The sequence below is a fragment of the Streptomyces sp. NPDC048197 genome, assembly GCF_043202395.1.
Lineage (GTDB): Bacteria > Actinomycetota > Actinomycetes > Streptomycetales > Streptomycetaceae > Streptomyces > Streptomyces siderophoricus.
The window spans coordinates 1-115,343 of sequence record NZ_JBIDAJ010000014.1 but is presented as its reverse complement, the minus strand read 5'-3'; the positions used below and the strand labels follow the sequence as shown (position 1 = coordinate 115,343).

Below are 115,343 nucleotides of genomic sequence, written 5' to 3'. Positions count from 1 at the left end.
CCCTCTGAGATCTCCATAGGGAAACCTCTGTCTTCGCCTGAACGGTGGCCCTGAAAGGGTTCTGGCGCGTTCTTGCCCTGCGTCGCACTCTCCCCCCTCCCCCCTCACCCCCTCTTTCCCCGGCATCTTCTATGCCCTCTCGTGCCCTCCACCGGGCCCATGTGTGGGCAACAGATGCAGAAAAGAAGGCGACACATGACACAGCAGTCCGTCGATTTCGCCCTTGGTTCCGCGGAAATCGAGCAGTTCCACCACAACGGTTACATCGGTCCGTTCGACCTCTACGACGAGGACGAAATGGAGCAGAACCTTCAGCGGCTCAGGCCCAAGCTCATCAACACCAAGACCTCCATCTACAGCCAGAAGCAGGCCGTCTCGGGTAGCACCAACCTGGCCAACTACGACCGCCACCTGGACGTCGACTTCCTCGCCGAGCACATCACCAGGCCGGAGATCGTCGACCGGGTGTCGAGCCTGCTCGGCCCGGACGTCCTCTGCTGGCGCACCGAGTTCTTCCCCAAGTACCCGGGGGACGAAGGGACGGACTGGCACCAGGCGGACAACTTCTCGAACGTGGCCGGCTCCAAGCATCCACAGATCGTGTGGCCGGAGGACTCGGAATTCGGCGGCACCATCACGGTGTGGACGGCCTTCACCGAGGCCAGTGTCGAAACCGGATGCCTGCAATTCGTGCCCGGGTCGCACAAGACGATGCACTACGACGAGTCCAAGGTCATGACGTACGACCCGCATTCCATCAACAAGGTCGAGAAGGACGGGATCAGGCGGGGCTTCTTCGGATACGACTACCGGCAGCTGCAGAAGGACCCCGATTGGTCCCCCGACGAGTCCAAGGCCGTTTCCCAAGTCATGCGGCAAGGGCAGTTCATCATCTTCTGGTCGACGCTGATGCACGCCTCCCACCCGCACAGCGGTCTGACCGACCGCATGCGCCTTGGTTTTGCGGCCCGCTATCTGCCCACGCAGGTGCAGGTGTATCCGCATTCCGATGCGCTGCAGGAGTTCGGCGGCGCGGCCAGTCTCGACAAGTACGGCGCCGTCATGGTGTCCGGCGAGGACAGGTACCGGCACAACACGTTCGTGGACCACACGGTCAACGGCTTCCGCTTCCCGGTCCGTTAGGAGGAGAGCCCATGTCTGAGATCGCGAACGACCAGCGGGTGGAGACCTGGCTGATCGGTGTGTGTCAGGAACTCGGGCTGAAGGTGACCACGGCCGAGGACGACTTCTTCGCGGCCGGAGGCACTTCGCTGAGCGCGGTGAAACTGATCGACCGGGCCGAGGAGGTTTTCGGAGAAGACGCGTTGCCGCCCGACGACCTGTTCGCCGAGAGCAGCATCCGCGCCGTCGCCTCGGTCATCCAGCGAAACCAGTCGCGGCCGGCGCCGGTCACCGGCTCATAGGTCCGCTGTGCAGTCTGACCACGACCGCTGGATCCTGACGTGCAAGCAGGCGTCCCGCTCCCCGAGCATCACCCTGATCTGCTTCCCGTACGCGGGCGGCAGCCCGGAGGTGTTCCGGAGTTGGGCAGCGGGCTTGCACGACAACGTCGAGGTGATCGCCGCGAGACTGCCCGGGCGGGGGCCCCGTATCAAGGAAGCGGTCTACGCAAGCTGGGGCCCCCTGCTCACGGACATCATCGCTGTGTTGTCTCCCTACCTTGAGCGCCCTCATGCCCTGTACGGTCACAGCTTCGGCGGCCGGCTGGCGTACGAAGTGGCTCACCACGCCGGCGGCGAACACCCCGGCCGGACACGACGCCTCTTCGTCTCCGGATGCCGCAGCCCGGAAGCCCCGCAGGCTCGTCCTTATATGCATGATCTGCCGGACGACGTCTTCCGTGACGTATTGCTGCACATGGGGGGCACCCCTCCTGAGCTTCTCCACGACGACAGGCTCATGCGGCTGCTCCTGCCCGCAATACGGAGCGAGATCCGGCTCGCCGAGCTGTGGGGCGACCGGCACGGCACCGGGGTGGACGTACCCATCACGGCGATGTACGGACGTGCGGACCCGATCGACGACGAGCTGAGCATGGACGGCTGGCGAGGGTTCAGCCGCCGCGGCTTCGAGCTGATCGAAATGGCGGGTGGGCACTTCTTCCCCCTCACGCATCGCCCGCAGCTGCTCGACACCCTCAACTCACGACTGGGAGCGTCTGGTGGACCAGCTGAGCTGTGATGAGAAGGCGCTCTCACTTCACCGCAAAATCAATCGAACGACCGAGCCGTATCCGAGCGACACGAGTCTGAAAGACCTCTTCGAACACTGCGCCGCACGCCATGCCGACGCCGTAGCCATCATTCACCGCGACCGGCAGCTCACCTACCGGTCGCTGAACCGGCTCGCCAACGCGATGGCCGCACGATTGCTCGCGGAGGGTGCCGGCCCCCATGACACCATCGGCGTGTGCATCGGCCGCTCCCCGGAGTTGATCGCCGCACTCCTGGCGGTGCTGAAGTGCGGCGCCGCCTATCTGCCCGTCGACGTCTCCTGGCCCCACGAGCGGCTGAGCGCCGTCTTCCGTGATGCCGGATGCCGACTGATCATCACTGACCAGGCCGGGCAGCTCGCAGACCGCTTCCCGGGCCAGCAGGTGGTTGCAGCGGACGTCGGGGAGACAAGGTCCACCGACACCCACGGCAACCCCCCTACCTGCCCCGGCCCGGACGACCTCGCTTACATCAACTTCACATCGGGCTCGACCGGTCGCCCCAAGGGCGTGCCGATCCGCCACCGCAGTGTCGCCCGCCTGGTCTTCGGCGCCCACTACGCCCGACTGGACGAGCACAGCGTGGTGCTGCACGCGGCTCCCGTCTCCTTCGACGCAGCGACCTTCGAGATCTGGGGACCGCTGCTGCACGGAGGTACCTGCGTGCTCTACCCGTCCCCTTTCGTGCGTCTTTCCGAGCTGCGGAGGGTCCTGGCCCAGCACGGTGTCACGACGGTCTTCCTGACCACGGCCTTGTTCAACACCGTGGTCGACGAGGCCCCGGACACGCTGTCCCCCGTCCGGACCATCCTCACCGGCGGGGAGGCGCACTCCGTCACCCATATCGCCAAGGCACTGGAGCACTACGGAACCGACCGGCTCGTCAGCGTGTACGGCCCGACGGAGTGCACCACCTTCGCCACCTTCTACCCGGTGCGTGAGCTACCCCCGGCCGGTGCGGCATTGCCCATCGGACTGCCCATTCAGAACACCCGCTTGTACGTCGTCGACAACGGGCGGCTGTGCGCGCCCGGTGAGGTCGGCGAAGTGTGGCTGGCCGGTCCCGGCCTCTCCCCCGGATATCTCGGTCAACCCGAGTCGGTGCGGGACCGGTTCCTCGTGTGCGACATCGACGGCACTCGCGAGCGGCTCTACCGTACGGGCGACCGGGGTCATCTGCTGGAAGACGGCAATGTGGTCTTTCAAGGACGGCTCGACCACCAGGTGAAGGTCAACGGCTTCCGCGTCGAGCTCGGCGAAATCTCCCACCACCTCGACCAGGATCCGACCGTCAAGCAGAGTTATGTGACGGTGGCAGAGACTACGGCCGGGGGAAAGATCCTGGTGGCCTTCGTCGTGCCGGCAACGGCACATTGCACGCCTTCGGCGGTCCGTGAAACGCTCACCTCACGGCTGCCCGAGTACATGATTCCTTCCGCCATGCACGTGTGCAGGTCGCTGCCTCTCACGGAAACCGGCAAGGTCGATCGCGCTGCCCTTTTGACCCTTCATCACCCTTCCGGAGCGTCATCGCCATGAACCTCAGCAAGCGAGCCCGTCAGTACCAGGAGTGGCTCCACCAGCACGGCCTCGACCTGACCGTCGTCGAACTCCCGGAGTCGACGCACACGGCCGACGACGCGGCGCGGGCGCTGCAGTGCGAGAAGGCCCAGATCGTCAAGTCGCTGGTGTTCCGCGCCGCGGCCACGGAGGAGCCGGTACTCGTCCTGGCCAGCGGTCCCAACCGGGTCAACGAGAGGGCCGTGGCCGCGGCGCTGGGAACGGACATCGCCAAAGCCGACGCCGACTTCGTCAAGACCGTGACCGGCTACACCATCGGCGGGGTGCCGCCGCTGGGGCACAAGGAGGAACTCGCACTCTTCGTGGACGAAGACCTCCTGCAATTCGGGGAAACGTGGGCCGCGGCCGGCACACCGCGCGCCGTCTTCAAGATCCCGATGAAGATCACCGACATCCTGCCGCCGCATACCGTGATCTCGGTCAAGTGAGGACCGACCGGACCGAACCCGGCCCCGACGCCTATCTCGCCGCCGACCACGCCGGATTCCGCAAGCATGTCCGGGGCCTCCTGCATGACGTGGTGTCCCCGCACGCCGATGAGTGGGAGAGCGCTCACCGCATTCCGCGGGACGGCTGGCTGGCACTGGGCGAGTCAGGCCTGCTGTCGCTGGAACACAACGGCACCGACTTCCTGCACAGCGCCATATTCCTGGAGGAACTCGGGAGGACCGGTTACGGCGGCATACGCGCCTCTGTCGCAGTCCACGCGTATATGGCGGTGTCCTACCTGCACTTGTTCGGCACCCAGGAACAGCAGGAAAGATACCTGCCCCCAGCACGCGAGGGACGACTGATCGCAGCCCTCGCCCTCACCGAGGCCACTGCGGGTTCCGACCTACGCCGACTGAGCACCCGTGCGACCCCGGTGGCCGGCGGCTACCACCTCACCGGCGAAAAACTGTACGTCGCCAACGGCTCCCAGGCCGACTTCATCATCACGCTGGCCACGACCCGCGAAACGCAGGACAGCGGGGGCTTGGCGGGAGCGAGCCTGCTGGCGGTCGACGCGAACGCTTCCGGTGTCAGCAGCACACCGGAGCCGATGCTGGGGTGGCACAGCGCAGACATCTGCCGGGTGCGGTTCACGGATGTCGCCGTCCCCGCAGACCAGCTCGTGGGCCGACGTGACAAGGCCCTGCTGCATCTCGTCCGCGCTCTGGACTTCGAACGACTGGTGGCCGGACTGCTCGCGGTCGGTGGAGTCCAGCACTGCCTCGACCTGCTCAAGAACTTCGTACGCGAACACCAGGTCAAGGGCGCGCCCCTTGGCACATATCAGGCCGTGCGCCACCGGATCGCGGACCTGAAAAGCTCCTACGACCTGATCCGCCACTACGGCTACCGCGCTGCCTGGCTGCACTCCCAAGGAAAGCTCGACACCCACACCGCTTCCGTCCTCAAACTCCAGGCAACCGAACTGGCCGTAACAGCAGCGCAGACGTGTCTCCAGTTCCACGGCGCACGAGGGTACGCAGCCGACGCGGCAACGGCCCGGCTGTACCGGGACGCCATGGCCGGCCCGATCGCCGCGGGAGCCAGCGAGCTGCTGCGCGACCTGGTGTACGAGACGGCGTGAAACGTACGTGAACAAGCGCATTTCGAAATCCTCGACGCAGTTGCCTCCGCCTTGGGATCTGTCACCGGCGAAGAGAGGGAAGCCCTCCGCATCCGACACGCGATCGTCTGGGAAACACGCTTCGCGACGCTGCTCGGCGGGGGTGTACCGCTCGTCCCACCCGGTGTCGCGGCGGGCGGCAACATCCATATTCGAGCCGATCGAGGTTCGATCGTCGCCGGGTTCTGAACGGAGACGCGAGCGTCAGCCCCCTTCCCACCCGGTTCCGACCCAGGGCTGAACGGACCGGGAACTGGCGGCCCACCCTCGTCGCAAGACGTCTGTGCCCCGCTATCCCTTTCGGCGGAGCCGATGCTCGGATCTTCCCCGGAGATGAAGGCCTTCCCCGTGCGCTGTCCTCCCGCCGCCTGCGCGCTCCCGCCGTAGAGGAAGGCGAGCCCCAGCCGGCCCCGAGCAAGAGGGCCCCGAGCACCGCGGACCGCGCAAGTCCCGTGCGCGGCAGGCGCACGGTGGCAGGCAGGGCGAACGGAGCGAAGCGGACGGCAGCCGCCGTCGAGGCGGCACACCGTCACAGGGCGTCGAGCGCGCTCACCTTCCAGCCCCCGGAGGTGTCCACGAAGGTCATCCGGACCCGGTTGAGGTCGAGGCGCGGCCCGGACACCTGAGTGCTGTTGGTGACCTGGTTCATGAAGAGGAGGACGACGACCTTCTCGGGCGAAGCGGAGACCACCGATGCGGCGGAGGCTCCCCCGGCGGGGGGCTTCGCCACCGTGGCCGTGACAACGCCGTGGTACTTCTCGGCGGTGGGCGCCACCACCTTCGTGGTCGTCTTGCGGTACTTGCCCGCGAAGGACCCGGTGAGGTGGGCGCGGGCCTTCGCGAAATCGCGCTCCAGGTGACGGTAGTCGTAGGAGAGGATCTCCGGCGCGGCCTTGCGCGCGACGGCCAGGGCCTCGGTGCGCGCCTCCTGCGTCCGCTGGTCCTCCCGGTACTCCCAGCCCAGCACGGCGGCGGCGACGAGACCCGCCGCGACGAGTGCGGCCACCACGGCGGTCACCGCACCGGAGATCCGGCGGGCCGGCTTCGCGCTCTTCTCCGTTCCGGCCTCGTCACGGGCGGCGCCCTTCACCTGCTCCCGGGCCTCGACCTCCGCCCCGGTCCCGGAACCGGACGCTTCGCCCACCACCGGGCTCTCCGTCGCCGCCTCTTCGCCGAGGGACGGCTCACGTGCCTTCTCGGCCCGCTTGGAGGCAGCGCGGGCGGCCGCCGCCACGGATCGCTGCCGGGCCGATGTGCCGGTGCCGGCACGGCCTCGTACGGTCGCCTTCGTCATGGGGTTTCTCCTTACTTGCCGGACGGCTGCGGGGGGGTGCGGATCAGCCGACGGGTCAGCCGACGAACTCGACATTCGAGGTCAGCCACCGCCCGCCCGCAAGCACGAGGTCGAGTTGCAGCCGGTAGTTGCGGGCCTGGCCCTGGGGTGTGGCGACGTTGGACACCCTGCTGTCGGCGACGACCAGGACCTGGGCGGACTTGTCGCCCGCCTTGGCGATACCGGCTTCAAGGACGTGTCCCTCAGAAACCGACTTGTTGTCCGCGACCAGCTTGGTGAGTTGCTCGGTCTGGGCGGCGAACTGCTCCTTGAAGTCACCGGTGGCGCCCTTCAGGACGTTCTTGCTGTCCCGGTCGTAGTGCCGGTAGTCGAGCGAGGTGAAATTCACCGCTGACTGCCGGGCCGCCGCCAGAATGTCCTGGTTGCGCCGTTCCTCCCTGTGCTGCTGATACAGCCGCACCCCGAAGAAGCCGGAGAGCACCACCAGCACGGCGAGGACGCCGGCGAGCACCACGGGGAGCACCCGGCTCCTCCGCACCGCGCGCACGGCCTCTGCCGCAGGGCGCGGCGCGGACGCCGCCGTACGCTCCGCCAGGCGGCGGATCATGCCATAGGTCCGACGAGCAGCCATTGCCACGATTCCTTTCCGAACGCACTCTGTTCTCCGCCCGTCGAGCCGATCTGGACGGACTCCCCGCCCGGACCGGCAGCCCGCCCGGTCGCGGGATCGTACGGTGCGACGTACGACGCCGGGCCGCTCCGCACCTTGGAGCTTCCGGGCCGCGGAACGTTCTGCGCGCCGCGGACCGAGCTCTTGCTGCCCCGCGGGAGCGTGCAGCGCGCGGACGTGTTCGCCTGCACCTCGCGGGTGTCCTTCGGGTCGCGCCGCTGCGTCGATCCGTAGCCCTGCCGGCACGACGGGGGGTCGTCAGAGTTGACCACCATGCCGAAGTGGCTGGTGCCGTCACCCGGCAGCACGGTGAAGCTGCCGGCCACGACGACCGGGAAGGTAACCAGCGTCTGCTCCACGTTGGGAAGCCGGGCCACGGTGACCTGTCCACCGCTGATCAGGTTCCCCAGCAGGACCGGAAGCGCCTTCCGGTTGGCCTTCAGCAGCGAGTCCATCTCGTGCGCCGCCGTCGAACCGCCGTCCACCAGCCCGCGGAGGTCGCGGTCGCTGTTCTTGATCTGCCCGGTGAGGTCCGCCAGGTCGCGGGAGAACGACTTGAAGGCCGAGCCCTTGTCGATCTGCGTCTTCAGGACGGTCTGCGAGTCGTCGATCAGCGAGATCGTCTGGGGCAGGCTGTCGCTCGCCGACTCCACGAGCCGGTTGCCCGAGTCGACCATCCGGGTCAGGTGCGGGGCCGTGCCGGTGAACGCCCGGCCCAGCTCGTCGACGGTGGTCCGCAGGTCCTTCTTGTCCACGGAGCCGACGAGGCGGTCGAAGCTGCGGATCATCTCCGTGGTCGGCAGCGGCGTGCGGGTGTCCTTGGGGGAGATCGCGCTGCCCTCGTGCAGATACGGGCCGCCTACGGCACGCGGCTGCAGATCGATGTACTGCTCGCCCACCGCCGAGCGGTTCGCCACGACCGCGAGCGTGTCGGCAGGGATCCGCGAGCCGTCCTCGATGCGCAGCTCCACCGAAACGCGCGAGCCGACCAGGCGCAGATCGCCGACGCGGCCCACGGGGGCGCCCCGGTACGTGACCTCGGCGCCCGAGTAGATGCCGCCGGAGTCGGCGAACTGGGCCCGCACGGAGTACCCGCTGTCCGTCAGGCGGTCGCCCAGTCCCGCGTACTCGGCGCCGACGTACGACACGCCGATCGCGGTGACCGCGGAGAAGGCGAGCAGTTGGACCTTGACCGTGCGAGTGATCATGGCTGCATCCCCTTCGTCAGGAGCTCCGCGAGGCCCAGGTCCACGCCGGCGCCGAAACCGGTCCGGCCGCTGCCCTGGTAGGCGGCGTAGTTGCTGGTGCACACCGGCGGGCAGAGCCCGCCGCCGGACGATCCCTTGTCCCCTCCCTGACCGTCCGCGCAGCCGCTGCCGGGCAGGCAGGGCCCCGAGGTCGGTTTCGGCAGCCCACCGGGCAGGTCCGGCACATCCGGCACGTCCGGCACGTCCGGGGTCGGGACATCGGGCTTGCCGGGGAGCTTGGGCTTCGGCTTGTCCGGCGAGCCGGGCTTCTTGCCGCCGCCCTTGGAGAGATTGCCGTAGATGCTCTTCAGGTCGAGATCCGCGGTGATGTGCAGGTTGGTGTAGTCGCCCTTGATGGCGTCGACGGAGTTGCGCGGGAACGGATAGGTGGTCATCAGCTCCAGCGCGTGGGGCAGGTCGTTGCCCGCGCTGTTCAGCTGGGTGAGGATGGGCTGCAGGTGCTTGAGGTTGGCGATCGTGTCGTCCCGTGAGCCGTTGATCACCTTCGTGCCGACCCTGCCGAGGTCGGACAGGGAGCGCAGCATCCGCGTCAGGTCCCTGCGCTGGTCGGCCAGGATCTTCAGGGCCGGCGACATGGTGTCGACCGCCCGGCCGATCGTGGCCTTCTCCTGCGCGAGCCTCTTGGACAGCCTGTCGATGCCCTTCATGGCGCGGATGATCTCCGAGCGCTGGTCGTCCAGGCCGCCGATGAAGGTGTCCAGCTCGGTCAGCAGGTTCTTCACCCGGTCCTCGCGGCCCGCCAGGGAGTGGTTCAGCTCCACGGTGATCGTGTGGAGCTGCGCCACACCGCCGCCGTTGAGCAGCGCTGACAGAGCTGACAGCACCTCCTCGATCTCCGCGTTCCGGTTGCTCCGGGACAGCGGGATCTTCGCGCCCTCGGTGAGCCTGCCGACGGGCTGTACGTCCACGGGCTTGGCGAGCGAGACGTACTTCTCACCGAGAATGCTGGTCTGGCGCAGCTCCGCGACGGCGTTGGCCGGCAGCTTCACCGCGTCGTCGACGCGCAGCCGTACGCGCGCCTGCCAGCCGTGCAGCTCCACCTTCTCCACGGCGCCCACGGTGACGTTGTTGACCTTGACCGCGGACTGCGGCACGAGGTCGAGAACGTCCCGGAACTCGACCGTCACGTGGTACGCGTCTCCGGCGGCGCCGCCGCCGGGCAGCGGGACGTCGTACAGGCCGTTGAACTCACAGCCGGTCAGCAGCAGCGCCCCGGCGGCCGCCCACGCGGCCGCTTTGCGCGGGGCGGTCATGCCTCGGCTCCCAGGATGCCGCCGAGCGTCTTGTCGGTCGTGGCGACACCGGACGCCGGGTGGGCCGCGCCGGTCAGGGAGTTGGCGGTCGGCAGCTCAGGGAGGTCGCCGAACAGCTTCCCCAGGTCGTGGCAGTCCGACTTCTCGCCCGTCGTCCTGAGCAGGGAGCACATCAGGCTGGCCGGATCCTGCGGTTGCTCGGCGTTGTTACGGGTGTCCAGCGTGCCCGATGCCGGGTTGTAGGCGTGCGCGAGGTTGCCGAGACCGGCGGGCGCGACGTCCATCAGCTCCTCCAGTGCGGCGCGCTGCTTGACCAGCACGCGGGTCACCTCGCTGAGACCCTTCACATTGCGGGTCAGCGCCTTCTTGTTGCCATGGACGAATCCGGACACGGCGTTGAGCGCGACGGACAGGTTCTTGAACGCCTCAGCCAGTTCCTTGCGCTCGCCGGAGAGTTGGTTCGCGGTCGTGGCCAGACTGTCGTTGAACGACCGGACGCTGTCGTCGTCCGCCGCCAGCGCGGCCGTGAACACCTGAAGGTTCTTCACCGTCCCGAACATGTCCTTGCGTCCGTCGGAGAGAGTGGTGAGGGCCCGCGAGACGTCCTTGATCGTCTGGTTCAGGTTCCCGCCGTTCCCCTTGAGGTTGTCCGCACTGACGCCGATGAGCCGGGACAGCGCTCCGTTCTTGTTGGCACCGTGCGGACCGAGCGCCTCCGATGTGGTGTGGAGGCTGTCGAAGATCCGGTCCAGCTCGACCGGTACGGCCGTCCGCTCCTCGGGGATGACCGCGCCGCTCTTCATGGCCGGGCCCCCGCGGTACACCGGCAGCATCTGGACGTAACGGTCGCTGACCACCGAGGAGTTGACGATCGCGGCCTTGGCGCCCGCGGGCACCTTGCGACCGGCCTCGTACTCCATCTCGACCCGCACCCTGCGGCCCTGCGGGGTGACGCTCTTGACCTCCCCGATCGGGATGCCGAGGACGCGGACGTCCGAACCGGGGTAGATGCCGACGGTCCGCGGGAAGTACGCGGTGACCTTGACGGGGTCCGGCTTCGGCCAGAACGCGACGGTCAGGCCGGCGACGAGCAGGCACAGGGCGGTGCCGAGCGCGACGACGCGGCGGCTGCGCCCCTGGGGGAGGCGGCCGGTGCGCCCCTGGGGGAGGCGGCGGGTGCGCCCCTGCGGCAGGAAGGTCCACCGGGGCCGCTGCAGGGACCCGCGCCGGGGCCGGTTCGGTGGCCGGTTCATCGGGACCCGCCCGGGGGTGTCTGCGCGGCCGGTGCGCCCCTTGGGGAGACGGCCGGTGCGCCCCTGCGGCAGGAAGGTCCACCGGGGCCGCTGCAGGGACCCGCGCCGGGGCCGGTTCGGTGGCCGGTTCATCGGGACCCTCCCGAGGGTGTCTGGGGCGCGGACGAGCCGCCCCGCACGGTCGCGGGCGCGGCGACGAGGTTCTGGATGTAGGTGTCGAACCAACGGCCGTTGCCCAGGGTGTTGGTGAAGACCCGGACGAAGGGCGCCAGCCCTTTGATGCTGCGGTCGAGGCTCTTCTCGTTGCGCTGCAGCATCCCGACGAAGGTGTTGAGGCGGTTCAGCGCGGGGCCGATCTGCCGGCGGTTGTCGTCGACGAGGCCGGAGAGCTGCACCCCGAGTTCGGAGGCGTTCACGAGCAGGTTGTGGATCGCCGTGCGCCGCTTGTTGATCTCCTCGAAGAGCGCGCTGCCGTCCTTCACCATCTTCGTGAACTCCTTCGACCGGTCGGAGAGCACACCGGTCACGCCGTTGGCGTGCGAGAGCAGCTCACGCAGCTGCTTGTCGCGCGAGGCCACGGTCCGGGAGAGCCGGGACAGCCCCTGGATGGACGCCTTGACCTCGGTGGGCGAGTCCTTGAAGGTCGTGGAGATCGTGTCCATGGCCTTCGCCAGGTTTTCGGTATCGACCTTCTCGCTGGTCGTGGTCAGGTCGCTGAACGCCTCCACCACGTCGTACGCCGACACCGTCCGCTTCAGCGGGATCTCGCTCCCGGGCGCCAGCTGACCGGTGCCCTTCGGCTCCAGTGAGAGGTACTTGGCCCCCAGGATCGTCTTGACCCGGATGGACGCGCCGGTGTCGCTCCCGAACTTCGGCTCGTCCTTCACCCGGAAGGTGACCTTGACGTGGTCGCCGTCGAGTTCGACGTCGCCGACCTTGCCGACCTTGACCCCGGCGATGCGGACCTCGTCACCCGACTTCAGACCGCTCGCCTCGGAGAAGGCGGCGCTGTATTCCTCTCCGTTCCCGATCAGCGGAAGGCTCTCGATGTTGAACGCGCCGGCGATCAGCACCGCGATGGTGGTGAGGCCCACCGCTCCGATCGTGACGGGGTTGCGCTCGCGGAAGGGAATCATCGGCCGCACCTCGCCTGGGCGACGTGGAGGTCGGGCGTGTACGTCTTCGCCGTCTGCGGCAACATGATCCGGCCGTCGAATTCGCACAGGTAGAAGTTGAACCAGGAGCCGTACGAGCCGGTGGCGGTCAGCTTGTTGAGCTTGTGCGGCAGTCGCTTCAGGACGCCCTCCACGGTCTTCTCGTTCTCGTTCAGCGTCCCGGAGAGCTGCGACAGTCCCGCGATGTCGGACCGCAGTGCCGGACGGCCGTCCTGCAGCAGGCCGGAGGTGGCGCCCGCGAGGTCGCTGATGCCGGTGAGCGAGTCGCCGATCGCCATGCGGTCGGCGGACAGTCCGGAGACCACCCGCTGCAGCTGCTTGAGCAGGCCGGAGAGGCGCGTGCTGCGCTTGTCCAGCGTTCGCAGCACCTCGTTGAGGTTGTTGATCACGGCACCGATCAGCTCGTCGCGGTCGGCGAGCGTCGTGGTGAGCGAGGCGGTGTGCGCGAGCAGGCTGTTGACCGTGCCGCCCTCGCCCTGCAGGGTCTTGATGATCTCCGACGCGAGCTGGTTGACGTCCTTCGGGCTCAGCGCGGCGAAGAGCGGCTTGAAGCCGTTCAGCAGCGCGTTGAGGTCGAGGGCGGGCTGCGTACGGGAGAGCGGGATGCTGCTTCCGGGCTTGAGCCGGGTGCCGTCCCCGGCCCCCTCGGTCAGCGCGATGTACCGCTGCCCGACGAGGTTCCGGAAACGGATGACGGCGCCCGTCGAGGTGAGCAACGGCCGGTCGTCGGTGACGCTGAAGGTGACCTCGGCGAGGGTCCGGTCCTTGATCCGGCCCCCCTGCTTGATTTCTATGGCCTCGACCTCACCGACGCGTAGGCCGGCCACCCGGACGTCGTCGCCCTCCTCCAGGCTGGTGACGTCGCTGAACACCGCCTTGTAGGTGTCCTTGGGGGTGAAGTTGACGTTGACGATCGTGGCCGCGAGCATCGCCGTCGCGAGGAGGGTCACCACGGCGAAGATGCTGAACTTGACCAGGGGTGCGGCCGTTTCCATGGCCTTCATGCGACACTCACCGCCGTTCCACGTGCCATCGGGCCGAAGAGGAGGGTCGTCACGGACGGCACCTCATCGGCGGGCACACCCATGACCGGGGCCACAAGCGAGCCGATGAGCCGCTGCTCGGCGGCCGTTGCCGTCACGCCGCTCTGTCCCGCGGATGCCGAGCCGCCGGAGCCCTTGGTGCCGTCGTCGAGCTTGATCGGCGGCTGGGGCCTGCCGGGGTGGGGAAGTCCGCGGCAGTTGGGACCGGAGCGATCGGCGTAGCGCGGCTCCTCTCCGGGGCGGTAGGGGGACCGGGGCAGGACGACCTCCAGGGTGATGTGCATCTTCCCGCCCTTGAAGATCTGCTCGGCCAGCGGTTCCTCCTTCGTCAGACCACCGAGGAGACAGGGGAATTCGGGCGAGTAGCGATCGAGCAGCGCGAGGGTGGGGCGGGAGACGCGGCCGAGAGTGATGAACCGCGCGGAGTTCTCGTCGAGGAAGTCCTTCGCGGTGTGGCCGAAGGTGGTGGTCCCGGTGAGGGTCGAGGCCATCTCGTCCTTCTTCTCGACGACAGTCAGGCTGGTGGTGATGCTGTTGTGCAGGATTCTCAGCAGGTCGGGGGCGGCGTCTCCGTAGAGCTCGACCGCGTCGGCCAGCCGCGAGATGTCGTTGCGCATCGCCGGCATGTGCGGGTTGAGGCGGTGGAGGTAGCGCCCGACGCGCTCGAAGTTCGCACCGATCTCGTCACCGCGGCCCTCGAATGCGGTGGCAACCGCGGACAGCGTGGCGTTCAGCTTGGCCGGCTGGACCGCACGGAGCAGCGGCAACAGGTCGTTCATCAGCTTCTGGAGCTCGATGCCGGCCTTCGTACGGTCCTGGGTGATCACGTCTCCGGCCCGGATGGGCCGCGCGGCGGACTTCTCCGGGATCACCAGGTCGATGTACTTCTCGCCGAACAGCGTCTTGGGCAGCAGCAGGGCGTGGACGTCGGCCGGGATGAGCGCGGCGTGCTCGGGGGAGAGCGCGATGTCGACCGTGGCCTTGTCGCCGTCGGCCCGCACATCGCGGACCTCGCCCACGTCGAGGCCGCGCAGCTTCACGTCGGCGGGCGGCTCCAGCTGGTTGCCGACGGTGTCCGCTTGCAGAGTGATCGCCACGGCCGGTGTGAACACCTTCTGGTAGATCGCCACGGTGAGCGACAGCAGCAGGCCGATGACGACGATGAAGACGACGCCGTAAAAGCGCAGCTTGGATGGATTGGTTGTCGACATCGGCTACCCCGCGATCCGCACGGTCGTGGTGGCTCCCCAGAGCGCCAGGCTGAGGAAGAAGTCAAGGATGTTGATGGCGACGATGGACGTCCGTACACCGCGGCCGACCGCCACGCCGACCCCCGCGGGGCCGCCCTTGGCGCGGTAGCCGTAGTAGCAGTGGACAAGGATGATCACGACGGCGAAAACGATCACCTTGCCGAACGACCAGAGCACGTCGATGGGTGGCAGGTACTGCTGGAAGTAGTGGTCGTACGTGCCGCTGGACTGCCCGTAGTAGCCGGTGGTGATCGTCCGGGCCGCGAAGTACGAGGACAGCAGACCGACCACGTAGAGCGGGATCACCGCGATGAACCCGGCGATCATCCGGGTCGTGACCAGGAACGGCAGCGAGGGGACGCCCATCACCTCGAGCGCGTCGACCTCCTCGCTGATCCGCATCGCGCCGAGCTGGGCGGTGAACCCGGCGCCGACCGTGGCGGAGAGGGCGAGCCCGGCGACCAGGGGTGCGATCTCACGGGTGTTGAAGTAGGCGGAGATGAACGCCACGAAGTTGGAGGTGCCGAGCTGGTTGAGCGCGGTGTATCCCTGGAGTCCGACCTCGGTGCCGGTGAAGAAGGAGAGGAAGGCGATGACACCGACGGTGCCGCCGACGACCGCCAGCGCTCCGCGGCCGAAGCTCACTTCGGCCAGCAGGCGCAGAACCTCCTTCTTGTAACGGCGCAGGGTGCGGCCGGTCCAGGCGAGGGAGCGCCCGTAGAAGGACAGCTGGGTTCCGAGCTCCTCGAGGGAGCGGAGGGGGCCCGAGAGGAATCGTTTAGACAGCGCCATCACTAACCCCTCTGCGGAACGAGCTGGAAGTAGACCGCGGTCATCACGAAGTTGGTGACGAACAGCAGCATGAACGTGATGACGACCGACTGGTTCACCGCGTCGCCGACTCCCTTCGGACCGCCCTTGGCGTGCAGGCCCTTGTACGAGGCGACGATCGCCGCGATGGCGCCGAAGATCAGCGCCTTCAGTTCGGCCCAATAGAGGTCGGGCAGCTGCGCGAGGGTGGTGAAGGAGGCCAGATACGCGCCCGGCGTCCCGTGCTGCATCACCACGTTGAAGAAGTAGCCGCCGGCCACCCCGACCACGGAGACCAGTCCGTTGAGGAGCACCGCCACGGCCATCGAGCCCAGCACACGGGGGACGACCAGCCGGTGGATCGGATCGATGCCGAGGACTTCCATGGCGTCGATCTCCTCGCGGATCTTGCGTGCGCCGAGGTCCGCGCAGATCGCCGAACCGCCGGCTCCGGCGATGAGGAGGGCGGTCACGATCGGCGACGCCTCGCGGAGGACCGCCAGGACCGAGGCGGCTCCGGAGAAGGACTGTGCGCCCAGCTGCCGGGTCAGGCTTCCGATCTGGAGTGCGATGACAGCGCCGAACGGGATGGAGACCAGCGCGGTCGGCAGGATCGTGACGCTCGCGATGAACCAGGACTGCTGGATGAACTCCCGCAGCTGAAAGGGGCGGCGCGGCAGGGTGCGGAGAACGTCGAGAGCCAGCGAGAAGAGGCTGCCCGAATGTTTCAGCCCGGCCGTGGGCGAGAGGCTCATGCTCCGGTCCCCCCGCCGTCCGGGCCCACGGCCACGCGCAGCTTCCGCAGCCGCTGCATCTTCTCCTCTTGCTCGGCGATCTCCTCCCAGCGGGGCGGGCGGGTGATGCCGGGACTGGGCAGCAGGCGCGGGATCTTGCCCCCGCCCGCTCCCTTGCCGCCCTTCGGGCCCCGGTGGTTTCCGGCATGGAGCTCGGCGAGCTCCTGCTTGACCTGGGCCGCGTCCTTCTCCTCGGCCATGCCGATCGGACCCTGCATGCGTCCGTTGAGGAACTGGCGCACGACCGGCTCCTCACTGGTGAGCAGGTCTTCGCGGGGGCCGAACATCACCAGCTCGCGGCGGAAGAGCAGGCCGATGTTGTCCGGCACCTGGCGGGCCGAGGCGATGTCATGGGTGACGATCAGGAAGGTGGCGTCGATCTGCGCGTTCAGGTCGACGATCAGCTGATTGAGGTACGCCACACGCACCGGGTCGAGCCCGGAGTCGGGCTCGTCGAAGAGGATGATCTCCGGGTCGAGCACCAGCGCCCGCGCCAGACCCGCTCGCTTGCGCATACCGCCCGATATCTCGCCGGGCAGCTTCTCCTCGGCTCCGATCAGACCGACCATGTCCATTTTTCCCAGGACGATCCGCTTGATCTCGCTCTCGGACTTGCGCGTGTGCTCACGCAGCGGGAAGGCGATGTTGTCGTAGAGATTCATCGAGCCGAACAGCGCACCGTCCTGGAAGAGGACGCCGAACAACTTGCGCACCTCGTACAGGTCGCGCTCGCGGAGCCGGGTGATGTCCTTCCCCGCGATCGTGATCGAGCCTCGCTCCGGCTTCAGCAAGCCGACGAGCGTCTTCAAGAACACGGACTTGCCGGTGCCCGAAGGGCCCAGCATGACCGATATCTCCCCAGCGGGCAGAGTCAGCGATACGTCCTGCCAAATAACCTGGTGACCGAAGGATTTGGTCAACCCTTCCACACAGATCTCGACACCCATCCGGCCCGCCCTTCAGCCCTGAAGTAGCTCTGTCATCAGCTCTACGGGGGAGGGCGGGGCGTCCGTCGCTCCTGCGCCAAGATTTTTTTACCGGGACGCAATCCTGCGTCGACCAGGGGCGAACATCACTGTGCGCGGGGCACACGCGGCAGTTCGCCGGGGGTGTCGCCCGGGGTGACCACCGGTACGTCGCCCTCGGCGTCCTCTGCAGAAGTGCCCGGGACGGACGGAGCGGCCGGAGCAGTCGGGGGCGCCGGCGAAGCGGAGGAAGGAGCGGGCACCGCCGGGGCTTCCGGAACATCGGGCGCGTCCGTAACATCCTTGACGTCGGGTACGGACAGCATCCGATGAACGGACGGGGCGGCCGGAACGGCCGATTCCGTCAGCGGCGGCAGCGGGAGCGACACGTCGGGCAGCAGCGGACCGTCGCCGGCGAGCGGCCCGGCCGGCCCCCACGCGGCGGGACCGCGGGACTCCGATCCGGCCATGAGGCCGGGCACGTCGGTCCGGTGGTGGCCCTCCTCCGTCGTGGGCGAGTCGGCCACGGTTTGGGAGGAAGCCGGCGGACGAACCCCGCCCTCCTCCACCTCCCCATGTATGGAGGGAAGTGCCAACCCCAGAGCTGCGAGCGTCGCCGCGGTGGACGCCACCGTCGCCACCTGCGCACCGCTGCCCAGCCGGGGCCGGCCGCGCCAGCACATCCAGAAGCCGGTGGCGAGCGTCGCGGCGAGCGAGTTGCGCATCGTACGGCGGGCCCTGGCGAGCAGCGACTCGACCGTCCGGTAGCTCAGTCCCATCTTCCGGGCGACCTGGCCGACGTCCAGGTCCTCCGACTTGAGCCAGAGCGCCTCCGCCTGCCGTGCGGGCAGGTCGCCGCTCCGGTTCGCCAGCCACGTGGCCTCGGCGCGATCGCACACCACTTCGTCGACGGGGGCGATGGAGTGCGGGGTCGGCGTCGAGCGGCTGCCCACCTCTGCCTCACGGTTGACCTGGCGATACCGGTCGACGCACAGACGCATGGTCACGGTCGTGAGCCACGCCCCGAGCCGCTCGTCCTCGACGTGCGCATTCTCCATGGCGCGCACCATCGCCTCGTGGACGGCGTCCTCCGCGTCCTCGACGCTCATTGACCGCCTGCGCGCGACCCTCAGCAGATGCTCGCGATGGCTCCACATACGCTGCCAGCGCTCGTCCGAGCAGCCATGCGGTCGCCCCGAATGAGCGGACTGCGGATCAGTCGCCATCAGGCCTCCTCGCACCGTTTCAAAACACTGGCCCCTCGGAAGAGCCGTCCATACCACTCGGTCGGTGGCGGCCGACATTACCGGCAGGTACACCGTGGCGGGAGGGGGGCCGTGACCGAATAAGTGCGAAGTCAGTCACGATTCAGTTGCGTTTCGATCCACTCAGTAGCGTTACCCCTCCACGAATCCGGATACCGGGATCGCTCGCCTCGCCCGGAAGGGCGTCCGGCACCGAGTGGTTCAGCGGCATACGCCCCAGATAGCCGCTGTACGCCGGCAGGGCGCCCTCGCGCCCGGGATCGAGGAAGCCGACCTGGAGGCGCTGGAGGAGCCGGACCGGATCTGGAGCCGGACCGGTTCTGGCTGTGGGGATGCGCGGCAGCCTCACCATGGGCGGTCATCTCGGCCTTGGCCTGCAGGACGTAGGTCAGGCCGCGGTCCTCCAGGCCACGGCGGAAGTCGGCGTTGGCGCCGTATCCGGCATCCGCGACAGGAACAACCTCCAGGACAGCGGGCACGAGGCCGTGTCCGAGGCGGCGTGAACCCTCACCCCGACCTGGCAGTTGCCGACCCCAGCGTGCCGGAGTACTGCCGGGCCACACCGGCCGAGCAGATGCCGTCCTTGGGGAAGCCGGTGTCGTCCACCTCCCATACCTCAGGACGGACCACCCGCACGGCCCGCCACGGCAGCCGGGCTCGCACCGCATCCAAGGACCAGGTGGAGGACGTAATGAACTGCTGGAGTTGCTGGTGGTCCGCCCCCGAGCGCTCAGCCATCGGCTGCATCGACTTGCGTCAGCCATCCAGCAAAAGCCCCAACAGGGCGCCCTTCTCACGCTGATCCCGCCGCAGCAGCGGCGCGAACGCCTCCCCGGCAAACTCCTCCAGGCGGCCCTGACACGCAGCAAGTTCCCCAGCCCTCATACAACCAGCGAACTACCAGACATCCACCTGACAAGACCACGTGACAAAGCCCTACCAGCCGCATAACTCGTGTCCAGGATTCGAGGTCCAGGCCCCGGCAGCTCCGGCTTGGTGCATGGGTCAGCAACCAACGGAGCAGGGCCGCGACACAGTCCCCGGAGCGGATGGAACAGCTCTCCGCCATCGGCATGCGATGCCCGCCATGTCCAGCGCATGTCGAAACGACCGACACACAGCGCGTGCGCCTGTGTGCCCCGGCTTACGCACCAAGTTGCGGGCGCCGACAGCAGTCTGTATGTGCTCACCGGCCTGTCGGCATCTGCTCTGCCCAGCCGGCATTGCAGGGCCTGGCCGTGGCCTCGGCGATGCCGGGGCCACCACTGCATCGGGCTCCGAGCGAAGACCACCTTCACCGATACGTTCGGGCGACCCACGTCAACGAACTTCAGGCGCAGGACGCTAGCTAGGACGGCACCGACGGGACCACATGAACAGCCGAACTTCCTCCGCACGGCGACCCCACGAGGCCGAAGCCGCAGGCGAATTCGAGACCAAGGCCAAGCCGAGACCCAGGGCGCCCACCCCTCCACGAGTTCGTGATGGCCTTCACCTCCTCCGCTCGCGGTGCGCGCCTCGCCCGCAGGCTGGTCTCCCAACGGCTCGACGCGTGGGGTACCCGTACGGCGGCCGGGTCAACGACTCACTCACCCTGATCACCGCCGAGCTGGTCGCCAACGCCGTACGGCACGGGCACGTCGCCGGGCGGGACTTCCACCTGCGACTCATCGACGGCACCGACACCCTGCGCGTAGAGGTCACGGACACCCGGACCGAACGCGTGCCGCTGCTCTCCGACCGGGAGCCGTCGGGCGACGTGGAGTTCGGCCGGGGCCTGCTGATCGTGGCGGGGCTGGCGACCCGCTGGGCGGTCGCCCCGCGCCTGGGCGCGCCGGGCAAGACGGTCTGGGCGGAACTGCGCCGGGCGTGAGACACGCAGGCCCCGGCCATCGGTAAGCACTTTCACGCCAACGGCCCGGAGGCCAAACGACCGTGGACGGCCGGTGTCAGTGCCGGGCACTAGTCTCGTTCGCCCGGCAAGGAGCCGGTGAACCCAGGGGGAGAACGACACCGTCATGCCCGAAATCCACACCGGATACCGCCTCTCCGTCGTCGACGAGGACCCGCTGCGCGCCCGCAAGGAGGCACGCGAACTGCTGGCCGGCCTGGCCGAGTTGGATCCCACCGCCAGGCTCGACCTGCCCGCGCCCGTGGGCCCGGCGGGGGCCGGCGACAAGGGCGGCCCGTCCGCCGAGACCGTCGGGCTGCTGCTGAGCGCCGGTTCGTTCGTCGCCGCGCTGGTGCAGGTGTGGCTGGCGCGGGTCCCGCAGCGCACCCTCGTGGTCAAGCGGCCCGACGGGGCGACCCTGCAGATCACCGGCAAGCAGGCCCGCGAGGACGACACCCTGGTCGAGCGGTTCCTCGCGGAGGACGGCGACGACGGCACGGCGGCGGGCTGAGCGGCGATGACCGAGAACGACCGCCACGCCTTACTCGTCGGCGTCTCCACGTACGACAGCGAGACGTACGCCGACCTCCCGGCCGTGCGCGCCGACCTGCACTACATGCGGGCGGTGCTGGAGAACACCGAGATCGGCATGTACAACGAGTGCGCGGTGGCCGCCGAGCCGACGCGCGCGGAGATGCTGCACGCCGTCGAGTCGTTCCTGGAGGCCCGGCAGCCCAGTGAGACCGCGCTGCTGTACTTCAGCGGGCACGGCGAGTACTGCGAGCAGGACGGCCAGCTGTATTTCCTGACCCGGGACACCGACCCCGCCGACCTGCCGGGCACGGCCGTACCGGCGGAGTTCCTGGAGCGGATGCTCCAGTCCTGCCGGGCCGCCTCGAAACTGGTCCTGCTGGACTGCTGCTCCAGCGGCTCCGTCGTCCAGGGCTGGACCGCCAAGGGCGCGTCGGGAGAACCGGACCGGCCCGCGCCGAGCACCCTGCTGCGGCCGACCGGCGTGTACTTCATCACCGCGTCCGACGCCCTCCAGGCGGCCTCCGCGATGGCGCCGCCCGGGTCGGGCCTGGGCACCTCCCGGTTCACCGGGGAAATCGTCGAGGGACTGCGCAACGGCCGGATCAAGGGCGGCGGCTGGATCACCCCGGATGACCTCTTCGACTACCTGACCGCCCAGATGACCCGCGACGGCGTGCCGGAGGAGCAGCGGCCCACCAAGTCCACGATCCGGGCCACCCGGAGCCTTCCCTTCGCCCGGTCGGTGGCACGACCCGTGCGGCTTCCCGCACCGCCCCACGACGCCGCCGGAGCCGCCCCGCACTCCCCCGCGCTGCTGAAGGCCCGGGAGCTGGCCGAGGCGGACGAGCGGGACGGCGTCGACCGGGAGCGGCTGCTGCGGTACTACGCGGACTGCCTCACCGCACAGGCGGCGGCCGGCATGCGGCCCGAGCGGGACGGCGGCCGGGACGCGAAGTACTTCCTGCTGGCACAGGGCGAGGAGACCATCCAGTCGGGCCGCGGACCGCACATCGTCGCACCCGGAGCGCTGCCCCGGCCGCAGGACGGGAAGACAGGCTCGGACGCCCGGGCGGGGTCGCGGCAGGAGTACTGGTACGGCTACCCGGCGGTCACGCTGCCCGCGCGGGACGGCGGCCGGGGACGGCGCGCGACGGTGGAGGTGGCGCCGCTGCTCCTCCAGCAGATGGAGCTGGCACCGGACGAGAACGGCCGGGACGTGCTCCGGCCCAGCGGCGTGCCGTCCCTGCACAGCGGCGTCGTCGCGGAACTCCTGGACGCCGGGGACGCCGCCGACCTGGTCGCCCGCTGGCAGCCCGCCTGGCAGGAGGGCAACGACGCCCAGATGCTGCGCGCCGTACGGGAGTTGCTGGAGGAGCTGGGGCTGCCGGAACTCGAACCGCTGGACCCGTCCGCGCTCAGCGACCGCACGGTCATGCAGGCACTGCGGCCCGGCGCGCACAACGCGGCCGTGCTGCTGGTGCCGTCCGGCGCGGAGGCCATGGCCACCCAGGCGCTGGTGGAGAACCTGCTCCAGATCTCCACGCGGACCGCCCAGATCACGGGCACCGCCCTGGACGCGCTGCTGAGCGGAGGGGCCCGGCAGGAGCCCGCCCCGGCCGCGGCAGAGCCGGTGGCGCCCGTCGCTCCGGGGCCGTGCAACGAGAGCCAGGAGCGGGTGATCTCCTCGGCGATGACCCAGCCACTGACGGTGGCGACCGGGCCGCCCGGCACGGGCAAGAGCGAGGTCGTCACGGCGGTCGTCACCACCTGCGTCGCCGCCGGGCAGTCGGTGCTGGTCGCCTCCACCAACAACGAGGCCGTGAACGTCGTCGCCCAGCGCTGCGACGACATCGCGCCCGGCCTGCTGATGCGGACGGGCAACGCCGAGGCGCTGGAGCGGGAGGCCACCAAACTGGAACGGCTGCTCGCCGAACCGGCCGGGGCCCCGCGGCGCGGATCGGCCACCGTGGGCGGCGAACTGCGCAACACCCGAAGGACGGCCGACCGGCTGCGGGCCCAGGCGGCGCACCGTGTCGGTGAGGAAGGACGGCTGCTGGAACTGCTCCGCGACCGGGAGGAACGGGCCGCCGCCCTGGAGTTGGCGCGGCCCCTCCTCGAAGGGGTCTGGGCGGCGCACGAGGACGGCGTGGCGCCGCTGGGGCGGTGGGCGGACAGGGCGCGGAAGATGGCCGGGGCCCGCTGGTGGCAGCTGGGGGCATGGCGGCGCGGGCGTGCGCTCGCCGCGCTGGTCTCGGCCGGGGCGGAGTGCCCCGAGGGGGACGGACCGGCCTGGCCGGAGTGGGCGACGGGACGACCGGTGCCGCCCGAGCTGCTGGAGTCCCTCGCCGGGATCGTGTCCGTGGAGCGGGAGGTGCGGGAACTCGTCCGCCGGCACGCGGAATGGGACGAGGCAGGGCTCAAGGAGTCCCGGCTGGCCACGGCGGGGGCGCTGGCCGACCTGTCGGCGGAACTCTCCCGCGCGCTGTCCGCCGAGGCCCTCGACCGGGCCACCGGGCTCATGAACCAGCGGCTCCAGGCACTCCGCCGCCGCTCCGGCTACCAGCGCAGCCAGAAGAACCTGATGACACACCTCAAGGGGTGGGTCGTCAGCACCCACTCGGTGCGGCAGCTGGAACTCACCCCGAGGCTCTTCGACCTGGTGGTCATCGACGAGGCCAGCCAGTGCTCCATCCCGTCGGTGCTTCCGCTGCTGTTCCGGGCCCGCCGGGCGCTGATCATCGGTGACCCGATGCAGCTCGGGCATATCCCCGGCGTGTCACCGCAGCAGGAGCAGCAGGCACGGAAGCGGGCCGGGCTGAGCTCCGCACAACTGGAGCACCACCGCCTCACCTACCACGTCTACTCCTCGTACCACGCGGCCGAACAGCACGGCGACAGCGCGCTGCTCCTCGACGAGCACTACCGCTGCCACCCGCGGATCGCGGACGTCGTCAACGGCCACTGCTACGGCGGCCGGTTGCGGGTGCTGACCGATGTGCGGGCGCAGGTGGCGGCGCACGATCCGGTGGGAGCGGCCGATCCGGCACCGGTGCTCGGCTGGGTCGACGTACCGTCCGCAGAATCGGCGCGCGGCGGCGACGGCCGGTCCTGGCGGAACACGGTGGAGGCGGAGGCCGTCCGGCGCGTGGTCGACGGATTGCTGGCACGCCTCCCGCCGGAGGCGACGGTGGGAGTGGTCACACCGTTCCGGGCGCAGAAGGAGACACTGGCCCGGGTGTGGCGGGACGACGACCGGGTCCGGGTCGGCACCGTCCACACCTTCCAAGGCGGACAGCGCGACGTGATGGTGCTCAGCCCGGTGGCAGCACCCAACACACCGCCCCGGACGACGCATTGGGTCGCGAGCCAGGTCAACCTGTGGAACGTGGCGGTCACCCGCGCCAAGTCGCAGTTGATCACGGTGGGCTACCGGGCCTTCTGGCAGGAGCAGAACGGCCTGCCGGCCCTCCTCGCCGCGCGCTCGGCGCCGCTGGGAGCGGGCGAGGACGGTGCGACGGCCGTGGTCGGCGCGCCCGGCCCGGTGACCGGGGCCCGCGAGGACCTCGCCGACCGCCTGCAGCGGTACCTGACCGGACGAGGCGTCACCGACCTGGAGCGATCCGTGCTGGTGGGCGGACACCCGGTGGACCTGCTGTTCACCGACGCCGGGGAGAACACGGCCGTGCTGATCGACCCCGGCCCGGGGCCCGGCGGGGACCCGGCGCGGCACCTTCGGCTCACCCACGCGCGAGGCGACCTGCTCACCGGGCTGCCCTCAGGGGGCCATGGGGCCAAGCCCTGCCCGGTGAGCCGGACGGTGCGGGTGCCAGCCTGGCGGATCCTGGCGGGCGAGGCCGCGCTGGCGCCGCTGTTCGGCTGAGCCGAGAACGGCGCGGGCCGGGCTCCGGCGGCCCGGCCCGTTCCGAGGATCGCTCAGCCGCCGGGCAGGCTCCGTACGACATACGTCATGTGCTGGAGATTTCCCGCCCGCAGCCACTCCGTGGGCCCGCCCACACCCTCGCCGGTCGACAGCGGGCCGTGCGCGCAGGCGCTCAGCCATTCCTCGCCCTGCCCGGCCCCCGCTCCCCGGAACTCCGGCAGTTCGGTGATCCGGCGGGCCGCGGCGCGGTTGGCGGCGATCCGGTCGGGCCCTCGGGTCAGCGTCTTGAACAGGAGGTACGAGCTGTCGGTGGTGTAACGGAGCACACCCCAGGGCGGACCGCCCTTCCTCCCGGGTGCCGGGGCCTGCGCGAGGGCGCTGGGGGGCTGTATGCCGTAGTCGCCGTAACCGAGCAGCGGGGCGTAGGCCCTGCCCGTCGCGCGCACCTCGTGCCACATGCGCCACTCCGGCCGCGGCTGCTCACACGCCCCGTCCGCCAGCATGTCGGCGGTGACGCGGGGAAGTCCCCCGCCGAGCAGAGCGGCGCTCCGCCAGACCGCCAGGGGCATCAGCGCGTCGAGGGCCCGCAGCGCCTCCTTGCCCGCGTCCGGCCGGTCACCGAGGACCGCGCCCATGTCGAGCAGCAGATCCACGGACACCTCCGGGCCCGTCCGGTCCAGCAGGCCCCGGACGTCCTCCCCGAGGCGGCCGTCCCACTCCCCGGTGACCCGCACCCGGACACCGAGCCCGCGCAGACAGCGCCGGGCCGTCTCCGCCGCCGCCCGCTGCTGCGCCTCGGTCCGCTCGGGTCCGGTGACCGGCCGCAGCCGCCCCAACTCGCAGTAGAGGGACAGCGCTTCGGCGAGGCCGGCGGTCTGCGCGTCCTCGCCGAAGGGAGCGTCGAGCCATCCGCCGTCCCGGCTCACGGCACTCGCCGGACCGACGTATTTGCCGACCAGCGTGGGCAGCGTCGCCGGGGCCGCTCCGGGTAACGGCGGCAGGTTCCACAGCGGCCGGATCACGGACCGGATGTCCGGCCACAGCAGCCGGCAGGCACCGGCCGCGTGCGGTCGGGCCGGCAGAACGGGAACATAGAGCGGTCCGGACATCACGGCTCCCCCTCGGCACCGTCCGTGCGCATCCCTTCCCACCAGGGTCCGTTCGCCGCGGAGCAGTGGAAAAGAGAGCGTTTTCGGCCCGCATGGCTGAGATGTTCACGGGCCTGGTGCCGGTGTGACGCACGTTGCGCCACCTCGGGAGGTGCGGCGGGGGAACGCGCCACGTGGGGAGGCACGCCACGTCCGCTCCGGGCAAACGGTGCCACACTTGATGGCGTGACGGAGACGGACCGACAGCTCACCCGGCGGCTCGAGCAGGCCATCACGGACCTGCTGGAGCGACGTGCGGCCACCGCCTCGATCTGCCCGTCCGACGCCGCGCGTGAGGTCTACGAGGGGGACGACGAGGGCTGGCGAGCCTTGATGGAACCGGCCCGCCGAGCGGCCTGGCGTCTGGTGGCGGCCGGCGAGGTCGTGGTGACCCAGGCCGGCCGCCCCGTCACGGAGAGCGCGGCCCGCGGCCCGATCCGCATCCGCCGCGCAGGTCCTCGGCGGCCCCGCTCCTGAGGACCTCCCCCGTCCGCGCCGGACTCCCCCGCCGGGCAGCCGGAGACCCACCCGCCGGTGGGTGGGGACGCCAGGAACGCGCCGCCCCCACCCCTCGGGCGTCCTACCAGGAAGTTCCTCTCCGACCGCGGCAAGATCCGCAGCCGCCGGGTCACCCGGGGCAGCCGGCAGCAGCAGCGCCATATCGCCACGGCCGTCAGGAACGCCCGCGAGATGGCCCTGCTCCCCTACGCCGGCAGCTGACCCCCACCACCCCTCCCACCAAAGGACCCTCATAGCCGTCCCCAAGCGCAAGATGTCCCGCAGCAACACCCGCCACCGCCGCGCCCGGTGGAAGGCGAGCACCCCACCGCTCGCCCCGGTCGGCATCGACGGCACCACCCACCTGGTGTCCCAGCACCTCAGGAAGGCATACGAACGCGGCCTCCTCCGCCCGGAGAACTGAGGCAGCCGGCCGCACGACCTCCTGCCGGTGACCGTCCTGCCCGGCTTCCTGGGAGCGGGCAGGTCACACTCTCAACGGGCGAATTCGGGTTGATGATCAGTATCCACACCGGCGGGTGCAGATCGTACAGCGGATCCCCGGCTCCACCCAGCCCCTGAGTTCGGCGGAAAGTGCCCGGTATCGGAGCCACCGAGCACCAGGTGCCGACACCGTGACAACCACAGCCGCCGCCAGCGTCTGGGAGGACTTCGACGTCCCCGCACACGCCCGAAGAGGGCACCCTGCGCACAGTGAAGTTCGAAGCCCGACGGGCCGCGGCCGCGCTGGGGCGGGAGCTGGGCCATCCCCTCACGGTGCAGTCGATCCTCGCCGCGCACGGGGCGCCCGTCGGTGGACGCTGGCAACGCGGGAAGCTCGACGTGGACCAGGTGCTCGTCGTCGAGGCCCGTCTGCTGGTTCGCCGCCTACGCAGTCGGCCGCAGGTACTCGGGTCTGCTGAGGTCGCTCGTATTGCGGCAGCTGCTGAGCATGCCCTCCGGGCGGCCCGATGAGGCACCAGAGCCCAGTGTGCCAATTGGCACACTGGTCGTACGCCAGGGCCGGCCATCGCTCCGTGGCGGGATCGTCCCGCCGCTCACCCGCGCCGACCGTGGGATCCCGGCACGTCGATGTACGAGCACGTCCCACCGGAGCGGCAGTGTGGTCAGCCGCACCGGCGGGTCCGCGCCCCGGGGCGTGCGGGGCAAGGTTCTGCGCGGCACGCCCAGTACGGGACCGTCGCCGACCATGCCCGGTAGCAACACGCGGCCCAGCGGGCGCCGTACGGGCACGAAGGTCGGGCGTCACGGCGACTGATCAGCCCCCGCCCGAGGGGCACGACGGGGCCGCTTCCGTACGGAACCGCCACCGCTGCTACGTTCGATCGTGTGCATCCCGAGGTAGAGAAATTCCGCGAACGCAGCGTACGTGCAAGGGACATGGGGTTCGGCCTCGTCATCATCGCGGCTCTTTTGTGGGTGTGGTGCGGCGTGCTGCTGATCATGCCCTACGAAGTGAAGACCGGGCCCGACACCTTGTCCCAGAAGTGCGCGGCCCGTCTGTTCACCGACGAGGGCACCGCCAACGAAGGACGGCTGGAGGATGCCTGTGCGGATGAGCGGGACTGGCCAGAATTGCTAGCCGTGTTGGGCGCTTCCCTCCCCATCTCCGTGGTGGGAAGTGCGCTCATCACCTACGGCAGCCTCAGCATCCGCATGAGCAAGCACGCGGTCGCCCTGGCCGGCTTCCGCGAATCGGCAGCCCGCGAGAAGGAGGAGAAGGAGGTGGGGAAGAAGGAGGACTAAGAGTAAGAGGAGAGGAAGAGGACGCCTGTGCCGGCATGGCGGCCGGGGACGACGCAGTCGGAATGGCGTACTGCGGGGGAAAGTTGATCCAGGACAGCCCACCCAGGTCGAGCCGCATGTGGGCCAGGACAGACTCGACGGCCTGCATCATCGTGCGGCCCGCTGATCGACAGGGTGGTCGGAAGACCAGACCGAATTTCTCCTATGACCGCAACGTCTCCGAGGGCGACTCCCCGAACCGTTGGCGGTACGCGAGTGAGAAACGGCCCGGGTGCAGGAAGCCCCAGCGGGAGGCGACGGCGGTCACGGTCGCGGAACCCGGGTCGGAGGCCAGGAGTTCCTTGCGTACCCGGTCCAGGCGGACCTCTCGCAGGTACGCGAGCGGTGTCGTCTCGAGGTGCCGGCGAAAGCCGTCTTGAAGGGCCCGTACGCTGACGCCGACGCATTCCGCGATCTCCGCGACCGTGAGCGGCTCGGCGGCGTGTCCCTCGATGACCTCCATGGCGCGGCGGACCGCGGGCGGTGCGACGCGCGGCTGCTCGCCGAGCAGCGCCGACGTGTAGTTGCTGGGCTGGGCCATCAACAGCTGGGTCATGAGGAGCGATTCAAGCTGTTTTGTCACGAGGGGCTGGCTTGTCATCCCACCAGGCCCCTCCGCCTCCCGGCGCATGAGGTCGACGATGTTGAGCCAGGAGCGGGAGCCCGGCGTGGTGAGGTTCATGCCGAGCGAGAAGAAGATCGGGCGGCGCACGGTGCGGCCGAGCAAACTGCCCAGGTGCGATTCCAGCGACGATCGGTCGAACCACACGATCAGCTGCGGATTGCCATCACCCCAGCGCATGTCCAACTTTCCGGTCGGAGAGGGGACAGAAGCGAGTTCCGGGGAGGAAATGATCTCCTCGCGGCCGCAGGTGATTTCGGCGTGACCGGCGAGCGGGATCTGGACGAGGAAAAAGCTCTCCAGATCGCCCGGTGTGATCCGGACTTCCGTTCCGTAATCGAGGTAATAGAGACCTGTCCGGTCGAAGTGTGCGCCGTGCAGCCGGGCGTCGAGCGTCGCCGAGCGCCGCACGATGCGCAGCTCATGCGGACAGAAGGCGCGGCCGACCTCGGCCCGTGCCTCCCAAATGTCCGCTGTATGGAACCGCTGGTGATTTGCCAGGGGGGAATTTTCAGCGGGCATGTAAACCTCCACCGCCGAGATGCGCAATCGGTACAGCAACCCGCGTGATCCGGATAGCGGAGGTGATCTTGCCATACCAAGATTGACCCCCGACCGCCGCGGACCCAAGAGAATCCTGGGAACCAACAATGCAGGGAGTGCCGGGCCGGACTGCGCTCGTCAGAGGCGGAGTCACGCCCAGCGGACAGCCCGTCGCATGCGGGCTGCGCGTATTACGCGCGACCGACGCGGCGCGGGCGGCCAAGGCCGTACCTCCGCGCGTCGCGGCACCCTTGCCTCTGCTGCCGCGGCTCGCCGGTTCGGCCGGGCCCCTCTAGCCGGCCGGGTTACCCGGGGGCCCGTCCCCCCGGTCCTACGGGTGACCCGGCCTCCTGCGGCTGCCCGCCGGCCCCCCCCCTCCGGCGGGCAGCCGCATTGCACACAACCGCCGCCACCCGTTGACGCCGCTACGTGCCGAAACGCTCGTACAGCGCACGGCACTGCACTGCATGGCACTGCATGGCACTGCATGGCACGGCACGGCACGGCACGGCACGGCACCGCTCAAAAACCGCACACCCAAACCCCCGGAGAACGCATTCATGCGCAAGATCACCATCGTCGGAGCCGGCCAGGCCGGTCTCCAGCTCGGCATCGGCCTGATCGGCCACGGTTTTGACGTCACCATCGTGTCCAACCGCACCGGAGACCAGATCCGCGAGGGCCGGGTGATGTCCAGCCAGGCCATGTTCGGCACCGCGCTGGCCCACGAGCGCAACCTCGGTCTCGACTTCTGGGGCGATGCCTGCCCGTCGATCGACGGTCTCGGCGTGAGCATCGCCGACGGCCAGGGCGGCCGGGCACTCTCCTTCGACGCCCGTCTTGAAGCCACCGCCCGCTCCATCGACCAGCGCGTCAAAATGCCGCTCTGGATGGGAGAGTTCGCGCGCCGCGGCGGCCGTCTGGAACTCTGCGAGGCCGGCATCGAGGACCTGGAGCGCTACGCCGCCGAGTCGGACCTGGTGATCGTCGCGGCCGGCAAGGGCGAGATCGCCGGGCTGTTCGAGCGGGACGCCATGCGTTCCCCGTACGACGCTCCGCAGCGCGCGCTGGCCCTGGCGTACGTCACCGGCATGGCAGCGCTGCCCGACCGCCCCGGCGTCAGCTTCAACGTCATCCCCGGTGTGGGTGAGTACTTCACCATGCCCAGCCTCACCACCAGCGGCCCTTGCGACATCATGTTCTTCGAGGGCATCCCGGGTGGCCCGCTCGACTGCTTCGACGGGCTCACCCCCCACCAGCAGCTGGCGAAGTTCCAGGAGCTGCTGCGGACGTACGTTCCGTGGGAGGCCGAGCGCTGCACCGATGTCACGCTCACCGACTTGAACGGCACCCTCGCAGGCCGCTTCGCGCCGACGGTCCGCAAGCCCGTCGCCACACTGCCCTCCGGCGCGCAGGTGCTCGGCCTCGCCGACGTCGTCGTCCTCAACGACCCGATCACCGGCCAGGGGTCCAACAACGCCTCGAAGTGCGCGGCCTCCTACCTCGCCACCATCCTGGACCACGGCGAGCGCCCGTACGACGCCGCGTTCATGGAACTGGCCTTCGGCCGCTTCTGGGACAACGCGCAGGCCGCCACGGCCTGGACCAACGCCATGCTCGGCGCCCCGCCGCAGCACGTCCTGGAGATCTTTGGTGCGGCGAGCACCAACTCCCGTATCGCTGCCCGCTTCGTCAACGCCTTCGACGACCCGCGCGACTTGTTCCGCTGGTTCATGGACCCGGTCGCCGCGAAGAACTATCTGACCGAGGCCGGCGCCTGAACGTCGGCGCTGAACGGCCGTCAAACGAATCCGCGTCAGCTGACGCAACGTCAGCGATAGATGCGTCACGAGAGCAGGACAGCAGGACATGAGAAGGATCGCGGTGGTCGGGGCCGGGCAGGCGGGTGCCCAACTCGCCCTGGGACTCCAGGCGCACGGCTATGACGTCACCTTGGTCACCGACCGTGACCCCGACGAGATACGCCGCGGTCCGGTCATGTCCAGCCAGTGCATGTTCGACACCGCGCTCCAGAGCGAGCGCGAACTCGGCCTGCACCAGTGGGAGGACCAGGCCCCGGACATCTCCGGCATCGCGTTCTCTCTCATCGGTCCGCACGGCACTCCGGACGTCTCCTGGCACGCGCCGCTGGAGGGCCCGGCCCACTCCGTCGACCAGCGGGTCAAGTGTGCCGCCTGGATCGAGCAGTTCGCGGACGGCGGCCGCGGCGAGATCGTGCTGCACGAGGCGGGTGTCAACGACCTCGAGTGGTACGCCCGTACGCACGATCTCGTCGTGGTCTCCACGGGCAAGGGCGAGCTGAGCCACCTCTTCCCGCGCAACCCCGAACTCTCCCCCTACGACCGGCCGCGCCGTGCGCTGGCTCTGACGTATGTCACGGGAACGGCACCGCGGGAGGGAGCGGACGCCGTCCACTACCGCCTGGTCCCCGGCGTCGGCGAATACTTCTCCTTCCCGGCCCTCACCACCACCGGCCCCTGCGACATCATGGTCTTCGAAGGCGTCCCCGGCGGCCCGATGGACTGCTGGGACGACATCCGCACGCCTGAAGGCCACCTCACCCGCTCACTGGAGATCCTCCACCGGTTCTTCCCCGACGACTACGAGCACTACCGGCACGCCCGGCTCACCGACAGCGGCGGCGTGTTGCGCGGCAGGCTCACTCCGACCGTCCGGCACCCCGTCGCCCGCCTGGCCTCCGGCCGGCACGTCCTCGGCATGGCCGACGCCGTCGTCCTCAACGATCCGATCACCGGCCAGGGTTCGAACAACGCGGCCCAGGCCGCGACCCACTACCTCGACAGCATCCTCCGCCACGGCACCGCCGAATTCACCCCGCAGTGGATGCAGCGCACCTTCGACAACTTCTGGCGCGGCTGGGCCCAATGGGCCGTCGGCTGGACCAACTCTCTCCTGACCGACCTGAGTCCCCACCACCGTGACCTTCTGACCGCGGCGGCCGAAATCCCCTCTGTCGCCGGCGCCCTCGCCGCCGGATTCGACGACCCGCGCACCCTCTACCGCTGGTGGTTCGAGGAGGCCGAGGCACACCGCTTCCTCGCCGAGAAGCGCGCCCAGCACGCCGCCCGCTTCGACGGCCGCGAACTCCGGCGCGCGCTGGGCCAGTACGCCACCGGCGTGACCGTGGTGACGGCCCGCGCCGCCGACGGCCGCAATGTCGGCATGACCGCGAACTCCTTCACCTCCGTCTCGTTGAACCCGCCCCTCGTCCTGTGGTGCCCCGGCAAAAACAGCCCGAGCCTCCCGGACTTCACCGACGCCTCGCACTTCGCCGTCCACATACTGGCCGCCGACCAGCACCACCTCTCCCGCCAGTTCGCCACCCCGGCCGACGACAAATTCCGCGGTACCCCCACCACCCCCGGCATCGCCGGCACCCCTCTCCTGGACGGCGCGGTCGCCCGCTTCCAATGCCGCACCGTCCAACGCCTCGACGCCGGCGACCACATCATCTTCCTCGGCGAGGTCGAACAGTACGAAGCCGACGGCGGTACCCCTCTGGTGTTCCACTCGGGGTACTACCAGGTGGCGACCAAGCATCCAGATCTGTGAACTCGCTTTGCCACGCTCCAGCTTCATCACAGGAGCTGTGGTCAGCGGCTGTCGGCGGTTTCACCGCGGTCCAGTGCCGCATCAGGCAAGGTGTCTCTGGCGACCCGCAAGCGGACCGAACACATCGTCCGTCAGAGCTCATCGATGTCGCCTGCGTCCAGCGGAACACGCCAGCCGGGCCCCGAGGCGGCGGTGATCGCCCGCACCCGTCCCTGCGCGCACATCGCCGCGGAGAAGTCGCAGCACTTCGAGGAGGTGCTGCAGAAACTGACGGAGCGGGGGGAATGTCAGGCACAGGCGCTGGAGCGGCTAGTTTGTGTGTGCAGGACTGGTACGCAGGCCCGTGGGGGCAGAGGTGCACGGGGGACGGGAGGTCGGGAAGAGTGTCGCTGCGCGAAGGTGATCCAGCCGAGATCGGTGGTTATCCACTTGAGGCCCGGCTCGGCGCGGGTGGCATGGGCACGGTCTTTCTGGCCCGTACGGGTTCGGGGCGTCCTGTCGCGATCAAACTGATCCACCCGCAGTTCGCGGCGGACGACGAGTTCCGCATCCGCTTCCGGCAGGAGGTGGCGGCGGCGAGGCGGGTGAGCGGCGCGTTCACCGCCGCCGTGGTCGACGCTGCCCCTGAGGCCGAGCAGCCGTGGATGGCGACGACCTATATCCAGGGGCCCACGCTCTCCCGGCGCATCGCCACGAAGGGCCCGCTGAGCGGAGCGGAGCTGAGGAGGCTCGCCATCGGGCTGGCGGAGGCGCTGCGGGACATCCACCGGGTGGGGGTCGTCCACCGTGACCTGAAGCCCTCGAACGTCGTGCTCTCGCCCGAGGGCCCACGCGTCATCGACTTCGGCATTTCGCGCGCCGTGGACCAGCAGACGCTGACGGTTACCGGACGGGTCATCGGTACGCCGCCCTTCATGTCGCCGGAGCAGTTGCAGGCGCCGCGTGAGGTGGGGCCGCGGTCCGATGTCTTCTCGCTGGGGACGCTGCTGGCGTACGCAGCAACGGGCCAGGGGCCCTTCGACGCGGAGAGCCCCTACATAGTTGCGTATCAGGTGGTGCACGGGGAGCCGTCGCTGGAGGATGTGCCGGTGGCCTTGCGCACGGTCGTCGAGTCGTGCCTGGCCAAGGAGTCCAATGGGCGCCCCTCTGCGGACGAACTCCTCGTGCTGCTACGGGACCTGCCGGCCGACCTCGGCCAGACCGACGCGTGGGGCGTTGACGCGGGCCGCACCCGCGACGTGATCACCCAGCACCACCTCGCGACGCCGGCCACCCCGGCGCCGGCAACCCCGACCACCCAGGCGTCCGTAACCCCGCCCACCCCGGCGCCGGATGCCCCGACCAGCACCCCGGCCGGTCCCGACACGGGGAGCGCCGACACTCCCATCGGCCGCCGACCACGCCGCCGATGGCGCCCCGTGCTCGCGGCCGCGGTCGCGGTCACGGTAACCGCGGTCGGTGGAGGAGTCGCCGTACTGACGACGGGCGGCTTTGGGGGGAACAGCGGCGGCGACAAGGGCAACAGCCTCGCGGCCCCGGGTGCCGCACTTCCGGACGGCTTCGCGCCGTGGCACAAGACCGTGCCCGGCGGTCGCCCGGACATCCCCGACGAGCTGCGTTGCGTCGCGCGCGGCGACTCGCTGTTCTGCGGGGGCGGCAGTGTTGTCGCGACCCGTATCAGGGCCAAGGACGGCTCACGGATGTGGACGGCGAAGAGCCCCGGAGTCCCCGCCAACGGCATGCACTTGGTGGGCGCCACCGACGACACGGTGCTCGGTTACCGCTTCGCCGCCCAGGACGCCCCGCAGGACCCTCGCAGCGAGGTGGTGGCCATCGACGCGAACAACGGACGGGAGCTGTGGTCCGTGCCGTCCGGCGCCCAGTCGACGGCCGTCACGGGTCGGACGCAGGACGCCATTGTGGTCGGCTCCGACGTCGTGACGGTCGACGCTTCCAACTCCCGCTTGGAGGCCCGCGACGCGCACAGCGGTCGGGTCACATGGACGTCACCATTCCCACCAGGTACGCAGTGCGCTCCCGTCCCGGTGGGCCCACAGCTCGTCGCGATGTGCGCGAAGGACACGGAGGTGGATGCCTTTGCGGTGCGCCACCCCACCCTGTATCCGGTCGACCGCGCCTCGGGGGCCCTGGGCAGGCCCATCACGGTCAACGGCCCCGCCGTGCCGATGGGCACCGCCAACGGCAAGCTCGTACTCCTGCAAGTACGCCTGGGGGGAACGGAGCTGGACCGCTACAACGGAGTGGCACGGGTCGACATGCCCTCGCGGAAGGTCACGTACTCCCGACTGGCCACGACATACACGGGGACGCCCGGCATGGCGGACAGCACCGTCTACGTGAGCGAGCAGACCGGTCTCGTCACCGCACTCGACCCCGCGACCGGCCGGAAGAAATGGTCGCGGCAGTCTGGCGTGGAGGGCGCGTCGGGTCCTGTGGCGGGGGCCGACGCACTGTATTTCAGCTCCGCCACCGGCCGGGTGGTCGCACTGTCGCCGGACGATGGCAAACCCCTGTGGACAACAAATCCGCAGGCCGATGGGTTGACGGGCGAGCTGGACATAAGCCCGCGGGTGACTCTTGCGGGGCGTGCGGTGATCGTGGCCGCGGCCAAGAACACTCTCTTCGCCTTCGACGCACAGAAACCGCCGAAGGCGGGCTGACCCGGGTGGCTGGCCGGCGGCTGCAACATTGCCAGTCCGGCAGGTACGCCAAGGCCAGCTCACCAGACGGGCCGTCCAGTCTGTTGGTCCGCGAGTTCGGCGTCGGACTTACCTGTCTGACCGCTCGGGGAGCGCGAGGAAACGGCGTCAGCCGTGCCCGCCCGGGCCCGCGCCGACGCGGCCGCATCGCGCCGGAACGCCCAGGACATCTTCGGCTCCATCACGTATCGGAACACCCGCCGTACCGGCCTCGTGCACAGCAGCGTGATCAGCGTGGCGGCCAGCACCGTCACCACGACCTCGCCGACCGGTGTGCGCACCCAGGGGAGAGTGTCGTACCCACCGGACCAGCGTGCCATCTTGATCGCGAAACCGTGCAGCAGATAGCCGTACAGCGTGCCCGCGCCCAGCTTCGTGAACCACGTCTGCCGCCGCGGCACCAGGGCCAGGAAGCACCCGGTGAGCACCAAGGCGCAGCCGAACAGCGCGAGTTCCATGACCGGGGAGACCCACGCCGGCATGCCCAGGTCCTGTACGGCGTTGTTCTGCCGGAACCACGCGGAGTTCATGCGCGGCGCCGCCCAGTACGCGAAGACAACGGCGCCCAGTACCACCGGCGCTGCCGCGACGCGGATCGCGCGCTGCCGCAGCAGGTCGAAGTGGGCCGGCTTCAGGTGCAGTCCGAGGACGAAGAACGGCAGGAACTGCAGTACCCGCCGCATGGCGAAGTCGTTGCCGACCTGAGGGGAGGCCGCCGCGAGCACGGCGATCAACAGCGCCAGTGGGACGGGCCAGCGCACGAGCTTCCAGATAGGGGTGGTCAACCGCCAGATGAAGAGAGCCGCCAGGAACCAGTCCAGGTAGTACGGGCTGGTGAGGCTGATCGGCTCGTTCGAGGTGTCGTGCACCCAGCGCTGGAAGTAGGCGTAGAGGACCTCGAACACCACGTACGGCACGGCGACACCGGTGATGAGCCGCTTGATCTTGGCCGGGCTGAGGTCGAATCCGCGGGAGAAATAGCCGGAGATGAGGACGAACGCCGGTATGTGGAAGGTGTAGACGGTCATGTACAGCGCCATCGCCGCCCGGCCGCCGTGGGTGAGCGGCTCCCACGTATGCCCCATGGCGACGAGGACGACCGCCAGGTACTTCGCGTTGTCCAAGAACGGGTCTCTCCCGTCGGACTTGGGCTCGATGCGTGGGACGGGATCCGGCCGCCCCTCGGGCGCCGGGTTCACAGTACGTTCGAGGGGGATGGCCGCGCGGAACATTTGAGGCACCCTAGCTGCACAGCTGTAATGGGCAAAACCGTCCACACGACTGATCCGTCGTCCGTCCGTCATTTCGGCGCCACGTCGGGCCATTTCATGCGTTCCGCCTGCCTGATGCCTCCTCATCTGCCTCAATCGAGGCGTGTACGCGGCGAACCAGGCAGACCGTTGGGGCGCTACGGCGGAAGGCCCGCTACGGGCATTGCCTCGGCGCGGCCGCCATGGTCCGGCCTCGACATGCCCGCTCAGCGCCCACCCGCTGTTCCAGCACCCCGGAGCCCTGCTGCCTGGCTACGCTGACCACCAGGGCCCCGCTGCCGGGGAGTTCCCGGCAGCGGGGCACGTGCAGGCCGTGGCGGCAGCTGGTCGGCAAGGCCGCGCGGCACGAGGGGGCCCGACGGCGTCCGGCTGGTGTTCCCCGCGGGCGCGTGCCACCCCAGCCTCCCCGGACAGCACACTCAGGCCGGCCGCGGGCCCTCAGACCGCCGAGGCCCTCGGGCTACGTGAGGTACCGCTGCCAGGCACCGGCTCGGAGGCATCGGCTCCCAGGGCGACGATCCGGTTGTCCGCGTCGACATGCACGACCTTCGGGCGCAGCGCACGGGCCTCCGCGTCGTCCACCTGGGCATAGCTGATCAGGATGACCAGATCCCCGGGGTGCACCAGATGCGCCGCCGCCCCGTTGATGCCGATGACACCCGAGCCCCGCTCGCCCTCGATGACATACGTCTCCAGGCGCGCCCCGTTGTCGATGTCGACGATATGAACCAGCTCGCCGGGCAGCAGGTCGGCGGCCTCCATCAGGGCGGCGTCGATGGTGACCGACCCCACGTAATGCAGATCGGCCTCGGTCACCGTGGCCCGATGGATCTTGGACTTGAACATGGTGCGCAGCACAGCGTCACACTCCTGCCAGAAAGAGGGTCGCGCCCTCAGCGAGGTGCGCGCCGACCACGCCATGCTACGCGGCGACGCCCTGGGCCTGCCGCTGCGCGCCCGGGTACGTCCCCTGGCGGGCCTGACCGCCACTCCCCGCCAGGCCCACCAGGCCCACCAGGGGGCACAGCGGCACAGTGCACCCCGCGGGACCGGCGAGACTCGTCGTCCGGATGGCAGGGCGGTGACGTCACCGAGGCACCGCGCCCACGCTCCGTACCGGACCCGTTACAGCGACGCGAGGTCGTCGGCCAGGTCGGCGAGGCCGAGGGAGCCCTGGGTGAGCGCCTCCATGTGCCAGGCCCGCAGATCGAAGCCGGGGCCGAGACGGCGGCGGGCGGCGTCGCGGCCCTGGAGCCAGGCGCGCTCGCCCAGCTTGTAGCCGATGGCCTGGCCGGGCCGGCCGAGGTAGCGGTCGATCTCGCTGGTGCGGCGGGTGGCGTCGCTGCCGTGGTGGGCGGCCATGAACGCGGTGGCGAGGTCCGGGGTCCAGCGTTCGTTCTGCCTGCATCTCGGCGACCGCGCGGTGGAACTCCTCCCAGGCCCACGCGTACGCCTCGGCCGGCTCCAGACCGGCGCCGGTGGCCCAGCGGGCCGAACGCAGGTAGCGCTCGCGGCCGACGGCGTCCGGGGTGCCGTCCGCGGCGGGCAGGTAGGTGCCGCGCAGCCAGTCACGGAAGCCGGCCACCGCGGTCGTCGCCCGCTCGGCCGCGGTGTCCAGCTCGGGCCTGAGCCGATCCGGACCGGCGGCCACGAACGCGCGCAGGTCGCCGCCCTCGATCCCCTGACCTCGACCCGGCTCGGCCTGCACCCCGAGGACACGCTTTGGTGATCAAGCCAGTTAAGACGACCTACAAAGCCAGCCGGGTGGTCCTGGAAAGGCCAGCGTCACCCCGCAGACATTACTTACCGAGCGACCGTGGAGATGGTCCCGATCCCGCCAGCCCGTTTGTTCGCCGCGTCGGCTTCCTGATAGGTGAAGTAGTCGCGGACCGTACCATCCGGGAGGTGGAGTCGGTAGATAGCGGGCTGCGGTGTCGTCCCGCCGCAATTGCATGCCATGATCGCGATCCTTTCCGTAGCTTCGTCGAAGTATTGGTTCGCTGGTGCTGCATGGTTCTGTCATTCCGGGGGTGCGTTCCGGTGAGTGACCCAAGCTCCGCACTTGCTCGTGCGCACCGCTCTGCCTGTCAGCGTTCAATCAAGCCAGCGTGAAGCGACTCCTGCGGCATAGGAGAGACACAAGGCGGTCGTTGTGAGGTGGAACCATGAAGAGTCTTCCCACCATTGGGCGCACGCGGCTACCGAGGCCCCGACCCAAGTACTGGTGCACCAGCAGCAGTTGACCAGGTAGGTGACCTTGGATTCGTCACCGAAGCGGCCCGCCATCCATATCCTGAAGCCAGCTGCGAGTTTGTCCTTGGTGATGAAACGAGTAATGCGGCAGGTGGCACCCAGGGAAAGCAGAAATCCTGCGAGATTCACGGTCCTCCCGTCCTTTCGGCGCAGCCGGTCCCGACGTAGGCGCGAACCGTCCTACCGAGGCGTCTCGCCCCTACGCGGGTCCGTGTCCGTCAGGTACGGGGCTCTGAAGTCAGCGCCGTCGTAGGCATCTGGGGTTGAGGGTGTGCCGCTCCTTCCGGCCCGGAGCCGGGGTCGGGAGGGAGCGGACGCGGGCAGCGCGGGCAGCGCGGGCAGGTTCAACGAGCCCTAGGAGGGGCTGGTCCTCGCCTGCCTTGACACAAGACGAGTGGGGCCACCCGTGGTTCCGCCGTGGCGCCACACGGAACCCGAACTCAAGGCTCCCTCATCCCGAAAAGGGCACACCCTCGGGCGCACACACGCACGCTCGCATGCCACAGGCTGCCCAGCTCCGGAGAGGGATGGGCAGCCCACCGGTTTCACCTCCAGTAACCCACCGGAGTGACAATGCCCGCAACGAGCTTGACGGCAATTCATCCAAATGGCCGAGCGGATCAGCGCATCGCGACTTTCCGCCCCACCTGGGCCGAGGGCGCTGTCCAATCTCACGCGAAAGGCGAGACGGATCCTGACCTTGAGCACGAGTCCAGCGGCGTCCCCGCAGGATGCTGAACGCCGCAATGCGTACCTACTGCCGACTGCTGGCCACCAACCCCGGCCGGTCCGGGCGCCGGTGGTCGAGTCGGTCGCCTGCTGGCGATCCGCAAGGTACGGGGCTTGGCCACCGCCGTTGAGGAGGGCCGGGACCTGTCCTCGATGAGCGGCATCCCGGCCGACAGCGCCTACCGTCTGCTGCCGGCCTGACGGCGCGGCCTCACTTCAGGTGCCGGCCGAAGAACCGGTCCCCGTCGTCCACCTCGAACCACGGCGTACCGGCGTGCCCGCCCAGATTGGCGTGCAGCGTCTTCTCCTTGGAGCCGAAGGTGTCGAACAGGTCCAGTGCCCGTTGCCGCGGGTTCCCTTCGTCGTCCCACTGCGGCAGGAACAGCAGCGGAATGGTGACCTGCCGGGCCTCCTCGCGCTGGGCGCGGGGCACATAACCCCCGGCGAAGAATCCGGCGGCCGCGATGCGCGGTTCGACCACCGCCAGCCGGATGCCGATCGCGGTCATCCCCGAGTAGCCGACCGGGCCGCCGATCTCGGGCAGCGAAAGGAGGGCGTCCAGGGTGGTCTGCCATTCCGGGGCCGCCTTTTCGACCAGCGGGACGATGAAGGACTCGAAGATTTCGTCGACCGGCTCGCCGGCCGCCATCGCCCGGTGGAGGTCGGCGCGAGCCTGCTCATCGACGGCGGAACGGGGCCGGTCACCGTGCCCGGGGTGGTCGATGGCGGCAACCGCGTAGCCGTAAGCCGCGGAGTGCCGGGCCCGGGCCACCAGCCGCGGTTCCCGCTTGTGCAGGCCGCCGTTGTGGCCGATCAGGATCAGCGGGGCCGGTGCGGAGCCGGACGTCCACAGGGTGCCGGGGATCTCGCCGAGGGTGAATTCGCGCTCGAGGATGCCGTCGTCGAGGCGCTGTTCAGCAGTGAATTGCATGGTCGTGCCTTTCGGGAGTGCTCTTGAACGGCGCTCCCGGACGACCTATCGCCCGACCGTGACCCCGGAGGGGAGCACCCATGTGGATACTGCGTTCACGGGTACCACCTCCTCGTTCTCTCGCACGGCCGCCGGGAGAGTAGCAGTGGCCGCCGTGGTACGCCAACGGGTTTTGACGTTCGGGCCAGCTCGCGCATTGCGACACGGCGTCAAGGCGTGACGACGTCAAGGGGTCAAGGCACGGATATCGGCTGATCCGGGCCGTACTTGAGGAACCTCTCCCCCGGCAAGCAGCACGGCTCCGGTCTGGGGCCCGCGTGTTCGCGTCGAGGGCGGCGGCCGTGGCCCGGGATCCGGGCGCCGGTTCAGTGTTCGTCGGCCGGTTCCCGTTGAGTGCGGGCGCCGAGGGTTCCGGCGATGTGGTCCGCCAGGCGTTTGCGCAGTTCCTCGCGTGGCACCCCCTTCTCGCCGGCCAGGTATTCGACGAGGTCGGCTCGGGTGGCGGCGAGGAGAGCGTGGGCGGTGAAGTCGGCGGAGTCGGCGGAGTCGATGGCGGCCGGTGCCGGGAGCTGCTTCAGCAGGTCCCGGAGCAGGGTGTGCCAACGCTCGTAGTGAGCTGTCCGGTAGGGGCTGTCCGCGCCGGTTGCCTCCAGGGCCAGCGCGAGGTGGCGGTTGTCGAGCTTGAAGCACAGGACGGCATCGAGGAGGGCCGGTACGCGCTGAAGGGGTGGCGTGGCGGGTCCCAGCGGCGGCGGGCCCGCTTCGACGGCGCTTCTGAGGGGTTCGAGTCGCGCCTCGTACAGGGCGCGGATCAGCGCGGTGCGGTCGCCGAAGGCGCGGAAGAGGGTCCCCTTGCCGACGCCGGCCGCTGCCGCGATGTCGGCCATGGTGACGTCTTCGGGGCTCCGGCACTGGGTGAAGAGGGTGTCGGCGGCCGCGAAGACGGCTGCGCGGTTGCGGGCCGCGTCCTTGCGTGGCTTGCGTTCAGGCACGGGGCACCTCCGGTTGCGATACGGACCGGCGGTCCGTATCGTTCGCAGGGAGAAACGGACCGCTGGTCCGTATCGTACGGGATGGAGAACCCCATGGTCGCCACCACCTCACCGGCGGATCTGTACCGCCACAGCCTGCGCCTGCTGCTGGACAAGGACATTCCCGCCTGGGTCGACTTGTGGGCCGAGCGCGGCGTGATGGAGTTCCCCTTCGCTCCCCCGGGCTGGCCTCAGAGACTGGAGGGCCGTGCCGCCATCGCCGCGTACATGCGCGACTACCCCGACCACATCGAGCTGCACGACTTCCCCGACGTACGGATCCACCGGACGACCGACACCGGGACCGTTGTGGTCGAGATGCGCGGCGTGGGCCGCGTGGTCGAAACGGGCGGCCCCTTCGACATGACCTATATCGCCGTGGTGACCGTCCAGGACGGGCGCTTCACCTCCTACCGGGACTACTGGAACCCCCTGGCCGTCCAGGCGTCCGGCCTGAACTTCGCCGGGAGCAGCGCCCGATGACCGCCACCGGCACCACCTTGGTCATCGGAGCCACGGGCACCACGGGCAGCCGTACCACCGCGCAGCTGATCGCCGCCGGCCACCGGGTCAAGGCCGCCAGCCGTCGCGCCACCACGCTCCCGGGCGCGGAGGCGGTCCGCTTCGACTGGTACGACCCGGCCACCTTCGGCGACGCCCTCACCGGAACCGACCGCGTCTATCTCGTTCCGCCCGTGGGCGACCCGGACCCGGCCGCCGTCATGCTGCCCTTCCTCCAACAGGCCCGTACCGCCGGCGTACGCCGTGCCGTACTCCTCAGCGCCTCGGCCATCCCCGCTGGCGGGCCGGCGGTGGGGGCGGTGCACCAGGCCCTGCCCGGCCTGTTCGACGAGTGGGCGGTGCTGCGGCCCTCGTGGTTCATGCAGAACTTCACCGGCACGCACGCCCATGCCGACAGCATCCGCGAGCACGGCGTCATCCTGACCGCCGCCGGGACCGGCCGGGTCGGATTCGTCGACGCCGACGACATCGCCGCCGTCGCCGTACATGCCCTGACCGACGACCCGCCGCCCAACACCGACCTGATCCTCACGGGGCCGGAGGCCCTGAGCCACGACGACATCGCCGCGATCATCACCCAGGCCACCGGCCGCCCCGTGGCCCACCGCCACCTGACCTACGACGAGCTGCGTAACCGGCTGGCCGCGGTGATGCCACCGGGATTCGCCACCATGCTGGCCGACATGGACCACGCCATCGCCGGAGGAGCCGAGGACCGCATCACCGATTCCGTGCAGCGCGTCACCGGGCGCCCACCGCATGGCTTCCGGGCGGTCGCCGTACGGGAGTTGTCTCTCCCGGGAGGTCGGGCCCGGTAGCGATGAGACGTCGAGCTCTCGATCGTTGATCCGATCGTTGATCACGGTCGCGTGATGGGAAAGGGGGGTGCATCTCGTGGAGCGATCATCAACGATCGGAGGGTTTCAGGTATGTCGGCGAGGGCGTCCAGGACGGCCAGTTCGTCCTCGGAGAGGCGTAGGGAGCCGGCCGCCACGTTCTGGGCGAGATGGGCGAGGTCGCCGGTGCCGGGAATGGCCAGGACGTGAGGGCCGCGGTGCAGCGTCCACGCCAGCCGGATCTGGGCTGTGCTCACTCCGCGGAGGCGGGCGATGGCGTGCACCCTGCTGTCGTCGTCGGCAGGGGCGCCGGCCGTGCGTCCGCTGCCGGCGATCGAGTAGAACGGCACGAACGCGACGCGTTGTTCACCGCAAACGCGCAGGAACTCCTCCTGTTCGGGTGAGGCGCCGATGCCGTACATGTTCTGGACGCAGACCACCGGTGCGATGGCCTGGGCCTCGGCGAGGTGGTGGGGGTGGACGTTGGACAGGCCCAGATGGCGGATGAGTCCGGCGTCGCGCAGTTCGGCGAGCGCACCGAAGCGGTCGGCGAGGGAATCGGTGCCGACGATGCGCAGGTTCACCACGTCGAGGTGGTCGCGTCCGAGCTGGCGCAGGTTCTCCTCGACCTGGCCGCGAAGTTGCTGCGGGGTGGCGTGCGGCAGCCAGTTGCCTGAGGGATCGCGGCCGGGACCGACCTTGGTGGCGATGACGAGGTCGTCCGGGTAGGGCGCGAGGGCGCGGTTGATCAGCTCGTTGGCGGAGCGCAGCGGCGAGAAGTAGAACGCGGCGGTGTCGATGTGGTTCACGCCGAGCTCGAGCGCCCGGCGCAGCACCTTGATCGCCTGGTCACGGTCGCGCGGGACGGCGTCGGGCGCGAGCGCCTCGCCGTGCTGGGGCAGGCGCATCGTGCCGAAGCCGATCCGGTTGACCGTGCGGTCGCCGAGCTTCCAGGTGCCCGATGCCGCGGCGGTGATCTTCTGTGAGGTCATGGCGGGATGATCGGCGCACGGTAGCCTGGCGGGCCATTGATTAAGGCATGCCTGAATCTGTTGAGGGGTGGTTGTGGTGGCAGAGCTGGAGTTCTCGGCGAACGATCTCGCCAAGGTGCGGTTCGCCATCTCGCCGATGTGGGAGGTCGCGCCCAGCTTCCGGCTGCTGACGTCGAACTCGGCGCATCCGGTCCACCGGTCCTGGGTCGAGCAAGTGCGGCCACGCGTGCTGGCCGCGGGCCTGGACCGCGGATGGCTTGCCGAGCTGATCGGGCCCGCCGGCTACGTGCCCGACTTCCTCAACCCGGCCCCCGCCGGACCGGCCCCCACACCGGCGGCAGAGTGGGATGCGATCCGGGCCTCGCCCACCGACCGGGTACGTCAGGACCTCGATCACCTCGCCCGCCACCAAGGACATCTCGGCCCCCGGCTGCGGGCGCTGCACGCCGACCCGCCCTCCCGCCTGACCAAGGTCGCCCAAGAAATCGAAAACTACTGGGAGTTGGCGCTCGCCCCTTACTGGGCACGGATCAGGGCCCTACTGGAGGCCGACATCTTCCACCGGGCCCGAACGGTCGCCGAGCACGGCGCGGGCCACCTCTTCAACGACCTGCACGCCTCGGTGAGCTGGGACGACAACACGCTCAGACTGGTCCGCCGGAAACGGGACATGCCCCGCCAATCCGCAGGCGCGGGACTGCTGCTGATCCCGTCCGCGTTCACCGGCCCCGGTCTGCGCACCCGGGTACGACCGCCGGACCCGCCGCAACTCACCTATCCGGCACGGGGTGTCGGCACACTATGGGAGACGCGGCCTGCCGGCGGTGCCTGTGCCCTCGCCCCCGTCCTCGGCCGCTCACGCACTCTGCTGCTGAACGAACTGGAGACCCCGGCCTCCACCACCGAACTGGCCCACCGAACCGGGCTGTCGCCAGCCGGGGTGTCCCAATACCTCACGGCACTGCGCAACGCGGGTCTGGTCAGCGCCCATCGCGCCGGCCGTTCCGTCCTCTACGCCCGCACCACTGCCGCCGAAACCCTCCTCAAAGCCGCCTCCTGAACCCCACGACCGGTCTCCCGGCCCAGCCCGCTCCCGGGCAATGGGATGCCGCACCATGTGCCGATCACTTCTCGGTGGCTGGTGTGAGGCGTGCGGTGATCAGCGGCGCGAGGGGATGGCCGAGGAGGGTGGCGGCGGTGATCGCGCCCAGGGTGATGCCCCAGGCGACGGGCCCGAGGGGGGTGCAGCCGAAGAACTGGCTGATCACGGGGATCTGGATGATGGCGGCGAGGACGGCTGCGGAGCCGAGGCCGGCCACCAGAACGTTGCGGTCGGTGCCTCCGGTGGTGAGGGTCTGGGCGAGTTGGGTGCCGACGACGGCGGCGAGGGCGACCGTGGACGCGCGGCGGCCGCGGCCCGTGAGGCGGGCCGCGGTCCAGGCCAGACCGGCGCCGAGGGCGGTGATGAAGCCGCGTAGCAGCATCTCCTGGGTGAGGGCGGTGCCCAGTGAGCGGTGCGGGCCCTCGGCGAGGAGGCGCTCGCCGGTCTGGCCGGACGGTTCGCGTACCGCGATGGCGAGGGAGGGGGCGAGGTCGGTGAGGAGGTTCACGAGCATGATCTGACGTGCGTTCAGCGGAGTGGTGCCGGTGAGAGCGGCGGTGAGGACGCTGAAGGTGACCTCGCCGAGGTTGCCGCCGATGAGGATCGCGAGTGCCGCGCGGACGGTGGTCCACATGGCGCGGCCTTCCATGAGGGCGGAGACGATGGTCTCCAGCCGGTCGTCGGTGACGACCAGGTCCGCGGCCGCGGTCGCGGCCGGAGTGCCGCGGCGCCCGAGTGCGATACCGACATCGGCGAGTCGGATGGCGGGAGCATCGTTGGCTCCGTCGCCGGTCATGGCCACGACGCGGCCGATGCGCCGGTAGGCCTGGACGATCCTGACCTTGTGACTGGGGTTGCAGCGGGCGATGACGTCGACGGTGGGCAGCAGTTCGTCCAAGGCATCGTCGTCAAGTTCGTCGATCTCCGGTCCGGTGCACACCTTGGGCTCCGCGAAGTCCCCGCTGAGGGTCGAGGCGATGGCGTCCGCGGTGGCCGGGTGGTCGCCGGTGAGCATGACGGTGTGCACGCCGGCCTCGCGCAGACGTGCCGTCGCGGGCGCGGCGCTGTCACGTACCGGGTCGCCGAGTGTGAGGAAGCCGAGGAAGACCAGGTCCTGAACGCCCTCGTCGGTGAGGTCCTCAGCGGCCTTCATACGGCGTTCGGCCACGGCCAGCACCCTTCGCCCCGCTGCGGCGAGTTCCTCGGCCGCTTCGGCGAGGGCCTGCCTGGCCGAGTCGTCGAGGGCCACCTCGCCCTCCGGCCGGTGCCGGCGGGTGCATCGGCTGACGACGTGTTCCGGCGCTCCCTTGACGCTGAGCAGGACGCCGCCGCCGATGTGGCCGACGGTGGCGTGGTACGCCCTGGCCGGCTCGAAGGGAAGGGAGTCCGTGAGCCGCCAACGGGGCGCACCGGTGCGGGGGGTGATCTTCGTTCCGCGGGCGCCGTCGACGATCGCCCGGTCGGTCTGGTGCGCCATCGGTTCGGACTGGCGCGCAGGCGGCGTGGCGCGCAGTGCGGCGGCGAGGATTTCCTTGCGGGACTGGTCGAGCCGGTCGAGGGCGGCGGTGCTCTCGCCGTCGCTCACGCCGGTGAGCTCCAGGGTGCCTTCGGTGAGGGTGCCTGTCTTGTCGAAGCAGAGGACGTCGGCGCGGCCGAGCGCCTCGATGGTGCGGGGGTTGCGTACGAGGGCGCCGCGGTCGGCCAGGCGGCGTGCGGCCGCGAGTTGGGCAGCGTTGACAAGGAAGGGCAGGCCTTCGGGCACGGAGGCGACGGCCAGGTTGACGGCCGAGGCCAGATTGTCGGTCAAGGGGCGGCCGTGGAGGAGCCCGGAGAGGGCGACTGCGACGGCGGACCCCAGGGCGATGGGCATGCTGGCTCGGGTGAGCGAGGAGAGCCGGGCCTCCACGCCGGTTTCCGGTGTGGCCTGGCGGGCGGTGGCGAGGCTGCGTCCGGCTTCCGTGGCCGAGCCGGTGGCCACGACGACGGCCAGCGCCCGTCCCGCGGAGATGGTGGTGCCCTCGTAGAGCATGGAGCGGCGTCCGGTGATGTCCGGGGCGACCACCGGTGCGGGGTCCTTGCTCGCGGCCAGGGATTCCCCGGTGAGGGAGGATTCATCGACCTCAAGGCCTTCCGCCTCAAGAAGACGGCAGTCCGCGGGCACGACATCCTCGGGCCCCAGAGAGATGACATCGCCGGGGACCAGATCGCCCGAGGTGACCAGATGCTCCCGCCCGTCGCGTCGCGCACAGGCGCCGATGGCCGACTGGGCGAAGAGTTCAGCGAGCGCGCGATCGGTCCGCACCCGCTGGAAGCCGCCGACAAGCGCAGAAACGGCGGTGATGGCGGCAACCAGACCGGCGTCGGTCCGGGATCCCACCGCCGCGGCGAGAGCGGCGCCGGCGGCGAGGATCGGGGTCAGCGGATTGGAGAGCTCTTCGATGAAGGCGTACGGCAGGGTCAGCTTCGTCGGCTTCCCCGCGTGCGCCTCGGCACCGCGTGCGGTCGCTTCCTGCGCGGAAAGGCCCTCGGGGCGGGTGCGCAGCCGTTCCATGACGCGGTCGACGGGCATGAGGTGCCAGGGGACCTGGGTCACCGGCGGCGTGAGGGGGCGGCTCAGCAGCTGCCGGGCGCGCCAGGTGCCGATGCAGAAGGCCACGGCGCCGGCAGTGTTGCTCACCGCGAGCACCCGCGCGGTCGCTCGTCCGGCCGGTCCCTGCAGGGCGGCGACGGCGCCGACGCCGCTGCCGCCCGCGGCCAGGTAGTGGCTGTCGCGGTCCACGACCGCAGCCACCCCCACCGCGTCGACGATCAGGCCCGCTGCCTCAAGATCCGCACCCACCAGAACGTGGGCGCCCCAGGGGGTGTGACCGTCCTCGCGGTGCACACCGATCGCGCAGTCCGCCGCGGCCAGCGCGCGGCGATCGGCGGAGATCAGCAGGACGACCGCGCCGTCGGCCTGGAGGTCGCGCACCGAGACCGCCAGGCGATCGCCCGCGGGCACCACGGCATCGGCGAACGGGAAGCCGGGGGCTGCCCGGTCGGACGCCACCACGACCCGTGCGCCGGCCCGTCGTGCTGCCGCGGCGACGGCCTCGGCTCCGGGGGCCGTCTGAGTGCCCAGCCCCGCCACCGCCTGGAGCCGCCGGCCCCGGGCCAGCCCGAGGGTCTTCTCGCTACCGCGCCGTCGCAGACGTTCGGCCCCCTGCCGAGCGGTCGGCCCGGCCACTTCCAGTTCGTCCAGCGGCCCCAGCACCCAGTCGCCCGCGCGGCTGACGGCCAGCGGCGCATCGGGGTCGAAGAGCGAGAACAGCCGCTCGGAGACCTGCTCCGCATCGGCGCCCGCCATCAGCTCCAGGTCCACCGGCTCGTACCGGTCCCCCCGAAGAGCCTCTTCCTCCAGGAGGATCGTGTTCACCTGCCCCAGGCGCCGCAGCGCGGTACGGTCCATCGTCACGACGCCGCGCAGCGCCAGATACCGCCCCAGAGACGTGGCGAAGCCCTCACGTCCTGCGCCGGGTGCCTTCGGCACCGAGGCCACGGCGACCGCGATCGCCTTGCGGAAGCCGGCGAACGGCAAGACGGCCATCCCGGCGGCGATGCCCGCCAGCATCGACCGCTCGGCATACCGGTCGGCACCGTCCTGCGGTGGCGTACCCGCCCGCCCGGTCGGGACCGCGTCAGCAGCGGCTTCTTCCGGTCCGCGGACGAGTCCGGCCTCGCGCTCGCGCCAGGCGGTGCGTTCGACGCTCGCCTCCCGCCACACCGCCACCCGCTGCAGCACGTCCAGGGCGAGCCCGCCGCCCCCCGTGGCCACGCCCTGCAACAATGCGCCGATCACCGGAAGCAGCGAGTCGGCCTGCTCACCGGGGCTGATGTCCTCGACCAGGTGACGAAGTCGCGGATGGTAGCGAACGGCATCGATGCCACCGGCGATCTCCGGCGGCAGGCCGATCCACGGAGCGAGCCGCCGGAAGGTCACCAGGGCCAATCCGAGCGTGTCCGCCACCAGAGCCGGCACCGCCGGGAAAGGCGGGCCCTCGGCCGGGTGATGCGGCTCCGGCTGCCACTCGTCGTACGCCTCGGCATCCGCGGCATGGTCGCCTTCGGCCTGCTCCACCAGCGCGACCAGCTCACTCGCGCGGGGAGCAGGCGAATCGACCTCGATGATGACCCGTTCCATGGGCGCGTTCACCCGCGCCCACACCACCCCCGGATGGTGCTCCACGGCCCGCTCCACACGGCGGGCAACGGCGTCGCCTCCCGGGCCGTGGACACCGAAGACCGCGACGTAACAACGCCCGGACGACCACGACACCTCACGCTCAGGCCCTTGCAGAAGGCCTTCCGCCAGCCCCCAGGCGGCCCGGGTACCGGATGCCGCCTGGGAAGCGACGGTGGAGACGATGGAACGCAGCATCGGCGGCACACCGAGCGCCAAGGCAAGCGGCATGAAGCGTGCCTCCTCGCGTCGGAGCGGCCGGTGCGGATGAACCTTCAGAGGCAGTCTCACCGAAGCTCTTCAAAGGGGCGAGACGGGGTAGACCTACCGATAAGGGGCTCGCACGTTCATGAGCGAACAGACGAGGCGATACCCATGACCTCCCATCCCCGAACGACCTCCCCGCCCAGCGCCGAAACCGACACCCCAGGCGAGGGCGCTCCCGGGCCCGCTACCAAGGCCACCCCCTCGTCGGGAGACCGGCGTACGGTCACCCTGACCATGCCCTCGCCCCGCCGGATGGCAAGCGGCGCCCTAGACGCCGCCATGCTGCCGGTCGCCGTCGCCCGGCAGATCCTGCCCGCCAAGAAGGGCCTCCCGATCTACCTGGGACTCGGCGTCCTCGGTGCCGTAGACGTACTGGAATGGCCCGTCGCCATCGGCATAGGGGTCGGCTATGCCGTCCTGCGCCGCGGCGAAGGCGTGCTCGCCGCCCCACCGGCCACCGGCGGAGGCGAACCGTCCGGCACCCCGACTGCCGGGGCCGAGGAGGAGAAGTCCACCGAGACGACCGCACGCGAGATCATGACTCCGGATCCCGCATGCATCGGAACCGATGAGACGGCCCTCGACGCGACGAAGAAGATGACCGAACTCGGCGTCGGGGCCCTGCCCATCTGCGGCACCCACCACAAGCTCAAGGGCATGCTCACCGACCGCGACATCGTCGTGAAGGTCATCGGCGCGGGCAAGGACCCCGCCCAGGTGAAGGCCGGTGACCTCGCCCAGGGGGAGGCGGTGACCATCGGTGCCGACGACGAAGCCGAGAGCATCCTGCGGACCATGAGCCGGCACAAGGTACGCCGCCTGCCGGTCATCGACGGTCACACGCTGGTCGGCATCGTCACGCAGGCCGACGTCGCCCGCGCACTGCCCGACCCCGACGTCGGCGACCTGCTCGAAGCCATCTCCGCCTGAGACCCGTCGTCGGTGGGCACTGCGGGCCGTCCGGCAGCTACCTGTCATCAACCGAGGGCGTGGGCCGTCAAGGTCCAGGCCCTCCCATGCGCGACGCCGCCGGGTCGATATCAGTCGTCGATTGCTTGGTAGAGCGTGGTCCAGAAGTCGTGCATCAGCTGCACCGAATGCGGGACGGACGCCCCGACCTGGGTGAGCAGGATGCCGGTGAGCCGGTTGGCGGGGTCGGCGTAGGTCGAGGTGCCGCTTCCGCCGTCCCAGCCGAACTGGCCGATGGGCGCGTAGTCGCCGCGGTAGGTGCGCACCGCCATCCCCAACCCCCAGCCGCCGTGCTGCCCTTGGCCGAAGGAGATGTGGACGTTGTCGCGGGCCAGGGCCGTGCGGGCGGCGTTCTGCTCGGGCGTGAGGCGGTTGGTGGTCATCAGCTGGACGGCGGCCCGGGACAGGATGCGTTCGCCCCGGTGCATCCCGCCGTTGAGCAGCATCCGGAAGTAGGCGTGGTAGTCGTCGGCGGTGGAGACCAGCCCACCGCCGCCGCCCGCAAACGCCGGAGGCGCGCTCCACCGGCCTCCCTCCGCCTCGTCCCACACGGTGAACTCCCCGGTCTCCGGGTCGGGGGCGTAGAGGGTCGGCATCCGGTCGATCTTGTCGGCGGGCACGTGGAAACCGGTGTCCTTCATGCCCAGCGGCTCGAAGATGCGCTCCCGCAGGAAGGTCTCGAACGACTGGCCCGTGACCCTGGCGACGAGCACGCCGACCAGATCGCTGCTGATCTGGTACTGCCAGCGCTCGCCGGGCTGGTGCATCAGCGGAAGGGTGCCCAGGCGGCGCATCCACTCGTCCGGCTCGGGCATCGGCGTCGGCAGATTGGGCGTGAGCCCCTGCTCGAAGACCGCGCCCATGATCGGGGTGCCCAGCACCGTCATATCCATGCCGAGCCCGAACGTGGAGGTCAGCACGTCCCGTACGGTGATCGGCCGCCGCGCCGGCACGGTGTCGTCGAGCGGGCCGTCGATCCGCTTCAGCACCTGCCGGTCGGCGAGTTCCGGCAGCCACGTCTCCACCAGGTCGTCGAGGCGCAGCCGACACTCGTCCAGCAGGACCATCGTCGCCGCGATCGAGACCGGCTTGGACGTCGAGGCCATCCGGAAGATGGTGTCCCGGCGCATCGGCGCGCCACCGTCATGGCGCATCGTCCCGACCTCTTCGACGTGCGTCTCACCGCCCCGGCCGATCAGGGCGACGAGCCCGGGAATCTTCCCGGACTCGACATGCCGTGCCAACACCTCGCGCAGCCTGCGCAGTCCTGCTGGGGAGAAGCCGCTCTGCTGGTCGGAAAGGGTGGTGGACATGGTGGTGTGCTCCTTTGACGGAAAAGTTGGAGGGGGGAATGGAGGGCGGGAGCGGGTGGTCAGCAGCCGAGCCGGTCGGCAATCACACCCAGCACTTGCTGCAGATCGCGGGACATGCGGGCGCGCAGGCCGAGCTCGGCGATTCCGTCCCCGAACCCCGGATGGTCGGGCAGGACCCGGTGGACGCGATGGCTCACCCGCGTGCCTGCGGGGCAGGCGGTGACGGCATGCACCCCGGCGTACCAGCTCTGCACCGCCATCCTGCACCCGGCCCGGTCCACCTGGATCTCCACCGGCTCCACCGGCCCGGCGAGCTCGGCGCGGTAGGCGCCGGCGCCGGACCCGGCCACAACGGTCATCGCCCCCCGCCGTGCCGCCGAAGCCCTCGCCAGCACCAGCAGGTTGTCATCGCCGACCCGCCCCTCGGCGACGGCGAGCAGGAGCGCGGCGACCGCTGCGACGGGCGCGGCGAGCGTCCCTTGGACTTCCCACCCGGCGGGCAGCGCGTCCAGTTCGGCGAGAAGGGAAGGCGTCGTGTGCATGGCCAAGAGCCTCGCCGCGGCGTCCGGTCCCGGGCCACTCGTGCCGCACCTTCCGGGACACGGGACATCCCACCGAGCACCGGCTGACCTGCGCTGTCACTCCGGCGGACGACTGGTGCGCGGGTGTCCCGGGACGGGACGGGACACCCACGCAACCCCTGGGACAGGCTCAGGACACCTGGATCAGACCTGAACGCACCGCGGAAATGAGGTAGTTGAGGTCATGCGCGGTGGCGATCTCGAGTGCTTCCTGGAAGTGCTGCGCCGCGGCGGCCCGGTCGCCCGTGGCCAGGCATGCCTCCGCGTACGGGAGGAGGCTCCGCACCATCCGATGTGGTTCACCGGCCCGTTCGAGGATCCGCATGGCCTCGGCGTGCCTGGCCGATGCCGCCTCGGCGCGGCCGAGGTGGCACAGGGCGACGGCGGTGTCCGTGAGACTGGCCGCCTCGAAGATCGGATGCCGTGTCGCCCGACTGAGCGCCACCGCCCGCTCAGCGTGATCGAGGGCGCTCTGCGCGTCGCCCAGGCCCAGTGCCGCCCGGCCGAGCACGTCCAGGCACCCGCGCTCCTTCTGCCGGTCCAGCCCGCGCGCGGTCTCGATCACCTCCGAGACGACCTCGCGGGCCTCGTTGTACTTCCCCAACTGCACCAGTGCTTGGCCGAGGCCGGTGCACACACGTACCCGGGCGGCGGCCTCGTGAGCCGGCAGCATCGCGGTCGCCTGGCGCAGGAGCTCGACGGCGCCTTCGGCGTCGGCGGTGTACAGCCGGACCTCCGCCAGCTGTTCCAGGGCGATGGCCTCGCCGACGATGTCGCCCTCCGCAGCCATCAGCACGCGAGCCGCCTCAAGCTCCGGCACTGCCGGCTCCAGCAGTCCCATGCGCATCAGTGCGGCGCCCAGCAAGTACCGGTGCGAGGCGAGCACGCGGCGCTCGCCGAGCCGTTCGGCGGCGGGCATGCTGACTTCGAGCCCGCGGCGCAGTTGCGCCATGCCACCGCGTCGCGCGTGCGCAATCAAGGCGAGCTGTCCCAGCCCGACCGCCGACGCGTCGATGCGCAGCTCCACGGCGAGCAGGAACGTCGCGGTGAGGTTGCCCCACTCGGTTTCCATCCAGTCGACGGCTGTGTCGTGGTCGGCGAGGTCGGGAAGCGCGGGAGGTGACTGCGACACGATGACCGGCAGGGAGATGACGATCTCGACCAGCTTCTTCACGGCCAGCATGCCGCTCAGGTAGTAGTCGCACAGCCGGGCGATCGCCGGCACGGGATCGGCCGCGGCATCCTCGGCACGAGCAGCCTGCCGAAGCAAGTCGTGCATCCGATAACGACCCGCCGCCGGCTCCTGGACCAGATGGACGTCCACCAAGTCCTCCAGCAACGAGCGGGCGTTGGCCAGCGGGACCCCGGCCAGGGCGGCCACGGCGTACGCGTCGATGTCCTCGCCCGGCACCAGCCCCAGCAGCCCGAACATCCGCCGCTGGGCCGGGTCGAGCTGCCGCAGCGACATCTCGAACACGTCCGACACCGCCAACTCCCCCTCGCGCAGCCGCTCCACCAAGGTGTCGAGCGTCCACGCGGGCCGGTGCCGCAGCCGCGCGGCAGCCACCCGGATGGCCAACGGCAGGTTCCCACATCGGCGCAGCACCTCGCCGACGTCACCGGACCGAGCGCCGCCCGCGGATTCGACGAACAGCTCCGCCGCCTCCTGCGTCGGCAGCACGTCCAGCGAGATCGGCTGGACCCCGTCCAACTCCACCATCCGCCGGCGACTGGTGATCACCACGAAGCTCCGGCCGGCGCCAGGCAGCACATCGCGCACATGGTCCGCGTCAGCGGCGTTGTCCAACAGCACGATCGCCCGCCGCGTCGCCAGCTCCGAACGCCACAGCGCGGCCCGCTCGGTGACCGCGTCGGGGATCCTGCCGGGCGGCAACCCGAGCGCGGCCAGCAGCACCCGCAGCGCCTCCGCGGGCTCGACCCGCTCCCGGCCCGGAGTGAACCCGTGCAGGTCCACATAGAGCTGGCCACCGGGGAAGTCGGCGGTCAGCAGATGCGCGGCGTGCACGGCCAACGCGGACTTACCCACCCCGCCCATGCCGTCGATCGCCACCACCGAGGTGTTCCGCGCGGCGCCGAGGAGGGCGTCCAACTCCGCCCGGCGCCCGGTGAAGGCGGTGATGTCGTGCGGCAGGTCATTGCGCACCGACAAAGTGGCAGCCGCGCCCGTCCGGGGCCCGTCCTTGGCCCGTTCCCACACCTCACGCATCGGCCGCGGATCACGACCGGCCGCCTTGCACAGCGCCACCACCGTCGGCCAGGGCGGAACGGCCTGCCCTGAGACGTAGCGCGACAGCGAAGAGCTGCTGACGTGGACCTCGCGGGCGAGCTCGCGCAGACTCCGTCCGGTCACGTCACACAACTGACGTAGCGCCCCTGCCAACTCCTCGTGCACTTTTCCCCCTTGCTCCAGTTTCACGCGCTGATCCTAGAGGGAGCGAAATCGGCCAAAGCCGGCCCAGGACCGTCCTCAGACCCCCTTGCCGGGCGGCCCGCGTGGACATCAGGACCGGAACCGCAACCGGTTATGCCGCGACCACCTGTGCATGCCCCACACCGCCCTCCGCCGCGCTCAGCCAACAGGTGAGGTCGGCGCGGGCGCGGGCCACCCGGGAGCGGACCGTGCCGACAGGGCAGCCCACCACGGCCGCGGCGTCCGCGTACGGGAGTCCGAGCAGCTGGGTGAGGACGAATGCCTCGCGGCGGGTGGCGTCAAGAGCGTCGAGCAGTTCGCGCAGCGCGATGCCCTCGGTGAATCCCGGCAGGCCGCTCGGCTGTGCCCTCTCCGCCACCTCCTGCCAGTCGTCGACGGCGGCGATACGGGGCCGGGTGGCGGCCGAGCGGTAGCGGTCGACGACCACTCGGCGGGCGATCGACAGCAGCCAGGTGCGTGCGCACGAGCGTCCGGCGAATCGCGGCAGGCTGGTCAGTGCCCGGAGAAAGGTCTCCTGGGTGAGGTCGTCGGCGCCGTGCAGATCGTCGCTCCGGTGGGCCACGAACCTCCATACGTCTTTATGGGTGGCGCGTATGAAGCGCTCGACCGCGTCGGATTCTCCACTGCGGGCGGCGAGCGCCCATTCAGTCACCTGGGCGTCGTCTGTCGTGGAGCGCGACGCGCGGGTCGTCTCTTCGAGGGCAGGGGTCATCGCTGGGTGTCCTTAAGAGCCTGCGGGGGTCAGGCCGGGCCATGGCACGGCAGGCCCCCGGCGGTGAGCGGCGTCCCGGACCTACCCGGCCGAAGCGCGGCGGGCGGGCCGGAATGCCGAGGAGGCAAGGAGGAGGCGGCGGAGGAAGACGGATCACGCGGTACGGCGTGCTTTTCGGCAGCCTGGGCGTGGACGCGCCGGTGCTCCGCTCGTCACCGGCTCCGCGGCCCCGGAATTGCGGTCGGAGCACGGCAGCGTGAACCGACGGGAGCGTGGGGCAGAGCAGTGACGGGCTCAGCAGCAGAGCGAGGACTGTGGTGGGCCTCTGCGTGCGACGACGTCGTGCCACAGCACCGCATTCAGCTTCATCAGCGGGGTGGTGATCAACGGGCGTTCAGGCTGCGGGAGTTCGGACCCGCCCTGCGTCGCCACCACCAGTAGCAGTGGCGCGAACAGCAGGCCGGCCAGGCTGCGGGCGAGCCTGAAAGCGGCTGCCTCACCGCGCCACAACCACAGACCGCACACCAGCGCGGCCAGCAGGTGGGCGAGGAACATGCCGAGGCCCCCGGGGCCGGCATGGCCCATGGGATGTGGGGGAGCCATGGGTCCCATGTCCATACCTGGGATGCCGGACATCGACGTCGTGGGTGCCACGCGGAGGGTGGCTGAGGATGCCACTGCCTGCGCCAGACCGAATATCGCGTGCAATCCGAGTTGCGCGGCGACGGTGGCACCTGCGACGACCAGCACTCCACGTTGCTGTCCGGTCAGGCAGTACGCAGCGGAGCCCGTTGCGAGGAAGGCGGCGATGAGTGCCCACCAGGGCAGGGTGCCGGACATCAGCGCGTGCCCCAGGGCCGTCGTCGTCACGCAGACGGCCGCAAAGGTCGCGGCTCGGGCGGTGCGAGCGGGCGGCCCGGTGGTCACGCCGGACATCGTGCCCCCCTCCACGCGGGTCGGCAGGGCGGTACGGGCTGCCGACGGCTCGCTCACATATGCGCCGCATCACATGATGCAGCCGAAACTTACGCCTGCCCAGAGCCGACCAATGGGTAGGTTTTCCGTCTTCGGTGGTGTCGAGAAGCTACAAGCACCGTGATGCCGTGCGGGCGGTTTTCCTCGTCCTCGCCAACTTTCCGGCCTTCCGGGAACCGGGAGCCAGGCTGGACCGACTGACTGTTCCGGGCCCAGTGCCGGGCCGGGGATCATCGGAGGTCAGTGGTGGAAACGCAGTGGTGAAGCAGACGACCCGTCGCGCCGAAGCTCATGTCGCCACACCGGACCGCAGCAACGGCCGGCCCGTTCGCTCGGGTCCGTCCGTGATCGTGCTGCTGACCTGCGCGATGGCCTTCTCGATGATGCAGCTGTTCCTCCTGGGAGCGCTCGGCCCGCGTCTGGTGGGCGAGTTGGGGATCTCCCGGACGGTGCTGGGGCTCACCACGACGGCGGGCTTCGGTATCGCGGCGATGTTGTCGCCGGTGGCGGGGCGCCTGGTGGACCGGGTGGGGCCGCGACGTTGTCTGGTGGCGTTGTTGTTGATGGCCGCGGTCGCGCTGACCCTGATCGGGGCTGCTCCGGGCCCCGCGGGCTTGCTGATCGCGGTGGCCATCGGCGGGCTGCCGCAGGCGCTCGCCAACCCGGCCACGAACAAGATCATTCTTAGCGTGTTTCCGTCCGAACGGCGTGGATCGGTCACCGGGTTCAAGCAGTCCGGGGTCCAAGTAGGGGCCTTTGTGGCAGGGCTGCCGCTCTCGCTGTTGGCGGCGGGCGTGGGCTGGCGCGGGGCGGTTTGGGCGGCGGCGGGGACGGCTGCGGTGGCGGCGGTATGGGCGGCACGTGCACTCCCGGCGGATCCGGCAGCTCCGGCGGCCACCGGTCCGCGCCCCGCGCCGGCGTCGCGCGGGGTGGTGTGGCGGCTGTCCGCGTTCTCGCTGTTGCTGGGCTGCGGCATCGCTTCGGTCAACACCTACCTGGCGCTCTTCGGTACGCAGCGGCTGGGGCTGGCGCCCACCACCGCCGCGGCATTGCTGGCCACATTGGGAGTGGCGGGCATCGGTGGGCGGGTGGCGTGGTCCCGTGCGGCGGGACGTCCGGGCCGGGCCGAAGTCCTTCCCCCGCTGCTGGCCGCCGGGGCGGTGGGCGCGGCACTGCTGCTCGCCGCCTCGCTATCGGTGCACACGGTGGTGTGGCCGACCGCGGTGGCCGTAGGCGTATTCGCCGTATCCGCCAATGCGGTGTCGATGGTGCTGGTGATGCAGCGGGCGGCCCCCGGCACGGCGGGCGCCGACTCGGCACTGGTGTCGGCCGGCTTCTTCGCCGGATTCGCGCTCGGTCCACCGCTGTTCGGTGTGCTCGTATCGGCCACGGATTACGGGCCGGGCTGGCTGCTCGTGGCAGGGGAATTCGCCGGCGCGGCGCTGGTCGCCCTGCCGCGTCTGCTGCGCCGGGGGCAGGGGTGACGGTGGACGGGACGAGGAACACGGTTGGCGGTCAAGGGAGTTGGGCTGCATCGGCGTTGGCCGGGGTCCTGGAGCGGGTCCGCAGGACGGCGGCCGAGGTGGGGCCGCGCTTCCCGCTCTACGCGGATCCCGACACCGGCCGGTGGACCACGACGTCACGCGGCTCCTGGACGGGCGGTTTCTGGGCGGGGCTGCGGTGGCTGCACGCCTTGGCCCACGGCTCCGCGCACGACCGGGCGGAGGCCGCCGCGTGTACCGGGCGCCTGGCCCCCTGGGCCGACCAGGACACCGCGGCCCGGGGGCTGGTGCTGTGGTACGGGACGGCACTGGCGGCCGGGCCCGGGGACGATCGGGCAGCGGCCGCACTGCGTGACCGTGCGGCGCGGGCCTGCCTGGCCGCGTACGAACCGGAGCTGCGGGTGGTTCCTTGGGGCGATGCCTTCGGCGGGCCCCGGCTGCTGGCGAGGGCGGACGGTGTACCGGGGCTGGTGCCGCTGCTGCCGTACGCGTCCGGTGGCGGCGCGGCTGCGGCGCACGGGCATCTGGCATGCCACCTCGAACTGTGTCTTTCCGAGGAACTGCCGCGTCCCGCCTGGGAGGCCCTGCGCGGTGGGGGGTGGACGGGCTGTGCGGAACCCGCGCCGGGCTGGAGTCGTACGGTGGCGTGGCTGTTGCTGGGGGTGGCGGACGGGCTTCACTTCCTCCCCGATGACGAGGCAGCGAGCGGTTCACGGGGTGGCGTTACGGCGATCGTCCTCCGGGAGGCGGCGCGGCGGCTCATGGCCCTGCGGCTCGACGATGCGGCCCCGCTCGTACCGCATGACGGGGACCACACCGGCCCCGTGGACACCTCGGCGGCCGCCATCGAGGCGGTGGCCGCGCTGAAGCTGGCGTTCCTCGCCCGCGCCGAGGGACGGCACAGCGAAGCCGACCGGTTGGCGGACCGGGCCGAGGCGGTGCTCCGTCGGCTGTGTGAGCAACACCTGTCCTCCTCGGGCGGGTTGCTCGACGGCTGCTATGACGCGGCACACGGCATCGCCGTACGCCATGAGCTCGTCTGGGGTGACTTCTTCCTGGCGCTGGGGCTCGCGGTGCTCAGCGGGCTGGTCGGGCCGTTCGCCACCTGACCGGGGCGGGCCCCGCGGACGTCAGTCCCGCAGGACCCGACGCGCGACCGACGAGATGTGCAGCTCGTCCGGGCCGTCCAGGAGCCGGGCCGTGCGGCCGGCCCGGAAGAGGGCGGGCAGGGGCGTGTCGGGCCCGAGCCCGGCCGCACCGTGGACCTGGATCGCCGCGTCGGCGACCTGCTGGAGCATCCGGGCCGCGGCGACCTTGGCCAGTCCCGTCTCCACCCGGGCGTCCTCGCCCGCCTCCAGACGGGCCACCGCCTCGTAGACCAGCGGCCGGGTGCTGCGGATGGCGAGCAGCGCGTCAAAGACCAGCTGCTGGACGAGTTGGCGGTCCGCCAGCGGGCCCGATGACTGGGCGCGCGAGCGGGCTCGGCTGCACATCAGGTCGAAGGCGCGGGTCGCTTGGCCGAGCCAGCGCAGACAGCGCAGGATGCGGCCGAGTCCGATCCGTTCGCCGGCGATCCGCAGCGCGTGCCCCCGCGGCCCCACCAGGTGGTCGGGGCCCACGGCCACGCCGTCCAGTTCGATCTCCCACTGGCCGCCCGCACCGAGCACGGGCAATTCGCGCACCACGCGGAATCCGGGCGCTGTGGTGGGGACGAGCAGGAGCGACAACCCGTCCGCCCCTGGCGCCTCACCGTCCGTACGGGCCATGACGGTCACCAGATCAGCGTCGCCCGCGCCGGTGATGTACCACTTTCTGCCACGTATCCGCCACGTCCCGCCGTCCGCGTCTTCGGCGGCGCGGGTCGCGAGCAGCTTGGGGTCGGTGCCGGGGGTGTCCGGCTCGGTCATCGCGTAGCAGGCGCGTAGTTCCCCGGCCGCGATCCGCGCCAGATACCGCTCCTGGGCCGGTGCGGTGGCGTGCCGGCTGAGCATCAGCACGTCCAGGAGCGATGCCGAGCCGAGCGCGAGCGGGCCGTGGTCGCTCACGCCCTCCGACTCCGCCAGGTGCGCGTAGTACGAGAGCGGCAGCCCCTGGCCGCCGAGCTCGACGGGCAACGGCAGCGCCCACAACCCGGCTTCCTTCACCTCCCGTTGGAGCTCGCGCATCCGTGCTTTCGCCTCGGTCCCGCCCGCGTCGAGCACGGGCTCGCAGGGCACCACCCGCTTCCGTACGAATGCGTCGACCCGAGCGCGCAATGCGGTCACTTCGGGCGGACAGCTGGGCAGTCCACGCACCGCAGAGCGGCCTTCCGGCACGGAATCGATCATGTTCACGGGCTTCCTCCTCAGTCACCGGGAACCCGATGGAGTCGCGGTCCGACTTACTCGCCGTGGAAGTTGGTCGGCGCCGGACGCCTCCCAGTTCCCGCACTTCCGTACAGCCCCGACGGCAGCTCCGGCCGCCACAGGAGAGGAGAGCCATGGGACCCCTCACCGCACTCCATGTCACCCAGCCCCTGGAGGAGGCGACGGTGCACGTCTCGGGTCCTCGCCCGCTCACGGGACCCGCCGCCGGCCACCTCCGCGCGCTCGGCGCGACGGCGGAACGGACGGCCGGACGGAGGGAAGGGCGGGCCGGTCCCGCCCGGTTGTCCCTCACCGTCCCCGGGCTGGGTGCCGTCAGCGCCGAGACCGCATGGGCGGACGTCCTGCCTGATGCGGACGGCGCCGACGACGAGGCGACCGTCCAGGCGGCGACGGGCGTGATGGCCGTGCACGGCAGACGCGAGGGCGCCCCGCGCGCTCTGGCCGTCGACTACGCCGCTACCTGCGCCTCGGTCCTCACCGTGCAGGGCATGCTCGCGGCACTGATCGGCCGGGCGCGTGGCGGCGGCGCCGAGCACGTGGCCACCGGAGCCGACCGGGCCGCGCTGCTCACCGTCTCCCAGTACCTGGCCGCCGCCTGCGCACCCGAGACCGAGGCCGTACCCATGTCGCCCGGAGGCCCGCCGTTCACGGCGTCCGACGGCACCCGGTTCGAGCTGGAGGCGCTGGAGCCTGAGGTATGGGCCGCGTTCTGGCGTGAACTGGGGGCTCCCGCGGAGGCGACACGTTCGGGGTGGCGCCCCTTCCAGTTCCGCTACGCCACCGCCTGCGCGCCGCTACCCGAAGCCCTGCACACCGCCACGCGGGGCGTCCCGTGGGAACGGATCCGGCAGGCCGCCGCCGTCGCGGGGGCCGCGGTGTGCCCGCTCCATGCCATGGCCGCCCCGGCCGGCTCCGCGGCGCCGTGGACCGTGGAGACAGGCAAGCCCTGGACCGCACGGCCACACCTCACGCCCGCTCCGGACGACCCGGCACGCCCCCTCGCCGGCATCACCGTCCTGGAGGCCGGCCGCCGCATCCAGGCCCCGCTCGCCGCCCATCTGCTGGGCCTCCTCGGGGCCGACGTCGTACGGATCGAGCCGCCGGGTGGCGACCCGTTGCGCGGAATGCCGCCGTGCTGCTCGGACATCTCGGCCCGCTGGCTCGCCCTGAACCGGCACAAAAGTGCCGTCGAGATCGACATCAAGTCACCGTCCGGGCAGGCGGAGTTGCGCGACCTGGCCTCCGGCGCCGACGTCTTCCTGCACAACTGGGCTCCGGGCAAGGCCGAGCTGCTCGGCCTCGACGCCGACGCCTTCCAGGCCGCGAACCCCGGGCTGGTCCACGCCTACACCAGCGGCTGGGCGGGCCGGCTGCCCGACGCTCCCATAGGCACCGACTTCATGGTGCAGGCCCGCATGGGCATCGGCGAGGCGGTACGCCCCCTCGACGAGCCATCCGCCCCCTCCCTCATGACCCTCATCGACGTACTCGGCGGCCTGCTCGGCGCCGAGGCGATCCTGGCCGGACTGCTCCTGCGCGAGCGCTCCGGCCACGGCGTACAGGTGGAGTCCTCGCTGCTCGGCGCCGCCGAAACGCTCACCACGGCCGCCGGACACCGGCGACGCCCGGCGGGTTTCCGGCGTCCGCTGCCCACCGCCGACGGATGGCTCGCCCCGACGGACGCATCGGCAGCCGCCGCACGCCAGCAACGGACCTCACTCGCGAAGCTGACGAATCAGCAAGCGCTGGCAGCACTCCGGACACAAGGGCTGGGGGCCACAGCGGTCACCACCGACCTGGCCTCCCTGCCCGCCGACCCACGGCTGGACGGGGCGCTCGGCCGCGACTCCCACGGCTGCGTCGCCGTCCCCTCTCCCTGGAGGTTTTCGTGACGATCCCCCGGTATCACGACCTGGTCCCGGCCTCACTGCGGCGTACCTGGGCCACCGAAGGCCACTACGCCGACCTCGACCTGTACGCGCTCTTCCGGGCGCACCGCTGCGCCGATCCCGGCCGGCCCGCGGTGATCGACGCCGAAGGGACCTTCTCTTACGGCCAGTTGGACCGCCGGGCCCGATGTCTGGCCGCCGGTCTCGCCGAGGCCGGCATACGTCCTGGAGATGTGGTGGGCGTCCAACTCCCCAACGGTCGCGACGCGGTGGCCACCGACCTGGCCCTGGCGGCGCTCGGGGCGGTGGCGCTCCCGTTCCCGGTCGGGCGCGGCGGGCGGGAGGCGCTGTCGCTGCTCGGGCGTTCCGGGGCCCGGGCGGTGATCGCCGTCACCGAGTACCGGGGTGTGCCGCACGCTCGCGAACTGGCCGGGCTCGCGGACGACCTCCCTGACGTGCGGAAGGTGATCGCGGCTGGTCCCGGCCCTGTTCCCACCGGCTGCCTGCCGATGGCCGAACTGCTCGGCGCCGCCACGTCCTCCTCGTTCACCCCGACCCGCCCCGACCCCGATACCGCCGCCCGCATCCTGGTCTCCTCGGGGTCCGAGGCCGACCCGAAAATGGTGGCCTACTCCCACAACGCCCTCGCGGGCGGCCGCGGCAACTCCCTGGCCCCGCTCCTGCCGAACGGTACGCCGCCCCGCTGCCTCTTCCTGGTCCCGCTCGCCTCGGCCTTCGGCAGCAGCGGCACCGCGGTCACCCTCGCCCGGCACGGCGGCACCCTGGTCCTGCTCGACCACTTCACGCCCGACGCCGCACTGACGGCGATCCGCCGCCACCGGCCGACCCACGTCCTGGGCGTGCCGACGATGGTGCGCATGATGCTGGAACGGCTGGACGAAGGCGACCCGCTGAGCGGTATGACCGCCCTCGTCCTGGGCGGCTCGGCGCTCGACGACGCCACCCGCGCGGAAGCCACCCGGGCGTTCGGCTGCACGGTGGTGAACCTCTACGGATCCGCCGACGGGGTCCACTGCCACTGGGGCCTCGCCGACGGCAGCCACCCGGACCACGGCCCCGGGATCGCAGTCGGCCGTCCGGACCCGGCTGTCTGCGAGATCCGTATCGACCCCTCCCACGGCGGCGACCCGACCGCCGGCACCGGCGAAATCATCGCCCGCGGCCCCATGACCCCCCTCTGCTACGTCGGTGCCCCCGAGCTGAACACCCGCTACCGCACGCCCGACGGCTGGGTACGCACCGGCGACCTCGGCACCCTCGACGCCGACGGCACGCTGCGCGTCATCGGCAGGCTCAAGGACATCGTGATCCGCGGCGGAGCCAACATCAGCCCCGCCGAAGTCGAGGGCGAACTGTCCTCGCATCCGGACATACGGGACGTGATGTGCATCGGCGTCCCCGACCCGCTGATGGGCGAACGGCTCGCGGCCTGCGTCGTGCCCAAGGCGGGACGCACGCCCACCCTTGAGAGCCTGTGCGCCCACCTGGACTCCCGCGGTCTGGAGAAGCGGAAGAACCCCGAACGACTGCTGCTGGTGTCGGACGAACTCCCGCTGACCCCGGCCGGCAAGCCCGATCGCGCCGCGCTGCGCCGTCGGCTGGCCGCCGGGCTCGCCGAACCCCAACCCGCCTGACGCGGAAAGGGGGTGGGGCCGCCCACAGCGGCCCCACCCCCACTCCCCCGGTCCGCTCAGGAACCGCCGAACGCCTTCTCCATCTGCTCCGCCGCCTTGCGGTAGACCGCGAGCACATCGAGGTCCGCGCCCGGGTAGTTGACGACGTTGAGCTGCCTGGCCCCGGAGCCGGGCAGCACGGTGCCGCTGGACATGTTCTCGTTGTCGAGGACGAACTTCGGCTTCTTGGCCGCCAGCTTCGACAGCTGGGCAGGGGTGACCTGGTCCGGGCCGTAGGTCCCCGCCAGCTGGGCTCCGGCCAGCTTGGCCGCCCATGTCGTGAACGCCTGCGCCACGACAACCGGCCGCCTGCCACCCGGCCAGGCGGACTTCACCTGCTGGGCAAGCTTCTTCCGCTGGTCAGCGAACTTCGCGTTCCATTTGGCGGCCGCCTGCTCCGTGCCGAACAGCTTGCCCAGCTTGCTGACACCGGCCTCCGTCGCCGCGGGGTCGTTGTCGAGATTCACCTCGACCAGCTTCGCCTTCGAACCGGCCGCTTCCTTGATCCGGCCGGCGAACGGCTCGAAGGACGCGTACAGCACGTAATCCGCGTCCGCGACCTTCGTCAGGTCGGACGGCTTCAGGTCGTAGTCGGGCGCGTGGCGGATCGAGGCCGGGACGATGTACTTCACGTTCTTGGCCCCGGCCGCCTTCGCCAGCGCCGCCTCCCAGGAGGACGTGGCCACGACGACCGGACCGTCCGCCCGGGACGTGCCACCGGAGCCGCCTGAATCACCGGAGCCGCCGCAGGCGGTGAGCAGAAGCAGCCCCGCACTCAGTGCGGTGAGGGAGCGGACGGGGAGGCGGGCAGACGCCATGAGGTGGTTCTCCGTTCGGGTATCAGATGGGCGGCGAGGGCGACCGCGCCCGCCGCGAGGACGAGAATCGGGCCGGGCGGCAGGTCCCAGGCCAGCGAGATCACAAAGCCGACGACGTTGACCACGGCACCGATACCGACCGCCCATACGGTGATCGACACCAGCGAGTGGCCGAGGCGCCGGGCGGCGAGCGCGGGCAGCAGGGTCAGCGCGTCCACCAGCAGCGCACCGGTCAGACGGATGGCACCGGCCACCGCGACCGCGACAATGACCAGCAGCAGCATCGTCAGCCGCTGCACCGCCACGCCCGAGCACCACGCCAACTCCCGGTCGTGCAGCAGCAGCGCCAGGTCCCGGCGCCGCCAGACGAACAACGCCGGCACCGCGACAGCCAGCGCCCCGAGCACCACGAGATCGACCGGCCGCACAGCCAGGATCGATCCCCACAACAGGGCGAAGGCCCCATTGGCATTCACCCCGGACAGCGCCAGCATCAGCAGCGCCGCCGCGATCGCCAGGCTCATCAACAGGCCCATCGCCCCCGAGAGGCCGTCGGCCGTACGGGCCAGCGGCGCCACCCCGGCCCCCGCCAGCGCACAGGCCAGCAGCGCACACAGCACGGGGTCCAGGCCGACAAGCTGGCCCACCGCGATCCCCAGCAGCGCGACATGCATCATGGCGAAACGCACCGGCATGATGTCCAGCCCGACGATCACCACACCGACGACCGGCAGCCCGAGCGCGGCAAGCACCAGCCCGGCCCCCGCCCGCTGCACAGGCACCAGTTGCAGCAGGTCCCCGACCTGCCCCAGCGCACTCACCGGACCTCCCGCAACCGGCCCGCCGCCATCTCCAGAACGCGGTCACATCGCGCGGCCATCGCCCGGTCGTGCGTCACCACCAGCAACGTCACCGGCAGCCCGGTGAGCACCTCCGCGGCCTCCTCCTGGCCGTCGAAATCCAACGCGGCCGTCGGCTCATCGGCGAGCACCACCCCGCTCCCCGCCGCAACACAGCCCACCGCCCGGGCCAGATGCATCCGCTGCAACTGCCCACCCGACAAACTCCCCAACGGCCGCTCCGCCAGGCCCCCCACCCCGAGCCGCTCGGCCGCCTCCGCCGCCTGTTCAGGAGCCCCACTGCTCGCCAACAACTCCCGTGCCAGCAGCGGGAATCGCCCGGCGGCCGGACGCTGCGGAATCCACGCACACGCCCGCCGCCGCCACGCCCACTCCGCTGCGGTACGACCGCCCCGCCCGCCGACCAGGATCTCCCCGGACGTCTGCCGGTGCAGCCCGAGCACCGCCCGCAGCAAGGTCGTCTTCCCCGACCCGTTGGTCCCCGTCAACGCGATCCGCTCACCGGCCGCCACCTCGAGATCAACGCCGCCCACTGCCGCAACCCGCCCATGCCGGCACACCACACCACGCAACCGCATCCCAAGAGCCGTCCCACTGCCCACATCCGAGCGCCCTTTTTGCCTCATGCCGGAATCCACGTCCCAGTAGTCGGGCGCTCCGCCCTTCTGGTTCCCGACCTTCGCCGAAAGGTGCGGCACGTCCCACGCTCGTCGAGGCCCGGTCGGAGCGACACCTCGGTGCTTGGCGCTTGTGCCCCGGCTACTTGAGGAGTTCACCCCAGCTCGTTCGCAGCGTGCGACGCAGTGTGTCGTGGAAGAGCCGGTAGACGGTGACGCCGTCTTCACGGTCGGTGGTCAGGTAGGCGGCCAGACGTGTGGCGAGGAGCCACGCTATGTCGCTGTCACCGAATACCCGGTAGGGGTCGTTCGCCACCGCGTTGGTCACGGCGGGCCAGACCTGCCGCCACGGCAGCCCCCGACCGTATGCGAAAGCCACCGCGCGGAGCAGGTTGACTGCGCGATATCTCTCATCGGGGTCCGGCAGGATGATGCGCATGTCGTCACGGAACACTCCGAGCACGCCTTCGCTCACGGCTGTCAGCCAGCTCTCGTCCTGCGGGTCGACGGTGGCGCGGCGATGGGCCAGGGAGGTGGCAGCGACTCGGGTGATCAGGAAGGACCTTCCCGCGTGCGGTGCCAAGGCGTCGGCGACCGCTGTGGCAGTATCCGGACGCTCGGCGTAAGGGGAGTCCGGGACGTTTTGGAGGAGTTCTGCGGCGTACGCAACCAGGTCCTCCTCCTGCCACCAGGGCTGCTCGTCGACTCGAATGCGGTGTGCAGCCAGTTCCTTCTCTGCCTGGTCGGCCAATTCACGAACCTCCAGGGCCGGGAAGGCGTGCATGCCTGGAGATGTGTGCAGCAACTCGGGCGGGATCGTGTCGGCAGAGAGGCCCCCGAAGCCGCCACTGGAGCGGACGCCTATCAACAGCCGAACCCTGCCGACGGGCTCGTCGAGTCGTGTCAAGACGTTCCAGAGCAGGGCCTGCGGGTCACTCGCCTCGTCGAGCGCGTCGATGACGATGGTCACCGCCTCGTCCCGCCCAGCCAGCCACAACTGCCACGCCTCGATCCAATCCTGCACGCTCGGCACGGGACGCGAGCTGCTGGGCGTCGGAACCTGCAGCGCTCGGCAGATTTGGGCGATCACCTCGACCGGGCTCTTTCCGGTCGCCAGCACTGCGGCATCGACGGTCCCCTGAGGGGGGACGAGGTCGGACGGAATATCGGCGACCTTGTCACGGTACTGCTCAACGAAAACGGGATCGCTCAAGGTCACCAGACGGGCCAGGGCCGCCGATTTGCCGGACCCGGCACTGCCCGTGACAAGGACCACGCCCGGCTCTCCGACAGCAGCGTCGATCAATCTCCGCATCAGCTGGTCCCGGCCGGTGAACAGCCAGCCCGGATCGCCGGCCTCCACCACTCCGCGCGAGCGCGGCCCCCAGTGCGTGAGCACGTCTTGCTGCGGCAGGGCGAGGTCGCGACGTCGAGGGTCCACCGGCGCCGGAGCACGGTAATGCGGGTTCGGCAAGCACGCGTGCTTTCGATTCAGTGGTGAGCCCGGCAGGTGGACCAGCCGCTGGTCTCCCATTCTGGCCTGTATCTCGACGATGAACGTGGCGACATCCAGGAAGGGGTCAACGCCGTACTTCTGGCCGAGATCGGATGCCAACTCCTCGAGAAAGCCGGTGACGGCCTCGGTCAGTGCCCCGGTGACGGCCTGCTGGGACTTGCTGACGCTGGCCAGGACGAGCCAGTTCTCGGGGAGTTCCTCATCGAACCTCCCGGTCTCCACAACGGTATGTCCGGCGTAGCACAGATCGAAGATGAGAAGCAGGTTCTGAATATCCGTCTCAGCCAGCCATCCCGCGAGATCTGCGGTGCGCAGTGCTGTGGATCTGATGCGCTGTGATTCGGTCGTCTGAAGAACCAGCCAATGGTCCCCGTCCTTGATCTTGCCGTGGCCGGTGACATAGACGACTGCGGCATGGTTCTCAGTCCAGCGCTGGTCGGACCGCGGGTTCCGCAGCGCGGAACGGATGTCCTCCTCGCTTGGGTTCTTGGCGAGATGCTGGTACCGGGGTACGAACCGCCTGTCGTCGAGATGGTCCGCGCACAGCCAGTCACGGAGGACAGCCACCTCCTTCTCTACACCGCCGAGTGCCCACCACTCGGGGTCTTCATATGCGGAGGTTGCTATCGCGACAAAGTGACGTCGACGCCCTAGGACATCGCCGGCCGCTGATGTACTCATTGTGGCACCAGTCCCGGGAGGGCGGCGAGAACGGCCGCCCCGGTATCCTGCTTGCTGAGGTAGCGGGCAACGTGATGCGCTTTGTTCTCATTGTCCACGTACTGGTCGGTCACCCCTGACCACCACGGTTTCAGGTCTCCGGCGCAGGCGACCGGGTCCCGCTGGTCCCGGATGTTCGTCCACGCCGCAACATTCGCCGGCAGACCGTCAGCCGCCCCGTAGTCGGAGTCGGGCATCTGGCTACGCACCATGCGCAGAGCGAGGGGCGACCCCAGAGTGAGCAGCATGGCTAGTTGGTGACCGGGGTTTTGACGGACGTATTCGAAGGCCACAACGGATCCCAGCGAGTGTCCGATGAGCACCTGACACTCGGGGGCTATCTTCTCCCGCACCTTGGCGTCCGCCTTTTCCTTGAGGGCGGCGTCCCGGAGGTACCGGCGCACCTGCCGGAGTTCCCCGAGATACAGCACTCCGGCACTGGCTCCGAAGCGTCGGTCCATGACGCGCATCACCGGCAGCAGGGCTCTGGGAATTCCGTCGAAGAGGCCTTTGGCGGCCTTGGCTTCCCTCTCCGCTGCCGCAAGCTCTTCATCGCTGGCCACCTCGGTGACCGCCGCCGTGAGGTCCGCCAGCTCGTCGTCCTCGATTTCGCTCAGCAGGCCGGCCACACCGTCAGCGGCGCCTTTGGTGGTCGACTCCCCGCTCGTGCCCCGCAGAAAAAGATCAGCGTAAAAGGCAATGCCCAGGGGTGGTTCATCCACCTCGCTGCGATGCGCGAACTCCAGACCGTCTCGCAGAGCTGGGATCCATTGGCCTTTCAACTGGTTGGGCCCGAACTGCTGCTGGGCTATTCCGTGCACTCCTACGATGCTCGTCGGCACTGACACGATGTTTCACTCTTCTCCGCTGTACAGGGAGACCACGGCCAGTCCGTCGCCCGCGATGACCGCCACGGGCCGACCGTCGACTTCCGCTATGCGCACGCCCGACACCGGGCTGGGGACTCGCAAGGGCGGCCCGAGAGGGCTGGCGGCTGAGAGGTCCCAGAGCCGGACCGTGGCGTCACGCCCCCCGGTGACGGCGACCGCGCGCCTACCGGGTAGCACGGCGGCGTCCACCGCGCTGATGCCCTCGCTGTGGCCAGTCATGAGGGGTTCGCCGACAGGCTTTCCAGTGGGGAGGCCCCAGAACCGGAGGGCGGAATCGTGACCGCCGGTGACAGCGACAGCGCGCCCGCCGGGCAGCACGACAGTTGTCAGGGCGGTTATGTCACCGTGGGTGAACATTTTGCCCAGGCACTGCCCACTCGGCAGCTCCCAGACTCCGCCGTTCGCCGGGCCGCAGGTGACGGCCACCGTACGGCCGTCGGGCAGCACAGTGGCCGCCACACGGTTGACGCTGCCACCGGGCGGTGCGAAGGGCCCGCTGATGAGCCAGCCCGTGCTCAAGTCCCAGATACACACGCCGGACTGGCCGCCGACGACCGCGACGCTGCTGCCGTCGGGCAACGTCGTGGTCGCGATCGAGTCCACGTCGGCGGCGTCACCGAGGGAGACCGGGAGCATCTCGGCACTGGGCAGTGCCCAGACACGCAGTGTGTCGGTGTACCGCATATCGTCCCAAGCGCTGGTGACGACCACCGCACGACCGTCGGGCAGCACAGCGGTCGCGATCCTCGAACTGGCCGATCCTGTATGCCAGTCAACGACGGGCCGACCCGTCCCAAGCTCCCAGATACGCAGCGTGGCGTCCCAGCCAACTGCCACGACGACGACGCGACCATCGGGCAGCCGCACCGTCCTCATCGCGGCGACCGGGACGCTGCGCTCCGCCGTGATCAACTCAGGAAATTGTGCCGCCGCCAGATCCCAGGTGCGGACCTTTCCGACCTCACCACCTGTAACGGCGACGGTGCGACCGTCGGGCAGTAGCGCAGTCTCCACGGTCACCGCTGCTCCGGCGTGGCTCATGAAGGGGCCGGCCAGGACTCGTCCGCTTTCCAGGTCCCGGAGCGTCAGCCGGTTCCAGGCGGTGGAGACGGCGACCGCACGGCCATCGGGCAACACGGCAGTGGCCACCTGGCTGGCACTCACCTTCTCGCCGGTCGATGTGTCGGCGACGACCTCCCCTGTATCCGGATTCCACACGCGCACCTGTTCCCGACCACTCGTCACCACGACCGTACGACCATCCGGGAGTGTTCCCGCTGCCATACCGTGCACAGGGTCCATGCTGCTGGCGCGGTACTCATTGACCAGCTGTCGTTGCACCAGGTCCCATATGCTCAGGCCGCGCCGCCCACCGCCGACGGCCACAATGCGACCGTCGGGAAGTGTCGCGGTCGTCACCGCGAGGACCTTGCCCAGGCCAGTGGCCAGTGTGTCAGTGAGTCTGCCGGTGCCCATGTCCCAAACCCGCAACACAGCGCCGCGGTGGCTGGTCACGGCGATCGCACTGCCGTCCGGCAGAGTGGCGGTGGCAACCGATACCGCGTTGGCCAGGCCGCGGTGGGGCTCACCCACCGTTCGGCCCGCACTCAGATCCCACATCCGGACCGTACGGTCATCACTCCCGGTGACCGCGACCACCCGCCCATCGCGCAGAGTGGCCGTCGCCACCGCGAGGACAGCGCCGCCGTCCCCCCTCATGCATCTGCCGACCATGTCTCCCGTGTCCAGATCCCACACTCTCACCGCGCCGTCCGCATCACCGGTCACGGCGACGACCTGGCCGTCTAGCAACGTCGCCGTCGCCACTGCATCCACAGAAGCCGTCTGACTTGCCACGACCTCCCCTACGCCGAGCGCCCATCGCGCCCAGCGAGGCAACCAGAACCGCTGCTCGGCGGTGGGCTCCAGCGGAAGCCCTGCACATGCCGCCCAGAAGCCGAGGGCGCTGGCATTCGCCTCAGGTGAGTCCCAACTCCAGGCGTGAGCCACTCGGCGCCACAGTCCCGCCAGGCTCTCGGCCCGGCCCCGCAATCCCGTTTCCTTTTCGGTCCCAGGCGCTGTGTGAGCTCGCAGCCTCCCTGCCTCGGCGTAAGGCAGGAATTCCTCGGACACGAAGCGTTCGTCAAGCACTCCACCGGCCGCAGCATGCTCAACGGCGTGACGTCGCACGTAGGCGGTAGGGGGATAGAAGTTGTCACCGACACGCCGGGCGGCCGTGAGACTCGCAAGCTCCCTCGCGATCCGCGCCTCGACCACACAGGGATCTTCAGCGGTCAGGTACTGCGCCGTCTGCCACTCGCGGATGGTTTCACCATGGAAGGTGCTCATCAGCACCACCGCAAACTGTTTCGCCCTGCCACTCCTCCTTCAACGCTACGTCCGATACGCCTTCGGCTTCAATACGCATGAGCGTCGATGACTGGTGAGCCCCGTTTGCCTTTTCCAGTGGTTGAACCTGGTACATAAAGCGAGTCTCTGGTGGGTGACGGCTCTGCGTGGAGGAGAGACGCTGCGGGGTGGCGCGGTAGGAATCCGGCAAGGGCGGCGCGACCACCAGGTGTCAATCCCCCGCCGGTGGACGTATGCCGACGTCCAGACCCCGGCTAAGAGCGACAAGCAGCCTTCGCTCGCGCTGCGGGGAGCGGCGGGAGTGCAGGGCGATCAGAAGCCTTCAAGATTGCCGTCCTCGTCGAGTAGCCGCTTTTCTTCTTCACGCCATGATTCGAACGTGGCTGGCATTGCGAGTTCGGCCTCAAGCGGTGGATGGATATCACCCCGCACCAGGCGTAGCAGGAACTCAGCCATTCCCATCGCGTATGTGTGGTCCCGGTGACGGCTCCTGGGCCGGAAGATGACCTCCCACCGCTCTGGCTCGCCACAGCATCGCCACAGGAAGTCGTCACCTGCCTCGTTCGACGCCCAGGTCAGCTCCCCGTCCGCGACGCGCGGTTCGGCGCGGAACAGCAGGTGGTCCTCGTACGGAGACCCCTCGAAGTGCGGCGTGGAGATGCCGATCGAGTCACTGATCCGCCCCATTCCATACACCGCAACGAAGTCGCGATAGTCAGCCGGCAGTTCCCATCCGGTGTCGACGCGCAGGGCGTCCCAGTCGACCGGGTCGCCGCCGTCCGGGGGCGGCGGCATGATGTGACTCAGCTCTTCCACAGCCCAGTGCATGGTGTCCTCTTGTCGAGACTGGATCCGTCGGTCATGACGTGGGAACGTCCTCGCCGGTGCGCGAATCCACCACCTTACCCAAGTTGTGCCAGCCTCGTGGTGTGTTCATCAGGTTCACCACTTCACGTGCGGTGGTGCCGATTGGTTTCCCGTCCCGGTCCCAGGATTGAGCGGTCATTATGTAGGCCTCGGGCGTGACGCGATTTCCCGCATACCTGGGGCGTACGGAATACAGAACGGTCTCACCCGCTTTCAATTGATCCTGCACTTGGTTCTCGAATTGGAGCATGTTGTCCATGGCCGGCAGTTCACCCCGCTCCGGGAAGGCGTTGGCGTCCCGGCCGCAGGTCGACAGGTTCCTCAGGTCGGTCCCGGAGCCGGACAGCTGTTTGCCCAGGAGGTGGCAGTTGTTCACCGACTTGTCGGGCCTGGCACGGAGGTGTCGGGCGTATCGCTGTGCCCAGGCGTAGCCGGGCGGGCGGATGTCTCGTTTCGTGTCCGATCCCGGGTGGCCGTCCACGAACTGCTGGGTCAGGCAGGCGGTGGCCGCAGTGGCACGGTTGTGCAGTCCGGTGGGGGCGTAGTGGATCCAGCCCGACCCGCTGGACTCGGCGAGACCTTGCGGCCGCCCCTGTGTCAGGCAGGTCGGTTTGTCGCCGGGCTTCTCACTGCTCGATGCGCTGGGAGAGGCCGAGGCCCCGCCGGACCCGGAGCAGCGCGCGCCGACCCTGCGGAGGTCCGTCCACTCGTGCGTGCCCGACTCGTTGACGATGACGAGGCGGTCGACGCGGGGGCCGCCGCCGTTCGGCTCGCACAGGCTCTCCCGCGCCTGCCGGAACTGCCCTCCCGTCGAGAGGAGTTGCTCCAGGCCGGTCGTGGTGGACAGTGCCAGGAGCGGACCGACGCCCGGCTCGAGGTCGACCTGCAGTACCCGTTCGAAGCCGGGCGGTGCCTTCTCGCTCCCGGCGTTCGCGGAACCCTGCCGTTCACCGTTGAGCTGCTCGGCGCCGAGAGTCATCTGCGACCCGAGCTGCCCCGGGTTCTGCACCGTCTTCGCCCGCACGGCGCGCTTGATCTTCTGGCCCTGGCGGGTGGTCGTGTAGAAGTAATCGGCCCGGTAGGTCTTACCGCCGGCCTTGTACGGTCCGGCCCACGTGACCCTCGCCTGCGGATCGGTACGCAGCAACTGCGCGACCTGTTGCAGCACACGCCGGTTCTCGACCTTGTCGGTGGTGGGGAGGATCTCGCGCAGGTCCTCGGGGTTCTCCAGGCGTCCGGAGTCGACGACCGTCCCCAGATCGGGCAACTCGCCCTGGTTGTTGGACCCTTCGAGCGCCTCGACTGCCTTGCCACCGGCTTCCGTGTCGCTGGTCGGCCGGTCCTTCGTCATCAGGTCCAGCAGTTTCGCCACCGTGGGCTTCAGCGGAGTGCCGACCGAGACGTCGTCCGGCCGCAGGTTGCGTTCGTGCAGACGGCTGCCCACCTTGGGGTCCGATCCGTATTCGGCGGACGAGTACACCCAGGCGTAGTCGGTGTGCTTCACGGTCCGCCCGGTGCCGACGGCGATGTTGGGACGGGTGCCGCTGACGCTCTTGGACTGCTTGGGCTGCAGGGTGCCCAGGGGGTGGGGCTGGTCCGGCACTCGCGGGAGGCTGAGATAGAGGGTGGCCGCGCCCGCCTCGTCCCCGCTGTTCGTGACCGTGAAGGAGTACGAGCACGGGTTGGTCGTGCACAGGTACGCGCTGTTGTTGTTGATGGTGAAGGCCGGCCCCATGGACTTGGCGACCGCCTCGGACGACGTGGCGGGTGCGACAGCGGTGGCCACGGCGGAAGCGGCGGTCGAACGGACCGCAGTCGTCTGCTCGGCGGTCGCCGGCTTCGGAACCATCAGGAGGTACGAGCTGTAGTCACCGTCCGCGTAGGCGGCGGGCGTGGCCGTGGCGTGGTGATCGGCCGACTCCGCCCTGCCCTTGGTGCGCCGGGGCTCGTGCCAGGCAGCGGGCTTGACCGGGCTCTGGTGGCTGGGATCCCCGCCGATGGCGAGCACGGTGTAGGGCGAATCGGCGGTGAGGACGACGGTCCAGCCCTGCGCCGTGTACGAGACCGCCTTGTGCCCCTCGATTTTTCCCGCCGTCTGCTCCACGGCTTCGGGATCGGAGGTGACTTGCGTGACCACCGCGGCAAGTGACTTCGGCGTCAGGGAACCGGCGTTCACGGCGAAGCGGTCGAGCATGTAGTAGCCGGACCGCTTCTTGGGGGCAACCCAGTGGCCGGTGCTGGTCAGATCCCTGCCGTACAACGGGTCCTGCTGCGCCCAGAAGTCCGAGTCGCCCTTCAGGTACAGCCGGTCCCCGGACCATGCCATGGCGGACTTGCCGGTCACGGGTTCGGTCAGGGTTCCCGACGCCTGGCCCGACGCGGTCACCGTCAGGTCCGCGTGGGTCACCGGCGCGTGCTCGACGGGAGCGTAAGCCGTCGACATGTTGACGGCCGGAAGGGCACTCAGCGCCCGAGCGGCCACCGCCCCCCGATGGGCCGGCGACACATGAGGCCCCGAGGCTTCCCCGTGGGAGCCGGACCCGCTCGGCCACAGCACGTACACCAGGCTCGCGAGCACGACCAACGCGACGCCTATGGCGAGGACCGGCAGGGCGCGCCCTCGTCGGAGCCATGCGCCGGCCGACCGCGACGACTGGACCGGCGCAGGCACCGCGGGCGGCCTGGTCGGCGGCGGGGGCGCGGCGGGTGGTCGGGCCGGCGCCGCCGGGGGCTTGGGCGGCACGGTGGGGGGCGGGCCCGGCGGAACGGGTGGCACTTTCGGTACCGGCGGGACGGCGCCCGGGGTTTGCGGGGTCGGGGGTATCGGCCTGTCGGGGCCGGACCGTGCGTCGGTCCCGTCCTGGTCGTCGGTTCCGTCCTGGTCGTCGGATCCCGACTGCCGTCGTTGGTCCCCCACAGCGACTCCCCCAAGTGGCTTCTGCTGGTCCCGGCGATGGGAAAGATACGGCACCCTGCGTGAACGTTCTACAACGTGAACTCGCCTTTTCTGCAAGCGACTTGGTGAGTGCAACAAGACTGTGACCGGTATCCGGCTGAACGTCGCCGTCAACTGGTGTTGGCCGGACCGGTCGTCGCCGATGTCGGCCAGGTCCCAGTCGTAGCAGCGGTGGTTCTTGGCTCCGGCGCCGACGAAGAGTGTCTGCCGGGCTCCGGCAGGTCGGCTACGTGCTCACAGCCAGGGCATGCACACGCAGAAGGGCCCGAACCGTGCTGGTCACGGGTTCGGGCCCTTGTTGTGCGCGGGCGCCCAGGCTGCCAGGCAGCCGCGGCCGGGGTGAACAGTTTGTGTTGGGCTTCTTGCGACCAGCTCGGTCAGCAGCCGACGCCGGGAACCGCTTCCGCCCAGCGGTCAGTCGTTCACACTGCGGCGGTCAAGGCGTCGAGCTCGTCGTCGGTGAGGGTGATGCGGGCGGCCTCGGTGTTTTCCTCCAGGTGGGCGGTCCGGGAGGTGCCTGGGATGGGGAGGATGACCGGGGAGCGGCGCAGCAGCCAGGCGAGGGCGAGTTGGGAGGGGCGAGCGCCGTACTGCTTGGCGGCGGTGTCGAGCGGACCGCCGGCGCGGGCGAGTTCCCCGGTGGCTATGGGGAACCACGGGATGAAGGCGATGTTCTCGCGCTCGGCGTACTCAAGGACGTCTTCGGCGCTGCGGTTGGCGAGGTTGAACAGGTTCTGCACGGAGGCGATGTCCGTAATCGTGCGGGCCTCCTTGAGCTGTTGGACGGTGACTTCGGAGACGCCGATGTGGTGGATTTTCCCCTCCTGCTGGAGCAGAACGAGCTCGCCCAGCTGGTCAGCGAGCGGCACCTTCTCGTCGATACGGTGCAGTTGGTAGAGGCCGATGCGTTCGACGCCGAGGTGGCGCAGGCTCAGCTCCGCCTGCTGACGCAGGTACTCAGGCCGGCCCAAGGGGCGCCAGTCGTCGGGGCCGCAGCGGGTCAGCCCGCCCTTGGTAGCGATGAGCAGGTCGTCGGCGTAGGGGTGCAGGGCCTCGCGGATGAGCTGCTCGCTGACGAAGGGGCCGTAGGAGTCGGCCGTATCGATGAAGTTGATGCCCAGCTCGACGGCGCGGCGCAGCACCCGTACCGCTTCGGCTCGGTCCTTGGGCTCGCCCCAGATGCCGGGGCCGGTGAGTTGCATGGCACCGTAACCGAGGCGGTTGACGGTCAGGTCTCCGCCGAGGGCGAAGGTACCGGAGGCATCTGCCGGGCGGGAGCTGTTCTGATGGCTCATGTAAGTAACCCACTTCTCTCATTGGGAAATTGTGCAGAAACTGCCCGTCGAACCCGCGGGACAATCGGACCGGAGAGTCCAAAGTCCGGCGTGCGCGCGACCTCTTGTCGGCTTGGGCGTCGCCGGTCGAAAGGGTACGGAAGATGGCAGCGCGACAGAGGGCGAACGTGCGGATGCGAGGTAGATGAGTTGGGTGTTGGCCCGTCCAGGCGATCCGTTGTCGAAGGTCGAGCAGGACGAGGACGGCTCGGACGATGCGGGTGATGGCTGCCGGGTCGAGGCTGCACCTGCCCCGGACCTTGCGTGGAACGTCCGGGACAGCTCGGTGAGTTCATCGCCCCAACGCGATGACGGGAGAATCATCGTGTGGTAAACATGCATAATGCCTTTACATCGCCCCTTCCGCTTCGGTGTCAACATGTTCGCTTCCGAATCGCGAAACGAGTGGATCGCGAAGTGCCGCAGAGCCGAGGAACTCGGTTTTGATGTGATCGGAGTGGCCGATCACCTGGGATTTCCCGCGCCGTTCCCGGCAATAGTGCTCGCAGCCGAAGCAACCGAACGGGTACGGCTGTCCACGTTTGTGTTGAACACCCCGTTCTACAACCCCGTCCTTCTCGCCCGTGAGGTGGCAAGCACCGACCAATTCGTCGATGGACGTATGGAACTCGGACTCGGCGCAGGCTATGTGAAGTCCGAGTTCGACGCCGCGGGGATACCGTTCCCCAGCGGCGGAAAGCGGGTTGAACAGCTGGAACGGACTGTCACGACGTTGCGCCGCCTGTTTGAGGACCCGGAATATCAGCCGCGTCCGGCCCAGCCGTCCGGGCCGCCACTGCTGATCGGCGGCTGGGGCGATCGGCTGCTGCGACTGGCCGCCACACACGCCGACATCATCGCCTTCACCGGGGGCTGGGCCAACACCACCGGTGATGAACTCCATCTGGCCGGAGCCGCACAGACGGAAGAACGGGTCGCCTATGTACGCGGTCTGCTCGGCGACCGTGCCGACGCAGTGGAGCTGAATCTCCTGGTGCAACAGGTGATTCCGCCCGCCGATCGCAGCACGATGCCCGACAGGTTCGAGCCACTGCCGCCCGACGCCGAGCACAGCCCCGAGGAACTTCCCAGCGTATTGACCGGAACTCCAACGGAGATGGCGCAACAAATTAAGGAGCGTCGCGAACGCTACGGCTTCACCTACTTCACGGTCATGGAATACAACATGGAGAACTTCGCGCCGGTCATCGCCGCACTGCGCTGAACCACACAATTCGCCGCAATGCCACCGAATACGGGGGCTGTGATCGAAAGAGGTGCCCCAATGAGTATCGGCGCCGGAACCAGTCGCGGAACGGCTGGAACGCATTCCGCGCTCGCCGCCCAGGAAAGCCCCACGACCCTTGTGCTGCTGCGCCATGGTGAGACGGAATTGACCCCGCAGAAGCGGTTGTCCGGCAGCGGCGGCTCCGATCCGGCGTTGTCAGAGGCCGGGAAACGGCAGGCAGAGGCCGCCGCGAGGGTGCTCGCGGCACGCGGCACGGTGCAGGCGGTGGTGTCCTCACCGCTGCGCCGGGCCCGGCAGACGGCCGAGACCGCGGCACGACGGCTCGGCCTGGAAGTCCACGTCGACGACCGGCTCACCGAGGCGGATTTCGGTGCCTGGGAGGGACTTACGTTCGCCGAGGTGGGCGAGCGCTACCCGGACGAGCTGGCGGCATGGCGCGCCTCTCCGTCAGCGGTGCCGGGCGGAACCGGGGAGACGTTCGCCTCGGTCACGCACCGGGCCGCGCTCTCACGGGACCGGCTCCTGGCGCAGTACAAGGGACAGACGGTCTTGGTCGTTTCGCATGTCGGCGTGTTGCGGACGCTGATTCGGCTGGCGCTCGGCGCGCCGCCCGAGTCGCTGTTCAGGATGGAGCTGTCGGCGGCATCGCTCTCGGTCGTGGCCCACCAGGGGGACGGGAACGCCTCGGTGCACTCGCTGAACGACACGTCGCACCTGACGCACCACCGCTGAGCTCGGCAGCCGACGAGGGCGCTGCGTGGCGCAGTGCCCTCGTCGGTCAGCCACCCTCGTCGGTCAGTGTCGAATCGTCTTGGTGCGCATGAGGAATTCGGCGAGGTAGCCGTCGTGCGGCAGTCCGTGCTCCCTCCACGGTGTCGGATGGTCACCGACGTAGACGTTGGCGAGGGACGGCTCGGCCACCAATGCGTCGATCAGGTCCTCGTCAGTGGTGACGGCAGTGAGCACAAGGGTGTCGCGCAACGGCCGGATCCCGGCATCGCGGTCCCACGGCGCAACCCACGCACAGGGGAAGCCCAATTCCATCCCGAGCTGTTCGGCGAACGGACTGTCCAACTGGTGCACCGCCGGCCTGAGGGCCGCGGAACCATCGCCGAGATCGCCGACGATACTGTCACCGCCGAGCCACGCCTTGGTGCCCGCTGCCCGCTGCCGCAGGTACGCGTCCCATCGACGGGCGGGATCGACGGGCATCACAGGCAGGACCGCGCGTTCGTCCGTCGGAGGCAGGCTGGGCAGCGCGGCGAGGCGTTCGGCGATCGCCGCAGCCACGGGGGCGGGGTCGCCCTCGACCAGTACGCCGGTGGCATTGACGCAACCGACGCCCCCACCGCCGCTGATCGACTCCACGAGGGTGTCGACGATCGGCTCCCACTCGGTTTCGGCGGTGATGAGTATCTTCGAGCGCCCGGGGCCCTGCGGCAGAATGCGTGGATCGCCCGCGTATTTGCCCACGACATCCGCACCTCCGTACACCATTCCGAGGTCGGCGTGCCGGAGGATGTCGTCGGCCACGTTGTGGTCGGTGGGCAGGAACGCGATTCCCTCGTCGCCGAAACCGGCCTCGCGCAGGGCAGTCACCAGCCGATGCGGGGTGAACGGCTCACGACGGGAGGGGCGCACGGCAACGCGATAACCGAGTGCGAGGGCGTCGAACCAACCCTGGTGCACCGCAGGGTGGTTGCCCGCCGCATGGACGGCGAACACCTCGCCGCGCCGGGTCCACACCGCCGCACCGTCCCGGGCCCGCGGATCGCGCCACGAGCCGACCGCGGCGGCCGGCCGCGCGTTCTCCACGCTCTGGCGGATCCGCTCGGCGGCCTGCGCGAGGTCGTCGACGGCCTGGCGCACCAGCGTGATCGGTAACCCGGTGACCACACTGACGGTGCGCTGATACTCCTCCGACGTCAGTCCCCCGATCGACTGCGTGGCGAAAGCCCGGCCCGCCTGTGCGAACGCGGCGATCCGTGCGTCGAAGGGGAGCGCCGGCGCTCGACGCATGGCCTTGATCGCGCGAGTGACGTAGAGCGAGGGTGCGAGACTCAGTTTCGCAACCGGGTCTTCGGCAAGACCTTGAATGGTCTCCTGGCGCCGGGACCGATAGGGGCCGCCGGGGCCGAGAACGTCCAGGGGCAACATCAGTACACGCCCTCGATCACCTTCGTGTCGCCGAAGGACGCCACGGGTGCGACATCTGCGACCGCATCACCGAAGCCGCCGTCCAACGGTGCGATCCGGGTGGCGAAGTCCCGCTCGATGTTGTTGACCAGCAAGGCAGTTCGGCTCATGTGATGCACGACTATCTGCCCGCGCTCGCCGTACGGAACGACCTGGCCGGTGTCGGGGTCGATCACCCGGAACGTGGTGTACGGAGCGAAGGAGTCGAACACGCACGGCTCGTCGTCACCGAGGCCGGGTCGCTCCACCGACGTCCCCAGCATCATCGTGCCGCCGTACCCGCCGACCATCTTGGCGTTCACAAACACCTCGTCACGCAGCAGATCTCGGGTGTCGGCGTCCAGATGTGTACCGCCCCAGATGATGGCGCGCACCTTCCGGTTCACCAACTCGACCAGGTCGTCGTGGTGCGCGAGGCGCTCCAGCATCGGCGGGGTGCCGAAGAGGACGCCCACATCCTGCCCGGCCAGGATGTAGCCGACCTGTTCGATGATGTGGTCGGTGTAGGCCTCGGCCATGTCCGTCCGGCCCTGCGCCAGCATCTTCTTCACCCAGCGCGGGTCCAGATCGATGCTGAAGTTCAGCCCGCCCCGGGCCATCGCGGTGTCGACCGCCATCGCCCCGACATTGTGCGGCCCGCTGGGAACCGCACTGACCCAGTCGACATTCCGAGGTACGCCGTGCGCGTCCAGTCGCTCGCTGAACCATGCGACGCTGCCCCGCTGCCACTCCGCGGCATACGCAACTCGCTTGGGCTGCCCGGTGGTTCCGCCGCTTTCGTAGACGGCCACCCCGTGCTCATCACCGTAGCCACGAGGAATCAGGTCACGGACGCCGACATCGCGCAGCTCGTCCACCACATTGGGGAACAAGCCGAGATCGTCGAAATCCCGGACATCGGTCAGCGGATCGAAGTCGAGGTCCCTGGCCCGTTTCAGCCAGAACGGCGACCCGGTCTCCGGACTGAAGTGCCACCGCATCATCTCCCGAACGAACTCTCCGCCGGTGCGCTCGACCATGGATTTCCCTCTCGAAAGAATTGAACGAATGCCAAGGAAAGCGGCGCGCACCGTCGGATCGTCGTGCGCGCCCGCTTCTCCGTCACACGCAGCACGTTCCTACCCGGTCACGGCCGAACCGCTGAGGCAGCGGGCGGTGGACAGGCCGGTCGTGTCGATCCAGGACTCCCTGTCGAGCACGAGGTCTCGGATGATCTCTCCGGCGGCAGGGGCTTGGCACAGTCCCTGACCGGAGAAGCCAGCCGCGTAGAGGAACGGGCGGGAGCGATCGCGGCCGATGAAAGCCATCCCGTCCGGACTGACATCGAGGTCCCCGCTCCACCCGCTCTCAAGGTCGTTTCCGGCGAGGGCGGGGAAGGTCGTGCCGAGGTGCTGGGAAACCCGTTGCAGCCAGGCCTGTCGGGTTTCGTCCGGAGCCGGGCGGCCCATCCCGACGAGAATGCGGTCTCCCCAGCTTCGAATGCGCAGGCTGGACGGGTGCATGGTCATCGGGAGAGCGTTGCGCGGGGCACTGGCGGGGGTGTCGGTCAGCAGCATGTCAACGGGGTACGTGGTCACCGGAATCCGCACGTCGGCCATGGCGGCGACCTTCCCCGCCCAGGGGCCTGCCGCGCAGACGACGGTGTCGGCGCGGATGCTGCCCGCAGGCGTGTGGACCTGCCCGTCCGGGTCGATTCCGGTGACGGCTGTTTCCGTGCGCAGGATGGCGCCGGCCTGCTGGGCGGCTGTGGCATAGCCGCGCACGATCGCGGCGGGATCGCAGGCGTAGGCCTCGGGCGACCAGGCTGCCGCCAGGATGGCTCGCTCGTCGACCAGCGGGTTGAGCCGCGCGGCTTCGGCGGGAGTGACGAGTTCGACGTCCACTCCCGCTGCCTGCTGGGCAGCCTGGGTGTGCCGAAAGTCCTGCACCTGCTGTTCGTCGGTGAACAGCACGAGCAAGCCGATGCGCTTCAGGCCGAGGTCGATTCCGGTCCGTTCGGTGAAGGCGTGGTAAGCCGCCAGGCTCCGGACGGCGAGGCTGCTGATGAGGGCGTTGCCGGGAAAGTAGGTACGCACAACGCCCGCAGTGGTCCCGGACGATCCCGATCCGAGCGCGCCCCGCTCCAGCAGGACGGTACCGACGCCTGCCTCGGCGAGCTGGCACGCTATTGAGGTGCCGATGACGCCCCCGCCGATGACCACGGCATCCGTGCGTTCGGGGAGTTGGCTCATGACTGGCGGACCAATTCATTGGGGCGCAGTTGGCGCAGGTGATCCCCGGCGTCCCACGGGTACAGGTGGAGATTCCAACCGCCCAGACAGTTGACGTAGAGGGCCAGCTGGCCCACCACACTCAGGAAATCGTCGCGGTCGAGCTGGTCGAGGCAGGTCAGGAAGCGCTGGGTGAAACTCCACAGCTGCTCCAGGCCGCAGTAGCCCAGAAACTCGGCCGGAATACCGACCAGCAGGCGCGTCATGTGACGCAATGAATCCATCGGCATGCCCTGGACCGCGGCCCGGACCAGACCACCGTAGGTGGCATACCCCAGCGGGCGGGTCTCACCGTTGACGAACAGCAGAGTGGGCAACACCGTCTCAAAGCTCCCTGCCCCGGAAGGGATCACCCCCTCGTGGAGGTCGGCGAGCTCCTGTGGCGCGGAGAGCCAAGCCCGCTCGGTGGCGGTGTGCACGTCGTGGATGAGACGTTTCGCGTCGGGATCTGCGGCGGTCAATTGCGGAATACGATGGCCGCCTTCCGTTCCCGCCTTGCGGACCTCCACCAGGATCGGCTTCTTCGTCGAATAGACGGAATCCCAGACCGCCTGCCCGGCTTCCAGTAGTGCGGGCATGTCCTCCTGCCGGATTCGGCCCACCGGGGATGCCGGCATCGGTTCGGTCAACGTGCCGTACTTGATTCCTAAATGCTGCAGCGCGGAGCAGAATACGGTCCCATCGGGCGCCTCGCGTCGATCTGCGATCCGAGTGGACGCGGACAGATGCAGCAGCGACGGGATCGGTGCCGCGTGATAGAGATGCTGTCCCGCCACCAGCGCGTGGCCCTGCAGACTCTGGTAAGGCAGCGCCTCCCACAGTGCGTCGGCAAGTTCAGCGTTGCGTCCGTTGAGTTCCGCGGTCACGGTGAGACCCAGGTCGGGCCAGGCAATCTCGATATGCCGACCGGAAAACGTTTCAGGCAAGGTCTTTCCCTTCGTTCAGTGAGATGTCTCCGCTGCCATTTCTCCGTGGGGGAGGCGCGAACGGAGTCGGTTTTTTACGCCATCATGGCGGTGGTCGTTGGGTCGTCTCGACGAGCTCGTCATCGGCCGCCCGGTCAATCCACTCACCTCAGCCGACGGCAATTAGACAGCCTCGATTTACCGGGTCGCCAGCGATGACTAATGGGGGCGCATCTTGCGCAGGCGCCAGCTCTTGAGCTGGGCGAAGGGCCGCTCTGCGGGGACTCGCAGGCGTGCAGGAGTGGTGTTGGTCAGCTTCTCCCGGCCGTCGCGGCTCTTGCCCCTGTGGCGTCGATCGGGATGTGGACGGTGGTGCCGGCGCCTTGGTAGCCGGAGTCGGCGGTGATCTCCACGTCCTGCTCAGCAAGCGGCCTCGGTGAGGGCAGGGAGAGCGGCTCCGGGTTGGCCTCGGTGGCCAGGCTGGTGCAGCGCCGGGCGGACATCAGGGCGCCGTCCAGCAGCAGGCGCCGCTCTTCTCCGGAGGCGGCGGAGGCGTCGGCCAGGCTGGGGGCCGGCGCGGCGAGGACATCGATGCCCTCGTTGACGTAGCGGCGGGCGGGCGGTCTAGGTGCCGATCCCGAAAGTGGCGGCCGAGCTGTTCAAAGGGACTTCATTGGGCTGCGTTACGGGTCCCGCCCTCATCCGGACCCGGCACGATGCGATTCGCTCAGTCTCATACCGCGAATTCATCTGTCTAGCGACAGGCTTCACTGGCCATTTACGCGGCTCGGGAATGGGCGCAAGCTCTTCTCGTCTTGCATAAACGTTAGACCCTAGACAATTTTTAATAAAAGCATCAGGAACATTGACGCGTACACCGGGATCGCAAATCCCGCCGGAGTGCCCATCGTCCAGATTGCATGGGCATACCTTTACGTCATCACCCCTCCGGCGCACCGAGGGAGGAGTGAGCGATTCAACAGCTATTCGATGGTGGACGAGCCCCCTGATGAAGCGATATAACCCGTACAGATAATCCTCGTTATGAATATGCCCACGGACAGTAACTGAGTCGCTAACTTGCAGCTGCCTACCGAACCGGTCTAACAAGGATCCTCCGAGCTCTACTGAGGTCTGCCGAGGTCTTCCTAAACGATGTCGTCTCTCAATTAGAGAATACATGCCGGAACCAACTGGTCAACCCTTCGCAACGGATTGGTCAAGGTGCCCATGCAGCGCTGGTGGATGCGTGGAAACCGTCCGGCAGGTCGATTTCAGTGTCCGGGTCGGTGGACTCCAATAGCGGGACCAGCACGCGCGGCCCGTGGTACTCCGGTCAGAATTCGTTGTCTGAGCTGGTTCTTCTTCGGTAATGCTGGTGCCGGGCGGTGGCCTGGTGATGTCGTCGCCAGTGGAACCGACTCAGGGCGTGGGCGAGGGGGACGTTGCGGGGCCCGGGGCGGGGAAGCGGAACGTCCAGGAGCCGCCGGACCTCTGTCACGGTGGCAGGCGCAGCGCTCATGGCGTCGGCTCTGCTGCCCCTTTGAGCGCGTTTCCAGACGTTCTGTCGATGACTGGACAGGAACCAGGGGCTGGTCCGTCGGCTCCTCAGCTCAACTGGCCGGCCGCGGTGCGGGCTTGACGCTGACGCAGCGGCAGCTTGGACGATGACGCCGTACGGCAGACACAGTCACAGCCACAGGCACAGGCACAGGCACAGGCACCCCACCGGAGGCATTCGTCATGTTGCGCGGCAAGGGCATCCATTACGACACCGGCACCTTTCCCAACGGCGACACATCGCGCCCCGTCTTCGACGTTCGGGACGTCGAACGGGACATGCGTGTCGTCGCGGAGGATCTGCACTGCACCGCGGTCCGTATCACCGGGGGCGATCCGGACCGTATCGAGACCACGGCGCGGTCCGCGGCGGAGGCGGGCCTGGAGGTCTGGTTCTCGCCGTTTCCCTGCGAGTTGTCGAACGCCGAGATGCTGCCGCTGCTCGCCGACTGCGCCGAGCGGGCGGAGCGACTGCGGCGCGACGGCGCCGAGGTCGTCCTAGTCACCGGCTGCGAACTCAGCGTGTTCGCCCGCGGCTACCTGCCCGGGGACACACTCAACGAGCGCATTCCGGTCCTGGCGGGCCCCGGCCGCGAAGCCGCGCTCCAGGGCATCCCCGACAAGGTCAACGCCTTCCTGGGGGAGGTCGTCGACGCCGTGCGGCCCCTCTTCGGCGGCCGCGTGAGCTACGCCTCCTGCCCTCTGGACGGCGTGGACTGGGCCCCGTTCGACATCGTCGGCCTGGACGCCTTCCGCAGCCTGCGCAACGCGGCCACCTACCGCACCGACCTGCGCAAGGAATGCGGCCATGGCAAACCCGTCGCCATCATGGAGGCCGGCTGCTGCACCTACCGGGGAGCGGGAGAGCACGGCGGTGCCGGCTGGTTCCTGGCGAGGGAGGCCGACGGTGTCACCCTCAAACCCGGCCTGGTGCGCGACGAGGGCGAGCAGGTCCGCTACCTCGACGATCTCATGACCGTCTTCGAGGGGGAGGGCGTCGATTCCGTCTTCTGGTTCAGCTTCGCCGGTTTCAGCACACCCCACCGGGCATCCGGACCGGACGAGGACCTCGCCTCCTACGGCATCGTCAAAGTCCTGGACGAGCACAGCGACTATCCCGTCGACAAGCGCACCTACCCCGACATGCCCTGGGAACCGAAGCAAGCGTTCCACGCACTCGCCAGCCGCTACAGGGCCCACTGAGCTTTTCGCAGTCGCTGCATGGCCTTTCACCTGCGAGATCGCCGTACTGGTGGAGTACGGCCCGGCCACGGTGCGCCGCTGGATCGGCCGCTTCCATGCCTGCGGGGTGACCGGTCCGGCCGACCCGGCCCCGCAGCGGGCGGCCGAGGCTGGGGGCCGGCGGCTGCCGACAGAACCTGTGGAAACGCGCTTATGGTTGAGCCGTGACTTGGAGTGAGGCGCAGTACCTCGACTGTCTGCGGTCCGAGCGGCGTGCTTACGCCTGGGTGATGGAACACCATGGCGGTTTGTCGCCGGCAGAAGCCAGGGAAACGGCCTTGCGGTGCTACCCGTACGAGCCGGTTGATGAGCCCTACCGTGGACTCGTCTTTCACGATGAGGCGTGGCACTGGGCGATGCTGGCGATCCATGGCGATCGATACGTGGTGGAACACCCCGAACTGGTTCACCCGTCACCTGACTACGAGGCCCTTGAGTGAACGCCGTCGTCCCGGGGACGCGTGGTTGCCGTTACAGCAACAATAGTTGTCGTCCCGGGTGTGGTGGTCGCAGCCTGATGGTCGGCCAAAGGCCATCGTCGACAATCAGGAGGCCACACGATGACCACCCACCGAGGCGTTGGATCCGCACTGAGCGCGGACGGCAACGGTCCGCCGGGCAGCCGCGTCCACCACGTGCGAGCTGGCGAGTTGGATGGCCATGCCGCCATCAGTGGCGGCACCGTCGGCTCGAAGAAGCTCTGGATGGGCCTGGTGGAGAATGCGCCGTTGAGTGCCACGGACAACCACCATCACGGCGCGTCTGAGGCGGGGATCTACGTGGTCAGCGGTCACCCCGTGTTCGTCTTCCACGACGGCAAAGAGGAGGTACGGATCTCCGCCGGTCCTGGTGACTTCGTGCTTGTCCCCCCGTTCGTCCCGCATCGCGAGGAGAATCCCGACCCGGACGAGCCCGTGGTCGTCGTGATCGCCCGGACCACACAAGAGCCGATCAAGGTCTCCGTGCGCGAGCTGTACCAAGTCAAGGATTCAGACACCCGGCAGGAGGAAGGCGTGGACCGGTTGATCGGGTGAAGCACCCGCGCCCCGTTCCAGATCGCCCTGCGACCGGGGTCGGGCAAACTAGGGGCGGAGGCCGCGGCGGCCGGTGCGTGTCGTGGCGCCGGCCGCCGCGGCTCCTGTGGGGCGGGGTCAGGTGCTCGCGGGCCTCACTTGACCGCGGTGATGTTCGGCAGTCCGCCCCCGTTGAGTGCCGGTGGTTGTCAGCCGGTCTCGGGCACCGGCTCGGTTTCCATCGGGTCCGCCGCACGCTGCTTCGGTTTGACGAAGGCCAGGGGCGCGGCGACGACCACGGCGACGGCCATCACTCCTGCGGTCACGAGCGGGTCACCGGTGAACAGGCTGCTGGCGACGCCGGTGAGCAGGGTCACCAGCAGCGCCCGTCCGCTCATGTTCAGCGAGGACGCGGCGCCCTGGAGCTCAGGGAAGACCGCCAGGGAACGCCCGAAGATGACCGGGTAGACCGCGGCGAAGCCGACGCAGAAGACGGCGATGGGGCCGGTGGTCGTCCATGCGCCCTCGCCGAACACCAGGAACAGGGCGATGCCGAGGACGGTGGCGGCGATGCTGTGGACCACCGTGCGCTCCGGGCCGCCGAGCACCCCGATGAGCTTCGAGGCGAACAGGCTGGTCACCGCGAACGAGGCCACGATGATCAGCAGATGGCCGGCGAACCCGATCGTGGACAGCCCGTAGGTGCCGGTGTAGAGGAACGAGCTGGACGCGATGAACACCATGTAGGCGGCGAACAGCAGACTGGGGGCGACCGAGGCGGCGAGGAACTCCTTGCTGGACAGCAACTGGCGGTAGTCCGCGCCGATCTGACGAATTGTCACCTTGGCCGGTACGTCCTTGGTCTCGGGCAGGAAGCATGCCATCAGCAGCAGCGAGACCAGGGTGATGCCGCAGACGGTGGCGTAGTTGCCGCGCCAGCCGATCGTGCGATTGATCAGTCCGCCGAGTGCGGGCGCCACCGTCATGAAGGTGGACATCGCGGCGTTGGTGAGCCCGAACATCTTGAACAGCTCGGTGCCTTGGTAGACGTCGCCGATGATGACGAAGACCAGGACCACGGAGGTGCTGGCGCCGACCCCCTGGAGGAGCCGGGAGGCGAGCAGGAACTCGATGTTCGTCGCGATCGCGCAGCCCAGTGCACCGGCCAGCATGATCGTGTTGCCGAGCAGCATGACCTTGCGCCGGCCGAACCGGTCCGAGAGCGGACCGTAGACCAGGGCACCGAGGCAGTAGCCGAAGAAGTTGTAGGTGATCGTCAGCTGTACCGAGGACTCGGACGCCGTCAGGCTCTTGGCGATGTCCGGGAAACTGGGCACGGACATGTCGAGTTCCATGATCGTGCCGATGAGCGTCACGACCAAAAGGGCAGGCAGATATCTGTGTTGTTTCATGGCCTCATGAAGGACGGACCCGATGGGAAGAAGGGCATGCGGGCACGCTGAGCAGAGCCGTGCCGGGGTCGGCAGGCTCTGCGGTGCGGCTATGGTCTTCGGACCAAGGGCCACCAGGTGGCGTGGGCGTTGAGAGGCCGTCGGCTCGCCCGTTCACCACCTGCGGCACGTAATGCCGGCTGCAACGTGTCCCCTTCTGCGTCAAGGCTGTCGTCACGCCCATCGTATGGGCGTGGTCGGACGGTGCAATGCGTTTATGACCTGCGGCGATGCGGGCCATCAGCTCCTTGGCGAACAGCTCGGGGGCCGCCCTGGTGAACGATCAACCCGTGCAGGTCGGGCGTGACCGCTCAGCGGCAGGTGATGAGGGGACCGGCCCAGTCGGCGTGGTCGGAGTTGTTGCCGTTGCCCCCGTCGGTGACCACGAGCCGCATCTCGCTGCCGCCGGTCAGGTCTGCGATGAGGTGCTTCGCGGGCTGGTCGACCGTCATCAGCCCGCTGTCGGCGACCTTCGTGCCGTCCCGGTAGACCTGGAAGACCACTGAGCCGTTTGCACCCACCTCGTCGTCGATGCCCACGTCCACGCTGAGGGCGGAGCAGGCGCCGCCGAGGTGGTAGGTGATCTCGCTGAAGGCGTGGGCCCCCAGTCCTTCGGTGTAGCTGGTTCCCTGGATGGTGAGGGGGTGTCCGTCGATGCTGCGGTTCATCCCCACCGGCCCCCAGCCGTTCGTGCTGGAGGTCCACGGCCGGGTACTCAACGGGGTGGTACGGGCGGGCGACGGCCTGTCCTCGGAGCCCGGGCGCCCGGAAGGCGACGGCTTCGGCGACGACGAGGGCCGGGAACGCGGATGCTCGGACGCCTTGGTGTGGGTGGGGGACGGGGAGCCCGACGCCGGGCGGGAGGCGGTCGCCGAGCCGCTGGGCCGAGCGCTCGGCGGGGGGTCCGGAGTGGTCGCCGATGGGTGACCGGACCGTTGGGGGCTGCCGGCCGAGGTGTCGTGGCGCGCCGGTCCGAGCAGGGTGCCGGCGGATATGGCAGCGCCGGCCAGGGCCGTCACGGCAACAGCGAGCAGGGCGACGCGCGCGGGTGAGAGTCGGGACACCTGGGCCACGCGCGGTTCGCCGTTCGGCTTCACCGCCAAAGGGGGCGCAGCGACGGCGGGTTCGTCGCCCGTGGCAGGCTCCCGTTCGCCGTCGAAGGGATCGGGTCCCTCCCCTGATTGGTTGGCCAGCCAGGACTCGAAGTTGTCGCGCAGTTCGGCGTTCCGGGAACTCTGGTGCCAGGCGGCGGCGGTGTCGCGTACCGCCGCCAGCAGCCTGTCCCGCCATACGGCATCAGCCCCCTCCCCCGGCTCTTGGGAGTGCAGGACGCCATTGATGGCTTCCTTCGCCAGGTCCGCTGCGGCCTGGGAGCTTCTGCAGCAGGAGCGGGCGTAGGCCAGTACGGCGGCGTAGTGGCGGCGGTGAAACTCGTCGAGGGCTTCCTCGCCCGTCTTCGCTGGACCGTCCGGAGCCGGCGTGCCATACGGAGCCTGCGTTCCGTAGGGAGCCTGTGTGGCATGTGGATCAGCCGCCGCCCGGCTTCCGGTCCGGGCTGCCGCACGGATGCGCTGGACCAGCTCGGTGTCGGAAGGTGTGGTCCCACCGATGGTGTCGAATTGCTTGTGCATGATTGGGCTACTGACCCTTCAACGTCCTGACGATGAGTGAAAATACCGCAGGTCGTGGCGAGATGGGTGAGGTCAGCCGTGTGTGAGGCGCCGTGGTGGCGGACATGGTTCGCCAACGGGGCCGCATTCGAGGTCAGTTGGTTCATCCCGGCCGGCAATCCACCGCGATGGTCAACGCGATGGTGAACTCCTCAGTTGTTCCGTTGGCCGGGGGCTTCTCAGTCGGTCTGGATGCGCCGACCTGTGACGCGCCTGGGTTCGATGAGCACCCAGAGCTGTCGTTCGCCACCTGCCCACGGCTTGCTGTGGGCCTCCTTGGTCAGCCGGCGCACTGCCTCGGGATCGGTGACGGCACGGACCGGCCCCGACTCCGCCGTGACATGCCTGCTTCCCACGTGGCAGAGCGGCACGCCGTCGGCATGCGCCCACCGGGCCCCCCGGGGACCGAAGGGACCTGGTGGGGCTTCCTCCCACGAAAGAGCCGGTCGGCCCATCCCGCGCGGAACACCTCGGATCAGGATGGGGAGTGACTGGACGAGCGGCTCTTCGCACCGCCCCGTCGCTGTGGGCCGGGGCCCGCAATGACAACGGCCCTTGGGCATGTCGGTCCTGCCGGCCGGGGGGAGGCGGCCGAGTGGCCCATGCCACGGCCTCCCCACTGCGGTCATGCTGGCGAAGTAGGGGCAATGCCTTCCCCACCCCGCGGCGGAAGGAGGCCGACCGGGCCTCCGCACTGCGCAACGCCACCGCCCGCTCGACGAAGGGATGTGGGCACGATGACGGACATGCAGCCCGGGCCTCCCTCAGAGCCGGCCCGGATGCAGGGTGACCTGGGGCGGCGCGCTGCCCTGCGCCGACAGCAGTTGGGGCTGAGCCGTGCGGAGGTCGCCGCCCGGGCCGGTGCCTCGCCGGAGTATCTCCAGTACCTGGAGGAGAGCACCGCCGAGCCCGGCATCGGCTTCCTGCTGCGCCTCGCCGGTGCGCTGGACACGACAGTGGCCGAGCTGGTCGGAGGGACCGTGGAGCTCCCTTCGGGCTACGGCAAGGCCGCGGCCCACCCCGAGGTACTGGTCCTCGCATCCGACGAGTGCCGGGAACTGCTCTCCACTCACGGCGTCGGCCGGGTGGCCGTGACGGTCGAGGGCCCGCCAGGCATCTTCCCCGTGAACTACACCGTCGCCGAAGAGTTCATCGCCTACCGCACCACCCCGGACGCCGGCCCGGCTGCCGCAGCCGGTCACGAGGTCGCGCTGGAGGTCGACCACATCGATGACGCCTTCAGTCAGGGGTGGAGCGTTCTGGTCGTCGGGTACGCCCGTGCGGTCACCGACCCCTCCGAGGCACGCCGGCTGGACGAGCGCGCCCACAGCGGTCCCTGGGTCGGTGACGGCCGCGACCAGTGGATCGCGATCCACCCGGCACGGATCACCGGGCGGCGGATCCGCGCCCTGGCCACCGGGGCGCCGCCGCCCCCAACGTCGTGAGGCGTCACGGCCCCGGCACCCGCGTGCGCTCCGGTGTCCGGCGCGGCGGTCCGTTCGTTTCGTCGCCCCGGGGACTGGCCAGGTGTCGTGGTCCCGGGGCGCCGCCGCACACCGGCTGGGCGGGTTTTGTATCCGGTGGGTGTCAGGGAGCGCTTGGTTGTCCATCGGATCGGTGCGCCAGGACCATGGTGACCTGGCGCGAAGGGCGATGGAGTGCCATGGCAAGGGCAGGTCTCCGAGCCAGCTTCACGTGACCTGACCTGGAGGTTTGCGGGTGGGAGAGGCTTCGAGGGGTGGGCTGCGGAGACCACCGGGTCATGCCGTCGACGCGGCCGGTGTCTGCCGTATCGTTCGTTACGGATCTCCGACCGCGTGAGTCGTGAGCACAGCCGGGACCGTCGTCTCACCTGACCCGTCCGAACGTCCGAACAGGAGTCATCCGCCGTGGCCTCGTCCGCCCCCACCGGTGCCTCGCCGCGCCCGGTTCGTGTGTTGCTGGTGGAGGACGACGAGCTGATGCGCAGGTCCTTCACCGTCGCCCTGGAGCGCTACGGCTACGAGGTGAACGCGGCGGCCGACGGGCTGGCGGGGCTGGAGCTGTTCCGCGACGAAAGCTTCGACCTGCTGATTCTGGACGTGATGCTGCCCGGCCTGGACGGGATCGGCCTCTGCCGCAAGGTCCGGGAGACCAGCCTGGTGCCCGTTCTGATGATGTCCGCCCGTGGCGACGGGCTCGATGTCGTCGCCGGCCTGGAGGCCGGAGCGGACGACTACGTCGTCAAACCCGTGGACACCTACGTGCTCGTGGCCCGCATCCGTTCGCTCCTGCGGCGGGCGGCCTACGCGCCCGCCCCGGGCCCCGAGCGCGCCGCAGACGGGGGGACGCCGGCCGAGGGCGAGGTGCTGGTGTTCGGGGAGCTGAGCATCGACACGGGCGGCATGGAGGTGTTCGTCTCCGGAAGCCCGGTGGCGCTCACCCCGACCGAGCTGAAGCTGCTGCTGGAGTTCGCCGCCCACCCGGGCATCGTGCTGGAGCGGCACACCCTGCTGCGCAACGTGTGGGAGTACGGCTGGGACGGCGACAGCCGGGTCGTGGACCTGTGTGTGCAGCGGCTGCGCCGGAAGCTGGGCCGGGAGCGGATCGAAACGGTCCGCGGCTTCGGCTACAAGCTCAGGCGCTGAGGCCGGTGCGTCCGTTCCACCGGCTGCGGCCGGACCTCTCGTCCCTGCGCTGGAAGATCGCCGCGCTGGCCGCGGCGACGGCATGCCTGGTCGTGGCGGCGGTGGGGGTGCTGGTGCATGTGTGGACCGCGCGGGACATCCGCTCCCGGGCCGAAGCGCGGGCATTCAACGCCGTGTACTCGGCCATGGACGTCTACCGGCGTACCGCAACGCTGGCGGACGGTGCCGAGCTCGATCCGGCCGAGCTGCCCGCCGCCCTGCGCCACCCCACCGACGGCGACCGGCACACGGCCTACGACGGGCGCGTCGACGGGAACGTGGGGCCGAGCTTCTGGGCCGCCCAGCGGACCGGCGGCCCGGACAGCCCGGTCCTCGCCGTCCAGGTCAACATGAGCTCGGAGCTCTACGATCTGCGCCGGCTCGACGTGAGCATGACCGTCGCCTCCCTGGTCGCCGTCGCGGCGGCCGTGCCGCTGGCGGTCTACGGGGCCGGGCTGCTCGCCCGCCGGCTGCGGCAGGTCGCCGAGACCGCGGGCCGCATCTCCGCCGGGGACCTCGATGCCCGGACCGGGCCCACCAAGGGCCGCGACGAGGTGGCCGACATCGCCACCACCGTCGACCGCATGGCCGACAGCCTCGGCCACCTGCTCCGCACCGAGCGCCGGTTCACCGCGGACGTGGCCCACGAGCTGCGCACCCCCATCGGCGGGCTGCTGGCCGCCGCCGATCTGCTGCCGGCCGGTGAGACGGAGGATCTGCTGCGCGCCCGGGTGCGCGATCTGCGCGGCCTGGTCGAGGATCTGCTGGAGATCTCCCGGCTGGACGCCGGGGCCGAGCGGCCGGTCCGCGCCCGGGTGCCGCTCGGCGCCGTCGTCTCCGAGGCCGTGGCACGCACCGGTCTCGACACCGAGATCACCGTTGCGGAGGCGGAAGCCGCTCAGACCGTGGAGACCGACCCGCGCCGCCTGGAGCGGATCGTCAGCAACCTCGTCGTCAATGCCCACCGACACGGAGGGACCCCGGTGAAGGTCACCGTCGAGGGCCGGACGGTCGTCGTGCGCGACCATGGCCCCGGCTTCCCGAGGGAGCTGCTGATCCACGGTCCGCGACGGTTTCAGACGGGGGCGAAGGAGCGCGGCACGGGCCACGGCCTGGGCCTGACCATCGCCCTGGGCCAAGCCCGGTTGCTCGGTGCCGAACTGCGCCTGGACAACGCCCCGGACGGCGGCGCCGTCGCCACCCTGCGCCTGCCGGCCTGACCACCAGGCTCCCACAGGACTGCCTGACCACCAGGCCCCTACAGGACTGCTACAAAGCGGCGCGGACGCCGATACACCACGGCCCAGGACCCGATACGTGCCCCCGACACCCTTCGAAGTGCACCGTTCCGCACCCGAAGAGGAGTCCCCCGTGTCCGTCACCCCCTTTGCCTCGCACGCGCTGCACGCGGCGCCCGGGATCGCGGCCGCCGCCACCGACCTGTCGAAGGTCTACGGCAGCGGCGACACCCGTGTCGTCGCCCTGGACCGGGTCAGCATCGACTTCCGGGAAGGCGAGCTCACCGCGATCATGGGCCCCTCCGGATGCGGCAAGTCCACCCTGATGCACTGCGCCGCCGGGCTCGACTCGCCCAGCTCCGGCTCCGTGCGCATCGGCACCACCGAACTGAGCACGCTCAACGACCGGCAGCTCACCCAACTCCGCCGCGACCGGATCGGGTTCATCTTCCAGGCGTTCAACCTGCTGCCGACGCTGACCGCGCTGGAGAACATCACGCTCCCGCTGACCATCGCCGGACGCCGCCCCGACCAGCAGTGGCTGGACGGCGTGATCGCCATGGTCGGCCTCGCCCAGCGCCTCGGCCACCGGCCCGCGCAGCTGTCCGGCGGGCAGCAGCAACGCGTCGCGGTCGCCCGCGCCCTGGCCTCGCGGCCCGCGATCATCTTCGGCGACGAACCCACCGGCAACCTCGACTCCCGCGCCGGGGCCGAGGTCCTCGGCTTCCTGCGTGACTCGGTACGCGAACTCGGCCAGACCGTGGTCATGGTCACCCACGACCCGGTCGCCGCCGGCTACGCCGACCGCGTGGTCTTCCTCTCCGACGGCTGCCTGGTCGACGAAATGGCACATCCCACCCCGGACCGGGTCCTGGAGCTGATGAAGAGCCTGGGCACTCTCTCGCACACCAGCTGACCCACCCGCCCCCGGCGCCCACTCACCCACCCGCTCGCCTCCGCCGAGCCCGCCTCACAGGATCCGCATCCCATGTTCCGTACCGCCCTGCGCAACGTGTTCGCGCACAAGGCCCGCCTGCTGATGACCGCGTTCGCCGTCATGCTCGGCGTCACCTTCATCACCGGCAGTCTCGTCTACGGCGACAGTCTCCACCGGGCCGCCACGACCAAGGCGACCGCCGGCTACGAGCGCATCGCCGTCGATGTCGCCCCCGACGGCCCCCAAGCGGGCGGGGCCGGCATCGATGCCCGCACCGTGCGCACCCTCGCCAAGCTTCCCGGCGTCGCCGCCGCCGCAGGCCGGATCGACGGTTTCGCCGCCGTCGCCGACCGTGCCGGCAAGCTGATCGGTGACGGCACGTCCTCCCAGGGCGGCAACTTCGCCCCGGCAGCGGACGGCAAGGACCCCGCCTACCGCTTCACCGAGGGTTCCGGCCCGACCGGCAAGGACACGATCGCCCTCGACGGGACCACCGCCGCAAAGGGCGGATACCGCGTCGGTGACACCGTGCGCGTCGGCACGGATCAGGGCGCCGCCTCCTACACCCTCAACGGCATCTTCCGCACCGACGGGACCAAGCTTCCCTCCGGAGGCAGCCTGACGCTCTTTACCGGCGCCACCGCACAGAAGCTCTTCCTCCAGGCGGGCCGCTACCAGCACGTCGAACTCACGGCCACACCCGACACCGACGTCACCCAGCTCCTCAGCCGCGTCGAATCCGTGCTGCCCAAGGGCACCAGCGCGGTGACCGGCGCCCGGCTCGCTCAGATCAAGGCGAACCTCGCAACCCACGACAGCGACACCATGAGCCAGATCCTGGTGGGCTTCGCCGCGGTCGCCCTGTTCGTCGCCACCTTCCTCATCTCCAACACCTTCACCATGCTGGTTGCCCGGCGCACCCGGGAACTGGCCCTGATGCGGGCCATCGGCGCCACCCGCAAGCAAGTGCGCCGCATCCTCCTTGCCGAGTCGCTTCTCGTCGGCGCGATCGCCTCGGTGGCCGGTCTCGCCGTCGGCACCGGGGTCGCCGGGCTGCTCCAGGCACTCTTCGCCCCGGCCGACGCCCCGGCCGCCCCGCTGGTTCTCACGCCGGGCACCGTGATCATCGCCCTCCTCGTCGGCACCCTGCTGCCCATGGTCGCCGCGTGGCTTCCGATCCGCCGGGCGATGGCCATCCCGCCCGTCGCCGCGCTCAGCACGGCCGAGCAGACAGCGCCCGCGCGCGCCGGCTCGCTGCGCACCGGCCTGAGCGCCGCACTCGCGGTCACCGGCACCGTCACCGTGGTGTACGGCGCCCTCACCACGGCCAAGGACGCCCGGACCGTCATCGGCATCGGCGCGGCCCTCACGCTGACGGGGGTGATCGGCCTCATCCCGTTGCTTTCCCGGCCGGTCGTCACCCTGCTCAAGCCGCTGCTGACACGCGTGGCCCCGGTCCACGGTGACCTCGCCGCCCGCAACACCGTGCGCGACCCACGCCGCACCGGCGCCACCGCCACCGCGCTCGCCATCGCCCTCACCCTCGCCTCGGGCCTGTCCGTCCTGGGGGCCTCCGCCTCCCAGTACCTCGACCGCGCGACCACCCACGACCTCAGCGCCGACTACGTGGTCAAGCCCGCGGGTGGCCGGCAGATGACCGCCGCCACCACCGAGCCCCTCAAGAAGCTGCCCGGCGCCACGTACAGCCCGCTCAACCAGTCCACCGAATACCGCCTGGGCGGTGTCTCCTCCGTCCTGACCGGCGTCGACCCCACCCGCATCGGCCAACTGCTGCGGTACGACGTCATCGAGGGCTCCCTCGACAACCTCGCCAAGGGCCAGATCGCCGTGGCCGACTTCAAGGCCGACCAGGCAGGCTGGCACGTCGGCCAGACCCTCCCCCTTCAGCGGCAGAACGACCAGCGCGGCAGCGTCACCATCGGCGCCGTCTACCGGGCGGACGAACAGAGCGACCTGATGCCCAGCATCACCGCACCCGACTCCCTCGTCGCCCGCTACGACTCCACCCCAACCACCCACGCGATCCTCGTCGCCACCAACGGCGGCCCCAGCCGGACGGCGCTCGCAGCCGTCACCCACGCCCTCGGCGACAACCCCGCGCTGGCCGTCCTCGACCAGGACAGCATCCGGGCCCAGGACAGCAGCGGCATCGGCGAGCAACTCAACGTCTTCTACGCCCTGTTGAGCATGGCCCTGGCGATCGCCGCCCTGGGCATCGCCAACACCCTCGCGATGTCCGTCCTCGAACGCCGCAAGGAGATCGGCACACTGCGCGCCCTCGGCCTGGACCGCGCGGGAGTGACCCGAATGATCCGCCTGGAGGCCCTGCTCCTCGGCACGCTCGGCGCGACCCTCGGCACGGTCATGGGAATCTTCCTGGGCTGGGCCCTCGGTCGCACCCTCCAACAGAGCGTGGTGGGCTACGAGTTGGTCCTCCCCTGGGGCCGCCTCGCCCTCGGCGTACTCATCGCCCTGGCCGGCGCGCTGCTCGCCTCGCTCTGGCCGGCCCGCCGGGCCGCCCGGGTCGACATCCCCGCGGCGACCACAGCGCAGTGACCACCCGCCCGCCACGCTCATGACCACTGGGTGCTTCACCCCGGCCGCGCGCTCTCAGTTCTGCACCCGTCGTGGCACAGCGGCCTTCTTGCTCGCTGCAGTTTTCTGGTGGGTGCCGGACAGCTGTCGGCAGTGAGTGTGATCTGTCGGCGGTATGTCGGTGGAGGTTGCGACCTTGGGCGGGTCGGTGCTCCCCATGAGCACGCTGCCGCAGAGCGCAAGGAGCCTGTCATCGTGTCTTCCGCATCCCAGGGCCGATCGTGGGACGTTCACCGGCTGCCGTCCGCCGAGGGCAGGATCTTCCTGGTCACCGGGGGTAACGCCGGGATCGGCTACTTTGCCGCGGAGCAGCTCGCCGCCACCGGCGCCCTCGTCATACTCGGCAGCCGGGACCGCGCGAAGGCCGACGCCGCCATGGCCTCGATCCGCTCGCGCGTCCCCGGCGCGCAGGTCCAACACCTTCAACTGGACCTTGCCGACCTGTCGTCCCTGAGGACCGCCGTGGACCGGCTGGACCTCGTTCATCTCGACGCGGTGGTCCACAACGCAGGGGTCGCGCTCGACGACCCGCCGCGTCGAGAGACCGCGGACGGCCATGAGTTGATGTTCGGCACCAACCACCTCGGCCACTTCGCGCTGACCCAGTGGCTGGCCCCCCTGCTGTCCGCGGCGCCGGCGGGCCGCGTCGTGACGGTGGGAAGCTTCGCGGCGCGGTCCGAGCGACTGGACCTCGGCGATCTGCAGTCGACCCGGGACTACCGGCCCAAGCGCACCTACGGCCGATCGAAGCTGGCCCAGATGTGCTTCGGCTTCGAACTCGACCGCCGTCTGCGGGCCGTCGGCAGCACGGTGCTCAGTGTGGTGGCCCACCCCGGCGGCGCACTGGACTCCCTCACCCCGTCCCGAGCGCCGGTAGGTGTGACGACCCCCGGCGAGCGGCTGCGCGCCTTGCCCGCCGCGCTCTTGGTGCAGGGCAAGGACGCCGGAGCATGGCCCGTCGTCCGTGCCGTCCTCGACCCGGAGGTGCAGGGCGGGCAGCTGTGGGGGCCGAGGGTCTTCGGCCTGCGTGGCGTACCGCGGCGTGAGCCCCTCCCCTCTCATATGGCCGACCCGGCCGTCGCCGCTCACCTGTGGGCCCTCAGCGGTGAGCTGGTCGGCGCCGATCCGCACCTCGGCTTCCGGTAGGCGCGGAGGTGGAGGCCGGCGAGGCAGCTCTCGGGCGTCTTTCCGCAGCGGCTCGCGATGCCCCGCCCGGCCTTCACGGGGGCGGCATGGTGCCGATGCCAGGTGCGGGCTCGGGCCACACCAGCAGGACGGGGCAGGGGGCATGGTCGACGATGAAGCGGCTGGCCGGCCCCAGGCTCCGCGGCCCGAGGTGCGTACGGTCGCCGTCGCGGGCGAGAACGAGCAGGTCCGCGCCTTCCGCGGCCGCGACGACCGCCCGCTCGACGCGGCCGGTGCGCTCGACCCGGGTGCACGGGCGGCCCAGGCGCCGCTCGGCCTGGGCAAGGAGCTGGTCGGCGGAGGCGGCGGCCAGGTGCTCCAGTCTGGTGCCGGGGTCTCGTTCGGGGTGGCCGCGCCCGAGCAGACCGGCGAACGCGCCGTGCGCCGCGCCCGGAACGTCGGCCGGAGTGACATGGAGCAGCACGATCGCGGCGCCGTCGGGGGCGTGGGTACGCGCGGCGTCGATGCCGGCGGGCCAGGTGCCCTCGGTGATCCAGACGATGACTTTCATGGCGGTCAGCCTCCGATGAGGGTCAGCGAGGTCCACAGTGCCAGCACCGACAGCACCAGCGCGGCAGGCACGGTGAGCACACCGAGCCGGGTGAACTCGCCGAGTGCGACGTCGCTGTCGTGTTCGTGCACGATGCGCCGCCACAGCAGTGTGGCCAGGGAGCCGGCGTAGGTGAGGTTCGGGCCGATGTTCACGCCCAGCAGCACCGCCAGGACTGCACCCGGCCCGGACGGGGCGGTCAGCGGCAGCAGCACCAGCACGGCGGGCAGGTTGTTGATGGCATTGGCCAGCACCGCGGCCAGCGCCGCGGTGCCGAGCAGAGCCGCGAGGCCTGTGCCACCGGGGACCAGGTGCCCCAGCCCGGTGGCCAGCCCGTTGTCGACGACCGCGCGGACCACCACGCCCAAGGCCAGCACGAAGGCGAGGAACGGTACCGCGGCGGCGCGCACGACGGCCGCGGGCGTGGTGCGGCGCTGCACCAGAGCCCGCCCGGCGAGCACGACGGCACCGGCGCAGGCCGCCCAGGCCGGATCGATCCCCACCGTGGAGGTCAGTACGAAACCGGCCAGCGTGCACACCACCGTGACCAGGGCGAACACCGGCACCTCGCGCGGCCCGGAGGCCGGCGGGGCCTGAGCGCCGGCGTCCAGGTCGGTGGCGAAGAACCGGCGGAAGACCACGTACTCACAGGCGATCGCCACCAGCCACGGCAAGGCCATCAGCGCGGCGAACCGGGTGAAGGTCAGCCCGCTGGCGGCGAACGCCAGAAGGTTCGTCAGGTTGGAGACCGGCAACAGCAGCGACGCGGTGTTGGACAGGTGGGTGCAGGCGTAGACGTGCGGTTTGGGCCGGGCGCCGAGTCGGGCCGCGGTGGCGAACACCACCGGCGTGAGGAGCACGATGGTGGCGTCCAGACTGAGCACCGCAGTGATCACCGATGCGGCCGCGAACACCTGCACCAGCAGCAGGTGCGGGCGCCCCGCCGCACTCCGGGCCATCCAGACCCCGCACGCATGGAACAGCCCCTCGTCATCGCACAGTTGGGCAAGGACCAGGACCGCGGCGAGGAATCCGATCACCGGCCCCAGCCGCTGCGCCTCCTCCCGGGCGTGCCCCAACGAGATCGCCCCGGTCGCGATCACCACGGCCGCGGCCGGGACAGCCACGACCGCCTCCGGCCACCCGAACGGTCGGATGACCGCGCACGCCAGCACCGCCAGGAGCAGGAAGACGGAGACGACCTCCGCCACAGATGAGTTCACCGTCAGATCTTCTCCCGACGGGACGTTGCGGCGGCCGCACGTTCCTCTGGCGGGAGCCGGACAGACCACTCCCTCCCCACCAGCCTCCGGCACAGCAACTGCTGGAACTCCCGGAGGGGGTGGCACAGAGGGGGTGGCACAGATGGGTTGGAACAGATGGGGTGGAACAACTGAATCCTCTCCGCCCCTCCGGGTACCCACGGGGTGGATGCGACGTTCGGAGCAGGGGTGAGCGCACCTGGCAGGAATCGCCCGGGAATACCCCTAGGGGTATCGCTGTTAGAGTGCACGTCGAATACCCCCTGGGGTACATCGTCCAGTGAGGAGTCGTAGTCGTGTTCTTCGTCGACACCTTGGAATTCGAGGGCCTGGGCAACCGCAGCTACCTGGCCGGTGGGCGTGGTGCCGCGGTGGTGGTGGATCCGCCCCGGGACATCGAGCAGGTCATCGCCGCGGCGGCCCGCCGCGGGGTGCGCATCGTCCATGTGGCCGAGACCCACGTGCACAACGACTACATCACCGGCGGGCTGGAGCTGGCCCGCATCACCGGGGCCCGCTACCTGGTACCTGCCGGGGCGTCGGTCGCCTTCAGCCGTACTCCGGTCGCCGACGGTGACGCATGGACGGTGGACGAGGGCCTGGTGCTGCGTGCCGTGGCCACGCCCGGTCACACTCCGCACCACACCTCCTACGTCTTGGCGGAGGAGGACCACGCGGTCGCGGCGTTCACCGGCGGGTCGCTGCTGATCGGAACGGTGGGGCGGCCGGACCTGGTCGAGCCGCGGCTCACCGAGCAGCTGGCCCGTGCTCAGCACGCCTCCGCCCATCGCCTGGCCGACGAGCTGGACGACGACGTACCGGTGCTGCCCACCCACGGGTTCGGCAGCTTCTGCTCCTCCTCCCAGGCGGAGGGCGACACGACCACGATCGGCAAGGAGCGCCGGACCAACGACGCGCTGACCAAGGACGTGGACACCTTCGTCGCCGAGCTGCTCGCCGGACTGGACGACGTTCCCGCCTACTACGCACACATGGGCCCGGCCAACGCCGCCGGCCCCGCTCCCATCGACCTCACCCCACCGAAGCCCGCGAACGCCGAGGAGATCGCCGAGCGGCTGGCGGCCGGGGAGTGGGTGGTGGACCTCCGTCACCGCGTCGCCTTCGCGAAGGGCCACGTGGCCGGATCGTTCAACTTCGAAGGAGAGGGCAAGCTCGCCACCTACCTGGCCTGGCTGATCCCGTGGGGCAAGCCGGTCACCCTGCTGGCCGAGACGCCTGAGCAGATCGCCGCCGCACAGCGTGAGCTGGCCCGGGTGGGCATCGACCGTCCGGCCGCCGCCGCCACCGGCGACCCGCACTCATGGGTCCGTGCGGGCGAGCAGCCGGCCTCCTTCCCGCGCGCCCGCTTCGCCGACCTGGCGAGGGTGCGCGAGCGCGGCGAGCAGGTGGTGGTGCTGGACGTGCGCCGGAATGCCGAGCGTGCGGACGGGTTCATCGACGGCTCGGTGCACCTCCCGATCCACGAGCTGCCCGGCCGCCTCGGCGAGGTGCCGAACGGAGCGGTCTGGGTGCACTGCGCCGGCGGGATGCGCGCGGCGATTGCCGCATCCCTGCTGCACGCCGCCGGGCGCGAGGTGGTCGCCGTCGACGACGGCTTCGAGGCCGCCGCCGATGCGGGTCTGACCCTCACCCGTCCCGACAGCACCGATTACCAGTGCGTGTGCTCAGGCCAGTGAAAGGAACAGCTTCTCCAGCCGGGTGCGCATCTGCTCCCGGTCCCCCGAGGCGGCCATGTCCGCATCGGTCAGGCAGTGCTGCAGACCGGTGGCGATGATCGCGAAACCCGCCTTGTCCAGAGCCCGGGAGGCCGCCGCGAGCTGCGTGACCACCTCCTCGCAGTCCCGCCCCTCCTCGATCATCCGGATCACACCGGCGATCTGTCCCTGCGCCCTGCGCAGCCGGTTGACCACCGTCTTCAGTTCCTCAGCCGCCATCGCCAGTTCCACAACCCACACTCCTTCTTAGGATACCCCCGTGGGTATCCTAACCAAGGGGTAACGCCGAACCCCGCAAAGGAAATCCCCGTGGCACGCACCGCCTCCCTCACCGCCGACCAGGCAAAGGCCCGCCTGCACGAGCTGACCGTCATCGACGTGCGCACCCCCGGCGAGTACGCCTCCGGCCACCTGCCCGGCGCCCACAACATCCCCCTCGACCACCTCGACCGGGCCCTGCCCGTCCTGAAGACGGCTGCCGACCGCGGTGCCCTTCTCGTCGTCTGCGCCTCCGGCACCCGCTCCGCCGCCGCCTGCATGCGCCTGTCCGCACACGGCATCAGCGCCGCCACACTCAGCGGCGGCACCACTGCCTGGACACAGCTCGGCCACGACACCCACCGCCCGGCCGGCACCCGCACCCCCTGGGCCATGGAGCGCCAGGTCCGCCTCGCCGCCGGCACGCTCGTACTGACGGGGCTGCTCGCCGCACGGCGCCGGCCCCGGGCCCTCCTGCTGTCCGCGGGCGTAGCCGGCGGTCTGGTCTTCTCCGCCCTCACCAACACCTGCGGTATGGCCAAGATCCTCGCCAGACTCCCCCACAACCAGCCCAGGACCACCGCCCTGGGGACCACCCTCGCCGCCCTGACCGGCTGACACCACCAGGTCCACGAGGAACCGCCACCTGCCACGGTGAGCATCCGGCGGCGGAGGACGAGGCCCCGTTCCGGAGCCCGCGGGCCAGCCCCTCTACGCCCTTCGCCTCGCGGTCAGCCCTCGGCCGACCCGGTCAACCCGGCCGGACACGCCGTGACGCCCGATCGAATCCGGGGGCGGAACAACGCGTCCGCCTGGGCCACTTGGGCGTCCTTTCAAGGGGCGACTTGGGCGTTCTTTCCGAGTGGACGACGGCGGCGTGGTGCAGGGTGCCCAGGCATCCCGCCCCGCGGCCGCCTCGCGGCCTCGGTTGCCGCCACGTCCACGAGCAAACAACCGGTCGGGATGAGGCGCCCGCAGCTCGACAGCAGGGCCGAAGGGCCCTCGCGCCTCTCCCCCGGCCCGACGGACAGTAGGGAGGGGCAGCAAACGGAGAACCCTCCTGAGGAGGTGGACGAGGTGAGGTACTGGGACGGCGGCGGCTGGGCCTGGATGGCCTTCATGCCTCTGCTGTGGATCGTCCTGATCGGCCTCGTCGTGTGGGCGGTCGTCCGCCTCACGCGGCATCCTGCCGACCGCACCCCTGACCACGATCGCGGCTGGCCGCCACGGGAGACACCGGAAGAGATCCTCGACCGGCGCTTCGCCTCCGGCGAGATCGACGCGGACGCCTACACCGAGGCACGCGAACGCCTCGCCGCGCACCGGCCGAGGCCCCGGTGACCAGGCCGCAGGACCGCCGGCGGCCGCTGGCCGTGCTGGTCACCGCGGTGGCCGCGCCGATCGCCTCACTCCTGTGCGCCGGGGCCTATGGCTGACCACGGCTGACCACAGCTGACAACGACTGACAACGGCTACGACGCCGAGCTCCTCGCCCCCGACGGCAGCCGCACCGGACCTCCACCAGGGCCACCAGACCTCCGCCACGGCCATCGGCCCCGCTCAAGCCGTGCGCATCGCCCCCGGCTCCGTCGCACCGTTCCGCGCCGTTCCGCGCCGCCCAACTGACCGGAGGTGCGGTCGGACTGGGCCTGACGGTGGTTCTCTTCCGCTGCCCGGCCGGAGCGGGCGGTCCGAGCGAGCGCCGCGACCGCTCGACTGGCGCACGGCCGTTTGAGAGTTTCCCGGTATGCCCGGAATATTCGAAACGGGTATGCACGCCTTTCCATGGCTACGTTCTGTAGCCGCACGCCCTCCGCGTGATCCATCCGGTGTCCCGTCCACCAGGAGCTCCAGCATGACCACACCCCGGGTGCGCCCTGCGCCGGCGCCCGCCATGGACGAACGGTTCGAGGGCGGCATCACGAACACGGCGCGGCTCGTCACCACCCGGGGCACGGTCTACGCCTCAACCCCTCCCCATCATGCTCCGCCACCGCGCCCCGGGCGGTCCACTGCCCAGGCACTGACGGGTCCCTCCAGCCACTTCATCCGGCATTCCGCCACCTCTGACGTAGGAAGCGACGCATGGACAACAGTCCCCTCACCGTCCCCACCGTCCCCCCGTCCAGCAACGGCCACGGCCCCGAACCCGAACCTCCCTCGGAAGTCCACCGGCAGCTCGCCCGTGCCCTGCTGCTGATCGGCCCGAACGACGAAGACCTCAAACTGCGCTATCTCAAGACGCTGATCGACAACGGTCTGCCCCCGACCACCGCCGCCGAGCGCAAGCGTGTCCTGATCGTCGGAGCCGGCATCGCCGGTCTGGTCGCCGGTCACCTGCTGAAGAACGCCGGCCACGAGGTGACCATTCTGGAGGCCAACGCCAACCGGGTGGGCGGCAGGCTGAAGACCTTCCGTACCGAGGACCCGAAGCATCCCGCGTTCTGGGACGAGAAGCAGTACGCCGAGGCCGGGGCGATGCGGATTCCGGACTTCCACCCGCTCACCCTGGCCCTCATCGACAAACTCGGCCTGGCCCGAAGGCTGTTCTACAACGTCGACATCGAACCGGGCACCGGCTGCGAGAACGTGCACGTCCCCCCGGTCGTCTACCGCTCCTTCAAGAACAACGAGAAGTGGCAGTACGGGAACGAGAGCCCCGAATTCAAGGCCCCGAACAAGGCCAACCGCACCTGGATCCGCACCAACCGCGTCCAGGTCCGCCGGAGGGACTACGCCCTCAATCCACGCCCCGTCAACGAGGGCTTCAACCTGTCCGGCAGCGAGGCGTGCACACAGGTGTCCCAACTGGTCCACCAGGCCCTGGAACCGGTCCGGGACTACTACTCCGTGCTCAAGCCCAACGGCGAGCGCGAGAACAAACCGTTCGAGGAGTGGCTGGACGGCTGGGCCAGGGTCATCCGGGACTTCGACGGCTATTCGATGGGCCGCTTCCTCCGGGAGTACGCGGGCTTCAGCGACGAGGCGATCGAGGCCATCGGCACCATCGAGAACATGACCTCCCGCCTCCACCTGGCCTTCTTCCACACCTTCCTGGGGCGCAGCGACATCAACCCCAACGCCACCTACTGGGAGATCGACGGCGGCAGCTGGAAACTCCCCTACCGGCTCGCGGACGGTCTGAAGGACAACATCCAGATGGGCCAGCGGATGACCCGCCTGGAATACCTGGACCCCTGGAGCGACGGCGCCACCAGCCGGGTCACCCGGTCGGCCTTGCACCGGGTGGAGATCGACACGGTGAGCGAGCAGGACCCCCAGGCCCCGCCGCGGACCTGGGAAGGCGACCTGGCCATCGTCACCGTCCCCTTCTCCAGTCTCCGGTTCACCCGCGTGAACCCGCCGTTCTCGTACAAGAAGCGCCGCGCCATCATCGAGACCCACTACGACCAGGCCACCAAGGTGCTGCTCGAATTCTCCCGCCGTTGGTGGGAGTTCACCGAGGATGACTGGAAACGGGAGCTCGGCGAAGACCTGTACCGGTGGTACCAGCAGATGGGCGAGGACGAGGCCGAGGCCGCACTGGCCATGCCGGAGCACCTGCGCAATGCCCCGCACGGGGCGCTCGGCCTGCTCAGCGGGGTGGCGGACACCGAGGTCAGCGAGGCGCAGCTGAAGCACTACCGCAACTGGTCGCTCCAGCAGGCGCCGGTCCGGGAAGCCAGCCATGTCTTCGGCGGCGGCTCCACCACCGACAATCCCAACCGCTTCATGTACTACCCCTCCCATCCCGTCCCAGGCAGCGAGGGCGGCGTGGTCCTGGCCAGTTACAGCTGGTCGGACGACGCGGCGCGCTGGGACTCCATGGACGACGACGAGCGCTACATCTACGCCCTGCGCAACCTCCAGACCCTCCACGGCCGCCGTATCGAGGCGTTCTACACCTTCCACGGCCGGACCCAGAGCTGGCTGCGCGATCCGTACGCCTTCGGCGAGGCCGCCGTCTACACCCCGCACCAGATGACCAGCTTCCATCTGGACGCGATGCTGCCGGAGGGCCCGATCCACTTCGCCGGCGAGCACATCTCCCTCAAGCACGCCTGGATCGAGGGCGCGGTGGAGACCGCCGTGGCCGCCGCCATCGCCGTCCACGAGACGCCGCGGCCGGCCGACCTCGCCGCCATGGAAACCGCAGCAGCAGCCCGTCCCCAGGAGGTTCTGACGTCATGACGACCACCAAACCCGCCGCATGGAACGTGGGCCGCTACCTCGCCACCCGCCTCCAACAGCTCGGCGTCAGCCACCTTTTCGGGGTGCCCGGCGACCATCTCGGCCCCTTCCTGTCGATCATGCGGGAGACCACCGACGTCCAGTGGGTCGGCACCCCCACCGAAGTGGGAGCCGGCTTCGCCGCCGACGCCTACGCCCGGGCCAAAGCCGCCGACGCCGACCCGGACAAGGGCGAGGTGGCCATCGGCGCGGTCGCCGTCACCTACAGCGTGGGCTCCTTCAACCTCCTCAATCCCATCGGCGGCGCCTACGTCGAGCAGGTACCGCTGGTCGCCATCAACGCGGCCCCGTCCTACGAGCAGTGGCTCAACTACCAGGCGATCGGCCTGCTCACCTCCCACATGAGCCAGCGCCGCGAGAGCAACCTGGACGTCTACCGCCAGGTCACCGTCGACGCCCAGGTGATTTCCAATGCCGCGCTGGCTCCCGTCCAGATCGACACCGCGCTCACCGCGTGCCTGTCCGAGCGCCGGCCGGTCTACCTGGAGATCATGGACGATGTCTGGAAGGCGCCCTGTCCCGAACCGACAGGCACGATCGAACGCCGGGTGCGGCCGTCCACCATCCGCAACGACGAGATGTGCCGGGCGGCGGTCGAGGCCACCGTGGAACTGATCGACCGCCATGGCAATCCCATCCTGTGGGCCGGTGAGGAGATCGAACGACAGCGGCTGGAAGGAAAGTTCACCGCGCTGGTGGAGAACACCGGGATCCCGTTCTGCACCACCATCGGCGCCAAGTCCGTCGTCTCCGAGAACACCCCGGGCTTCTCCGGCGTCTACAACGGCAAGGCCAGCGATCCCAAGGTGCGCGAGACCTTCAAGGCACACGGCTGCCGGATCGGCCTGGGCACCTGGTCGACGTCGAAGAACCTCGGTGGCGAGCAGGCGCTCGGCGACGACTGGGCGGTCGCCGTACGCGACGGCGTCAGCGTCGGCGCCAGGTACTTCCCCAGTGTCCAGCTCCCGCACTTCATCGAGGAGCTCGACAGGGCCCTGAGCGAACGCTACGGCCACCACGGTCTGGCCGCCGACGCCTTCGCGCACGCCCATGACCAGGGCCTGGACGTACCGGCGAGCACGGACGCCTACCTGTCCGGCCTCAGCTCCTCGGACCAGCCGGCGGACCTGCCGGTGACCTACGACAGCTTCTTCGAGCACATCAGCGCGTTCCTCCAGGAGCAGACCACGGGCTCGGGCACCGGCGCCACCACCCCCTACACCGTGATCTCGGACGCCGCGTTCGCCCTGATCGGCTCGATGAACCTGCGCATGCCTGAACGCGCCTCGTACATCGCGCAGAACAGCTGGCTGTCCATCGGCTACTCGGTCGGTGCCACCACCGGCATCGCCCTCGCCAGGAAGCCGCGGAACAAGCGCCCACTGGTGTTCGTCGGCGACGGATCGTTCCAGGAGACCTGCCAGGAACTCGCCACCCACGTACGCCAGTTGCTCAACCCGGTGATCTTCGTGCTGGACAACGAAGGCTTCTACGGCATCGAGCAGATGCTGGTCAACCCCTGCTACTTCAAGGGCCGGACGTCCGACGGCGCCGACTTCTACAACGTCCTCCACCCCTGGAACTACGACCGCCTGGCCGAGGTGTTCGGATCCGAGAAGACCCCGATGACCGGCGAGCAGATCCACAACCACGGACAGCTGGCCACCCTGCTGGACCGCATCGCCAACCCGGAGGACACCCTCAACACCGGACCGACCCTGGCCCAGATCAGACTCGCCCGCCACGACTACCCCAAGGCCATGACGTACAAGATCAAGGAGAAGTGCCCCGACTGAGAACGGGCCGGCGGGGACCACACCGGTGGCACGGTCGAGCCGGTTGAGTGGTCCCCGCCCTACCTTTCCGCAGGCCCAACGGGCGCGTACCCCAGGCATGCGCACGGCCATCCCGGAGCCCAGCATCACCGGCGGGACTCCGAGCGGGCCGCACTGCTCGTGGAGCTCGACAGGCACCTGTACGTGCGCTGCGACGAAGCCGGTGACGACGCCTGACTGACCGAGAGCGTCGGCGAGGGCCTGGTGATAAGTGCTGTCCCGCACTTGCTGGGCGCGACCTCATGACGTCGTTCGTCAACGCGCAGTCGGCGGGCGATCCTCCTGCGGGCAAGCTCTGGTGAGGGTCCTCAGAAATGGAGACGCGGCTGTGGTGCCGGCTGTGCCAGGCTGACGGATCGCCCCGGAACACGACACAGGAGCGTCCGATGACGACACCGTCCCGCCTGTCTCCCCTGCTGGATCAATTCGACTTCGCACGCCAACGCCTCGCCGACCGATTGACAGGGCCGGTCATGGACAGCGGCGACGGGACGGATACCAAGGTGGGCCCGCTGACCGACGAGGAATACCTCTGGGAACCGGTGCCCGACTGCTGGTCGGTACGGCGGCGTGTGGCAGGACCAGGGCCGCGCGCGACTCTCCTGGCCGGCACCGGTGACTGGGGACGCGACGCCGCCTCCTACCCGCATCCTTGGCCGCCGCCCGTCACCACCATCGCATGGCGCCTGAGCCACCTCAGCGAAATGCTGACCTTGCGTGCCGACCACACGAACGGCGGCCACGCACTGACCCGGGACGACTACGCCGTCAGCGGCGACGCCGCAGGGGCGGTCGCGGCTTTGGACGCCGGTGCCGCGGCCTGGCGGAACGCGCTACTGAGCGTCGACGACGCCGCACTCGACACCACCGGGTACTGCACCTACCCGCATGGCAGCGACCCGGAAGAGCCGTTCATCGACATCGTGTGGTGGGTCAACCAGGAATTGCTGCACCACGGTGCCGAGGTCGCCCTGTTGCGCGATCTCTACCGCGCCCGCCCGCACTGACCACCGTCACCAACGCCACCACCGGCTCACGCGGCTCACACAGCACAGTAGCCAGGTCTGGTTCAGGAAGGAGTAGTGCGAGGAGAGCGGTGCGGTGGGCGTCCGCGGCCAGGGTGGTCGATGTGTAGGCACTCGCGTCACGTGTCGCCGAGCAGGGTATGGGTCAGGTGACGGGACGCGCGCCCCAGGCATCGTGAAGGGTGGGCTGCACCTCTCTCCCAAGGACGACGTGCGTCATGCCTCCTGGCAGCGTAGGCAGCTCAGCCCAGTGCGTCACGGTCTCAGCACTGGTGCGGCCGTGGGGCAACCGGACAACCCCGTCGGAGTCGACGAAGCAGTCCCTGTGTTCCGTGCCGTCCTCACTCCAGTGCAGAGTCGTGAAGTACATCGGCCTGACCAGCCAAAATTCCTCACCCCGCGCCGAGTTGGACTCCGTGGTGCGGTCAGCTGGGTACCGCCCCGTGATCGCTGCTGCCACCGGTGTACCGCTGCGCGGCAGCCTCTCGCGCGCGTCGACCCACGTCACCACGGTGTTCAGATGCGTCGTCATCTCCACCCTCACTCAGGCACTCGCCAGGCATCTGCCGCCCCTACGCCGGTGGTCCGGAACTCGGCCTAGGCACTGCCCCAACCTCGGCATCCGGCAAGACCGCCCGGCGCTCGCGAAGGTTGCTCGATCCGGGCGCCGCGTACCTCCTGCCGCCAGCCGCCTGCCGCCTGCCGCCTGTCGATGACTGCGACTGCCGTCGACTGCGACTGCTTTCGATCCACCACGCGTTGGAGATCGAGGCGTGGCGGGGGCCGCCCGTCAGGGACGCAGGGCTTTCTCGCCGTGCACGGCTGTGTATTCGGCCGCGAGCCAAGGGCCGAGATCATTGATGAGCATCCCAAGTACCGCCGGATCGGGTAAGGGTGCACGGCCGATGGACGCGGCGATACGCATCTGGTCGACGCGCTCGGGGTAGTAGCCGCCGAAGAGCTCGGCGGACTGGTAGAGGTCGCTGGTCCAGCCGCCCCATCGGGGCATGATCAGGGTGAATCCTGTGCGGACGATGCGGCGGCCGACGAAACGGCTGAGCTTCCAGCGATCGGCATCCGTGGCGGCTTCGGCTGCTTTGGCACGCCAGCGTGGAAGCACGCGGGCGAGGTCACCGTTGGTCTCCCGCGCGAGTAGGGCCGTGGGGCGGTAACGGGGCAGTTGTTCTGCGAGGTCAGGGCCCAACAACGGGGTGCAGAGGCAGGCGATGAAGAATCCGCAATCGTGACGTTCGAGGTCGCTGAGCAGAACCCGCGTGCTGGTCAGCAGGATTCCGACGCCATCGATCTGTGGGAATGCACGGTCGAGTACGGCCTCGATTGCGTTGGCGTCAGCGCGGTCGGCCTCGGTGGGCTCGTCATGGAGGGCGAGCTGGAGGTCGAGGTCGGAGACTCCCGGGATGGCGGTGCCACGGGGGATGCTGCCGTACAGGTAGGCGCTGTGCAGGCGCGTGCTGCCGAACGTCTCGCCGATACGAGCGCGGGCGGCATCGACGACCGGGACGAACGCTGCCGGCACTCGCTCCAGTGCGCCTTCACGTGCGATCGTCCCGTCGCGGTCCAGCCCTCGTTCATTCATGGGGACACTGTGCCTTGTGCTGCTCAGTGCTGCCGAGCGGATTTCCGAGCCCGTGTGGTGTCCGCGGTACCGCACCGCACCGCACCGCCCGCGCATCCGCCAGCAGGCGGCGCAGCACCGGCCCGCCACGATCGACGGACGCGACCTCGCCGCCCCCGCTCGTTCCCCAACCCGCGAGTGCGCTCGGCCACGCCGGCGTAGGTCCCCAGGCCCCACGCAGAGGCTCTGCACGGCGGCATCACTGCCGATATGCGGAGGCTGACCATCGGCACGCGGGGCGGAGGCACCCATGACCTGGTGCCGCGGAGTTTCGTCGATCCGTTCTACGTGGGGCACGCCGAGGACTGGCCGAACAGGGAGGCCGACGCCCTGACCCTGCTCACGGGGACCGGCGTGCCGGCTCCGGAACTGGTTGCGATTGATCCGACCGCCGCACATTGCGCGTATCCATCGCTCGTCATGACACATCGGGCGGGCCGGACGGTCCTCGACGATGAGGGGTTGCAGATGCGCGTTCCTGTCCTGGCCCGTCAACTCGTGGGCTCCATGCGTTGCGACCCGCCGAGCGGCCCGGGAGTGTGTGGCGTCGACGACCGCCCATACCGTCGTGGTTCCGAAGGGCGCCGATGTGGCGGCATGGGCCACGGCGGCTGCTGGAGCACACCAGGCCCAGTTTGTGGTGCCGTGCGGGGCCTAGGGACAGCTCTGATGCTTTGCCCGGCGTCGTCGGTAGAGGCCATGCAGGCTGAGGACGACCATCATGCCTGCCGTCAGCGGCCACCACCACGAGCCCCCGTTCTGGGCCATGTGCATGCCCTGCCACAAGAGAGCGATCGAGAGCAGCAGACCGAGCAGTCCCATGGCGATGTCGAGCGGACCGCCGTCCCTGAACAGATTCTGCATCTTCGTGTCCTCTACTCTGCGGCTCGCGCATCGCGGCGTCGGCGAGTGTAGTCACTACCCGCTTAAAGCCATCGCTTGGGTGCACGTTGAAAAATGGGCGCTCATGCAGAGTGACAGTAGGTCGGTCCGGCAGCACCATCGCGCCGCTCAACTTCGACTCGCCGTCACCGGTCTCGCCGCCAGGCTCAGCCGGGGTGCTGGTCGTCCTGCAAGTCGTGCAAGGAGGGTGCATAGGAAATCCCCACGATCAAGCCGTCCGCCGTGAGAAGTCTGGCCACCGTCTGGCCCCACGGCTCGGTGCGGGCCTGGTGCACCAGCTCGAAGCCCGCGCGCTGAAGCTCGGCACCGGCGGCTGTGACGGCTTCCGCGTTCGCCACCTCGAACTCGATCGATGCCTGCGGGACCACCCGGTCGGCGGGCCACTGGGCCGTGCCGAAGCATGCCTCGGCCGCCTGCGAGAGGGGCCACAGGCCGAAGTGCTTGCTGCCGGGGACGTTCCCGCTGGAGTAGTAGCCGTCGCCTTCCCCCTCCAAAGGGAGGCCAAGGGCCTCGATGAACAGCTTTCGGCTCAGCGGCGGGTCGGCGACGACCACCGCCACGCTCGTGATGAAGAGAACGTCCATGCCTGTGGTGGCACTCCCTGCTGCGACCGGACTGCGAGGCCGGAGATCCGGCCTGGTCGGGGCCACTTTCAGCAACCGGATCTCCCTCAACTCAATCTATGCGCCTGCTCCCCAAGGACCGAGGCACCCGTACCAACACCAGCATTGAGTCACCCGATCGGGCCGGCTCACCTTCGTACGGCCGCTCCCGGCCGTGCCGTCATGCCACCGTTCCCCAGACGGCTTACCGGGTTACCGGGTTACCGCGCGATCATGACGCTATGCCACGCCACGGTGATGGAATGGGACGAAGCAGGAGCCCGCGACGGCTCGGCGTAGGTCCCTCGGCAGAAACTACGGGAAACCGATACCGAGCCTTGCCCTCTTCATCCGACAATCGATCTAATGGTCTTCTCGGCTCCCGTACGCCTGTGGCAACTCCCCAACGCTGCGCTGCTCGTCGCGATGGCGCTCTGGGGCATTCTCCGCTACCCGCACCTGCCCCATCGGATACCGCAGCACTTCGGCGTCGACGGGGTGGACGCATGGACGGACCGGTCGATCGGCAGCGCGTTTGGGCCGGTGTTCGTGTTCATCGGAGCGACGGTGCTACTGACGGCCTGCGCAGAGCTGACGCTGCGAGTGACCCCGCAGTCCGAGCTACCGAACGACGCGACAGCACCCTTCGCACCTGCACCGGCGAGGTCGTCACTCAACCGGCCGCGCACCCGCGCCTCCGCGCTGTCGATCGCCCGGACATTACTGGTGCTCAACACGTGCACAGGCATCTCGCTCGCGATCGGCTGCGGCGTGCTGTGGCGTTCCGCGCCGGAACGACAAGTGTCCGGTTGGCTATTCACCGCAATGATCGTGCCGATCCTCGTCGGGACTGCCCTGACCATTGTCTCCGCTGTACGGGACCGGAAATCGCCTGCCAGCTGAGCCTGTGAGGTCCCGGGCGACCCTCCTTCGCGTACCCGATCGCGGAGGTGATCGCCCGACCCCTCACTCCCCACTGTCCTTTCCCCCTCGCACCTCATCAGAGCGCACGAGCAACCGTGGGATGTGACGAGCGGTTCAATTCCGCCAACTGAGCCTGTTGCTGGGCACGTTGACGTATTCGCATCGTTGGTGCGGTATTAGAGTGAAACGATGACCTCTCTGCCGGAAGATCCGCGGCCGCTGGCCGGCGACGACGACCGCGACAGGGCCGTGCAGCGCCTGCGGGAGGCGTACGCCGACGGGTACGTCTCGCACGAGGAGATGGACGAACGCCTTGACCAGGTGCTCACCGCCAAGACGCGCAATGAGCTCGCGCAGGCTCTGGTCGCGCTCCCGGCGGAAAGTGCGGGCTCCACGTCCACGCTTGCTGCCGCCAGCGGACGGATCCAACGGCGCGGCGCCTGGCGGGTGCCTCGGGTCCTCAAGGTCGAATCCGCCTACGGAAGGGTGTACCTGGACCTGTCCCGGGCGATCATCGAACATCCGGAAGTGGACATTGAGTTGCACCTCGGCTCCGGCCGGGCGAACATCACGGTGCCTCGCGACGCGATCGTCGATGTTGAGGGCCTGCGTACCGGCTGGAAGCACCCACTGCACAAGATCCGGCGGCGCTCCCGACCCGGCGGGCCGACCATCCGGATCTCCGGGAGCATGGAGTTCGGACGGTTGAAGATCCGCCACGCACGGCGTTGAGTTCATCCCGCACTCGGTCCAACCTGTCTCGCACCTCTTCGGCCGGGCTCGACTGCTGTTGCCTGTAAGCCTCGTGTGCTAGGGGGTGTCTTCAAATGATCTCGGGTGGTGGACCATGGTCGGGTGATACGTCGCCATGAACTATCCGATGCTGAGTGGGAGTTCGTCCGAC

Annotated in this window: 99 protein-coding genes and 4 pseudogenes; 49 read left to right on the top strand and 54 right to left on the bottom strand. The window is 69.7% G+C overall.

The features are described 5' to 3' along the window. Positions 1-195 precede the first annotated feature (195 nt). Genes ACGF4C_RS20135 through ACGF4C_RS20110 form a run of 6 tightly spaced genes read left to right on the top strand, consistent with a single transcriptional unit; the run spans position 196 to position 5,390 of the window. The gene (locus ACGF4C_RS20135; RefSeq protein ID WP_393567924.1) at positions 196-1,143 is read left to right on the top strand and encodes a chlorinating enzyme; all 948 of its coding nucleotides are present in this window, start codon (positions 196-198) and stop codon (positions 1,141-1,143) included. Between the two features lie 11 nt (positions 1,144-1,154). Then, positions 1,155-1,424: a phosphopantetheine-binding protein gene (locus ACGF4C_RS20130; protein WP_393567922.1), complete on the top strand. Its 270-nt coding sequence runs from the start codon at positions 1,155-1,157 to the stop codon at positions 1,422-1,424. A gap of 7 nt (positions 1,425-1,431) precedes the next feature. Continuing rightward, a complete protein-coding gene (locus ACGF4C_RS20125) occupies positions 1,432-2,202 on the top strand; it encodes a thioesterase II family protein (protein ID WP_393567920.1) in 771 nt (256 codons plus the stop codon). After that, a complete protein-coding gene (locus ACGF4C_RS20120) occupies positions 2,183-3,772 on the top strand; it encodes an amino acid adenylation domain-containing protein (protein ID WP_393567918.1) in 1,590 nt (529 codons plus the stop codon). The genes ACGF4C_RS20125 and ACGF4C_RS20120 overlap by 20 nt, the downstream gene beginning before the upstream one ends. Then, entirely contained in the window at positions 3,769-4,242 is a 474-nt protein-coding gene (locus tag ACGF4C_RS20115; RefSeq protein WP_393567916.1) for a YbaK/EbsC family protein, read from the top strand. Before ACGF4C_RS20120 ends, ACGF4C_RS20115 begins: the two co-directional genes overlap by 4 nt. After that, positions 4,239-5,390, top strand: a complete 1,152-nt coding sequence (locus ACGF4C_RS20110) for an acyl-CoA dehydrogenase family protein (RefSeq protein ID WP_393567914.1) — start codon at positions 4,239-4,241, stop codon at positions 5,388-5,390. The genes ACGF4C_RS20115 and ACGF4C_RS20110 overlap by 4 nt, the downstream gene beginning before the upstream one ends. A 568-nt stretch (positions 5,391-5,958) precedes the next feature. Here ACGF4C_RS20110 and ACGF4C_RS20105 read toward each other — a convergent pair. The 13 genes from ACGF4C_RS20105 to ACGF4C_RS20045 all read right to left on the bottom strand — a co-directional run bounded on the left by ACGF4C_RS20105 (position 5,959) and on the right by ACGF4C_RS20045 (position 18,876). Continuing rightward, positions 5,959-6,723 carry a hypothetical protein gene (locus ACGF4C_RS20105; protein ID WP_393567913.1) on the bottom strand — a complete coding sequence of 255 codons (765 nt, stop codon included), beginning with the start codon at positions 6,721-6,723 and terminating at the stop codon, positions 5,959-5,961. Positions 6,724-6,778: 55 nt separating this feature from the next. Further along, entirely contained in the window at positions 6,779-7,354 is a 576-nt protein-coding gene (locus tag ACGF4C_RS20100; RefSeq protein WP_393567911.1) for a hypothetical protein, read from the bottom strand. Next, a complete protein-coding gene (locus ACGF4C_RS20095; protein ID WP_393567910.1) occupies positions 7,327-8,601 on the bottom strand; it encodes an MCE family protein in 1,275 nt (424 codons plus the stop codon). The genes ACGF4C_RS20100 and ACGF4C_RS20095 overlap by 28 nt, the downstream gene beginning before the upstream one ends. Further along, the gene (locus ACGF4C_RS20090; RefSeq protein ID WP_393567908.1) at positions 8,598-9,914 is read right to left on the bottom strand and encodes an MCE family protein; all 1,317 of its coding nucleotides are present in this window, start codon (positions 9,912-9,914) and stop codon (positions 8,598-8,600) included. The genes ACGF4C_RS20095 and ACGF4C_RS20090 overlap by 4 nt, the downstream gene beginning before the upstream one ends. Next, complete coding sequence (locus ACGF4C_RS20085) at positions 9,911-11,263, bottom strand: MCE family protein (protein WP_393568028.1); 1,353 nt, start codon at positions 11,261-11,263, stop codon at positions 9,911-9,913. Before ACGF4C_RS20085 ends, ACGF4C_RS20090 begins: the two co-directional genes overlap by 4 nt. Positions 11,264-11,295: 32 nt before the next feature. Then, the gene (locus ACGF4C_RS20080) at positions 11,296-12,303 is read right to left on the bottom strand and encodes an MCE family protein (RefSeq protein WP_393567906.1); all 1,008 of its coding nucleotides are present in this window, start codon (positions 12,301-12,303) and stop codon (positions 11,296-11,298) included. Further along, the gene (locus ACGF4C_RS20075; RefSeq protein ID WP_393567904.1) at positions 12,300-13,346 is read right to left on the bottom strand and encodes an MCE family protein; all 1,047 of its coding nucleotides are present in this window, start codon (positions 13,344-13,346) and stop codon (positions 12,300-12,302) included. The genes ACGF4C_RS20080 and ACGF4C_RS20075 overlap by 4 nt, the downstream gene beginning before the upstream one ends. Beyond that, positions 13,343-14,596: an MCE family protein gene (locus tag ACGF4C_RS20070; protein WP_393567902.1), complete on the bottom strand. Its 1,254-nt coding sequence runs from the start codon at positions 14,594-14,596 to the stop codon at positions 13,343-13,345. Before ACGF4C_RS20070 ends, ACGF4C_RS20075 begins: the two co-directional genes overlap by 4 nt. Before the next feature lie 3 nt (positions 14,597-14,599). Beyond that, positions 14,600-15,427 carry an MlaE family ABC transporter permease gene (locus ACGF4C_RS20065; protein WP_393567900.1) on the bottom strand — a complete coding sequence of 276 codons (828 nt, stop codon included), beginning with the start codon at positions 15,425-15,427 and terminating at the stop codon, positions 14,600-14,602. Positions 15,428-15,429: 2 nt separating this feature from the next. Further along, positions 15,430-16,200 carry an MlaE family ABC transporter permease gene (locus ACGF4C_RS20060; protein WP_393567898.1) on the bottom strand — a complete coding sequence of 257 codons (771 nt, stop codon included), beginning with the start codon at positions 16,198-16,200 and terminating at the stop codon, positions 15,430-15,432. Then, the gene (locus ACGF4C_RS20055; RefSeq protein ID WP_393567896.1) at positions 16,197-17,186 is read right to left on the bottom strand and encodes an ABC transporter ATP-binding protein; all 990 of its coding nucleotides are present in this window, start codon (positions 17,184-17,186) and stop codon (positions 16,197-16,199) included. Before ACGF4C_RS20055 ends, ACGF4C_RS20060 begins: the two co-directional genes overlap by 4 nt. Before the next feature lie 125 nt (positions 17,187-17,311). Further along, positions 17,312-18,361, bottom strand: a complete 1,050-nt coding sequence (locus ACGF4C_RS20050) for an RNA polymerase sigma factor (RefSeq protein ID WP_393568026.1) — start codon at positions 18,359-18,361, stop codon at positions 17,312-17,314. A gap of 200 nt (positions 18,362-18,561) precedes the next feature. Continuing rightward, positions 18,562-18,876, bottom strand: a complete 315-nt coding sequence (locus ACGF4C_RS20045) for a hypothetical protein (protein WP_393568025.1) — start codon at positions 18,874-18,876, stop codon at positions 18,562-18,564. Between ACGF4C_RS20045 and ACGF4C_RS20040 the strand changes: the two genes are divergently transcribed. Continuing rightward, complete coding sequence (locus ACGF4C_RS20040; protein WP_393568037.1) at positions 18,802-18,972, top strand: hypothetical protein; 171 nt, start codon at positions 18,802-18,804, stop codon at positions 18,970-18,972. The two genes, ACGF4C_RS20045 and ACGF4C_RS20040, sit on opposite strands and share 75 nt — an antisense overlap. A gap of 4 nt (positions 18,973-18,976) precedes the next feature. Here the strand turns inward: ACGF4C_RS20040 and ACGF4C_RS20035 are convergent, their stop codons facing one another. Next, entirely contained in the window at positions 18,977-19,207 is a 231-nt protein-coding gene (locus ACGF4C_RS20035) for a transposase (RefSeq protein WP_393567894.1), read from the bottom strand. 209 nt (positions 19,208-19,416) lie between these two features. Here ACGF4C_RS20035 and ACGF4C_RS20030 point away from each other — a divergent pair, with 209 nt between their 5' ends. The 4 genes from ACGF4C_RS20030 to ACGF4C_RS20015 all read left to right on the top strand — a co-directional run bounded on the left by ACGF4C_RS20030 (position 19,417) and on the right by ACGF4C_RS20015 (position 24,774). Next, the gene (locus tag ACGF4C_RS20030; RefSeq protein ID WP_393568024.1) at positions 19,417-19,821 is read left to right on the top strand and encodes a helicase associated domain-containing protein; all 405 of its coding nucleotides are present in this window, start codon (positions 19,417-19,419) and stop codon (positions 19,819-19,821) included. 200 nt (positions 19,822-20,021) lie between these two features. Next, the gene (locus ACGF4C_RS20025) at positions 20,022-20,342 is read left to right on the top strand and encodes an ATP-binding protein (RefSeq protein WP_393567892.1); all 321 of its coding nucleotides are present in this window, start codon (positions 20,022-20,024) and stop codon (positions 20,340-20,342) included. Between the two features lie 145 nt (positions 20,343-20,487). Further along, positions 20,488-20,871: a hypothetical protein gene (locus ACGF4C_RS20020; protein ID WP_393567890.1), complete on the top strand. Its 384-nt coding sequence runs from the start codon at positions 20,488-20,490 to the stop codon at positions 20,869-20,871. A gap of 6 nt (positions 20,872-20,877) precedes the next feature. Next, a complete protein-coding gene (locus tag ACGF4C_RS20015) occupies positions 20,878-24,774 on the top strand; it encodes an AAA domain-containing protein (RefSeq protein WP_393567888.1) in 3,897 nt (1,298 codons plus the stop codon). Between the two features lie 53 nt (positions 24,775-24,827). Here the strand turns inward: ACGF4C_RS20015 and ACGF4C_RS20010 are convergent, their stop codons facing one another. After that, entirely contained in the window at positions 24,828-25,883 is a 1,056-nt protein-coding gene (locus tag ACGF4C_RS20010; protein WP_393567886.1) for a hypothetical protein, read from the bottom strand. 225 nt (positions 25,884-26,108) lie between these two features. On the opposite strand from ACGF4C_RS20010, the gene ACGF4C_RS20005 reads away from it, so the two are divergent. From ACGF4C_RS20005 to ACGF4C_RS19985, 5 genes are all read left to right on the top strand, one after another. Next, on the top strand, positions 26,109-26,399 hold the full coding sequence (locus ACGF4C_RS20005) for a DUF3253 domain-containing protein (RefSeq protein ID WP_393567885.1): 291 nt from the start codon (positions 26,109-26,111) through the stop codon (positions 26,397-26,399). Positions 26,400-26,456: 57 nt separating this feature from the next. Then, the gene (rpsR, locus tag ACGF4C_RS20000) at positions 26,457-26,642 is read left to right on the top strand and encodes a 30S ribosomal protein S18 (protein ID WP_393567883.1); all 186 of its coding nucleotides are present in this window, start codon (positions 26,457-26,459) and stop codon (positions 26,640-26,642) included. A gap of 31 nt (positions 26,643-26,673) precedes the next feature. Beyond that, positions 26,674-26,844: a 50S ribosomal protein L32 gene (gene rpmF, locus ACGF4C_RS19995; protein ID WP_393568022.1), complete on the top strand. Its 171-nt coding sequence runs from the start codon at positions 26,674-26,676 to the stop codon at positions 26,842-26,844. Between the two features lie 290 nt (positions 26,845-27,134). After that, positions 27,135-27,395 (top strand): hypothetical protein, encoded by a 261-nt coding sequence (locus tag ACGF4C_RS19990; RefSeq protein ID WP_393567881.1) that lies wholly within the window; start codon positions 27,135-27,137, stop codon positions 27,393-27,395. Between the two features lie 375 nt (positions 27,396-27,770). Then, positions 27,771-28,187, top strand: coding sequence for a hypothetical protein (locus ACGF4C_RS19985; protein WP_393567880.1), 417 nt, complete (start codon positions 27,771-27,773; stop codon positions 28,185-28,187). A gap of 202 nt (positions 28,188-28,389) precedes the next feature. On the opposite strand, the gene ACGF4C_RS19980 is transcribed toward ACGF4C_RS19985, so the two are convergent. Further along, complete coding sequence (locus tag ACGF4C_RS19980) at positions 28,390-29,370, bottom strand: AraC family transcriptional regulator (protein WP_393567878.1); 981 nt, start codon at positions 29,368-29,370, stop codon at positions 28,390-28,392. 581 nt (positions 29,371-29,951) lie between these two features. On the opposite strand from ACGF4C_RS19980, the gene ACGF4C_RS19975 reads away from it, so the two are divergent. The 3 genes from ACGF4C_RS19975 (at position 29,952) to ACGF4C_RS19965 (ending at position 35,666) form a co-directional block, all read left to right on the top strand. Then, positions 29,952-31,172, top strand: coding sequence for a styrene monooxygenase/indole monooxygenase family protein (locus ACGF4C_RS19975; protein ID WP_393567876.1), 1,221 nt, complete (start codon positions 29,952-29,954; stop codon positions 31,170-31,172). 88 nt (positions 31,173-31,260) lie between these two features. After that, a complete protein-coding gene (locus tag ACGF4C_RS19970; RefSeq protein ID WP_393567874.1) occupies positions 31,261-32,985 on the top strand; it encodes a flavin reductase in 1,725 nt (574 codons plus the stop codon). 383 nt (positions 32,986-33,368) lie between these two features. After that, a complete protein-coding gene (locus ACGF4C_RS19965) occupies positions 33,369-35,666 on the top strand; it encodes a serine/threonine-protein kinase (protein WP_393567872.1) in 2,298 nt (765 codons plus the stop codon). 59 nt (positions 35,667-35,725) lie between these two features. Here ACGF4C_RS19965 and ACGF4C_RS19960 read toward each other — a convergent pair whose 3' ends face one another. The 7 genes and pseudogenes from ACGF4C_RS19960 to ACGF4C_RS19930 all read right to left on the bottom strand — a co-directional run bounded on the left by ACGF4C_RS19960 (position 35,726) and on the right by ACGF4C_RS19930 (position 41,881). Further along, on the bottom strand, positions 35,726-36,937 hold the full coding sequence (locus ACGF4C_RS19960; RefSeq protein WP_393567870.1) for an acyltransferase family protein: 1,212 nt from the start codon (positions 36,935-36,937) through the stop codon (positions 35,726-35,728). A 477-nt stretch (positions 36,938-37,414) separates the two neighbouring features. Beyond that, positions 37,415-37,834: an aspartate 1-decarboxylase gene (panD, locus tag ACGF4C_RS19955; RefSeq protein WP_030413541.1), complete on the bottom strand. Its 420-nt coding sequence runs from the start codon at positions 37,832-37,834 to the stop codon at positions 37,415-37,417. Between the two features lie 267 nt (positions 37,835-38,101). Beyond that, positions 38,102-38,338 (bottom strand): DUF885 family protein, encoded by a 237-nt coding sequence (locus ACGF4C_RS19950; RefSeq protein ID WP_393567868.1) that lies wholly within the window; start codon positions 38,336-38,338, stop codon positions 38,102-38,104. Between the two features lie 94 nt (positions 38,339-38,432). Next, positions 38,433-38,561, bottom strand: a pseudogene (locus tag ACGF4C_RS19945) (hypothetical protein); the annotation flags it as partial. Between the two features lie 509 nt (positions 38,562-39,070). After that, positions 39,071-39,358 carry a hypothetical protein gene (locus ACGF4C_RS19940; RefSeq protein WP_393567866.1) on the bottom strand — a complete coding sequence of 96 codons (288 nt, stop codon included), beginning with the start codon at positions 39,356-39,358 and terminating at the stop codon, positions 39,071-39,073. 811 nt (positions 39,359-40,169) lie between these two features. After that, complete coding sequence (locus ACGF4C_RS19935) at positions 40,170-40,889, bottom strand: dienelactone hydrolase family protein (protein ID WP_393567865.1); 720 nt, start codon at positions 40,887-40,889, stop codon at positions 40,170-40,172. Positions 40,890-41,254: 365 nt separating this feature from the next. Continuing rightward, the gene (locus ACGF4C_RS19930) at positions 41,255-41,881 is read right to left on the bottom strand and encodes a TetR/AcrR family transcriptional regulator (RefSeq protein ID WP_393567864.1); all 627 of its coding nucleotides are present in this window, start codon (positions 41,879-41,881) and stop codon (positions 41,255-41,257) included. 93 nt (positions 41,882-41,974) lie between these two features. Between ACGF4C_RS19930 and ACGF4C_RS19925 the strand changes: the two genes are divergently transcribed. After that, entirely contained in the window at positions 41,975-42,403 is a 429-nt protein-coding gene (locus tag ACGF4C_RS19925; RefSeq protein ID WP_393567862.1) for a nuclear transport factor 2 family protein, read from the top strand. After that, the gene (locus ACGF4C_RS19920) at positions 42,400-43,260 is read left to right on the top strand and encodes an NAD(P)H-binding protein (RefSeq protein WP_393567860.1); all 861 of its coding nucleotides are present in this window, start codon (positions 42,400-42,402) and stop codon (positions 43,258-43,260) included. Before ACGF4C_RS19925 ends, ACGF4C_RS19920 begins: the two co-directional genes overlap by 4 nt. 41 nt (positions 43,261-43,301) lie before the next feature. On the opposite strand, the gene ACGF4C_RS19915 is transcribed toward ACGF4C_RS19920, so the two are convergent. Beyond that, a complete protein-coding gene (locus ACGF4C_RS19915; protein ID WP_393567858.1) occupies positions 43,302-44,270 on the bottom strand; it encodes an aldo/keto reductase in 969 nt (322 codons plus the stop codon). A 73-nt stretch (positions 44,271-44,343) separates the two neighbouring features. On the opposite strand from ACGF4C_RS19915, the gene ACGF4C_RS19910 reads away from it, so the two are divergent. Further along, complete coding sequence (locus ACGF4C_RS19910) at positions 44,344-45,330, top strand: DUF5937 family protein (RefSeq protein WP_393567856.1); 987 nt, start codon at positions 44,344-44,346, stop codon at positions 45,328-45,330. 64 nt (positions 45,331-45,394) lie between these two features. Here the strand turns inward: ACGF4C_RS19910 and ACGF4C_RS19905 are convergent, their stop codons facing one another. Further along, the gene (locus ACGF4C_RS19905; RefSeq protein WP_393567854.1) at positions 45,395-49,822 is read right to left on the bottom strand and encodes an HAD-IC family P-type ATPase; all 4,428 of its coding nucleotides are present in this window, start codon (positions 49,820-49,822) and stop codon (positions 45,395-45,397) included. A 573-nt stretch (positions 49,823-50,395) separates the two neighbouring features. On the opposite strand from ACGF4C_RS19905, the gene ACGF4C_RS19900 reads away from it, so the two are divergent. Beyond that, the gene (locus ACGF4C_RS19900; RefSeq protein ID WP_393568020.1) at positions 50,396-50,788 is read left to right on the top strand and encodes a CBS domain-containing protein; all 393 of its coding nucleotides are present in this window, start codon (positions 50,396-50,398) and stop codon (positions 50,786-50,788) included. 110 nt (positions 50,789-50,898) lie between these two features. Here ACGF4C_RS19900 and ACGF4C_RS19895 read toward each other — a convergent pair whose 3' ends face one another. From ACGF4C_RS19895 to ACGF4C_RS19875, 5 genes are all read right to left on the bottom strand, one after another. After that, positions 50,899-52,140 (bottom strand): serine hydrolase domain-containing protein, encoded by a 1,242-nt coding sequence (locus ACGF4C_RS19895; protein ID WP_393567852.1) that lies wholly within the window; start codon positions 52,138-52,140, stop codon positions 50,899-50,901. 59 nt (positions 52,141-52,199) lie between these two features. Continuing rightward, positions 52,200-52,682 carry a hypothetical protein gene (locus ACGF4C_RS19890; RefSeq protein ID WP_393567851.1) on the bottom strand — a complete coding sequence of 161 codons (483 nt, stop codon included), beginning with the start codon at positions 52,680-52,682 and terminating at the stop codon, positions 52,200-52,202. A 169-nt stretch (positions 52,683-52,851) separates the two neighbouring features. Next, a complete protein-coding gene (locus ACGF4C_RS19885; protein WP_393567849.1) occupies positions 52,852-55,158 on the bottom strand; it encodes an ATP-binding protein in 2,307 nt (768 codons plus the stop codon). A gap of 106 nt (positions 55,159-55,264) precedes the next feature. Beyond that, a complete protein-coding gene (locus ACGF4C_RS19880) occupies positions 55,265-55,885 on the bottom strand; it encodes a sigma-70 family RNA polymerase sigma factor (protein ID WP_393567848.1) in 621 nt (206 codons plus the stop codon). Between the two features lie 294 nt (positions 55,886-56,179). Next, positions 56,180-56,812, bottom strand: coding sequence for a hypothetical protein (locus tag ACGF4C_RS19875; RefSeq protein WP_393567847.1), 633 nt, complete (start codon positions 56,810-56,812; stop codon positions 56,180-56,182). A 392-nt stretch (positions 56,813-57,204) separates the two neighbouring features. On the opposite strand from ACGF4C_RS19875, the gene ACGF4C_RS19870 reads away from it, so the two are divergent. Both ACGF4C_RS19870 and ACGF4C_RS19865 read left to right on the top strand, forming a co-directional pair. After that, positions 57,205-58,344: an MFS transporter gene (locus ACGF4C_RS19870; protein WP_393567845.1), complete on the top strand. Its 1,140-nt coding sequence runs from the start codon at positions 57,205-57,207 to the stop codon at positions 58,342-58,344. A gap of 56 nt (positions 58,345-58,400) precedes the next feature. Next, complete coding sequence (locus ACGF4C_RS19865; protein ID WP_393567844.1) at positions 58,401-59,471, top strand: sugar ABC transporter permease; 1,071 nt, start codon at positions 58,401-58,403, stop codon at positions 59,469-59,471. Positions 59,472-59,492: 21 nt separating this feature from the next. Here ACGF4C_RS19865 and ACGF4C_RS19860 read toward each other — a convergent pair whose 3' ends face one another. Further along, complete coding sequence (locus ACGF4C_RS19860; RefSeq protein ID WP_393568018.1) at positions 59,493-60,689, bottom strand: acyl-CoA dehydrogenase family protein; 1,197 nt, start codon at positions 60,687-60,689, stop codon at positions 59,493-59,495. 152 nt (positions 60,690-60,841) lie between these two features. On the opposite strand from ACGF4C_RS19860, the gene ACGF4C_RS19855 reads away from it, so the two are divergent. Both ACGF4C_RS19855 and ACGF4C_RS19850 read left to right on the top strand, forming a co-directional pair. Continuing rightward, positions 60,842-62,620 carry a CoA transferase gene (locus tag ACGF4C_RS19855; protein ID WP_393567842.1) on the top strand — a complete coding sequence of 593 codons (1,779 nt, stop codon included), beginning with the start codon at positions 60,842-60,844 and terminating at the stop codon, positions 62,618-62,620. Continuing rightward, entirely contained in the window at positions 62,617-64,272 is a 1,656-nt protein-coding gene (locus tag ACGF4C_RS19850) for a class I adenylate-forming enzyme family protein (RefSeq protein WP_393567840.1), read from the top strand. The genes ACGF4C_RS19855 and ACGF4C_RS19850 overlap by 4 nt, the downstream gene beginning before the upstream one ends. Positions 64,273-64,328: 56 nt before the next feature. Here ACGF4C_RS19850 and ACGF4C_RS19845 read toward each other — a convergent pair whose 3' ends face one another. The 9 genes from ACGF4C_RS19845 to ACGF4C_RS19805 form a co-directional block, all read right to left on the bottom strand. After that, on the bottom strand, positions 64,329-65,129 hold the full coding sequence (locus tag ACGF4C_RS19845) for an ABC transporter substrate-binding protein (protein WP_393567839.1): 801 nt from the start codon (positions 65,127-65,129) through the stop codon (positions 64,329-64,331). Continuing rightward, a complete protein-coding gene (locus ACGF4C_RS19840; protein WP_393567838.1) occupies positions 65,087-65,950 on the bottom strand; it encodes a metal ABC transporter permease in 864 nt (287 codons plus the stop codon). Before ACGF4C_RS19840 ends, ACGF4C_RS19845 begins: the two co-directional genes overlap by 43 nt. After that, positions 65,947-66,567 carry an ATP-binding cassette domain-containing protein gene (locus ACGF4C_RS19835; RefSeq protein WP_393567837.1) on the bottom strand — a complete coding sequence of 207 codons (621 nt, stop codon included), beginning with the start codon at positions 66,565-66,567 and terminating at the stop codon, positions 65,947-65,949. Before ACGF4C_RS19835 ends, ACGF4C_RS19840 begins: the two co-directional genes overlap by 4 nt. 181 nt (positions 66,568-66,748) lie before the next feature. Next, positions 66,749-68,689: an AAA family ATPase gene (locus tag ACGF4C_RS19830; protein WP_393567836.1), complete on the bottom strand. Its 1,941-nt coding sequence runs from the start codon at positions 68,687-68,689 to the stop codon at positions 66,749-66,751. A gap of 110 nt (positions 68,690-68,799) precedes the next feature. Continuing rightward, positions 68,800-69,684, bottom strand: a complete 885-nt coding sequence (locus ACGF4C_RS19825; protein ID WP_393567835.1) for a hypothetical protein — start codon at positions 69,682-69,684, stop codon at positions 68,800-68,802. Between the two features lie 12 nt (positions 69,685-69,696). Next, positions 69,697-71,589 (bottom strand): WD40 repeat domain-containing protein, encoded by a 1,893-nt coding sequence (locus ACGF4C_RS19820; RefSeq protein ID WP_393567834.1) that lies wholly within the window; start codon positions 71,587-71,589, stop codon positions 69,697-69,699. Between the two features lie 825 nt (positions 71,590-72,414). Continuing rightward, positions 72,415-72,930, bottom strand: a complete 516-nt coding sequence (locus ACGF4C_RS19815; RefSeq protein ID WP_393567833.1) for a hypothetical protein — start codon at positions 72,928-72,930, stop codon at positions 72,415-72,417. A gap of 31 nt (positions 72,931-72,961) precedes the next feature. Next, complete coding sequence (locus ACGF4C_RS19810) at positions 72,962-75,412, bottom strand: DNA/RNA non-specific endonuclease (RefSeq protein WP_393567831.1); 2,451 nt, start codon at positions 75,410-75,412, stop codon at positions 72,962-72,964. A 935-nt stretch (positions 75,413-76,347) separates the two neighbouring features. Continuing rightward, complete coding sequence (locus ACGF4C_RS19805) at positions 76,348-77,220, bottom strand: aldo/keto reductase (protein ID WP_393567829.1); 873 nt, start codon at positions 77,218-77,220, stop codon at positions 76,348-76,350. Positions 77,221-77,602: 382 nt separating this feature from the next. Between ACGF4C_RS19805 and ACGF4C_RS19800 the strand changes: the two genes are divergently transcribed. Both ACGF4C_RS19800 and ACGF4C_RS19795 read left to right on the top strand, forming a co-directional pair. Beyond that, positions 77,603-78,484 (top strand): LLM class F420-dependent oxidoreductase, encoded by an 882-nt coding sequence (locus ACGF4C_RS19800; protein WP_393567827.1) that lies wholly within the window; start codon positions 77,603-77,605, stop codon positions 78,482-78,484. Positions 78,485-78,613: 129 nt separating this feature from the next. Then, positions 78,614-79,240: pseudogene (locus ACGF4C_RS19795) on the top strand (histidine phosphatase family protein); the annotation flags it as partial. 63 nt (positions 79,241-79,303) lie between these two features. On the opposite strand, the gene ACGF4C_RS19790 reads toward ACGF4C_RS19795, so the two are convergent. From ACGF4C_RS19790 to ACGF4C_RS19770, 5 genes are all read right to left on the bottom strand, one after another. Further along, positions 79,304-80,665, bottom strand: a complete 1,362-nt coding sequence (locus tag ACGF4C_RS19790; protein WP_393567825.1) for an aldehyde dehydrogenase family protein — start codon at positions 80,663-80,665, stop codon at positions 79,304-79,306. Beyond that, positions 80,665-81,723 carry an AMP-binding protein gene (locus tag ACGF4C_RS19785; RefSeq protein ID WP_393568016.1) on the bottom strand — a complete coding sequence of 353 codons (1,059 nt, stop codon included), beginning with the start codon at positions 81,721-81,723 and terminating at the stop codon, positions 80,665-80,667. The genes ACGF4C_RS19790 and ACGF4C_RS19785 overlap by 1 nt, the downstream gene beginning before the upstream one ends. A gap of 99 nt (positions 81,724-81,822) precedes the next feature. Then, positions 81,823-82,935, bottom strand: coding sequence for an NAD(P)/FAD-dependent oxidoreductase (locus ACGF4C_RS19780; protein WP_393567823.1), 1,113 nt, complete (start codon positions 82,933-82,935; stop codon positions 81,823-81,825). Beyond that, positions 82,932-83,900: a hypothetical protein gene (locus tag ACGF4C_RS19775; protein WP_393567821.1), complete on the bottom strand. Its 969-nt coding sequence runs from the start codon at positions 83,898-83,900 to the stop codon at positions 82,932-82,934. Before ACGF4C_RS19775 ends, ACGF4C_RS19780 begins: the two co-directional genes overlap by 4 nt. A 290-nt stretch (positions 83,901-84,190) precedes the next feature. Further along, positions 84,191-84,382: a hypothetical protein gene (locus ACGF4C_RS19770; RefSeq protein WP_393567819.1), complete on the bottom strand. Its 192-nt coding sequence runs from the start codon at positions 84,380-84,382 to the stop codon at positions 84,191-84,193. A 1,240-nt stretch (positions 84,383-85,622) separates the two neighbouring features. Here ACGF4C_RS19770 and ACGF4C_RS19765 point away from each other — a divergent pair. From ACGF4C_RS19765 to ACGF4C_RS19750, 4 genes and pseudogenes are all read left to right on the top strand, one after another. Next, entirely contained in the window at positions 85,623-86,642 is a 1,020-nt protein-coding gene (locus ACGF4C_RS19765) for a hypothetical protein (RefSeq protein ID WP_393567817.1), read from the top strand. 11 nt (positions 86,643-86,653) lie between these two features. Next, a pseudogene (locus ACGF4C_RS19760) lies at positions 86,654-86,797 on the top strand (helix-turn-helix domain-containing protein); the annotation flags it as partial. A 48-nt stretch (positions 86,798-86,845) separates the two neighbouring features. Beyond that, the gene (locus ACGF4C_RS19755; protein WP_393567816.1) at positions 86,846-87,121 is read left to right on the top strand and encodes a hypothetical protein; all 276 of its coding nucleotides are present in this window, start codon (positions 86,846-86,848) and stop codon (positions 87,119-87,121) included. A gap of 120 nt (positions 87,122-87,241) precedes the next feature. Next, a complete protein-coding gene (locus tag ACGF4C_RS19750) occupies positions 87,242-87,715 on the top strand; it encodes a cupin domain-containing protein (RefSeq protein WP_393567814.1) in 474 nt (157 codons plus the stop codon). Between the two features lie 188 nt (positions 87,716-87,903). Here ACGF4C_RS19750 and ACGF4C_RS19745 read toward each other — a convergent pair whose 3' ends face one another. Both ACGF4C_RS19745 and ACGF4C_RS19740 read right to left on the bottom strand, forming a co-directional pair. Continuing rightward, the gene (locus ACGF4C_RS19745) at positions 87,904-89,106 is read right to left on the bottom strand and encodes a multidrug effflux MFS transporter (protein WP_393567812.1); all 1,203 of its coding nucleotides are present in this window, start codon (positions 89,104-89,106) and stop codon (positions 87,904-87,906) included. Positions 89,107-89,456: 350 nt separating this feature from the next. Further along, positions 89,457-89,813, bottom strand: a complete 357-nt coding sequence (locus ACGF4C_RS19740; RefSeq protein WP_393567810.1) for an NPCBM/NEW2 domain-containing protein — start codon at positions 89,811-89,813, stop codon at positions 89,457-89,459. Here ACGF4C_RS19740 and ACGF4C_RS19735 point away from each other — a divergent pair. From ACGF4C_RS19735 to ACGF4C_RS19705, 7 genes are all read left to right on the top strand, one after another. Further along, entirely contained in the window at positions 89,800-90,072 is a 273-nt protein-coding gene (locus ACGF4C_RS19735; RefSeq protein ID WP_393567808.1) for a hypothetical protein, read from the top strand. The two genes, ACGF4C_RS19740 and ACGF4C_RS19735, sit on opposite strands and share 14 nt — an antisense overlap. A 1,489-nt stretch (positions 90,073-91,561) precedes the next feature. Further along, the gene (locus ACGF4C_RS19730) at positions 91,562-92,260 is read left to right on the top strand and encodes a helix-turn-helix domain-containing protein (RefSeq protein ID WP_393567807.1); all 699 of its coding nucleotides are present in this window, start codon (positions 91,562-91,564) and stop codon (positions 92,258-92,260) included. 444 nt (positions 92,261-92,704) lie between these two features. Then, positions 92,705-93,442 (top strand): two-component system response regulator CseB, encoded by a 738-nt coding sequence (cseB, locus tag ACGF4C_RS19725; RefSeq protein WP_393567805.1) that lies wholly within the window; start codon positions 92,705-92,707, stop codon positions 93,440-93,442. Positions 93,443-93,447: 5 nt separating this feature from the next. Next, positions 93,448-94,701 carry an ATP-binding protein gene (locus ACGF4C_RS19720; RefSeq protein WP_393567803.1) on the top strand — a complete coding sequence of 418 codons (1,254 nt, stop codon included), beginning with the start codon at positions 93,448-93,450 and terminating at the stop codon, positions 94,699-94,701. A gap of 151 nt (positions 94,702-94,852) precedes the next feature. Beyond that, positions 94,853-95,635 (top strand): ABC transporter ATP-binding protein, encoded by a 783-nt coding sequence (locus tag ACGF4C_RS19715; protein ID WP_393567801.1) that lies wholly within the window; start codon positions 94,853-94,855, stop codon positions 95,633-95,635. 72 nt (positions 95,636-95,707) lie between these two features. After that, positions 95,708-98,233, top strand: a complete 2,526-nt coding sequence (locus ACGF4C_RS19710) for an ABC transporter permease (RefSeq protein ID WP_393567798.1) — start codon at positions 95,708-95,710, stop codon at positions 98,231-98,233. 234 nt (positions 98,234-98,467) lie between these two features. After that, complete coding sequence (locus tag ACGF4C_RS19705; RefSeq protein WP_393567796.1) at positions 98,468-99,418, top strand: SDR family NAD(P)-dependent oxidoreductase; 951 nt, start codon at positions 98,468-98,470, stop codon at positions 99,416-99,418. A 73-nt stretch (positions 99,419-99,491) separates the two neighbouring features. Here ACGF4C_RS19705 and ACGF4C_RS19700 read toward each other — a convergent pair whose 3' ends face one another. After that, entirely contained in the window at positions 99,492-99,968 is a 477-nt protein-coding gene (locus ACGF4C_RS19700) for a universal stress protein (RefSeq protein ID WP_393567794.1), read from the bottom strand. A 5-nt stretch (positions 99,969-99,973) separates the two neighbouring features. Continuing rightward, complete coding sequence (locus ACGF4C_RS19695; protein WP_393567792.1) at positions 99,974-101,230, bottom strand: SLC13 family permease; 1,257 nt, start codon at positions 101,228-101,230, stop codon at positions 99,974-99,976. A gap of 335 nt (positions 101,231-101,565) precedes the next feature. Between ACGF4C_RS19695 and ACGF4C_RS19690 the strand changes: the two genes are divergently transcribed. Continuing rightward, positions 101,566-102,966, top strand: a complete 1,401-nt coding sequence (locus ACGF4C_RS19690) for a rhodanese-like domain-containing protein (RefSeq protein ID WP_393567790.1) — start codon at positions 101,566-101,568, stop codon at positions 102,964-102,966. Here ACGF4C_RS19690 and ACGF4C_RS19685 read toward each other — a convergent pair. Further along, positions 102,955-103,236 carry a metal-sensitive transcriptional regulator gene (locus ACGF4C_RS19685; RefSeq protein WP_030413348.1) on the bottom strand — a complete coding sequence of 94 codons (282 nt, stop codon included), beginning with the start codon at positions 103,234-103,236 and terminating at the stop codon, positions 102,955-102,957. The two genes, ACGF4C_RS19690 and ACGF4C_RS19685, sit on opposite strands and share 12 nt — an antisense overlap. A 78-nt stretch (positions 103,237-103,314) precedes the next feature. On the opposite strand from ACGF4C_RS19685, the gene ACGF4C_RS19680 reads away from it, so the two are divergent. From ACGF4C_RS19680 to ACGF4C_RS19660, 5 genes are all read left to right on the top strand, one after another. Continuing rightward, a complete protein-coding gene (locus tag ACGF4C_RS19680) occupies positions 103,315-103,881 on the top strand; it encodes a rhodanese-like domain-containing protein (protein WP_393567789.1) in 567 nt (188 codons plus the stop codon). Between the two features lie 450 nt (positions 103,882-104,331). Further along, a complete protein-coding gene (locus ACGF4C_RS19675; RefSeq protein WP_393567787.1) occupies positions 104,332-104,604 on the top strand; it encodes an SHOCT domain-containing protein in 273 nt (90 codons plus the stop codon). Between the two features lie 744 nt (positions 104,605-105,348). Beyond that, entirely contained in the window at positions 105,349-107,454 is a 2,106-nt protein-coding gene (locus ACGF4C_RS19670; protein WP_393567786.1) for a flavin monoamine oxidase family protein, read from the top strand. Further along, on the top strand, positions 107,451-109,310 hold the full coding sequence (locus ACGF4C_RS19665; protein ID WP_393567785.1) for a thiamine pyrophosphate-binding protein: 1,860 nt from the start codon (positions 107,451-107,453) through the stop codon (positions 109,308-109,310). Before ACGF4C_RS19670 ends, ACGF4C_RS19665 begins: the two co-directional genes overlap by 4 nt. A 425-nt stretch (positions 109,311-109,735) precedes the next feature. Further along, a complete protein-coding gene (locus ACGF4C_RS19660) occupies positions 109,736-110,356 on the top strand; it encodes a DinB family protein (protein WP_393567784.1) in 621 nt (206 codons plus the stop codon). 163 nt (positions 110,357-110,519) lie between these two features. On the opposite strand, the gene ACGF4C_RS19655 is transcribed toward ACGF4C_RS19660, so the two are convergent. Then, the gene (locus ACGF4C_RS19655; RefSeq protein WP_393567783.1) at positions 110,520-110,906 is read right to left on the bottom strand and encodes an AQJ64_40280 family protein; all 387 of its coding nucleotides are present in this window, start codon (positions 110,904-110,906) and stop codon (positions 110,520-110,522) included. Between the two features lie 258 nt (positions 110,907-111,164). Continuing rightward, positions 111,165-111,971, bottom strand: a complete 807-nt coding sequence (locus ACGF4C_RS19650) for a nucleotidyltransferase (protein WP_393567781.1) — start codon at positions 111,969-111,971, stop codon at positions 111,165-111,167. 225 nt (positions 111,972-112,196) lie between these two features. Here ACGF4C_RS19650 and ACGF4C_RS19645 point away from each other — a divergent pair. Next, positions 112,197-112,620: pseudogene (locus tag ACGF4C_RS19645) on the top strand (phosphotransferase); the annotation flags it as partial. Between the two features lie 44 nt (positions 112,621-112,664). Here the strand turns inward: ACGF4C_RS19645 and ACGF4C_RS19640 are convergent. After that, the gene (locus ACGF4C_RS19640; RefSeq protein ID WP_393567779.1) at positions 112,665-112,874 is read right to left on the bottom strand and encodes a hypothetical protein; all 210 of its coding nucleotides are present in this window, start codon (positions 112,872-112,874) and stop codon (positions 112,665-112,667) included. A 185-nt stretch (positions 112,875-113,059) separates the two neighbouring features. Next, positions 113,060-113,497: a VOC family protein gene (locus ACGF4C_RS19635; protein WP_393567777.1), complete on the bottom strand. Its 438-nt coding sequence runs from the start codon at positions 113,495-113,497 to the stop codon at positions 113,060-113,062. A 384-nt stretch (positions 113,498-113,881) separates the two neighbouring features. Between ACGF4C_RS19635 and ACGF4C_RS19630 the strand changes: the two genes are divergently transcribed. Continuing rightward, positions 113,882-114,418: a DUF1648 domain-containing protein gene (locus tag ACGF4C_RS19630; RefSeq protein WP_393567775.1), complete on the top strand. Its 537-nt coding sequence runs from the start codon at positions 113,882-113,884 to the stop codon at positions 114,416-114,418. Positions 114,419-114,628: 210 nt separating this feature from the next. Further along, positions 114,629-115,171 carry a DUF1707 domain-containing protein gene (locus ACGF4C_RS19625; protein ID WP_393567773.1) on the top strand — a complete coding sequence of 181 codons (543 nt, stop codon included), beginning with the start codon at positions 114,629-114,631 and terminating at the stop codon, positions 115,169-115,171. The last annotated feature ends 172 nt before the right edge of the window (positions 115,172-115,343 follow it).

What these genes read in the sequence shown, in the direction of transcription:
- ACGF4C_RS20135 (WP_393567924.1), top strand. Translation starts at nt 196, where the DNA reads ATGACACAGCAGTCCGTCGATTTCGCCCTTGGTTCCGCGGAAATCGAG.
- ACGF4C_RS20130 (WP_393567922.1), top strand. Translation starts at nt 1,155, where the DNA reads ATGTCTGAGATCGCGAACGACCAGCGGGTGGAGACCTGGCTGATCGGT.
- ACGF4C_RS20115 (WP_393567916.1), top strand. Translation starts at nt 3,769, where the DNA reads ATGAACCTCAGCAAGCGAGCCCGTCAGTACCAGGAGTGGCTCCACCAG.
- ACGF4C_RS20105 (WP_393567913.1), bottom strand. Translation starts at nt 6,723, where the DNA reads ATGACGAAGGCGACCGTACGAGGCCGTGCCGGCACCGGCACATCGGCC.
- ACGF4C_RS20100 (WP_393567911.1), bottom strand. Translation starts at nt 7,354, where the DNA reads ATGGCTGCTCGTCGGACCTATGGCATGATCCGCCGCCTGGCGGAGCGT.
- ACGF4C_RS20095 (WP_393567910.1), bottom strand. Translation starts at nt 8,601, where the DNA reads ATGATCACTCGCACGGTCAAGGTCCAACTGCTCGCCTTCTCCGCGGTC.
- ACGF4C_RS20090 (WP_393567908.1), bottom strand. Translation starts at nt 9,914, where the DNA reads ATGACCGCCCCGCGCAAAGCGGCCGCGTGGGCGGCCGCCGGGGCGCTG.
- ACGF4C_RS20080 (WP_393567906.1), bottom strand. Translation starts at nt 12,303, where the DNA reads ATGATTCCCTTCCGCGAGCGCAACCCCGTCACGATCGGAGCGGTGGGC.
- ACGF4C_RS20075 (WP_393567904.1), bottom strand. Translation starts at nt 13,346, where the DNA reads ATGAAGGCCATGGAAACGGCCGCACCCCTGGTCAAGTTCAGCATCTTC.
- ACGF4C_RS20070 (WP_393567902.1), bottom strand. Translation starts at nt 14,596, where the DNA reads ATGTCGACAACCAATCCATCCAAGCTGCGCTTTTACGGCGTCGTCTTC.
- ACGF4C_RS20065 (WP_393567900.1), bottom strand. Translation starts at nt 15,427, where the DNA reads ATGGCGCTGTCTAAACGATTCCTCTCGGGCCCCCTCCGCTCCCTCGAG.
- ACGF4C_RS20060 (WP_393567898.1), bottom strand. Translation starts at nt 16,200, where the DNA reads ATGAGCCTCTCGCCCACGGCCGGGCTGAAACATTCGGGCAGCCTCTTC.
- ACGF4C_RS20055 (WP_393567896.1), bottom strand. Translation starts at nt 17,186, where the DNA reads ATGGGTGTCGAGATCTGTGTGGAAGGGTTGACCAAATCCTTCGGTCAC.
- ACGF4C_RS20050 (WP_393568026.1), bottom strand. Translation starts at nt 18,361, where the DNA reads ATGTGGAGCCATCGCGAGCATCTGCTGAGGGTCGCGCGCAGGCGGTCA.
- ACGF4C_RS20040 (WP_393568037.1), top strand. Translation starts at nt 18,802, where the DNA reads ATGCGCGGCAGCCTCACCATGGGCGGTCATCTCGGCCTTGGCCTGCAG.
- ACGF4C_RS20035 (WP_393567894.1), bottom strand. Translation starts at nt 19,207, where the DNA reads ATGGCTGAGCGCTCGGGGGCGGACCACCAGCAACTCCAGCAGTTCATT.
- ACGF4C_RS20020 (WP_393567890.1), top strand. Translation starts at nt 20,488, where the DNA reads ATGCCCGAAATCCACACCGGATACCGCCTCTCCGTCGTCGACGAGGAC.
- ACGF4C_RS20015 (WP_393567888.1), top strand. Translation starts at nt 20,878, where the DNA reads ATGACCGAGAACGACCGCCACGCCTTACTCGTCGGCGTCTCCACGTAC.
- ACGF4C_RS20010 (WP_393567886.1), bottom strand. Translation starts at nt 25,883, where the DNA reads ATGTCCGGACCGCTCTATGTTCCCGTTCTGCCGGCCCGACCGCACGCG.
- ACGF4C_RS19980 (WP_393567878.1), bottom strand. Translation starts at nt 29,370, where the DNA reads ATGCCCGCTGAAAATTCCCCCCTGGCAAATCACCAGCGGTTCCATACA.
- ACGF4C_RS19975 (WP_393567876.1), top strand. Translation starts at nt 29,952, where the DNA reads ATGCGCAAGATCACCATCGTCGGAGCCGGCCAGGCCGGTCTCCAGCTC.
- ACGF4C_RS19970 (WP_393567874.1), top strand. Translation starts at nt 31,261, where the DNA reads ATGAGAAGGATCGCGGTGGTCGGGGCCGGGCAGGCGGGTGCCCAACTC.
- ACGF4C_RS19960 (WP_393567870.1), bottom strand. Translation starts at nt 36,937, where the DNA reads ATGTTCCGCGCGGCCATCCCCCTCGAACGTACTGTGAACCCGGCGCCC.
- ACGF4C_RS19950 (WP_393567868.1), bottom strand. Translation starts at nt 38,338, where the DNA reads ATGGCCGCCCACCACGGCAGCGACGCCACCCGCCGCACCAGCGAGATC.
- ACGF4C_RS19935 (WP_393567865.1), bottom strand. Translation starts at nt 40,889, where the DNA reads ATGCAATTCACTGCTGAACAGCGCCTCGACGACGGCATCCTCGAGCGC.
- ACGF4C_RS19925 (WP_393567862.1), top strand. Translation starts at nt 41,975, where the DNA reads ATGGTCGCCACCACCTCACCGGCGGATCTGTACCGCCACAGCCTGCGC.
- ACGF4C_RS19920 (WP_393567860.1), top strand. Translation starts at nt 42,400, where the DNA reads ATGACCGCCACCGGCACCACCTTGGTCATCGGAGCCACGGGCACCACG.
- ACGF4C_RS19915 (WP_393567858.1), bottom strand. Translation starts at nt 44,270, where the DNA reads ATGACCTCACAGAAGATCACCGCCGCGGCATCGGGCACCTGGAAGCTC.
- ACGF4C_RS19905 (WP_393567854.1), bottom strand. Translation starts at nt 49,822, where the DNA reads ATGCCGCTTGCCTTGGCGCTCGGTGTGCCGCCGATGCTGCGTTCCATC.
- ACGF4C_RS19900 (WP_393568020.1), top strand. Translation starts at nt 50,396, where the DNA reads ATGACTCCGGATCCCGCATGCATCGGAACCGATGAGACGGCCCTCGAC.
- ACGF4C_RS19895 (WP_393567852.1), bottom strand. Translation starts at nt 52,140, where the DNA reads ATGTCCACCACCCTTTCCGACCAGCAGAGCGGCTTCTCCCCAGCAGGA.
- ACGF4C_RS19890 (WP_393567851.1), bottom strand. Translation starts at nt 52,682, where the DNA reads ATGCACACGACGCCTTCCCTTCTCGCCGAACTGGACGCGCTGCCCGCC.
- ACGF4C_RS19880 (WP_393567848.1), bottom strand. Translation starts at nt 55,885, where the DNA reads ATGACCCCTGCCCTCGAAGAGACGACCCGCGCGTCGCGCTCCACGACA.
- ACGF4C_RS19860 (WP_393568018.1), bottom strand. Translation starts at nt 60,689, where the DNA reads ATGATCGATTCCGTGCCGGAAGGCCGCTCTGCGGTGCGTGGACTGCCC.
- ACGF4C_RS19855 (WP_393567842.1), top strand. Translation starts at nt 60,842, where the DNA reads ATGGGACCCCTCACCGCACTCCATGTCACCCAGCCCCTGGAGGAGGCG.
- ACGF4C_RS19845 (WP_393567839.1), bottom strand. Translation starts at nt 65,129, where the DNA reads ATGGCGTCTGCCCGCCTCCCCGTCCGCTCCCTCACCGCACTGAGTGCG.
- ACGF4C_RS19835 (WP_393567837.1), bottom strand. Translation starts at nt 66,567, where the DNA reads ATGCGGTTGCGTGGTGTGGTGTGCCGGCATGGGCGGGTTGCGGCAGTG.
- ACGF4C_RS19815 (WP_393567833.1), bottom strand. Translation starts at nt 72,930, where the DNA reads ATGCACTGGGCTGTGGAAGAGCTGAGTCACATCATGCCGCCGCCCCCG.
- ACGF4C_RS19810 (WP_393567831.1), bottom strand. Translation starts at nt 75,412, where the DNA reads ATGTCGACGGCTTACGCTCCCGTCGAGCACGCGCCGGTGACCCACGCG.
- ACGF4C_RS19805 (WP_393567829.1), bottom strand. Translation starts at nt 77,220, where the DNA reads ATGAGCCATCAGAACAGCTCCCGCCCGGCAGATGCCTCCGGTACCTTC.
- ACGF4C_RS19800 (WP_393567827.1), top strand. Translation starts at nt 77,603, where the DNA reads ATGCCTTTACATCGCCCCTTCCGCTTCGGTGTCAACATGTTCGCTTCC.
- ACGF4C_RS19790 (WP_393567825.1), bottom strand. Translation starts at nt 80,665, where the DNA reads ATGTTGCCCCTGGACGTTCTCGGCCCCGGCGGCCCCTATCGGTCCCGG.
- ACGF4C_RS19785 (WP_393568016.1), bottom strand. Translation starts at nt 81,723, where the DNA reads ATGGTCGAGCGCACCGGCGGAGAGTTCGTTCGGGAGATGATGCGGTGG.
- ACGF4C_RS19780 (WP_393567823.1), bottom strand. Translation starts at nt 82,935, where the DNA reads ATGAGCCAACTCCCCGAACGCACGGATGCCGTGGTCATCGGCGGGGGC.
- ACGF4C_RS19770 (WP_393567819.1), bottom strand. Translation starts at nt 84,382, where the DNA reads ATGTCCGCCCGGCGCTGCACCAGCCTGGCCACCGAGGCCAACCCGGAG.
- ACGF4C_RS19765 (WP_393567817.1), top strand. Translation starts at nt 85,623, where the DNA reads ATGTTGCGCGGCAAGGGCATCCATTACGACACCGGCACCTTTCCCAAC.
- ACGF4C_RS19750 (WP_393567814.1), top strand. Translation starts at nt 87,242, where the DNA reads ATGACCACCCACCGAGGCGTTGGATCCGCACTGAGCGCGGACGGCAAC.
- ACGF4C_RS19745 (WP_393567812.1), bottom strand. Translation starts at nt 89,106, where the DNA reads ATGAAACAACACAGATATCTGCCTGCCCTTTTGGTCGTGACGCTCATC.
- ACGF4C_RS19735 (WP_393567808.1), top strand. Translation starts at nt 89,800, where the DNA reads ATGCTGCGGTTCATCCCCACCGGCCCCCAGCCGTTCGTGCTGGAGGTC.
- ACGF4C_RS19740 (WP_393567810.1), bottom strand. Translation starts at nt 89,813, where the DNA reads ATGAACCGCAGCATCGACGGACACCCCCTCACCATCCAGGGAACCAGC.
- ACGF4C_RS19730 (WP_393567807.1), top strand. Translation starts at nt 91,562, where the DNA reads ATGCAGCCCGGGCCTCCCTCAGAGCCGGCCCGGATGCAGGGTGACCTG.
- ACGF4C_RS19710 (WP_393567798.1), top strand. Translation starts at nt 95,708, where the DNA reads ATGTTCCGTACCGCCCTGCGCAACGTGTTCGCGCACAAGGCCCGCCTG.
- ACGF4C_RS19700 (WP_393567794.1), bottom strand. Translation starts at nt 99,968, where the DNA reads ATGAAAGTCATCGTCTGGATCACCGAGGGCACCTGGCCCGCCGGCATC.
- ACGF4C_RS19670 (WP_393567786.1), top strand. Translation starts at nt 105,349, where the DNA reads ATGGACAACAGTCCCCTCACCGTCCCCACCGTCCCCCCGTCCAGCAAC.
- ACGF4C_RS19665 (WP_393567785.1), top strand. Translation starts at nt 107,451, where the DNA reads ATGACGACCACCAAACCCGCCGCATGGAACGTGGGCCGCTACCTCGCC.
- ACGF4C_RS19660 (WP_393567784.1), top strand. Translation starts at nt 109,736, where the DNA reads ATGACGACACCGTCCCGCCTGTCTCCCCTGCTGGATCAATTCGACTTC.
- ACGF4C_RS19655 (WP_393567783.1), bottom strand. Translation starts at nt 110,906, where the DNA reads ATGACGACGCATCTGAACACCGTGGTGACGTGGGTCGACGCGCGCGAG.
- ACGF4C_RS19650 (WP_393567781.1), bottom strand. Translation starts at nt 111,971, where the DNA reads ATGAATGAACGAGGGCTGGACCGCGACGGGACGATCGCACGTGAAGGC.
- ACGF4C_RS19640 (WP_393567779.1), bottom strand. Translation starts at nt 112,874, where the DNA reads ATGCAGAATCTGTTCAGGGACGGCGGTCCGCTCGACATCGCCATGGGA.
- ACGF4C_RS19635 (WP_393567777.1), bottom strand. Translation starts at nt 113,497, where the DNA reads ATGGACGTTCTCTTCATCACGAGCGTGGCGGTGGTCGTCGCCGACCCG.
- ACGF4C_RS19630 (WP_393567775.1), top strand. Translation starts at nt 113,882, where the DNA reads ATGGTCTTCTCGGCTCCCGTACGCCTGTGGCAACTCCCCAACGCTGCG.
- ACGF4C_RS19625 (WP_393567773.1), top strand. Translation starts at nt 114,629, where the DNA reads ATGACCTCTCTGCCGGAAGATCCGCGGCCGCTGGCCGGCGACGACGAC.